Raw genomic sequence first — 112,056 nt, 5'->3', positions numbered from 1 at the left:
TTTCGCATCCTCCCGGTGGACGGCGGCTACCTGCTGGCCATGGCGCGCGAGCTGGTCGCGGCGCAACTGGCCGACCTGCAGAAGTACGCGGTGTTCTCCAAATCCAAACTGGGCGACGAAAGCACCGCCTGGGTGCGCTTCGGCCTGGCCGGCGGCGACGCCCTGCTGGCCGAACTGGGCCTGGAGCTGGGTGCCGAGCGCGATGCCCTGGCCAGCGCCGGCGAGCTGCTGGCCGTGCGCCTCGGCGACGGCCGCGCCGAGCTCTGGGCGCCGGCCGCTGCCGCCGAACGCCTGCACGGCCGACTGACCGCGGCGCTGCCGCAAGCGCCGCTCAGCGACTGGCTGCTGGCCCAGGTGCGCGCCGGCATCGGCCAGGTGTTCGGCGCCAGTCGCGAGCTGTTTATCCCGCAGATGCTCAACCTGCAGGCCCTCGGCGGCGTCAGCTTCAAGAAGGGCTGCTACACCGGCCAGGAAATCGTCGCGCGCATGCAGTACCTGGGCAAGCTAAAGCGGCGCCTGTACCGCCTGCGCCTGAACGGCGCGGACACGCCGGCCGTCGGCGTCGAGCTGTTCTCGCCGGTGCACGGTTCCAGCGTCGGCGAAGTGGTGCTGGCCGCCCAGGCGGGCGACGCCGTCGAGCTGCTCGCCGTGTTGCAGGAAGATGCCGTCAACGATGGCCGTCTCCATCTCGGCAGCGGCGAAGGCCCGACGCTGAGCCTGCTCGATCTGCCCTATCAGCTGGATGCCGGCAAGGAAATCCAGCGCTGACTAAACTGCCCGGGCACCGTAGCGGTTCGCCCCAGAGAGACCTGCCATGAGCAAGCTTGCCGAAAAAGTCCAACAGGAACTGATCCACGCCATCGAGAACGACGAGCTGGTGCTGCCCACCCTGCCCGAGGTGGCGCTGAAGGTGCGCGAGGCCGCGGAAGATCCGGATATCGGCATCCCGCAGATCAGCAAGGTGATCGGCAACGACGCCGCGCTCACCGCACGCATCATCAAGGTGGTCAACAGCCCGCTGCTGCGCAGCAACAAGGAAATCACCGACCTGCAGATGGCGGTCAGCCGCCTGGGCATCAACTACACCTGCAACCTGGCCACCGGCCTGGCCATGGAGCAGATGTTCCAGGCCACCAGCGACGTGGTCGACCGCAAGATGCGCGAGGTGTGGAACAAGAGCACCGAGATCGCCGGCATCTGCCACGTGCTGTGCCGCCACTACACCCGCCTGATGCCGGACCAGGCCACCCTCGCCGGCCTGGTGCACCAGATCGGCGTGCTGCCGATCCTCACCTACGCCGAGGAACACAACGAGCTGCTGGCCGACTCCATCAGCCTCAACCACGTGATCGAGCAGATCCACCCGATCATCGGCGACAAGATCCTGCGCACCTGGGAGTTCCCCGAGCCGATCGCCATGGTGCCCAGCCAGTACCTGAACTTCGCCCGCGACTCGGCCAAGGTCGATTACGTCGACATCGTCCAGGTCGCCACCCTGCAGAGCTACCTGGGCAGCGAGCACCCCTACACCCAGCTGGATTGGAGCACGGTGCCGGCCTTCGCCAAGCTCGGCCTCGACCCCAACGTCGACATGCAGGCCGACGAAGACCTCTGCGCCGCCATGGAAGCGGCGATGAGCATGCTGCAATAAAAGCGTCGCGGCGCTGCCGGCAATCTGCTTCTAGACTCAAGCCCGAACGCTTGCCGGAAGCAGTCCCCCATGCGCCTCGCCCTTCTCCTTTGCACCCTGCTGCTGTCGTGCGAGGTGCCCGGCAACGCCGAGCGCATCGCGCGCTTCAATCGCGGCCTGGCGCAGCTGCGCGACAGCGGCAAGATGGCGCAGTACCTGCTGGAGATCCAGCAGCCGTTAAGCCTCAACCCCTAACGGGAACTCCACCCGCACCCGCAACCCATGCGGCTGCACCTGGTGCAGGCTGATCTGCGCCTGGTGCGCGCGGCAGATCTCGCCGACTATGGCCAGCCCCAGGCCGGCGCCGCTGCCCTGCGCGCCGCGCCGGTAGAAGCGCTCGAAGACCTTCTGATGCTCGTCCTCGGGAATCCCCGGGCCGTCGTCCTCCACCTCCAACAGCGCCGGGGCCAGCACCCGCAGGATCAGGTTGCCGCCCGCCGGGGTGTGCGCCAGGGCATTGTCGATCAGGTTGCTCAGCAGCTCGTTGAGCAGGGTCGGCTCGCCGTCGATCCACACCGGCTGCTCGGCCTCCAGGGCCAGGGCGACGCCGCGGGCATGGGCCAGCGGCGCCATGGCCAGGCCCAGCTCGCGCGCCAGCTGGCTGAGGTCGATGCGTTGCGCGCCGCCCTCGGTAATGGCTCGCGCACCGCTTTCGATACGTGCCAGCGACAGCAGCTGGTTGGCCAGCTGGGTCAGGCGATCGCCCTGCTGCGCCACCTGCTCCAGGGTGTCGCGCCACGCCTGCGGTTGCTCGGCACGCAAGCCCAGGGCGATGCGCGCCTTGAGTGCCGCCAATGGCGTACGCAGCTCGTGGGCGGCGTCGGCGATAAACTGCGACTGGCGCTCGAACAGCGCGCGCAGGCGCTCGTTGAACTGGTTGAGCGCTTCCACCAGCGGCAATACCTCACGCGGCAGACCGCTGTCCGGCAGCGGCTGCAGGTCGTCGCTGGCTCTCTCGGCGACTTCACGACGCAACGCCTCCAGCGGGCGCAGGGCCAGATTCACCGCCAGCCACACCAGCAGCAGCGCACTGACCGAGAGCAGGCCCATGCGCCATAGGGTGCCGACCAGCAGTTCGCGGGCCATGCGTTCGCGCGCGCCCTGGGTCTCGGCCACGCGAATCTCGGCGATGCCGCTCAGCTGCGGCTCGCTGACCGGCTGCAGCAGGCTGACCACGCGCACGCCCTGGCCGCGGTACTCGGCGTCGTAGAAGTGCGCCAGCGCCGGGTAGTCGTCGGTGCGCCGGGTGCCGGGCGGCGCCGGCGGCAGGTCCTCGTAACCCGAGACCTGCTCGCCGCGATGACCAAGCACCTGGTAGTAGATGCGCCCGGCGCTGTCGTAGGCGAAGGTGTCCAGCGCCACATAGGGAATATTGGCCTTGAGCAGGCCGTCCTCGGTGTACAGGCCGTCGGCCACCGCCCGCGCCGAGGCCAGCAGGGTGCGGTCGTAGGCGGTGTCGGCGGCACGCCGCGCGCTCCAGTAGGCGCTCAGGCTGCTCAGCAGCAGGATCAGCGCCAGCAGCAGCGCCAGGCGCCGCAGCAGGCGGCCGCGCAGGCTGGCGCTGCGGCTCATGCCTCGATCGCCTCCAGCAGGTAGCCGAGGCCGCGGAAGGTGACGATGCGCACCGCGCGGCCTTCGAGCTTCTTGCGCAGGCGGTGGACGTAGATCTCGATGGCGTCGGCGCTGGCCTCCTCGTCCAGGCCGAACACCTGGGCGGCCAGCTGCTCCTTGCTCATCACCCGTCCGGGGCGGGCGATCATCGCCTCCAGCACCGCCTGCTCGCGGGCGGTCAGGCTCAGCGCCTCGCCGTCCAGGCTGAAGCGCCGCGCGCCGAGGTCGTAGACCAGCGCGCCGCAGCGCTGCAGCTGCTCGCCGCCGAGCACGCTGCGGCGCAGCAGGGCCTTGACCCGCGCCTCCAGTTCGGACAGCTCGAAAGGCTTGGCCAGGTAGTCGTCGGCCCCCAGGTTGAGGCCGTGCACCCTATCCTTGACCTCGCCGCGCGCGGTGAGCATCAGCACCGGCAGGGTCTGGCCGCGGTCGCGCAGGCGCGCCAGCACGGCGAAGCCGTCGAGCCGGGGCAGGCCGATATCGAGAATCGCCAGGGCGTAGTCCTCGCTGGACAAGGCCAGGTCGGCGGCGACGCCATCGTGCAGCACGTCCACCGTCCAGCCGGCGCCCTTGAGCGCCTGGGCCACGCTTTCCGCCAATTGCGGATGGTCTTCGACCAGCAGAATCCGCACCGCCACCTCCGCACAACTTGCTTCGAGGCGCGCAGTGTAGCGCCGTTGAGGTTGCTGTGAATTGACGAAATGCCGGCTCGGCGCCCTCTGCGGGCCGTCGCAGGCGATGTCAAAAGCGCTCCCAGTGTTTATTTGGTTATTCGCATAAACGTGCAGATTGACACCGGACTGGCAAATAAGTGTGTGCTGTCGAGGACTTGGCACTATCCATTAATGCGCCGTCTGGCCTGATGGGTTTCGCCCCTTACGGGCGACTCACTTTCTTTGCTTGTGCAAAGAAAGTAAGCAAAGAAACACACCCCTACATACGGCCCCGGCTGCGCCGGGGTTCCCTCGCTTCATCACCACTCCAGGGGCCCGCCGCGAAGGGCCATCCCTGGCCCATCGCGGCTCTCGCGGCATCCATGCCGCTCAACCCCTTCCACGGCGATTCCACTCGGCCTCCTGAAGGGGATTTGGGCGTCGTCTGTGAGATCGCGATTCAAGAGCAAAGGCAAAGGCAAAGGCAAAGGCACAGACGCCGCCAAACTTAATTTCGCGGAGATTACGCAAGCTCGCACCCAGGTCCCGTCAGGAGGCCGAGTGGAGGTGTTGCGTAGGGGGACGAGCCGCATGGATGCGGCGAGAGGCTTAAAGGGCCAGGGATGGCCCTTTAAGCCGGCCCCCGGAGCAGCGCCGGAGCGAGGAAACGCAGCGAAGCGGAGTAACAGCCGAAAGGCTGGCCCGAAGGGTGAGCGAAGCGAATCAAGTTTCGCGCAGCGAAACCCGGATGCCGGGTGCCCTTCTTTGCCACACCTTTCTTGGGCAAGCAAAGAAACGGAGCGAAGCGCAGTAACAGCCGCAGGCTGGCCCGAAGGGCGAGCGCAGCGAGTCAAGGTGTGGCGCCCGTAAGGGGCGCAACCCAAACGTTCAGCGGACGCGGTGATGGATAGTGCTAAGGTCAGTCAGCGATATGCACACCAACTTGCCAGTGCGGTGTTAAACACACCCTCCCCGCAGAAATGCAAAGAACCTTTCTGTGGCCAGCCATCCAAGCAGGCCACGTCAAAAAACGCTCCAGGCGTTTTTTTCCGTGCTGAAAGCCTGGCGAAAGCTTGCCTCTCTAGCATCGCCTCATGGTGGCTCGATCCACCTGCTCGAGCGACCCTGCAGTGGTGCGAGGTCGCGACAAAAACAAGAATGGAGACCACAAGATGCACGCAGCCTCACGTCAGGCCCTGCCGCCTGTCCGCCTGCTCTGCCTGGCCATCGCCGCTGCCGGCGTAGCCCCCCTCGCCAACGCCGCCTTTATCGAAGACAGCACGGCCAGCCTGACCGCCACCAACATCTACCTCAACCGCGACTTCCGCCAGTTCGACGGCCAGAACAAGCGCGAGGAATGGGGCCAGGGTTTCTGGCTCGACGTGCAGTCCGGCTACACCGACGGCAGCGTCGGCTTCGGCGTCGACGCCATGGGCCTGCTCGGCGTCAAGCTCGACTCCGGCGGCGGCCGCACCGGCACCGACCTGCTGCCGGTGCAGGACGACGGCGGCACCCCGGACGAATTCAGCCGCCTGAGCCTGACCGCCAAGGTCAAGGTCTCCGCAACCGAGCTGCGCTACGGTTCGCACGTGCCCGAGCTGCCGGTGGTCAAGGCCAGCGACAGCCGCCTGTTGCCACAGGTGTTCGAAGGCGGCCTGCTGACCTCCGCCGAGCTGGACGGCCTGACCTTCACCGGCGGTCGCCTGGACAAGGTGATCGACCGCGCCTCGACCAACTCCGAAGACCTGGTGCTCAACAGCAAGAACCGCCGTTTCGCCGGTGGCGTGACCGCCGACCACCTGGACCTGGCCGGTCTGGACTACCAGTTCAACGACAACTTCAAGGGCCGCTACTTCTTCGCCGACCTGGACGACGTCTACCGCCAGCACTTCTTCAATCTGCTGAGCAGCCACAAGCTCGGCGCCGGCACCCTGGCGAGCGACGTACGCCTGATGCTCAGCGACGACAGCGGCGCGGCCAACGCCGGCAAGATCGACAACCGGGCGTTCAACGCCATGCTCAGCTACGGCATCGGCAGCCACAAGTTCGGCCTGGGTTTCCAGGACATGAGCGGCGACACCGGCTACGCCTATATCGACGGCAGCGACCCCTACCTGGTCAACTTCGTGCAGATCAACGACTTCGCCAACGCCGACGAACGCTCCTGGCAGGCCCGTTACGACTTCAGCTTCGCCAGCCTCGGCGTCCCCGGTCTGAGCTTCATGACCCGCTACATCCGCGGCGACGATGCGCGCATCGCCGGCTCCGACGAGCGAGGCGGCGAATGGGAACGCGACATCGAGTTCAAGTACATGGTGCAGAGCGGCCCGCTCAAAGACCTCTACGTGCGCCTGCGCAATGCCAGCTTCCGCTCCGACTTCGCCCGCGACGCGGACGAGAACCGTGTCATCGTCGGCTACACCCTGCCGATCTGGTAACCCACAATAAGATTCGCGAGGAGAACCCATCATGAAATCTGCCCTGACCCGTGCCGCCCTGACGGTTTCCTGCCTGGCCTTCGCCGGCCAGTTGCTGGCCGGCGAGCCCAAGCGCCCCGAATGCATCGCCCCGGCCAAGCCCGGCGGCGGTTTCGACCTGACCTGCAAGCTGGCCCAGAGCGGCCTGAAAGACAGCGGCCTGCTCAAGGCGCCGATGCGCGTCACCTACATGCCCGGCGGCGTCGGCGCGGTGGCCTACAACGCGGTGATCGCCCAGCGTGCCGATGCACCCGGCACCATCACCGCGTTCTCCAGCGGCTCCCTGCTCAACCTGGCGCAGGGCAAGTTCGGCCGTTATGACGAAACCGGCGTGCGCTGGCTGGCCGCGGTGGGCACCGACTACGGCGCGATCACCGTGCGCGCCGACTCGCCCTGGCAGAACCTGGACGACCTGGTGCAGGCGCTGAAAAAAGACCCGGCCAGCATCGTCTTCGGCGCCGGCGCCACCATCGGCGGCCAGGACTGGATGCAAACCGCGCTGATCACCCGCTTCGCCGGTATCGACCCGAAAAACCTGCGCTACGTGGCCTTCGAAGGCGGCGGCGAAACCCTCACCGCCATGCTCGGCGGCCACGTCCAGGTCACCTCCAGCGGCCTCGGCGAGGTCACCCCGCAACTGGCCGCCGGCAAGGTGCGCATCCTCGCCGTGCTGTCCGAAGAGCGCCTGCCGGGCAAGCTGGCCGAGATCCCCACCGCCAAGGAACAGGGCTACGACATCGTCTGGCCGGTGATCCGCGGCTTCTATATGGGCCCGGAAGTCAGCGACGAGCAGTACAACTGGTGGAAACAGCAGTTCGACAGCCTGCTGGCCAGCGAGGATTTCGCCAAGCTGCGCGAACAGCGCGACCTGCTGCCGCTGGCGATGACCGGCGACGAGCTGAAGGCCTTCGTCTTCAAGCAAGTCGAAGAGTACAAGGCGCTGGCCGGCGAGTTCGGCCTGGTTCAGTAATCCGCCTGCACAACCCGCCCACGGCCCGCCCGCTCCCCGGGCCGGGGCGCATCCGAGGTAATTCACCATGTACGTTCGCCTGTTCGCCGCGAGCTGGCTGCTGCTGTGCGCCGTTCTCGCCGTCCTCGCCTGGGGCTTCCAGGCACCTTTCGCCTACGATCCAGTCGGACCGCGCGCCTATCCCTTGCTGCTGCTCAGCCTGATGGCCGCCGCCAGCCTGTGGCTGATCTACAAGCCCGGCGTGGTGGAGCAGCACCTCAATCTGCAGTCGGTCAAGCGGGCCCTGCTGTGCATCCTCGCCCTGCTCGCTTATGCCCTGCTGTTCGAGACCCTCGGTTTTGTCATCAGCACCGCCCTGGGCACCTTTGCCCTCGGTCTTTTGTTTACCGGCCGCCTGCTGCCCTGCGCCATCAGCGGCGTGCTGATGGGCGTCGTGCTCTACAGCCTGTTTGACCTGTTGCTGGATGTGCCCCTGCCTCTGGGGCTGTTCGAAGCCTTCGTGGAGAACTGAAATGGAAACCCTGAATTTCTTGATGCAAGGCTTCGATGTCGCCACCCGGCCGAGCAACCTGCTGATGGCGCTGTTCGGTGCCTTCGTCGGCACCATAGTCGGCATGCTGCCGGGCCTAGGCCCGATCAATGGCGTGGCGCTGCTGCTGCCGCTGGCCTTCGCCCTCGGCCTGCCGCCGGAAACCGCGCTGATCCTGCTCGCCGCCGTGTACCTGGGCTGTGAATACGGCGGGCGCATCTCCGCCATCCTGCTCAACGTGCCCGGCTGCGCCGCCTCGGTGATGACCTCCCTGGACGGCAACCCCCTGGCCCGTCAGGGCAAGGCCGGGATTGCTTTGTCCTTGTCGGCGATGAGCTCCTTCGTCGGCAGCACGATCGCCACCTGCGGGGTGATTCTGTTTGCCCCGCTGCTGGCCAAATGGGCGGTGGCCTTCGGCCCGGCGGAATACTTTGTGATGATGATCTTCGCCATCGCCTGCCTCGGCGGCATGGTCGGCGACAAGCCGGTGAAAACCCTGATGGCGGCGCTGATCGGCCTGGGCCTGGCCACGGTCGGAGTGGATTCGACCACCGGGGTATATCGCTTCACCTTCGGCAGCGTCAGCCTGTCCGACGGCATCCAGTTCATCATCGTGGTGATCGGCTTCTTCAGCGTCAGCGAAGTGCTGCTGATGCTGGAGAAAACCCACAATGGCCAGAAGGCGGTCAAGGCCGGCGGCCGTCTGCTGTTCAATTTCAAGGAGTTCTGCTTCACCTTCGCCACCATGGTACGCAGCGGCCTGGCCGGCTTCGTCATCGGCGTGCTGCCGGGTGCCGGCGCCACCATCGCCAGCGCCATGACCTATATGAGCGAGAAGCGTTTGGCCGGCGCCAGCGGCAAGTTTGGCGAAGGCGACCTGCGCGGCCTGGCCGCCCCGGAAGCGGCCAACAACGCCTCGGCCTGCGGCTCGCTGATCCCCATGCTGACCCTCGGCGTACCGGGTTCGGGCACCACCGCGGTAATGATCGGCGCCCTGACCCTGTACAACATCACCCCCGGTCCTTTGCTGTTCGAACAACAGCCGGACGTGGTCTGGGGCCTGATCGCCTCGCTGCTGATCGGCAACGTCATCCTGCTGGCGATGAACATCCCCCTGGTCGGGCTGTTCTCCAAGATGCTCAGCGTACCCAACTGGATCCTGGTGCCGGCGATCACCGCGATCAGCATGGTCGGCGTCTACGCGGTGCACAGCACCACCTTCGACCTGGTGCTGATGATCGGCCTCGGCGTGTTCGGCTACATCCTGCGCAAGCTGGACTTCCCGCTGTCGGCGATCATCCTCGGCTTCGTTCTCGGCGAATTAATGGAAGACAACCTGCGCCGCGCCCTGTCGATTTCCGCTGGCGAACTGAGCATCCTCTGGAGCAGCCCGATCAGCCTGACCCTCTGGGCACTCACCGCACTGATGCTGGGCATGCCGGGCCTGCGCTGGTGGCGCGCACGGCGCAGCGCTCAGCTGGCCAATGCTTGACGCTTTCGCCCTGGCCCAGTGGCGTCGCTACTGGGCCACCCCGCTGGTCGGTCTGATCGGCGGCTACCTGGCCAGCCTTTTCGGCTGGCCTTTGCCGTGGATGGTCGGATCCTTGCTGGCGGTGATCACCCTGCGCTGCCTGACCAACCGCGCCTTCAGCGAGTTGCCCGGCGGGCGCAAGGCCGGCCAGTGGCTGGTGGCCAGCGGCATCGGCCTGCACTTCACCAGCGAGGTGCTGGCGCAGGTCGTCAGCCACCTGCCGATCATCGTCGGCGGCGCCTGCGTCACCCTGCTGCTGAGCCTGATCGGCATCGCCATCCTGCGTCGCGGCGGCGTCGACCGCGCCACCGCGTTCTTCGCCAGCATGCCCGGCGGCGCCAGCGAGATGGTCAACCTGGCCCTGCGTCACGACGCCCAGCCGGCGCGCGTGGCCGCCGCCCACAGCCTGCGCCTGCTGCTGGTGGTGCTGCTGATTCCGGCACTGTTCACCTGGAGCCTGCCGGCCGTCGACGCCCCGCCCGCAGCACAGGTGGACTGGGCCTGGCTACTCGTCCTGCTGGCCGCCGGCGCGCTGCTGGCGCTGCTGTGGACGCGACTGAAACAGCCCAACCCCTGGATGCTCGGCCCGCTGACCGCCTGCGCCGTGGCCAGCGCCAGCTTCGATCTGCACCTGGGCCTGCCGCCGGGCTTCGGCCAGCTCGGCCAGTGGCTGATCGGCTGCGCCCTGGGCTGTCACTTCGACCGCGCCTTCTTTCGCAGCGCGCCGGGCTTTCTCGCCCGCGTACTGCTGTTCACCCTGCTGGCCATGCTCGCCGCCGCTCTGCTCGGCGAAGCCCTGGGCTGGCTGGCCGGCGAGGATCGCCTGTCGCTGATGCTGGGCATGATGCCCGGCGGCATCACCGAACTGTGCCTGACCGCCGAGGCGCTGCAGCTGGCGGTGGCGCTGGTCACCGCCCTGCAGGTGCTGCGGCTGTTTCTGGTGATGTTTCTCGCCGAGCCGTTATTCAAGCTCTGGTGCAAGAGCCACGCGTAGGGTGGATCACGCTTCACCGATCCACCGCTCTTGCCGCCCATGGTCTGAAGCGTCCGCCAGTGGCATGCAACACCGCCACACTGTGGGAGGCGCTTTCGGCTCTGGCATCCTGCTTCGCTCTACCTCCTGCATCCATGCAGTCGTAGCGGCGAAAAGCTCGCGGCTAAAGCCCCTCCCACAGTTTGAAGCTACCACTGCAACTGCAATTCGCTGGTGAACTCGCGCGCCTGCCCGCTAAGCGGGTCGACGAAGCGCAACCCGCGCGCCAGCAGCTTGAGCGGCTTGGCGTAGTCGTCCGGCTGGCCGCGGCCGCCCTGCAGCTCGGGGTAGAAATCGTCGCCGACGATGGGCGCGCCGAGCCCGGCCAGGTGCACGCGCAGCTGGTGCTTGCGCCCGGTCAGCGGCGACAGGCCGTAGCGCCAAAGCGCGCCGCGGCGCTCCAGCACCTCGATGCGGGTCTCGCTGTTGGCCTCACCCGCCACCTCCTGCATGCGAAAGAACGGCTCGCCCTCGATCATCCGCGAGCGATGCACATGGGGAAACTGCAGCTGCGGCAAGGCCGGGGCTATGGCCTCGTAGCGCTTTTCCACCGCACGCTGGCGAAACAGCGCCTGGTAGCGGCCGCGGCTGCTCGGCTCGACCGAGAACAGCACCAGCCCGGCGGTGAGCCGGTCGATGCGATGGATCGGCACCAGCTCGGCATTGCCGGTCAGCCTGACCAGCCGCGCCAGCAGGGTCTGCTCGACGTACTCGCCGGCCGGCATCACCGGCAGGAAATGCGGTTTGTCCGCCACCAGCAGGTGCGCGTCCTGCCACAGCACGCGCGCCTCGAAGGGAATCGGCGTCTCCTCCGCCACCTCGCGGAAGTAGCGCACTTTGAGCCCGACCCGATAGGCATGCTCGGGGCCCAGCGGCGCGCCTGCCGCATCCAGCACGCGGCCGCGGGCCATGCGCTGCAGCCAGGTGGCGCGGTCGATGGCGGGAAAGTGATCGCACAGGCAATCGAGCACCGTCGCCCACTCGCCCTGAGGCAGGTGCAGGGTGCTGGGGCGCATGGCGGGGCTGGACATGGCAGAACGAACTCGGCGGCGACGGCTGATCCGGCGCATTAGGCCGCAGCCCGCGCGCGCCGTCAAAAGCAAACGGCTTGAGCCCAGGCCAGCGTCTGGCTAAGGTGGCGTCTTCCGCCTGGAGACCTCAATGTCCATCGCCCGTACCCTGCTCGCCAGCTTCGCCCTGCTGCCCCTGCTCACCGCCTGCCAGGTCTATACCGGCAAAGCCGAAGGCCCGCCGCCGGCCACGCGCCTGCAGGGCCAGTTGCAGGCTCAGGGCGGCCAGCTGTTCTTCACCCCCTGCCAGGAGCAGCGCCGCTTCGCCCTGGTCGACAGCGGCAACACCGGCGTCACCCGCGCAACCGCCGAACTGCTGGCCGACGGCCAGACTGCGCTGTTCGCCGACCTCGCCGGCCAGCTCGCCGGCAGCCAGGGCAACGGCAGCGACGGTCGTTTCGAGGTCAGCCAACTGTACCGCGTCCAGGGCGAAGGCCATGGCTGCGACGACCTCAACTTCAAGCGCCTGACCCTGCGTGCCAGCGGCAACGAGCCGTTCTGGCAGGTGGAGGTCGGCGGCAAGGGCCTGGTGCTCAACCGCCCCGACCAGCCACCGCTGGCCCTGCCCTACCTGGAAGAGCAACTGCCCGAAGGCCGCCTGAATTTCAGCAGCGAGGCCAACGGCCGCCGCCTGGAGCTGTGGGTAGCGCCGCAACGTTGCGTCGACGGCATGAGCGGCGCGGTCAGCCACCTCAGCGCCGAACTGCGCCTGGACGGCCAGGTGCAGCGCGGTTGCGCTCACTTCGGCGGCGCGCGCAACTAGTGTCGCGTCACAGATCGACCTTCGGTGGGGTTAGGCCCACGCTGCCGATCGCGATGATCCAGCAAGATTCGTTGCGCCGTAACCCACCAGCGACGCAACGCGCAAGATCGCTTGGTGGGTTACGCGACGCGCCACGCTGGCGGTGCCTGATCTCTCGTGCTTGGCGTCGCTAACCCACCCTACGGGGTTCCGACATTTCAGGGTTGACGCGACACCAGCGCGAACCAGCTCTCCGCTGCCTTTTGTGGCCTGCCATCCATGGCGGCCACCCTGCGGGCCGTCGCAAGCGACGTCAAAAATCACTCCCGGTGATTTTTTGCCACAGTCCTGCGCGGCAGGCTCGCCAACTGGCTCCTAAGCTGCACAGAGCAACGCCGGAAGGAGACCGCCATGCTACGAGTAGCCCTGAACGGATACGGGCGCATCGGCCGCGCCCTGCTGCGCGCCCTGGTGCAGCGCGATCTGCAGCAACGCATCCGCCTGATCGCGATCAACGACCTCGGCGACCACGCCACCCTCGCCCACCTGACCCGCTTCGATTCGACCTTTGGCCGCTTCCCCGGCGCGGTCGAACTGCAGGGCGACCAGTTGCACCTGGCCGGCCAGTCGATCCACCTGCTCAGCGAGCGCGAGGCCTTCAACCTGCCGTGGAATCGCCTCGGCGTCGATCTGGTGCTGGAGTGCTCGGGCAAGTTCAAGAAACGCGCCCAGGTCGAACAGCACCTGACCGCCGGGGCCCAGCGCGTGCTGCTCTCGCACCCGCTGGAAAGCGCCGACCTGACCGTGGTCTACGGCGTCAACCATCAGCTGCTGGGCACACAGCAGATCGTCTCCAACGCCTCCTGCACCACCAACTGCCTGGCGCCGCTGGCCAAGGTGCTGCACCAGGCGGTGGGCATCCGCCAGGGCCTGATCAACACGGTGCACGCCTACACCAACGACCAGAACCTGCTGGACAAGGCGCACAAGGACCTCTACCGCGCCCGCGCCGCGGCGCTGTCGATGATTCCCACCAGCACCGGCGCGGCCAAGACCATCGGCCTGGTGCTGCCGGAATTGGCCGGGCGCCTCGATGGCCTGTCGGTGCGGGTGCCGACGCCCAACGTGTCGCTGCTCGACCTGACCTTCAGCGCCGAACGCCCGGCCAGCCGCGAGGCGATCAACGCCGCGCTGCAGGCCGGGGCGGCGACGCTGCCGGCCGGGGTGATGGAGTGCAATGACCTGCCGCTGGTGTCCAGCGACTTCAACGGCTACCCGGCGTCCTGCGTGGTCGACCTCAACCACACCCGGGTGCAGGACGAACTGGTCAAGGTGCTGGCCTGGTACGACAACGAATGGGCCTTCGCCAACCGCATGCTCGACGTGCTGCTGGCCTGGCCGCTGGCGCAGGCCGGTTGAGGCCATCGCCCCCGCGCAACCCGTCGATTGCATCCGGCCACGCTTGCAGGGCAACCCAACTGCCCCCTCCCGTCGCGGCTAAAGCCCCTCCCACGATCTGTCTGCCAACCGGGCGCGCCGTGGGAGGCGCTTCAGCGGCGAAGCCTGGGAAGTTCACCCTGCTTCGCTACGCTTGCCTGAGCGACGACCTCAAGGCTTTGATCCTGTACAATCGCCGGCCTTTTTCACTCTGCCGGATCGCCACCGGCCCTGCGGGATACTCGCCATGATTCGCCTGACCGAACTGAAACTGCCCCTCGACCACGCCGAAGACGCCTTGCGCCCGGCCATCGTCCAGCGCCTGGGCATCGACGACGCCGAACTGCTGGCCTTCGACGTGTTCAAGCGCAGCTACGATGCGCGCAAGAAGTTCGGCGAGATGCCGTTTATCTACACCCTCGACTGCGAGGTGAAGGACGAAGCCGCCCTGCTCGCCCGCCTGGCGCACGACAAGCAGGTCGGCCCGGCGCCGGACATCGCCTACAAGCCGGTCGGCCAGGCCAAGGCGCCGCTGGACGAGCGCCCGATCGTGGTCGGTTTCGGTCCCTGCGGCATCTTCGCCGCGCTGATCCTGGCCCAGGCCGGTCTGCGCCCCATCGTGCTGGAGCGCGGCAAGGAAGTGCGCCAGCGCACCAAGGACACCTGGGGCCTGTGGCGCAAGAACGTGCTCGACCCGACCTCCAACGTGCAGTTCGGTGAGGGCGGCGCCGGCACCTTCTCCGACGGCAAGCTGTACAGCCAGATCAAGGACCCCAACCACTACGGACGCAAGGTGCTGCAGGAATTCGTCAAGGCCGGCGCGCCGGACGAGATCCTCTACGTCAGCAAGCCGCATATCGGCACCTTCCGCCTGACCGGCGTGGTCGCCACCATGCGCGAGGAGATCAAGGCCCTCGGTGGCGAAGTGCGCTTCCAGCAGCGCGTCAGCGACCTGCTGATGGAAGACGGCCAGCTCACCGGCGTGGTGCTGGAAAACGGCGAGCAGATCCTCAGCCGCCACGTGATCCTCGCCCTCGGCCACAGCTCGCGCGACACGTTCCGCATGCTGCATGCCCGTGGCGTGTACCTGGAGGCCAAGCCCTTCTCGGTGGGTTTCCGCATCGAGCACCCGCAGTCCTTGATCGACCGCGCGCGCCTGGGCAAGTACGCCGGCCACCCAAAACTGGGCGCCGCCGACTATAAGCTGGTGCACCACGCCAGCAACGGCCGCTCGGTATACAGCTTCTGCATGTGCCCGGGCGGCACCGTGGTCGCCGCCACCTCCGAGCCGGAGCGGGTGGTCACCAACGGCATGAGCCAGTATTCGCGCAACGAGCGCAACGCCAACGCCGGCATAGTCGTCGGCATCACCCCCGAGCAGGACTATCCGGGCGGCCCGCTGGCCGGCGTCGAGCTGCAGGAACGCCTGGAATCCCACGCCTACGTGCTCGGCGGGCGTAACTACGAGGCGCCGGGGCAACTGGTCGGCGACTTCATCAAAGGCAAGCCGTCGACCGCCCTGGGCGAGGTCACACCGTCGTACAAGCCGGGGGTCAAGCTGGGCGACCTGGCGCCGTCGCTGCCGGACTTCGCCATCGAGGCCATCCGCGAGGCGCTGCCGGCCTTCGGCAAACAGATCAAGGGTTTCGACCTGGCCGATGCGGTGCTCACCGGCATCGAGACGCGCACCTCCTCGCCGGTGCGCATCACCCGCGGCGACAACCTGCAGAGCCTGAATCTCAGGGGGCTGTACCCGGCCGGCGAAGGCGCGGGCTACGCCGGCGGCATTCTTTCCGCCGGGGTCGACGGCATCCGCGTGGCCGAAGCCGTGGCCAAGGATATGCTCGGGCTGGCCGGCTGAGCCTCAGCCGCCGACCTCGAACGCCGCGTGGTAACGCACCTCGCCATGCGGCAGCGGCCCGTTCAACGGCAGCGCCTGGAAGTACTCCGGCGGCACGCCGGGCAATACCAGCTCGGCCTGCGGCCTGAAGCCGAAACGCTGGTAGTAGTCGGGATCGCCCAGCAATACGCAGCCGCCGGCTGCCATCTCGCGCAACGCCGCCAGCGCGCCCTGCATCAACTGCGCGCCGATACCGCGGCGCTGCAGCGCCGGCGCTACCGATATCGGCCCCAGCCCGTACCAGCCCTGAGTGCCATCGCCGATGCACACCGGCGACAGGGCGACATGGCCGACCAGCTCGCCCTCGGCCTCGGCCACCAGCGACACACTCAGCGCGCCAGCCCGGCGCAGCGCCGCGACGATCAGGTGCTCGGTGTGACTGCTGTGCGGCGCCTGGAGAAAGGCCGCACGAGTCAAAGCATCGATGGCGGCGCCATCGGCCGGGGTTTCCGCACGCAGGACAATCTTCATCGCACCCCTCTCCGCTCGGTGACAGGCTTCGCCGCTCGATCCTCGCGGCGCAGGCAGCACAGCGTCGAGCGCCCCGAACCGTTGGGCCGCCGCGCGGGATCGGCGTAGGTCAGCAGCTCGGCGAAGCCGGCCTTGCGCATCATCCCCGCCGAGGCCGCATTTTCCTCATGGCGGTCGATATAGATATCGCCGACGCCCAGGCGCCACAGTTCGGCTACCGCCTCTTCCAGCAGGCGGCCACCGAGTCCGCGACCGACGCAGTCACGATGCACCACCGCCTCGCAGACGTAGCCATGGAGCTGCTCGGTGCGCCCCGCGGGCTGATGGCGGGCGAAATCGCGTGTCAGCCGGTAGCTGACGAAACCGCACAGGCGCTCCTGCTCCTCGGCCAGCACGGCACGAGTGGCGCCGTCCGCGATGGCCGCGAGGTGACTGCGCACCTCGGCCTCGGGCAAATGGTTCCAAGGATTGGGCCCGTGCGCGAGGAGCAGCGCGCAGAGCGCCTCGATGTCCTCGGCGCGCGCCGCTCGGCTATGAATCTCGCTCACCTACTGCTCCCAGGGCCGCCCGCGGGTCTGCTCGCTGAGCGGCAACTTCTGCTGCAGCGCCGCCTTGGCCAGCATATGCGCGCTGACCGGGGCGGTGATGAAGAGGAACAGGGTGATCAGCAGCTCGTGCAGGCTGAGGCCGTTGCCTTGGCTGCCGAAGTAAATCAGCGAGGCGATGACCATGCCGCCGACGCCCAGGGTGGTGGCCTTGGTCGGCCCGTGCAGGCGCATGAAGAAATCCGGCAGGCGGTACAGGCCGATGGCGCCGACCAGGGCGAACAGGCTGCCGAGCAGCAGGAACAGGGCGACCAGGCCTTCGATCAGATCGTTCACGGTGCCTCTCCTTATTCGATGATATCGCCGCGCAGCAGATACTTGGCCACTGCCACGGTGCCGATAAAGCCCATCACCGCGATCAGCAGCGCCGCCTCGAAGTAGAGGTCGGAGCCGAGCCAGATGCCGAACAGCACGATCAGGGCGATGGCGTTGATGTACAGGGTGTCCAGGGCGAGGATGCGGTCCGGCATGTCCGGGCCCTTGATCAGGCGCGCCAGGGTCAGCACCAGGGCCAGGCCCATGATGCTCAGGCAGATCGGGATCACGTAGGCGAGCATGCGAACACCTCCAGCAGCGGCGCTTCGTAACGGGTCTGGATGCTGCGCACCAGTTCTTGTTCGTCGTCGACATCGAGGCTGTGCACCAGCAGCATGCGCTTGTCGTCGCTGAGGTCGGCCGACACCGTGCCGGGGGTCAGCGAGACGATGCTGGCGAGCATGGTCAGCGCCAGTTCGTCGCTCAGCTGCAGCGGCACCTCGACGAAGGCCGGGCGCAGACGGCCGATCGGGCCGAGGATCAGCTTGGCCACCTGCAGGTTGGCGACCACGATGTCGAGCAGCACGCGCAGCAGGAACAGGCTCAGCTTGAGCGGCTTGCGCACCCGCGGCGGGTTGATCCAGAACACCTGGCTGACCAGCGGGATCAGCCAGCCGAGGAAGGCGCCGAGCAGCCAGTGGCCGAGACCGAAATCGTTGACCAGCAGCAACCAGACGAACAGCAGGCACAGGCTCAGCAGGGGATGGGGCAACCAGCGGCGCGCCTTCATGACGCACCTCCGCTCTGCAGGATCATGCGGTAGCTCTCCAGGTCGTGCAGTTGCGCCACGGTGGCGGCGAGGTAGGTCAGCACCGGCTGCGCCAGCGCCACCAGCAGCGGCCCGGTCAGCAGCAGGCCGGTGGCGGCCAGCAGACGGCCCTTGTCCAGTTCGGCGCTGTCCAGCTGGCTCAGGCCGACGCGCCAGAACAGCGTGCTGCCGGCGCGGCTGAGGCTGACCAGGGTGACCAGGCCGCCGATCAGCACCAGCGGCCAGAGGAACAACCCCTGCCAGCTCGGGCCGACCGCCTGCAGCAGCAGCAGCTTGCCGAGGAAACCGGACAGCGGCGGCAGGCCGGTCACGGCGATGGCACCGACGAAGAACAGCGCGCCGAGCAGGTGCGGGTTCTGCAGTGCCGCGCCCTGCACCAGCTGGCCGCCCTTGACGCCGCGCTGGCGGGCGATCAGGTCGGCGATCAAAAACAGCGCGCCGGCCATCCAGGTGCTGTGAATCAGGTAGAACAGCGCGGCCTGCAGCGCCTCCGCGGTGCCCAGGGCGATACCGGCCAGCAGGGTGCCCACCGACACCACCACCAGGTAGGCCAGCAGCCCCTGCAGGCTGGTGGCGGCGAAGGCGCCGATCACCCCCAGGCCCAGGGTCAGCAGAGCCAGCGGCCACAGCCACTGCAGCGCCATGTCGGCCAGTTCGCCGGCGTTGTCCCCGAAGATCAGGGTGTATACCCGCAGGATCGAATACAGGCCGACCTTGGTCATGATCGCGAACAGCGCCGCCACCGGCGCCGTGGCCGCGGCGTAGGCCTTGGGCAGCCAGAAGTACAGCGGCAGGAAGGCCGCCTTGAGGCCGAACACCACCAGCAGCAGCATGCCGGCGGCGCCGATCAGCGCCGCCTGGTCGTGGTCGGCCGCCGCCACCCGCTCGGCCATGTCGACCATGTTGAGGGTGCCGGTGATGCCGTAGAGCACGCCGACGGCGATCAGGAAGAAGGCCGAGCCGACCAGGTTGAGCACCACGTAGTGCAGGCCGGCGCGTACCCGATCCTTGCCGCCGCCGTGCAGCAGCAGCGAGTAGGAGGCGATCAGCAGGATCTCGAAGAACACGAACAGGTTGAACAGGTCGCCGGTGAGGAAGGCGCCGTTGATGCCCAGCAGCTGGAACTGGAACAGCGCGTGGAAGTTGCGCCCGCGCTCGTCGTCGCCGCGCATGGCGTAGAGCACGGCGAACAGCGCCAGCACCGCGGTGACCAGCAGCATCAGCGCGCTGAGGCGGTCGAGCACGAGGATGATGCCGAACGGCGGCTGCCAGTTGCCCAGGGCGTAGAACTGGATGGCGCCCTGGTCGGCCTGCAGCAGCAGGTAGAGGCTGACCGGCACCAGCAAGGCGGTGGCGCTCACCGAGGCCAGGCGCTTGAGCGGCATGCTCAGGCGCGCGGAAAACAGCAGCAGGCTGCCGACGAACAGCGGCAGCAGAACGGGCAGGATCAACGCATGGTTCATCGATGGGTCTCCCGGCCATCGACATGGTCGGTGCTCAGCTCGCCGACGCTACGCAGCGCCAGGACCACGACGAAGGCGGTCATGGCGAAGCCGATGACGATGGCGGTGAGCACCAGCGCCTGCGGCAGCGGGTCGGCGTAGTGGCTGCCCTGGCCGATCACCGTGGAGGCGCCGCCCTGCAGGCGGCCCATGGCGAAAAGGAACAGGTTGACCGCGTAGGAAATCAGGGTCAGGCCCATCACCACCGGGAAGGTGCGGGCGCGCAGCAGCAGGTAGACGCCGCTGGCGGTGAGAATGCCGAGCGCTACGGCAAACAGTGCTTCCATCTCAGAGTACCTCCTGTCCGGGCTTTTCCTGGGTCAGCTTGCCCAGGTTGGCGAGGATGAGCAGGGTCGCCCCGACCACGGTCAGGTACACGCCCAGGTCGAACAGCATAGCGGTGGCCAGTTCGATCTCCCCCACCAGGGGAATGTGGAAATGGCCGAAGGCCGAGGTCAGGAACGGCCGGCCGAACAGCCAGCTGCCGAGGCCGGTGGCGGCGGCGATCAGCACCCCGGCGCCGGCCATGCGGTGGTAGTTCAGCGGCAGGCGCGACTGGGTCCACTGCACGCCGCTGGCGACGTACTGCAGGATCAGCGCCACGGCGGTGACCAGACCGGCGATGAAGCCGCCGCCGGGCAGGTTGTGGCCGCGCAGGAAGATGAACACCGAAATCAGCAGCGCCATCGGCAGCAGCACCCGCGACAGGGTGGCGAGGATCAGCGGGTGGCGGTCGCGCGCCCAGCTGCGGCCCTGGGCGTCGGCATTGGGCTGGAACAGGCGCAGGCCGTCGAGCATGGCGTAGATGCCGACGCCGGCGATGGCCAGCACGCTGATCTCGCCGAGGGTGTCGAAGCCGCGGAAGTCCACCAGGATAACGTTGACCACGTTGGTACCGCCGCCGCCGGGCACGCTGTTTTCCAGAAAGTAGCTGGCGATGCTGTCGTAGGGCCGGGTGAGCACGGCGAAGGCGAGCATGGCGATCATCACCCCGCTGCCGATGGCCAGGCTGAAGTCGCGCAACGCGCGCAGGCTGCTCGACTCGACGCGGGTCTGCGCCGGCAGGAAGAACAGCGCCAGCATCAGCAGGATGATGGTCACCACCTCCACCGACAGCTGGGTCAGCGCCAGGTCCGGCGCCGAGTAGCGGGCGAAGGCCAGCGCCACCATCAGGCCGACCACGCTGAGCATCAGCAGCGAGACCAGGCGCTGGCGGTGGAAGATCACCGTGACCAGCGCGGCCAGGGCGAGGATGCCCAGGCCGAGCGCAGTGATGCCGTCCACCGGGCTCAGCGCCACCGAACCGTTCAGCTGCGGCAGCGGGCCGAGGCCGAGCACCACCACCAGCACGCCGGCGCCGAGCAGGCAGGCCAGGTAGCGCTGCAGCGAACCGTTCTCCAGCCACTGGGTCAGCGCCGTGGCGGCGCCGAACAGGCTGACCACCACGCGCTCGAACATCAGCTTGGCGTCGACGCTGGGCATCCCGGCGTACCAGCGGAACAGCGGCTGGCGCAGGGTGTAGATGAGGATGCCGCCGACCGTGGCGACCGCGCTCATGATCAACGGCAGGTTGACCCCGTGCCAGATCGCCAGGCTGTACTCCGGCAACGTGCCGCCGAGGGTGGCCGAGGCCGCCGTGGCCAGCAGCGGCGCCACGGTGTAGGCCGGCAGCATGCCCACCAGCAGGCAGAGGAACACCAGGATCTCCACCGGCACCTTCATGTAGCGCGGCGGCTCGTGCGGCGGGTACTTGGGCAGGTTGATCGGCTCGCCGTTGAAGAACACGTCGTGGATGAAACGCAGCGAGTAGGCCACCGAGAACACCCCGGCCAGGGTCGCCGCCGCCGGGATCACCCAGCTGAAGCTGCCCAGCAGGTGCTGGTGCAACGTCTCGGTGAAGAACATTTCCTTGCTCAAGAAGCCGTTGAGCAGCGGCACCCCGGCCATCGCCGAGGCCGCCACCATGGCCAGCACCGCGGTGTGCGGCATGTACTTCCACAGGCCGTTGATGCGCCGCATGTCGCGACTGCCGGTCTCGTGGTCGATGATCCCCGCGGCCATGAACAGCGAGGCCTTGAAGGTGGCGTGGTTGATGATGTGGAACACCGCGGCGACCGCCGCCAGGTGCGAGTCGAGCCCGAACAGCAGGGTGATCAGGCCCAGATGGCTGATGGTCGAGTAGGCCAACAGGCCCTTGAGGTCGTGCTGGAACAGCGCCATACCGGCACCCACCAGCAGGGTCGCCAGGCCGGTCAGGCTGACCAGGTAGAACCACCACTCGGAGCCGGCCAGCGCCGGATACAGGCGCGCCAGGAGGAACACCCCGGCCTTGACCATGGTCGCCGAGTGCAGGTAGGCCGACACCGGGGTCGGCGCCGCCATGGCGTGCGGCAGCCAGAAATGGAAGGGGAACTGCGCCGACTTGGTGAACACGCCGAGCAACACCAGCACCAGCGCCAGTGGGTAGAGCTCGTGGGCGCGGATCGCGTAGCCGGCGGCGAGCACCTGCGACAGCTCGAAGCTGCCGGCGATATGGCCGATCAGCAGGATGCCGGCGAGCAGTGCCAGACCGCCGCCGCCGGTGATCGCCAGGGCCATGCGCGCCCCCTTGCGCGCCTCGGAACGTGAACCCCAGAAGCCGATCAGGAGGAACGACGACAGGCTGGTCAGCTCCCAGAACACCAGCATCAACAGCAGGTTTTCCGACAGCACCACGCCGAGCATGGCGCCCATGAACAGCAGCAGGAAGGCGAAGAAGCGCCCCATCGGCTCGCTCTTGCTCAGGTAGTAGCGAGCGTAGAGGATCACCAGCAGGCCGATACCGAGGATCAGCAGGGCGAACAGGAAGCCCAGGCCATCCAGGCGCAGGCTGAGGTTCAGACCCAGTTGCGGCAGCCATTCCAGCTTGACCCGCAGCACCTCGCCGGCGAACACCGCCGGCTGCTGGCTGAACAGCAGCACCAGGGCAATCAGCGGCGCCAGGGCGGCGGCGACGGCGCAAGCGGAACGCCCGAGGCGGTCGGCCAGTACCGGCAGAAACAATCCCAGAAATGGCAAGGCGACAATCAGCGCAAGCGCCATCGGTAAAAACCCCTTATGCAAGCCCGCCGGGCGCGAAGGCCCGGCGGCGTGGATTGGAGTCGCAACTCCCCTGACGGTATTCGATTCCTGACCGACCGGACGAGCCAAGTCATTGTCGGCACAGGAATAAGCGCCGATTATCCATACCTATCGACGCATCGTCATGCATTGAATTATTACTAAACGCATGCACCGCGCGCCAATCGCCCGCCTTCGTTGCCGCGGGCCGCAGCGACCACAAAAAAGCCGGAGCAACCTGGGGCTGCCCCGGCTCGGTCGCGCACCTCAGTGCGCGACGCGGCTGGTGCCGTTGACGGTCATGATGCGCACGCGCTCGCCGACACGGAAGATCTGGTTCGGCTCGACCTCCTGCACGTAGGCGCGCAGGGTGCCGTCGTCTTCGCGCACGGTGATCTCCACGCCCTGGGTGCGGGTGATGCCCTCCTCGGCCGCGGCGCCGAGCAGGCCGCCGGCCACCGCACCGATCACCGCCGCCACCGCACTGCCGCGGCCACCGCCGACCGTGCTGCCGCCGATACCGCCGATCACCGCACCGGCACCGGCGCCAATCGGCGTCTTGGTGCCTTCGATCTTCACCGGCCGCAGCGACTCGATGGTGCCCATGCGCACCGTCTGCACGGTCCGGGCCTCGTCGCGGCTGTAGGTGTCGCCGGTCAGGCTGGACTGACAACCGCCGAGGGCCAGCAACGCGGCCAGCGAGGTCATGAGCAGAGTGGGTTTACGCATAGCAGTTCCTCCAGAAGTTTCTCAATCCATTAGACGCCGCGCCCAGGCAGCTGTCACGGCCGTGACTCAACAATAGCCGATTCGGACAGACGCAGTTCAGCTAAAGGCTGAACGAAAAGTCGCCGAGCGAAGGTCAGGCAAGGCGCAACGACCAACGGGAGTAACAGCCAAAGGCTGGCCCGAAGGGCGAGCGCCAGCGAGTCAAATCGGTGAGGAACGGACTGGGCTCGCTCGCGAGTGTACGAGCTGTACATGAGCATGACTCACGCCGTTCGCCCTCCGGGTCGCGCTGAAGCGCGTTAGCCGCAGGCGGCTTGCCGAACCGATCTTTAAGGAAGTTCTGAAAAAACCATTTACCGTCACTCCCGCGAAGGCGGGAGCCCAGGTGCTACGACGGTTCGGGATTATTCCCCTTCGGGCCAGCGCAAGCGCTGTTCAGCGGTGAGGCCGCTGTCCCGCCTGCGCGGGAATGACGGCTATTTCAGAGTTTCCTAAACGAAGCATCACCGAGCGCAGGCACTTTTCATACAGTCCTCAGACGCCACAGCCTGGCTATGTCCACCGCCCGCGCCTCGAGCTCCGCGGCGGCGCCGCGCATGGCCTGCTCCAGCGAGATCGGCCCCGGGGCGAGGCTGAAGGCCGCCTCGATGCCGGCCTGGTACAGCGCCTGGTAACCCTCGCCAAGGCTGCCGGCCAGGGCGATCACCGGCACCCCGGCGGCGCGCGCTACCCGCGCCACGCCCACCGGCGTCTTGCCGTGCAGGGTTTGCGCATCCATCCGCCCTTCGCCGGTGATCACCAGGTCGGCGCCGGCCACCGCCTCGGCCAGCCCGGACAGCTCGGCGACCAGTTCGATGCCGGGACGGAAGCTGGCCTTGAGCAAGGCGCGGGCGGCGAAGCCGAGGCCGCCGGCCGCGCCGACGCCGGGGAACTGCGCATGATCCTCGCCCAGGGTGGCGGCGACGATGCGCGCGTAACGCCCCAGCGCGGCATCCAGCTCGGCGACCTGCTCAGGCGTCGCGCCCTTCTGCGGGCCGAACACCGCCGAGGCGCCACGCGGCCCGCACAGCGGGTGGTCGACGTCGGCGGCGACCTCGATCTGCGCCTTCAGCAGGCGCGCGTCCAGACCGCTCAGGTCGAGCTGATCGAGCGCCGCCAGAGCCGCGCCGCCGGGCGCCAGCTCGCGGCCGGCGGCGTCGACAAAGCGCACGCCGAGGGCCTGCAGCAGGCCGGCGCCGCCGTCGTTGGTGGCGCTGCCGCCGAGGCCGAGGATGATTCGCGTGGCGCCGGCGTCCAGCGCCTGCAGAACCAGCTCGCCGGTGCCGAAGCTGCTGGCCAGGCGCGCGTCGCGCTGCTCGCGCGGCACCCAGTGCAGGCCGCTGGCGGCGGCCATTTCGATCACCGCGGTGGCCTGCCCGAGCCAGCCCCAGTGCGCCGCCACCGGCGCGTCCATGGGCCCGCGTACCCGGCACTCGCGGCGCTCGCCGCCGACCGCGGCGAGCAGCGCGTCCACCGTGCCCTCGCCGCCGTCGGCCATCGGCCGCAGCAGGCATTCGGCGTCGGGGAACACCTGTTGCCAGCCGCGGGCGATGGCGACGGCCACTTCGGGTGCGCTGAGGCTCTCCTTGAAGGAGTCCGGGGCGATGACGATTTTCATGATGGCTTACCTCGACGGAGGCGGACGGCCGCCGGCCGTCCGCCGATAGAGCGGATTACAGCAGAACCAGGCTCAGCAGCCAGACGGTGAGCATGCCGGCCAGGCCCTGGATCAGGGTGGCCAGGGTCTGCGCGCGGTAGGCGGTGGCCACCTTCATGCGGCTGAACTGGGTCACCACCCAGAAGAAGCTGTCGTTGGCGTGGGACACGGTCATGGCGCCGGCGCCGATGGCCATCACGGTCAGCACCCGGCCCATCTCGCTGTCCAGGCCGAGGTTGGCCAGCAGCGGCGCGACCATCGCCGAGGTGGTGACCAGCGCCACGGTGGACGAGCCCTGCGCGGTCTTCAGCGCCGCCGCCACCAGGAACGGCATGAACAGGCCGATGCCCAGCACCGACAGACTGTCGCCCAGGTAGCCGGTCAACGCGGTGGCCTTGAGCATGGCACCGAAGGCACCGCCGGCGCCGGTGATCAGCAGAATAGGCGCGGCGGCCTTGAGGCCGTCGGCCACCTGATCGTGAAACTGCTGGCGCTTGCCCTCGCCCTTGAGCAGGGTGCAGGCCAGCGCCAGGCCCACCAGCAATGCCGCCACCGGCTGGCCGAGGAAGCTCAACACATCGAACAGCATGCCCTCGCCGAGCGGCTTGCTGGGGAAGGCGGCGACCGAGCCGAGGCAAATCAGCGCGATCGGCACGAAGATCGGCGAGAACGCCTGCCAGGCGCTGGGCAGCTTGCCGTAGCGGGCCTTGAGCGCCTCGAAGTCGACGTCGTCGGCGAGCAGTTCGCTCGGCGCCTCTTCCAGCAGCTGATGGTCGTCCTGCTTGAGGTAGCGGTTGGCCCAGAGCATGCCGGCCACCGCAGTGACCGCGGCGACCAGCAGGCCGACCAGGATCACCAGACCGAGCGAGGCCTCCAGACCCAGGTTGCCGGCCGCGGCGATCGGCCCCGGGGTCGGCGGGACGAAGGTGTGGGTGGCGTACAGACCGGTGGCCAGGGCCACGCTCATGGCCACCACGGAGACCTTCATGCGCGCCGCCAGGGCGTTCTTCAGCGAGTTGAGGATGACGTAGCCGGAGTCGCAGAACACCGGGATCGACACCAGGTAGCCGATGATCGACAGGGTCAGGGTGGGAAAGCGCTGACCGAGCAGGCGGATCACCGTCTCGGCCATGGTGATGGCCGCGCCGCTGCGCTCCAGGATCACCCCGATGACGGTGCCGAGCACGATGACGATGCCGATGTAGCCGAGAATGCCGCCGAAGCCGGCGGCGATGGTCTTGAGAATCTCACCGGCGGGCACCTGATAGGCGAAACCGGCGATCAGCGCGGCGGCCAGCAGGGCGAGAAAGGGATGCAGTTTCAAACGGGTGGTGGACAGCACGATAAACGCGATCAGTGCCACCAGGATCAGGACCAGGCCCATGACCAGTCTCCTCATTGTTGTTATGGCGGGCGCGAGGCCCGGACGGGAATGCCGACAGGCGCGCCATTGTGGCTCAGCCCGCCCCGCCCAGACCCTGTGCGCGAGCACCAAAAGCCCGACCATGAAACACCCCGAGCTGTGCAGGCGCACAAGCGCGGTTCCCTGGATACCTCGCCCAGCAGCCTAGCAGCGGCGCCGGCACGGCGCTGTCAGCCCTCGCCCGGCTCCAGCAGCCCGAGGCCGAGCGACAGTTGCAGGCGCTGGTCGAAGCGGTTGAGGTCCAGGCCGCTGAGCTCGCCGATGCGTTCCAGGCGATAGCGCAGGGTGTTGCGGTGAATGCCCAGGGCCTGGGCGCAGGTCTGCACCTGGCCGTCGTGGGCGCACCAGGCCTCCAGGGTGGCGCGCAGCGTGCCCTGGGCGTCCTGCGCCAGCACCCGGCGCAGCGGCGCCAGCCAGCCCTGCAGCAGCCAGCTGTGGCGCTGGGCGTAGAGCAGGGTCGGCAGGCGCAGTTCGTCCAGGCGCAGCAGGCGCCGCTCGGGAAAGCGCGCCTGACCGTAGGCCTGCAGGTCGCGCAGCGCCAGGCTGGCCTGGCGCAGTTCGGCCAGATCCTGCAGCGGGTCGCTGAGCGCCAGCGACTGCACGCCCCACTCGCGCTCGTCGGCCTGGGCCAGCCAGGCGCGGTCGTCGCGGCTGGCGCTATGGGGCCGGCACCAGAGCAGCTCGCGGCGGCCCAGCGGCGCCACCAGGTGCTCGCCCTTGCCGCCCAGGGCGGCGAGCAGGCGCGCCTGACGTGGCAGCGGGTCGCCCTCCTCGCTCAGTTGCAGCAGGCACATCTGCCGCGGCCAGGCGAGCTGCAGCGCCAGGCGCTCGGCCTCGACCTCGAGGCTGGCCAGGCTCTGCTGCGGATCGAGCAACTGGCGCAGCCAGGCCTCCTGTTGGTGGCGCTGCCAGTGGCGCTCGGCCTGCAGCACGCGGTGCTCGACCAGCATCTCGGCGGCCATGCGCACCAGCTCGGCGTAGGGCCGCACGAGCTCGGGGTCGCCGGTGATGCCGAGCACGCCGATCAGCCGCTCGCCATGCAGCAGCGGCAGATTGACCCCAGGTTTGACGCCACGCAGGCAGGCGGCGGCCTGGGCGTCGATCTCCACCACGCGGCGGTTGGCCAGCACCAGCTGCGCGCCTTCGTGACGGGTGTGCAGGCGACTGGGATCGCCGCTGCCGATGATCATGCCCTGGGCATCCATCACGTTGATGTTGTGCGGCAGGATGGCCATGGCGCGGTCGACTATGTGCTGCGCCAGGGTGGAGTCGAGTTCGAGCATGCGGGCGGCCTCGCGGAGAAGGCCGCCATTGTAGGCCGATCGGCGGCCCTCACGGTGCGGCCATCGAGACGCAAGTGAGTCGAAAAGCCATCAGGCTGCCAGCGGGCTTACTCCGCGCTTGGCTGCGCAACGCTCTCGACGGCCTGCTCGTCCGCAGGCGCTTTCGCCTTGGCCTGATTGCGCCGTGCTTCGGCACGTTGCCGCCTGGCCTGCTGCCTGGCATGCAGCGCCTGCGCCGCCGTCACCACGCCAACAGGCTGGCCTTGCAGATCCAGACGCGGCGCATTTTCCGTCATGGCAGCCCAGTAGCGACCGCCCCGACACCAGGCGGCAATGCCCAGCTTGAGCTGCTCAGCGGTGATGCCGAGCAACTGCAGATGCTGCTCGGCATCCTTGAGAATGCCCTCTTTCAGCGGCACCTTGGGTGCTGGATTGACCGGGAAAGCCAAGGGGAAGTGCTTCTGCAACCTCCAGATCGCCTCGACGGTCGGATCCTGCTCGCGCGGCTTGGCTTTCTGCGGCGCCTTGCGCTTTTGCGGCTTCGCGCTGGCGCTCTTTATCTGCTCGTTTTCAGCCCGCAGGCGGTCACGTAGCTCGGCTAATTGTTCAAAACCCATCGTTCGGTTCACAGCGTCCTGGTTGGTTCGTGGCGCAAAGGTATCTTATGTGCTCGTTTCGTACAGCCTTATTCGCGGCCGGCGTGCCCGGCGGTAGGTGATGGACAGGCCGCTGGGACTTATGGAGGGCCGTTTTCGGCCGATTCTGTTGAAAAAGTCGGCCTCTGGGAGTGATGCTTTTCAGCAGCTCAAAAAAACGCGCAATTTTGGCGTTGCTACGTAAAAACTAAGACAGCTCTGCCTTCTGAGCGAATCAGATTTCAACGTTGACCACGCTCTTTCGTGGGCAATATCGCGGCGAGACTTTTTCAACAGAATCGGCCAGGAACGGAAGTTCACAACTGATAGCTTTCGATCCCAGAGTGCAGATCGTACGATGATTCAGCCTGAACTCACCTTGATATCCGAGAGGATTTTCGTGTGCGAGCACGAATGTATTGCTTAGGATAGATATCGCAGCATAACGTTCACCTAGTGTGCATCTCTACAATCTTTGTTACGTCGGATTTTAAAGTGAACTTATTGTAGTTATGGTGCGTGATTTTTCTCATAAATTCGTCATCGCGGTGTTCGCCATTAAGGATTGCACGCTCAATAAGCCTCTCCCCCCAATAGTCATTACGGACCATCTTGGACCAGTTGGTAATGCCGCCAATACGAAATTTTGTTTCTTGTTCGAGGATGAACTTGCAGGCCTGCTCAATGCTGCGCAAATTGAATGACTGGAAGCTAGAGAAGCTTTTTTTTCTGTAGGCATACTTTCCCTCCCGGAGATTAAGTAGAGTGCTGACTACGCTCTCTGGCAACTCACAAGCCTTTAAAGCATCTAAAAAGCCGAATACAAAAATTCCATTTATGGCGTTCTTACAGTATACGCAACCCCTTAAGGAAACATAAAGTAAGTCACAGAGCCATAAGCGACCAATATCGCTATTGGGAAACCAGTCCACTGACGCTATGAACCGTCTCGTTTCGTTAAAGAGATTTTCTGTCTGGTGGTTAAGTGGCCTGAATCCTCGAAACTCAAGTAGGAGGTTAGCATCTCCGCAGACGTACTTTGAGTCCACGTCAAGGTGCGTTAAGAATAATGACCCTTTCTCTCGCATTCTCCTAATTGTTTCCTGTGAGTAGAACATAATATCTCCATACTTGTTGGAGATCGACTTGTAGTCCGGACTGCTTCCAGACCAGATACAAACAAGATCTAAATCGCTGTTCTCGTTTGTGTCTCCGCGCGCTGAAGATCCACATTTAATCACTACATAGGACACTATTTTACTATCCTTTTTACAATGATCGCTGTGACTACAGCGCACCATCCTACAGAAATCAACAGAAATGTCCCCGTGATGAAGAGAGGTAAGAGCTCATGTAGAGGAGCTAGGTCACCATAACCCACGGTCGTAAATGAGACGACAGAGAAATAGAGCGCCTCCAAGAAGCTGGCCCCGTCCTTACCCATCCTGCCGTCAATCAGGTAAGCAAATGTAAAAATTATTGCCAAGGTCGCTAGCAGGGCATTCTTTATTCCGTACCCATAGCCAAGTAGGAAGCCATATATGAGATTGCTAGTAAATTTTCTAAGACTTGGGTTCTTCGCTCTCAGGTACTGATATCTCATGTAGAACTGAAACCTAATATCTGCGTGCATCGCGAACTCTTCTTGATGCATATCCTTTGAGTTTCTATATAGAGCTTGAAATAACCAAGTATTGACGTTAGCTCTATCCCAATGCCAGTCATCACTGAAAGACAGAGTGCGCGGATCAAGATATGTGGAAGAGAATTTGGTTTTGTAAAAATAGCATTCTGAAAATGCGCACTTATGGAATTCAACCTCAATTATAGATGCACCATTGAATGTGCATCCTTCGAAAGAGCAACCATTGAACGTGAAGCTCTCAATCGTTCTGTGTGAAAAAACGCACCCTATGAAACGCTTGTTATATACGCGGCGCTGTCTGGATGAGAGCCCTGTCGCTGGAAAGTCGATTTGGGCAAGCTTGATTATATCGTTCTCGGGAAGGCTTTCGATAGAAAACCTCTGTGACACAGACTCAGAAATTCCGAGCTTAGAGCTTTCAGGCTTCTGCCTCCAATTCCAAAAACGAACAACAGTTCCCCATAGATGATGGGCGCGCTTCTTGATATTTTTAACCATTTGTAATCCGTCCCCACCTCTCCCATTACGACAGCCTCTTCTACTACTATTGACTGACGCCTGCCGTTGGGGTGTCTATTAAGTTAGATCCTAAGATCTTTGTCGAATTGTGTCGTTTAATTGGTGAATTTATTCACCAAGCCGCACTACCTTGAATTTCGCTGTCGTAATTGTATTGGAGCGCTTCAGCGCCAAAGCCCTAGATTGTGATAAATATTATCCCGACTCTTTACCCTGAAACTCACCTCTGCACCAGAAAACCCTAGGGTTGATCAGCCAGACAACAGCGCAGAGCTCACCTTATCAAGGTCGACGATATCCCGCATAGTCACCTAATTTGCCCAGATTTAATTGAAGCTTAGTGGCCGCTTCTGGCCGCTTTGAGCCTGTCGCATCAGGCTGGAGTCGACCAAAAGCGGACGATGATGCTGGAAAACAATTCCGTCCCCTCTTCTTCATTTTTTCGACGACCTGAGACCCTGCTGAGGTCTTAAGATCAGTACTACTGAGCCGATAAACTGAACGAGTGCTACGTGAGAAGGCTTTGGTTGTGGTGCTGGCGAGATGGCGCTACAGATAAATTCTGCTGCGCGCTCACAAGGGCTTGGTCGACGGTTGCTCGGAGAGCAAGAAGTCGAGCAGCAGTTGCGCCAGGCGGGTCGACTGGAGGTTGACTTAAACGCGCTGGCCGCGCGGTGGTTACAGGCCGTGCTTAACCCGCTCGCCGAGGATGAAGGCTTTTTTCATATCGGGCGCAACCACAACGGGCAGTAGGTCCAGACTGCCTTCGGGATAATTTCCGCCACCGCCAGCACCATACTCGACCACCAGGGTGACCTGGTAGCGCTCGCCAACTCCCTTTTCTCGCAAAGGGTTGCCGTCCGGCCCTTGCACGATCCAGGCGGTCATTGGTATCTCGGGGTCTTGGTGGGGCTGAAAGCGGCTTTGCATGCTTCCCGATTCGATAAGGACGATGGGCTCGCCTTCACCTTCATAGAGGTAACGGCCCTCGATTGGCGCCGGGAGCGTTACGCCGACGCTGTAGCTCTGGCCCTTGACTGTCTTGATGAGTCCGCCATGTTTCGAGGGCGCTGCCTCGGTGGCAGGCTTATTGGGCTCGGCGGTCGGAGCCTCGTCTTTCTGCTTCTCGACAACGCTTGGCGCAGGGCTGGGAGACTGCTGGCGCTCGATCTGCGCCAGCATGTCCGCCGCCATGGCATTGGCCTCGCTCTCGATGCCCATCTCGCGCATCAGTGTTTGGTTCTGCGCCATCAGGGCTGCCACCTGGGCGTCCTGCGCGGGGCTATCGCCGCTCGACAAACTGGGGTTTTGGCTGGCTTGCACGGATGGACTTACCGGCGGTTGTGTACGGGCCTGGGCGAGTGTGGCGGCCAGGCTGGCACTGGATTGCGCAGCGTTGGCGCTGGCCGCCTGGTTGGTCGCCGTCAGGCCCTGATTCAAACCCTGCATTACAGCACCTAATAATTGCGAGTTCTCGGCGCTGTCTGCGGCGTCTTGCCGTGCTTTTGCTTGATCGAAAGTGGTCCGCTCGGCCTGAGTCGCCGCCCACAGCTCGTTGCCTGCCGCTCCCTGTTCTACCACCAAGCCATAATCGAGCGTGCCGTTGCTCTCTACCTTCAGCACTTCATAGTCTTCGGTGAGGATGAAGCGGTAGGCCTTGCGCTTTGGAGCATCGACCATCGCCTCATAGGTGTTGCCGTAGCCTTCGCGCAGGTTTACCCATGTGTAGTAGCAGCCGTAGAAACTGTAGATATCGCAGTCGAGGCCCACCACCACGCTTTCACCTTTGCGTGCCGGCAAACGGTAGAGGTCATAGCGCGTGCGCATGATCGAGGTTTTCTGACTGTTGTCATCAAGCTTGCCGATGATCTTCTGCCCCAGCACCAGTGGCTTCACGCCTGCGTCGTCAGGCGACTTGGACGCCGCGACACCCGGCACCTCTGCCACGCCTGGGCCCGGACTACCCGGTAAGGATTCGACCGGATAGGGCGTCGAGTAGATGACATTCGACAGCGAGCCATTCACCCACTGCAGATTCTGCACGAGCATCTCGCCACGTGATGACAGGCGAATTCGGTAGGGGAAATCACCCGATCGCGGCGTAATCGCCTTAAACACAACCGAGCCATCCGATTCGATCATGCCGAGCCACGGCGTGCCATTGAAGTCCATATTCAGTTCACCGGGCTTGCTGCCCGGACGGATGGTTCGGCTCCATTTCACATCCGGCCCGACAATTGCGCCCTCCAGGAACAGGCTGGTCTCAATGATGGTCTTGCCGGGCTCGCTCCAGCGCACCTCAAAACCCGGAAAGCCACCGGTTGGAGGGGCGTAGCGATGCCCAACGAGACGGGCATAGACGCCCCAGACCTCTGGATTGGCCTGAGGGTCTACGGTGAAGCCAGGCGGTGGGGTCTGTGCGCCGAGGTGTTGCGGATCAACCGGTGGGGCGACGCAACCGAAAAGGGCAGACTGAAGAACAGCTAAGGCGGCAAAAGTTGTGATGGCACGCATTATCCAGCCCCTCAATGAAGAAGATGGCGAAACGCTATTAAAACCATATGGGGTCTGTCTAGTGGAGAGGGGCGGCTTTTGGCCGAAAGCCGCCATCCCCAAAACAACCTCAAAGCATCCCGCCCCAAGGCGAGCGGGTTGCTATTAAGAAGGAGCGTCAGAAACCTGCAAGCAATTGACCGGCGCGCGCACCACACCGGCCTGCCTATCAAGGCGCCAGCCGTTCGCGAATCCAGGCCTCGCCCTTGAAGCGGTAGTTGAGGCGGTCGTGCAGGCGGCTCGGGCGGCCCTGCCAGAACTCGATGCGCTCGGGCAGCAGGCGGTAGCCGCCCCAGTGCGGCGGGCAGTGCGGCGCCTGGTCGTGAAAGCGCCGCTCGGTCTCGGCCAGCAACCCTTCGAGTTCGTCGCGCCCGGCGATCACCCGGCTCTGCGGCGAGGCCCAGGCGCCGATGCGGCTGCCCAGCGGACGGATCTGATAGTAGGCGTCGGACTCGCCGGGGGTGACCCGTTCCACCCGCCCTTCGATGCGCACCTGGCGCTCCAAGCTGGGCCAGAAGAAGGTCATCGCGGCGAACGGACGCGCCGCCAGCTGGCGACCCTTGGCGCTGTCGTAGTTGCTGAAGAAGGTGAAGCCGCGCTCGTCGAGGCCCTTGAGCAGCAGCACCCGGCAGTGCGGGCGGCCCTCCTCGTCGACCGTGGCCAGGGTCATGGCGTTGGGTTCGACCGGCAGTTGCTCGGTCTTCACCGCCTCGGCGAACCACTGGCGGAACAGGGCGAAGGGCTCCAGCGGGGCCTGGGCTTCGCTCAGGCCGTCGCGGGTGTAGTCGCGGCGCATATCGGCCAGGGTCTGGGTCATGGCAGTTCCTCGCGATGGGGAAATGCCGCCAAGCTTACTCCGACTTGCTGCGTTTTCCTTGATCTACGGCAGCCACCTTGGGTCCGGCAGCGGGGTCGATCTTGGCCGGCTGGCTGTACTTGGCGATCAACCCGTGCATGGTGTCGCGCGAGGTAAGGAGGATTTCCACGCGGCGGTTGAGGGCGCGGCCGGCGGCGCTGTCGTTGGCCGCACGCGGCGCATCGGAGCCGAGGCCCAGCACCTGCAGGCGGTTCTGCTTTAGCCCGCTGAGGCGGAAGATCGAAGTCACGGCGCGCGCACGCTGGTCGCTCAGTTCGCGGTTGCGACTGGCATCGCCGCTGCTGTCGGCATGCCCGAGCACCACCACGGCGACGTCTTCGTCGGCTTCCAGCAGCTTGGCCACGCGGGTGATCGGGCCGAGGCTGACCGGCAGCAACATGTGCGGGCGATCCGGATTGAACGAGCCCTGTACCGGGGCGGTGACCACCAGCAGGTTCTCGCGCCGTTCGAACTCGAAGTGGCTGCCCTTGACCGCCTCGCGCAGGCGCGGCTCGTACTCGTCGAGCCAGGCGCGGGTCACCTGCGGTGGCGGCATGACCGCCGCTTTGGCGACTTCCTTCTTTTCCGAGCCGGCGCAACCGGCGATCAGCAGGCAGCAGGTGAAAGCGAAGATCTTATTGGCGCGCATGAAGCCCCCAGGTTCTAACGGTCGAAACGGATTTATTCACAACTTATATTGCCGGGCAGTGTAGACCGGCCGTTACAGGCATTGCGCCAACTCGCGCGCAAGTTTCTGCGCACGCGGGTCCATCAAGACGAACGGTCCCAGATTGTTGGTGACGAAGCCGAATGCCAGGTCGCGTTCCGGGTCGGCGAAACCGCTGGAGCCGCCCGCGCCGGGATGACCGAAGGCATAGGGCCCCATGCCGTAGGTAGCGTTGCCCAGCTGGGCCTGGTCGAGCATGCAGCCGAGGCCGAAGCGGGTGCTGGTGAGCAGCGTGCGGTCGTCGCCTACGCAGTGTTCGCGGGTCATTTCGCCGAGCAGCTCGCCATCGAGCAGGCTGCCGTCGAGCAAGCCGGCGTAGAAGCCGGCCAGGCTGCGTGCGTTGCCGTGGCCATTGGCCGCCGGCTGCTGCATGCGCCGCCACTCGGGCTTGTTGGTGCTGGTCATGATCGACGGCGGGTTGGTGAAGGCGCGCGTGCTCAGCGCCGTCGGTTCGCTCATCATCACCTTGAGCAGGCGCTGCGCCGCGGCATCGCCGAGGTTGCCCTTGCCGCGGGCGATATGGGCGACGCGATCGAATTCGCTGTCAGCCAGGCCGACATGAAAATCCAGCCCCAGCGGGCGGGCGATGCGCGCGGCGATGCTGTCGCCGGGCCCGCGCCCTTCGACGCGGCGGATCAGCTCACCGATCAGCCAGCCATAGGTAATGGGTGCGTAGCCATGGCCCTCGCCCAGCGGCCACCAGGGCTGTTCGGCGGCCAGCGCGGCGGTCATGGTCGGCCAGTCGTACAGCGCTTCGGCCGGCAGCATCTGCCGCAATGCGGGCAGGCCGGCCTGGTGGCAGAGCAGGTGGCGCAAGCTGATGCGCTGCTTGCCGGCGGCGGCGAACTCGGGCCAGTAACGCGCCACCGGCGCGTCCAGTTCCAGCTTGCCCTCGCCGACCAGCTGCAGGGCGACCACGGCGGCGAAGGGTTTGGTGCAGGAGAACAGGTTGGCGATGGTGTCGCTGTGCCAGGCCTGCTGGCCGTCCTTGTCCATCACCCCGGCCCACAGGTCCACCACGGTCTCGCCGCCGATCTGCACGCAGAGCGCGGCGCCGCGCTCCTGCGGGTCGTCGAACAGCGCGGCGAAGGCCTCCTTCACCGCTTCGAAGCGCAAGTCGAAATAACCCTGAACCTGCACGCCTGACTCCTCGCTCACTGAATTGCCGCGCATTGTTCCAGCCCGCGGGCGCCTTGGGAACCGCTGGCAATCGGCAATCAGCCCGCAGCCTGCGGGCTTCAGTGAATTTCCCGACGAAAGGGCGGCAGCGCGTTGAGAATCGCCTTGCCGTAGCGCTGGGTGACCACCCGGCGGTCGAGCAGGGTGATGGTGCCGCGGTCGGCCTCGGTACGCAGCAGCCGGCCGCAGGCCTGGACCAGGCGCAGGGAGGCGTCGGGCACGGCGATTTCCATGAAGGGGTTGCCGCCGCGCGCCTCGATCCACTCGGCCAGCGCCGCCTCCACCGGGTCGTCCGGCACGGCGAAGGGGATCTTGGCGATCACCACATGCTCGCAGTAGGCGCCCGGCAGGTCGACGCCCTCGGCGAAGCTGGCCAGGCCGAACAACACGCTCTCCTCGCCGGAATCGACCCGCGCCTTGTGCTTGTTCAGGGTCTCCTGCTTGGACAGGTTGCCCTGGATGAACACGCGCTTGCGCCAGTCGCGATCCAGGCCGTCGAACACCTCCTGCATCTGCTTGCGCGAGGAGAACAGCACCAGCGTGCCGCGACTGCCGGCCACCAGGGCCGGCAACTCGCGAATGATGGCCGCGGTATGCGCCGCCGCCTCGCGCGGGTCGGCCTTGAGATCGGGCACCCGCAGCACGCCGGCGTCGGCGTGGTGGAAGGGGCTCGGCACCACGGCGCTGACCGCCGCCTTGGGCAGGCCGGCGCGCATACGGTAGCGGTCGAAGGTGCCCAGTGCGGTCAGGGTGGCCGAGGTCACCAGGGCGCCGTGGGCGACGTTCCACAGGTTGCGCCGCAGGGTCTCGGCGGCGAGGATCGGGCTGGCGTTGACTTCGATGTCGAACAGCGCGCCGCCATCGGCCAGGGTCAGCCAGCGCGCCATCGGCGGACTTTCTTCCGGGTCTTCGGCGGTAAAGGCCAGCCACAGTTCCCAGTTGCCCTTGGCCCGCGCCATCAGGCTGCCGAACAGCGGGTACCACTCCTCGGCCTGGTGGCTGGCGATGCCGTTGGCGCCCTCGCCGTCCATGGCCTCCTTGAGCAGCTCGGTGACGCCGGTGAACAGATCGTTGAGCTTGGAGAAACCCTTCTTCAGTTCCAGGCCCAGCTCGGTCAGATGCTCCGGCACCACGCCGCCGACGAAGCGGTGACGCGGGCGCTCGCGGCCTTCCATGTCCTCGCCGGCCTTGAAGTCGGCGAGTTGCTCGCAGGCACTGAACATGAACTGCTGCTGGGTCTTCAGCTCGCGGGCCAGCTCCGGCACCTGTTCGATCAATCGGCCGAGATCGCCCGGCAGCGGGTTCTGCGCCAGCAGCTTGGTCAAGTTCTTGTCGATCTGGGTCAGCCAGTCGGAGGTGCTGCGCAGACGGGTGAAGTGGGCGAAGTGGCCGATGGCCTTGTCCGGCAGGTGGTGGCCCTCGTCGAACACGTAGATGGTCTCGCGCGGGTCGGGCAGCACGGCGCCGCCGCCGAGGGCCAGGTCGGCCAGCACCATGTCGTGGTTGGTGACGATCACGTCGACCTTGCCCATGCCCTCGCGCGCCTTGTAGAAGGCGCACTGCTGGAAGTTCGGGCAATGGCGGTTGGTGCACTGGCTGTGGTCGGTGGTCAGCTGCGCCCAACGGCTGTCCTCCAGCTCCTCGGGCCAACTGTCGCGGTCGCCGTCCCACTTGTTGCCGGCCAGTTTCTCGATCATCGCGGTGAACAGCTTCTGCCCCTGTTCGTCGACGTCGATGCGAAAGCCCTCTTCCTCGAACAGCTGGGCGGTGGCGCTCTGCGCGGCGCCGTCCTGCAGCAGGTGGTCGAGCTTGGACAGGCACAGATAGCGGCCGCGGCCCTTGGCCAGGGCGAAGCTGAAATTCAGGCCGCTGTTGCGCAGCAGATCGGGCAAGTCCTTGTGCACGATCTGCTCCTGCAGGGCGACCGTGGCGGTGGCGATCACCAGGCGCTTGCCGGCCGCCTTGGCGGTGGGAATGGTGGCCAGGCTGTAGGCCACGGTCTTGCCGGTGCCGGTGCCCGCCTCCACCGCCACCACGGCGGGCTCGCCCAGGCGCTTGCCCTCGTCGTCGCTCTTGATCGCGCCGAGCACCTTGGCGATCTCGGCGATCATCAGGCGCTGGCCATAGCGCGGCTTGAGCGACTTGGCCTCGAGAAAGCGGGAGTAGGCGCCCTGGATCTGGGACTTGAGTTCGGTGCTGAGCATGGGGTCTGGGGCGAAAAAGGCTGGATAAATTTTCAGTGTTTGCGCATCGGCCGCTATCATAGCGCGCTAATCGCTTCGGCGCAGATTCCATCGCGCCGCCCTTTCTCGGAGATACCGGATGACGCCTTACGCCCCGCTCTACACCCTGCACCTGTTGGCCGCCCTGATCTGGGTCGGCGGCATGTTCTTCGCCTGGATGATCCTGCGCCCAGCCGCGGTCGAGGTGCTGGAGGCGCCGGCGCGGCTGCGCCTGTGGCTGAGCGTGTTCCAGCGCTTCTTCGTCTGGGTGTGGGCGGCGGTGCTGGTGCTGCCGGTCAGCGGCGTGGGCATGCTGCACCTGGGCTACGGCGGTTTCGACGCCGCGCCGCGCTATGTGCACATCATGATGGGGCTGTACCTGGCCATGCTGGCGCTGTTCCTGCGCATCCAGGCCCTGCAGCTGCCGGAGCTGCGCCGCGCGGTGGAGGCCGAGAACTGGCCGGCCGGCGGCGAGGTCCTGGGCAGGATTCGCAAGGTGGTGGGCAGCAACCTGCTGATCGGCCTGCTGCTGGTGAGCATCGCGGCGCTGCGCCCGGGCTTTTGAGGCGAGCCGGCAGCCCCGGCGGAGGAGCGCCGGGCGGAGATCGCGGGGATCGCGGGGATCGTCGGGCGGAGCCCTGCGGGCTCCCTGTTGGGCTTCGCTGCGCTCAGCGCCAACCTACCCATCGGTGTGCATCGCGCACCGGGCGGGCAGAGGCGCGCGGCTAGAAGCGCACCACCTGCAGTTCGCCTTCGCGCCCCGGGCTGCCTGGCCGGCCGGGCTGCCCCGGCTGGCCATCGGCGGCGCCATCGACGCTGTACAGCACGCAGCCTTTGCTCGCACCGCCGCGCCCGGCCTTGCCGCCGACGCCGGGCACGCCGCCGTCGCCGCCATCGAGCAGCACCTGGATGCTCTCCAGCGACGCCGCCTGCGGCACCTCCAGGCGCACCCGGCCGCCCGCGGCGCCGGGTTTGCCGTCGCCGCCGTTCTGTCCGTCGTGGCCATGGCTGGCGCGCCCCCAGGTGCAGCCGCCGGCCTGGCCGTTGGCGCCGTCCAGGCCGCGATAGCCCGGCGCCCCGCGACCGCCGCGCACGTCCAGGGTCAGCGACTGGATACTGGCCTGCTGCAGGCGCAGGCTCAGCTCGCGTCCCGCCGTGGCCGGCTTGAGCACCCCGCCCGGCGCGCCCTGGGCGCTGATCCAGACGTCCGCGGCGACGCTCGCCTGGAGCACCTCGAGACGCAGCGGCTGCTCGCCGGGGGCGATGCCGATGCGCGCCGCGGGCCCCAGATGCAGTTCGCCGATGTGCAGCTCGGTGACACCGGGCGGAATCAGCAGGGTGCCCTGCTCGGCAACTTCCAGGCGCTCCAGCTGCAGCCGCGCCTCGGTCGCGGGCACGCGCAACAGGCTGTGGGAGGCGACGCTGAGGTGGTTTTCGGCCCCAGCCGAAGCGCTGGCGAGGCACAGCAGCAGGGCCAGGTTACGCATGGGCCACCTCCTCGCCGCCGAGCTGCATCGACTCCTGCTCCGGCCTGGCCGATTGCAGGGCAAGCAGGTGGAACACGCCGAACAGCAGGATCTGCACGCGATCGCGCCAAGGGTTGGCGCGCTCCTTGAGCAGGGCGGCGAACAGCCAGAGCTCCAGGCCATGGATCACCAGCAGCAGCGCCGCCAGCAGGTAGAGCAGTTGTTCGAAGGGGCTGCCCAGCCAGCTCGCCAGGGCCGCGCCGAATGCCAGCCAGAACAATCCGGCCAGCGCCTTACCCAGCATCGTCAGTGCTTGCATCCCCGCCCTCGCCTGCTCTTTTTCTAGTTGTGCCGCACCTTAACCGCTTGCCCCCCGCATGACCAGAGCCGGAAAAAACACGGGGGCCTTGCGGCCCCCATTTGGCGACACCGCACCGCTAGCGCGACACGTGCAGCTCGACGCGCCGGTTCTCGGCCCGCCCGGCATCGCTGCCGTTGTCCGCCACCGGCTGACTCTCGCCGCGGCCTTCGGTGCTGACCTTGTCGGCCGGCACGCCCTGGGCGATGAGAAAATCCGCCACACTGCGCGCGCGCCGCTCGGACAGGCCCTGGTTGTAGGCATCGCTCCCCACCGAGTCGGTATGCCCGACCACCCGCACGCTGACCAGATTGGCGCCGGTCAGGCGCGTGGCGACGCCGGCGAGCAGGTTGCGCGCCTCGCCGGTCAGCTCGGCCGAATCGAAGGCGAACAGCACGTTGCCCAGGTCGCTGAGGACGATGACCTCGGCCTGCGGCGTCTCCATCGGCGGCGCCTCGGCGACGCTGGCCGGGTACTGCGGCAGCGGGCAGCCGTTATGGCCGACCGGGGTACCGGCGGGCGTGCCGGGACAGCGGTCGCGGCGGTCGAATACGCCATCGCCGTCCTCGTCGCCGTCCTGCGCATAGCAGACGACGGCGCCGAGCAGCGCACCGGCGACCGCGCCGCCTGCTGCCCAGGTGGAACTCTCGATTGCGCCCAGGCCGCCACCGGCCAAGGCACCAATCGCACTGCACAGGGGCCAGTTCCCTTGGTTGAGCGGCGCGTCTCCCGTACTGGAAGTCGTGGCACAACCGGAAAGAACACTGCTGACCAAGAGAAAGGGGATAAACCTGGGAAGGTTCGCTCTCATGGTGGGGTTCTCCTGTGTTACCGGCCTCGTGCCGGTATCACTGGAGTAAAGACGGCCGCCCCCGGCTGCACAAGAAAGCCCGCGCTGCCCAGGCAAACCTGGACAGTGCGGGCTCGGTTGCCACGCGCGGTCGGGCTCAGGGCTGAGCTTCGACCTCGGCTTCCACCCGACGGTTGATGGCACGGCCGTCGCTGCTGGCGTTGTCGGCCACCGGGCGGCTTTCGCCATAGCCCACGGCCTGCACGCGACCGGACTCAACCCCGTACTGGTTGACCAGCACGTCGCGCACCGCACCGGCGCGGCGCTCGGACAGGCCCTGGTTGTAGGCATCGCTACCCACCGAGTCGGTGTGTCCTTCGACCACGGTGCTGGTCTGCGGGTATTGCTTCATGAAATCGGCCAGGGCTTTGATATCGCCATAGCTCTCTTCCTTGACCTGGGCCTTGTCGAAGTCGAACTTGACGTCCAGCTCGACCCGCACCGCCTCGGCCGGTTCGGCCACCACGACCTCCTCGACCACCACTTCCTCGACCACGGCAACCTGTTCCTCGGCGCCATGCACCCAGCAGTAGGCCGCGGCCATACCGGCACCGACCAGCGCGCCGCCGCCGGCCCAGGTGGAACTTTCGATGGCCCCCAACGCCGCGCCGCCAACGCCGCCCACCGCCGCACAGGTGGGCCAGTCGGACTTCTGCAGGCCGGCACAACCGGTCAACAGGGTACTGGCCAGAATCAGGGGTACAGCTTTCCTTGTGATGCTCATACTTTAGGTCTCCAATGTTCATCGGCCCATAACCGACTCAAGAGTAGTAAAGACAGGAGTTATGCAATCCGCCAGCTATAGAAGGCATTGCGCATAATTTCCTCACGCTCTAGGCCGATTGCCGACGCCACGTTAGTCTTTGCCGCCCTGTTCGAGGATGTTCGATGACTGCCAGCCCCTCTTCCCGTACCCCGCAGCAGGCCCTGGCCGCCCTGCTCGCCCGCTATACCCCGGAGAAACTGCTGTTGGTCGGGGCCAGCGAACTGCCCGCGCTGAGCGCCTTCCACGGCGCTCACCCGCAGTGCCGGGTGGCCACCGCACCGGCCGCCGCGCTGCCGACCGAGCTGGCCGCCCAGCGCTTCGACCTGGCGCTGCTGGTCGACTGCCTGGAGCACCTGAGCAAGCGCGACGGCCTGCAACTACTCGGCGGCATCCGCAACCTCAACGCCAGCCGCGTCGCCGTGCTGGTCGACCTGCAGGCCGCAGACTGGCGGGAAACCGATTTCTTCGCCCTGGCCATGCAGGCCAGCGAGCAGTTCCAGCGCGAAGGCCAGACCCTGCACCTGTTCACCTACGACCTGCTCGACTACAAGCAGGTGCCGGACTGGCTGAACGCCAAGTTCTGGGCCAACCCGGAAAACTTCGGCAAGTACTGGTGGTAACGCCATGAACCCACTCGACCCCGTTTGCCCCTGCGGTAGCGGCAACCCCCTCGGCCACTGCTGCGGCCCCTACCATGCCGGCACCGCCGCGCCCAGCGCCGAACACTTGATGCGTTCGCGCTACAGCGCCTACGTGCTGGGCCTGGTGGACTACCTGGTCGCCACCACCCTGCCGGCCCAGCAGAGCGCGCTGGATCGCGCCGCCATGGCCGCCTGGAGCGCGCAGAGCACCTGGCTCGGCCTGGAGGTGGAAGGCAGCGAGCTGTTCGGCGGCCAGCCCGAGCACGCGCAGGTCTGCTTCGTCGCGCGCTGGCACGACGCGCAGGGCGAGCACAGCCACCGCGAGCGCTCGGCCTTCGTCCAGGTCGACGGGCGCTGGTATTTCCTCGACCCGACTGTGCCGCTGAAAGCCGGACGCAACGATCCCTGCCCCTGCGGCAGCAGGCAGAAGTTCAAGAAATGCTGCGCCGGCTACCTGAGTTGAACGCTCGCACCTGACGCCTGCGGCCTTTTCTGCTTGAGTTGTGGGCGCCCGCGCCGGCACACCGCCGGGCGTGGACGTTCAACAAGGAGAAAGGCATGCACAAGCAAAGTGGTGTGGCGATCATCCTGGCCAGCCTGCTGTTCGGCTGCGCCAACCAACCGTCCGGACAACAGGGGGAGCGCCTCGATCTGGGCGACAGCGCACGCGTCAGCCGGCTGTTCGCCTACCCCAACAACTGCAGCGTGATCTGCTACCGCGACTGGACGCTGGAGCAGACGGTGCAGCACTACCTCGACCAAAGCCTGGCGCGCGACGGTTACGCCGACGCCCAGGTGAGCATCCATCGCCAGGGCGAACGCCTCTACGCCGACTTCGTCGGTACGCCCAAGGGCTACGGGCAACCGCTCAAGCAATTGCTCGACGCCGGCGACCTGGCCTATCAGGGCGCCGAGCGGCTCAACAGCGACGGCAAATGGCAGTACGACTGGTACTTCTTCCTGCCCCTGGGCATGGCCCTGGACAACCGCAAGAGCGTCGAGCTGCTGCATTTTCCCCCGGACTATTCGCTGACCCAGGCGCAGGACTACCTGCGCTCCAGCACCACCGATCGCTGGGCCGCGCTGCTGGTCAGCAACGGCGTGCCGGCGACGCAGACCCCGGCCTACCAGACCATCGTCGATATCGCCCCGATCGCCGCGCCGGCCAACGCCGGCAGCGCCCTGCAAGGGGTCTACGGTTATTTCAACGACTACCAGCAGCGCATGGTGCGCGAGCTGAGCGCCGGCAAAGGCGGCGCCAGCCTGCCCATGGTCGCCTTCGGCAGCCCGGTGCGCGACTGGATCGAGCAGCAGTACGGCGTGCCGCTGGCGGTGCTCGGCCTCGGCCAGATCGAGGCCGCGCCGGGGCAGCAGGTGTCGGTGCTGGGCGCCAACCACCCCAGCTATATCTGGTACGCCGCCGACCCGGCCAACAACCAGGGCAGCCAGGCCAAGGCCGATGCCACCGGCATCCGGGTCATGGGTCAGGATCTCAGCGCCGCCTGCTGGCAAGCCGGCATGGGCCGGCAGCCCGCCGGCGATCCGCAGCAGACGCTCGCCAACTGTACGCAGAAATGGCAGGTCACCGACCAGTTGCAGACCTGCGAGCTGTTCTACGTTTCGGTGCGCAAGCTCGAGCCCGCAGAGGCCGAGGCCAAGTGCCAGGCAAGCTGAAACGATCGGGCCCGCAGTGGCGGGCCCGGTGTCATTCCTGCAGTTTCAGGTGCGAGGTATCCGGCGGCGGCGCCGCCGGGGCCGCCTTGGCCTGGCCCATGTCGCTGCCTACCGGCGCCAGGCTGAACTGCGACAGATCGACCTGCGGCGCGGCGGCCTCGGGCTTGGCGTCCTGCAGATCGGCGCCGACCGGGGCGATGCCGAAATCCGGCGCGTCCACCTCGCTGAAGGCGGCCATGTACTCGTCGCGCGGCGCCACCCGCAAGCGGCCGCCAGCGGCGCTCGCCGACGGCACGGCAGGGGCAGGCTCGGCGGCGGGCGGCGGCGCCAGTTCCACCTCCTCCACCGGCAGATCCATATCCACCACCTCGACCCGCGCGCCGGCGCGCTCCAGGGTGGCGCGATACTTCTCCGCCCCGGCGGCATCGAGGTTGTTCTTGATCACGATGCGTCGCCCGGAAAACAGCTGGGCGATGCGCTGGGCATCGGCCTGGAACAGCTTGGCCAGATTGGCCTTGACCAGCTCCGGCTGGGCGCCCGGCAGCAGTTGCCCGGAGAAGGCGATCTCGTAGCGACTCATGGTCACACTCCTGTCCTATTCGGCCCTCAGTATGGCGCAGCTTTTTTGGCGCTAACACCGCAGGCGTCTCATCCACCACTTTTTACCCGACTTGGGCAGAAAGCTGCGGCAAGAAATAATGATGGAGTGCCCAGGTTGCAGCCGAGCGGTTGCTTGTTACACTGGGGGCGTTATTGGGGGTATGACATGTTTTCTCAGGCGCAAACGATAAGAATTATCAGCCTATTGATGTTTTTCGGCCTGTGCTCTGGCCTCGCAGGATGCTCCACCTGGATGACGGGTGGCTTCAAGGACCCGGACGTCCAGCTCATCAAAGTTGATGTAATCAAGGCCAGGCTGCTCGAACAGGAGTTCCGCCTGCGCTTTCGCATCGACAATCCCAACGGCGTCAGCCTGCCGGTGCGCGGCCTCGACTACGTCGTGCACCTCAACGAGATGAAACTGGCCGAGGGCTATTCCAACGAGTGGTTCACCGTGCCCGCGCACGGCCACCACAGCTTCGAGGTGCCGGTGCGCACCAACCTCTGGCGCCACGTGCGGCAGATCGTGAAGATGCTGGAGAAACCCGACCAGCCGATCCGCTATCGCCTGCAGGGCGAGGTGAAAACCGGCATGCTGTTCGGCCGCAGCGTGCACATGTCGCGCAATGGCGAGATAATTCCCGGCGATTTCATCCCGGAGTAACCGCCATGAGCAACCAACCCCACGTCCACGGCCCCGACTGCAACCACGATCACGACCATCATCACGATCACGGCCACGTCCACGGCCCGCATTGCAACCACGACCATCAGGAGCCGGTGCGCAACGCGCTGAAGGACGTCGGCCGCAACGACCCCTGCCCCTGCGGCAGCCAGAAGAAGTTCAAGAAGTGCCACGGCGCCTGAAGCCCCGATGAGTGCACCGACCCTCGCCCTGCTGCTCGCCGGCCTGCTGCTGATCGCGGCTCTGGCCGCCTATGCCTGGCACCTCTGGCGCCGCGTCTGGGCGCAGCAACGCAGCCAGGCCGCCGCCCAGCAGGAGCGCCAGCAGCGCCTCGGCGGCGACCTGACGATTCTCGCCGGCAGCCTGCTCGACGAGCAGCTGCCGCTGATCGAAGGCGCCATCCGCATCAAGGTGCTGCTGGACAACTACGACAGCGAACTGAGCCGCGACAGCCGCTGCCAGGTGTTCCACCTGCTGTTCGAGGCCACCGCCGAGGTGCCCACCCATGGCGCCTGGAAGGCACTGGACAAGCACGAACGGCGGCGCTTCGAGAAGCGCTTCAACGAACTCGAGCTGCAGCACAAGGCCGCCGCCCGCACGGCCGCCCGCTGGTTGCTCGACGAAGGGCTAAAGGGCGCTCGGCGAAACGCCTGAGCGCCTCTTGCCAGGCTCTGCGCCCCTCATTACCGTGGCGACTTCATGGCCGATCGGCAGCGATCGGCCCGTTGCGCGCAGCCGCCGCACCCCCGACCTATCGCCTGCCAAGGAATTTCGCCATGCGCACGCTGGCCTGCCTGACCCTTGCCGCCTCGCTGACCGGCCTTGCCGGCTGCCAGTCCCTGCTCAACAGTCGTTATGCTGACAGCGTGCCGCCGACGCGTGGCGTGGAACGCATCCAGGGCCTGGCGGAAAGTGCCTCGATCCGCCGAAACGCCCTCGGCATGCCGCTGATCGAGTCGGGCACCTTCCACGATGCGCTGTTTGCCTTGGGCTACGTGCATGCCGGCGACCGCCTCGGGCAGATGGTCGGCATGCGCCTGCTGGCCGAAGGACGCCTGGCGGAAATGGCCGGCCCCGGCGTGCTGGAGATGGACAGGTTCATGCGCGCGGTCGATCTCAAGCGCAGTGCCGAGGCGCTCTATGCCGGCGCCTCGCCGCGGCTGAAACGCTTCTTCGAGGTCTACGCGCGCGGCGTCAACGCCTACATGTTCCGCTACCGCGAGCGCCTGCCGATGGACCTGGCCGAGTCCGGCTACCGGCCGGCCTACTGGAAACCGGAAGACTCGGTGCTGCTGTTCTGCCTGCTCAATTTCGGCCTGGCGGTCAACCTGCAGGAAGAGATCGCCGCGCTGGTCATGGCCCAGCAGGTCGGCGCCGACCTGCTGCCCTGGCTGCTGCCGATCTACCCCGACGAGGCGCTGCCGTTCGACGAAGCGCAGAAGCTCGCCGGCCTCGACCTCAAGGGGCAGCTGCCCGGCCTGCAGGCGGTCGGCCAGGCCGCGGCGCAGATCGCCGCGCAGCACATGCTCGGCGTCGCCGCCTCGAACAACTGGGCCATCGCCCCGCAGCGCGCGCGCGGCGGCAAGAGCCTGCTGGCCAACGACACCCACCTGCCGCTGAGCATGCCCTCGCTGTGGAATTTCGTGCAGATCCGCTCGCCCAAGTACCAGGCCGCCGGCATCTCGCTGGCCGGCGTGCCAGCCGTGGTCGCCGGCTACAACGGCAAGCTGGCCTGGGGCATGACCATGGTCATGGGCGACAACCAGGACCTGTTCCTCGAACGCGTCAAACGCGAGGGCGGCCGCCTGCTGTACCTGGCCGACGGCCAGTGGCTGCCGGCCCGCGAACGCCAGGAGACCTTCTTCATCAAGGGCCAGCGGCCGATCCGCGAGACACTTTACGAAACCCGCAACGGCCCGCTGCTCAACTCGGTACTGGGCGAGCGCAAGCACGCGTTGCAACCGCTGCGCCTGGAGAGCGGCTACGGCCTGGCGCTGAAGACCACCCAGTTCGAGCGCGACGCCAGCCTCGACGCCTTCTTCGACCTGTCCCGCGCGCAGTCGGTGGACGCGGCCTTCGAGGCCACCCGCGAGATCCGCGCCATGCCGCTGAACATCGTCTTCGCCGACGCCCAGCACATCGGCTGGCAGGTCACCGGGCGCTACCCGAACCGCCGCGAGGGCCGCGGCCTGCTGCCCTCGCCCGGCTGGGACGACCGCTACGCCTGGGACGGTTTCGCCGACCCGATGCTCCATCCCTACGACCAGGACCCGCCGCAGGGCTGGCTGGGCAGCGCCAACCAGCGCAGCGTGCAGCCGGGCTACGGCATGCAGCTGTCCAGTTCCTGGTACTACCCCGAGCGCGCCGAACGCATCGCCGAACTGGCCGGCAGCGGCCAGCATGACGGCCGCAGCATGATCGCCATGCAGTACGACCAGACCTCGCCCTTCGTCGCCAAGCTGCAGGCCATGTTCAGCGACCCGGGCATGGAAAGTCCGCTGCGAGAGGCCATCGCCGCCCTGCCGGCGGGTCAGCGCGAACGCGCCGAGGAAGCCCTGCAGCGCCTGCAGGCCTTCGACGGCAGCTTGGCCGCCAGCTCCGCCGATGCGGCGATCTACGCCGCCTTCCTGCATGAAAGCGCGCGGCAGATTTTCCTCGACGAACTCGGCCCGGAAAGCAACCCGGCCTGGCAGGCCCTGGTGCAAGCCGCCAACGCCTCCTACTCGGCGCAAGCCGACCACCTGCTCGGCCGCGCCGACAGCCCGTTCTGGAACGACATCCGCACGCCGCAGGCCGAAGACAAGCCGGCCATCCTCGCGCGCAGCCTGGCTGCCAGCATCGAACTGCTGGAAAGCCGCCTGGGCCAGGCGCGCAGCGCCTGGCAGTGGGGCAAGCTGCACAGCTACGAATGGGTCACCGAGACCAGCCGCCTGGCGCCCTATATGAGCGCCAGCCAGCGCGCCAGCATCAATGCGCTCAAAGGCTACCTGGATCGCGGCCCCTACCCGGCCGGCGGCGACCACAGCACGCTCAACGTCTCGGCCTATGCCTGGGGCCAGGACTTCGACACCTGGCTGATCCCGGCCATGCGCATCGTCGTCGACTTCGCCGCCGCCGAGCCGCTGAGTGGCGTCAACAGCTCCGGCCAGTCGGGCAACCCGGCCAGCCCGCACTATGCCGACGGTATCGAGGCCTGGCTCAAGGGCGGCTATATGAGCTTCCCGTTCCGAGCGGAGAACCTGGACAAGGTCTACGGCAACCAGCGCCTGCTGCTGATGCCGGCCAGGTGACGACCGTTCGTCGGGTGGTGCTGAACCTTTTCGTCGGCGCCTCGCTCTGAGTATTCGACTTACTCCATAGATCATCGTTTAAGGCGCCTCTGGCGCCTTTTCTTTTGCCTGGGCAAAAGCCTGCGCGAAAAAAGATGGCCTTTTTACATCATCGAATTGAACTTAGCGCCGCCACCGGGCTCAGAACCTGTGCATCGATTGAAAGCTCCTGGCGCCTCTGGCGCCTATTTTTTTATGGCCTGCCATTCCTGGCCGCCCCTACGGGCCGTCGCTGCACGACGCTGAAAATTCCTCCCGGGCATTTTTTGTCCGCTTCTCGCCCTCGTACCTCTCTAGCCTGCACTTTTCTCCTGGATGGACGTAAGCTCTAGCGCTTTCCGTTTCCCGCTTTGCAGCGCCGACCCGCATCAAGGAGCCCGAGATGAGCAACCGCCAAGCCGAAATCGCCGCCGCCCTGGAGGTGGTGCCGCCCTTTGCCGACGAAACCGCCCTGATCAAAGAGATCGAACGGCGCAAGGCCTTTATCAAGCAGTGCCTGCGCAACTCGGGGCTGAAGGTGCTGGTGCTCGGTATCAGCGGCGGCGTCGACTCGCTGACCGCCGGGCGCCTGGCGCAATTGTCGGTGGAGGAGCTGCGCAGCGAGACCGGCGATTCGGCGTACCGCTTTATCGCCGTGCGCCTGCCGCACAACGCCCAGCACGACGAGCACGACGCCCAGGACTCGCTGCAATTCATCCGCGCCGATGAAGAGGACACCGTCAATATCGCCAGCAGCGTGCTGGGGCTGGGCGAGCAGGTCACCCACCTGCAGCAACTGAGCGACGCGCGCCGCGACTTCGTGGTCGGCAATATCAAGGCGCGCATCCGCATGGTCGCCCAGTTCGCCATCGCCAACGCCAACAACGGCCTGGTGATCGGCACCGACCACGCCGCCGAGGCGGTGATGGGTTTCTTCACCAAGTTCGGCGACGGCGCCTGCGACCTGGCGCCGCTGTCCGGCCTGGTCAAGGGCCAGGTACGGGCCATCGCCAAGCACCTGGGCGCGCCGCAGCATCTGGTGCTGAAGACCCCGACCGCCGACCTGGAAGAACTGCGCCCGGGCAAGCCGGACGAGGAAGCCCATGGCGTGAGCTACGCCGAGATCGACGCCTTCCTGCACGGCGAAACGGTCAGCGAGGCGGCCTATGCCACCATCGTCCGCACCTTCGATGCCACCCGCCACAAACGCGAGCTGCCGCTGGTGCCCTGAAGGGCGACAATCGCGAGCTAAAGCCTTCGCGGCAGAGTTGGACAGGGCGGGCTACGCTGACTGGCGTGGCCCACTCCATGAGTCGGGCTGACGAGACAGCCCAGCAGACTCAGGAAAGGAACCCCTCATGTCCGACCTCCCCCCGGTGGATCCGCGCATCCCCCGCACCCTGCTCGACACCCTGATTCGCGCCGGGCTGATCGCCACCCTGGTAGTGGCCTGTTACGAGATCTTCCATCCCTTCCTCAGCCTGATGGCCTGGGCCTTGATTCTCGCCGTCACCCTCTATCCGTTGCACGGCATGCTCAGGCCCCGTGTCGGCGGCGGCGAGGGGCGTGCCGCCACCTTGCTGATCGTCATCGCCATTGCCATCCTCCTGGTGCCGACCTACCTGCTCGGCGCCTCGCTGACCGAATCGGTGCAGAGCGTCATCGCCGTGGTCAAGGAAGACGGCGTGCATATCCCGGCCCCGCCGGCCAACGTGGCGGACTGGCCGCTGATCGGCAAACCGCTGTACGCGCTCTGGGCGCAAACCGCGTCCGACGTAACCAGCGCACTGCAACAGGCGGCCCCCCACCTCAAGGGCGCGGCCCTAGGTCTGCTCGGCAAACTGGCCGGCGCCAGCGTCGGCCTGCTGGTGTTCATCGGCGCGCTGATCATCGCCGGCATCATCATGGCCTACGGCAAGAGCGGCCATCGCAGCGCCCTGCGCATCGCCAACCGGGTGGTTGCCCATGGCTATGGCGAAGACATGGTCACGCTGTGCACGGCCACCATCCGCGCAGTCGCCCAGGGCGTGATCGGCATCGCCTTCATCCAGATGCTGCTGATCGGTGCCGGCTTCATTGTCAAGGGCGTTCCGGGGGCCGGCCTGCTGGCTCTGGGCGTGTTGATCATTGGCATCATGCAGTTGCCGGCCACCCTGATCACCCTGCCGGTGATCGCCTACGTGTTTTTCAACGAAGGCGCCAGCCTGGCGGTCATCATCTTCGGCATCTACACCTTCGTCGCCGGCCTCGCCGACAACGTGCTCAAGCCGCTGCTGCTCGGCCGCGGCGTGGACGTACCGATGCCGGTAGTACTGATCGGTGCCCTCGGCGGCATGGTGGCCGGCGGCATCATCGGACTGTTCATCGGCCCGGTGTTGCTGGCCGTCGGCTACAAACTGTTCTGGCAGTGGGTCGATCAACAGCCAGGTGACGCCTCGCCCGGCTCCGCGAATGAAGCGTGAACACCACCGCCTTGGGATGATGATGCTGGCCGCAGCCGCCCTGAGCGGCTGCGTGCGCCTGGGGCCGGACTTCCAATCGCCACGCCAAACCTGGATCGACCACTGGGACAGCCAGGCGCTGAACGCGGCCAGCCAACAACAGCCGCAGCCGGACAACCGGCAATGGTGGACACAATTCGACGACCCGCTGCTCGAGCGCCTGATCGCCGAGGCGGACGTCCACAACCCCAACCTGCGCATCGCCGCCCTGCGCATCCTCGAAGCCCGCGCCCAGCTCGGCATCGCCCGCAGCGGGCGCTACCCGCAGCTGCAGCAGGCCAGCGCCGATGCCTTCTATCTCGAGCGCAACCAGTACGGCGGCGACACCGAGCTGGACAGCAGTGCCTGGCAGTACGGCGCTGGCTTCGACATCGGCTGGGAGCTGGACTTCTGGGGTCGCTACAGCCGCGCCATCGAATCCGCCGACGCCAGTTACTTCGCCGCCCGGGCCAACTACGAGGATGCCTTGGTACTGCTGCGTGCCCAGGTGGCGCAGACCTACTTCGCCCTGCGCACCGCCGAGGCACGCCTGGGCATCGCGCGCGACAACGCCAGGCTGCAGAAGCGCAGCCTGGAGATCACCGAACGCCTGTTCAACAGCGGCAACAGCGACGAGCTTGACCTGCAGCAGGCCAAGACCCAGTACCTGGGCACCCTGAGCAGCGTGCCCGAGTTGGAGGCCCAGGCGGCGCAGACGCGCAACGCCCTCGCCGTACTGATCGGCCAGCCGCCGGGCAGCCTACCCGAGCTGAATGCGCAGACCGGCCTGGTACCGCTGGTCGACCAGGCCCTGCTCGACGACGTGCCGGCCAACCTGCTGTTGCGCCGCCCCGACGTACGCGCCGCCGAACACCAGGTGGCCGCCCAGTCCGCCCTGATCGGGGTGGCCGAGAGCGACCTGTACCCCTCGCTCAGCCTGCTCGGCAGCATCGGCTGGTCGGCCAGCAGCAAGGCCGGCAGTCCCGACACGCTGAGCCTCGGCGCCGGCCCCAACCTGACCTGGAACCTGTTCGATCACGGCCGCCTGCGCAACAACGTGCGCGTGCAGGATGCGCGCCTGCAGCAACTGATCGAGGCCTACCGAGACCGCGTGCGCCAGGCTGCGCGCGAAGCCGACGACGCCGCCACCGGCCTGAGCAAGGCGCTGGAACGCGAGCGCATCCTGCGCGAGGCCGCGTTCTCGGCCCAGCGCTCTCTGACCCTGGCCAGCGCCCAGTACCGCGAGGGCTATTCCGACTTCCAACGGGTGCTGGACGCTCAGCGCGCCCTGTTCGCCCAGCAGGATGGTTACCTGGTGGCACGCAGCGCCGCACTGAGCAACCTGATCGACCTCTATCGCGCCCTCGGCGGCGGCTGGCACAGCAACCAGCCATTGCTCGACGGCGCCACCCTCGAGCAGATGCGCCAGCGTACCGACTGGGGCGAGCTGCTCGACGAACCATCAGCCCCGTCCGCCCAGGCAGCCACGCCATGACCGACAGCCCGGAAACCACCGACCAGAGCGCCGCCAAACCCGCAGCCAGGGAACAAGACCCCAGCCGCCGCGGCGTGCAGCTTACCCTCGCCGCGATCGGCCTGACCCTGGTCTGGTACCTGCTGGCCGACCGCTTCACCCCCTATACCCAACAGGCGCGGGTGCAGGCCTACGTGGTCGCGGTGGCACCGGAGGTGGCCGGGCGCATCCAGCGGGTGCTGGTCGGCAACAACCAGACGGTCGAGGCCGGCCAGGTGCTGTTCGAACTCAACCCGCAGCCCTACGAGATCGCCGTGGCCAAGGCCCGCGCCGAGTTGGAAAACATGCGCGGCCAGGTCGGCGCCAGCACCGCCGCCATCGACTCGGCCCTGGCTTCGCAGCGCGCCGCAGAGGCCGGCGAGCTGGAAGCCAGGCAGGATCGCGAGCGTCTGGAACGCCTGTATCGCGAAGACCCCGGGACCATCTCCCTGCGCCGCCTGGAAATCTCCCGGGCCAATTTGCAGCAGGCCATCAGCCAGGTGGCCGCGGCCCGTGCCGAAGTGCAGCGCGCCCGCGAAAGCGAGGGCGGCAGCGGTGCCGACAACGCCCGCCTGCGCAGCGCCGCCGCGGCAGTCGAGCAGGCCGAACTGGACCTGAGCAAGACCCGGGTACGCGCCGCCTCCGCCGGGCTGATCACCGACCTGCGCAGCGAAGTCGGCCAGTATGCGGCGGCCGGCAGCCCGCAGATGACCCTGATCGGCCTCAGCGACCTGTGGATCAGCGCCGAGATGAGCGAGAACAACCTCGGCCACCTGCAGCCGGGCACGGCGGTTGCCATCGTCCTCGACGCCCGCCCCGGGCATGTCTATCGCGGCCGCGTGCGCAGCATCGGCTATGGCGTCAGCGTCGGCCAGAGCACCCCGCCCGGCAGCCTGCCGACGGTGGAGAACAGCCGCGACTGGCTGCGTGCGGCGCAACGCTTCCCGGTGATCATCGAGTTCGTCGAGGGCGAACTGGGCGACTATCGGGGCCTGCGCGTCGGCGGCCAGGCCGAGGTGATGGCCTTCCCCCTCGAGGGCAACCCACTGAACCTGCTCGGCCGCGCCTTTCTGCGCGTGATGAGCTGGCTGTCGTTCGCCTACTGATGGCCGGCCCGACCGATCCGCGCCCGCAGCGCGCCCTGCGCCTGGCCTGCGGCGTGGCCTGTGGCACCGTCCTGGGCTTCGGCCTGGGCCTGCAGCTGCCTTTTCTCGCGCCGGTACTGGTGCTGCTCCTGCTGGCCATGAGCAACCGGCCGCTGACCCTCAGGGCCGGCCTGAGCCTGGCCCTGGTGGCCGCGCTGACCTGCGGCAGCGGTCTGCTGCTGAGCCCGTTGCTGCGTCACTCGCCGTTCAGCGGCGTGCTACTGGTGGCACTCGGCCTGTTCTTCAGCTTTCGCTTCGCCCTGCGCGGCGGCAACGGCTTGCTGTCGACCCTGCAGGTCATCGGCCTGACCCTGGTTACCGCCGCCGGCACCAGCTCCATGGCGCTCGGCCAGGAAGTGGTGGTCGCGCTGATCAAGGCCGTGCTGCTGACGACCCTGTGCGTGGCTATCGGCCATTGGCTGTTTCCCGAACCCGCGGGACTGCCGCCCGCCGCCAAGCCGGCGGCCATGGGTCAGGCGCGCTCCGAGTGGATCGCCCTGCGCGCCATGCTGGTGGTACTGCCGGCCTGGCTGTTGGCACTGGCCGACCCCGCCAGCTACATACCGCTGGTAATGAAAGCGGCCAGCCTCGGCCAGCAGGTGTGCGGCACCAGCGCCCGCGACGCCGGCCGCGAACTGCTCGGCTCGACCCTCCTGGGCGGCGCGCTGGCGATCGCCTTCTGGGCCCTGCTGAGCATCCTGCCGCACCTGTGGCTGTTCTTCCTGCTGATGCTGCTGTTCATCCTGCTGCTGGCACGGCGTCTCTACCAATTGGTGGCCAACCGCCTGAGCCCCGGCTTCTGGCTGAATAGCGCGATGACCCTGATCATCCTGCTGGGCCAGTCGGTACAGGACAGCGCCCTCGGCAAGGATGTCTACAGCGCCTTCGCCATCCGCATGGGCCTGTTCGTCCTCGTCACCCTGTACGCCTGCGCGGCGGTCTACCTGATCGACCGCCGCGTCACCCTGCCCCCTGAGGAAAAGCCATGTTCCTGAACCTGCTGATCGGCCTGCCCATAACCATGCTGTGCCTGCTGCTGCAGGCCGTGATGGTCGCCCTCAGCCTGCGTCGTTATATCGACTATCGGCATGGCCTGAGCCGGCCATCGCTCGGCAGCACCATCCTCATCCTGAGCCTGGTGATGCTGTTCATGCTGTTCGGCAACTTCCTGCAGATGAGTATCTGGGCCGGGCTGTTCGTCCTGCTCGGCGAATTCGAAACCTTTGCCCAGGCCCTGTACTTCTCCGGCGTGACCTTCGCCACCCTGGGTTACGGCGACCTGGTGCTCTCCCCGCCACGGCAGCTGCTGAGCGCACTGGAGGCGGCCAACGGTATCCTCATGTTCGGCGTATCCACGGCCGTGATGACTGCCGCACTCGGCGACGTACTCAAGCACTACGCCCAACAGCGCAAGGCCGCACAGGAGCCCTGAGGCACTGCGCCGGCTGGCAAACGGCTAACCGCTCGTCGCCAGCCGCTTATCGAGCGGGGCACAGACGAAAAAGCCGAGCAGAGGCTCGGCTTGTTCGGATGCAGCGGCCATTCAGGCCTTGGGCAGGGTCACGCCCAGCTGGCCCTGGTACTTGCCGCCGCGATCCTTGTACGACACCTCGCAGGCCTCGTCCGACTGCAGGAACAGCATCTGCGCCACGCCCTCGTTGGCGTAGATCTTCGCCGGCAGGGTGGTGGTGTTGGAAAACTCCAGGGTCACGTGGCCTTCCCACTCCGGCTCCAGCGGCGTGACGTTGACGATGATGCCGCAGCGCGCATAGGTGCTCTTGCCCAAGCAGATGGTCAGCACGTCGCGCGGGATGCGGAAGAACTCCACGGTGCGGGCCAGGGCGAAGGAATTCGGCGGGATGATGCAGACGTCGCTCTTGACGTCGACGAAGCTCTTCTCGTCGAAGTTCTTCGGGTCGACGGTGGCCGAGTTGATGTTGGTGAACACCTTGAATTCGTCGGCGCAGCGCACGTCGTAGCCGTAACTGGACACGCCGTAGGAGATCAGCCGCTCGTTGCCTTCGGTGCGCACCTGGCGCTCGACGAAGGGCTCGATCATGCCGTGCTCGAGAGCCATGCGGCGAATCCACTTGTCCGATTTGATGCTCATGGCGAGGTGTCCTGAATGGGCGGTGGCGAAAAAAGTGAGCGCATCTTACCGACCCCGGCGCCCCGCTTCAAAGGCTGTCGACCGGCGTCACGACCGGCCGCCGCGAGTTATTTGCAAGAAAGACGCACGCAGCATTCGCACTCGACGATAAAAACACGTATGGTGTGCCCACTGTGCTGCATGTGTCACCGCGAATCGCTACTAGATGCCTAGATCTCGATCCAAACATCGTCCGACTCCTAGTACTCGTTGCACTCAGTCCCGGCCTGGGCTTTTCCAGGGCTGTTATTACTTTTGTTAGGAGACATCACATGTCCAATCGTCAGACTGGCACCGTCAAGTGGTTCAACGATGAGAAAGGCTACGGCTTCATCACCCCGCAATCCGGTGACGACCTGTTCGTACACTTCAAAGCCATCCAGAGCGATGGTTTCAAGAGCCTGAAAGAAGGCCAGCAAGTGACTTTCGTGGCCACCCGTGGTCAGAAAGGCATGCAGGCTGAGGAAGTTCAGGTTGTCTAACCTGAGCTGACCCGCTTGAAAAGAGCCCCGCCCAGTGCGGGGCTTTTTTGTGGGCGTCTGAATTATGCTTGTCTCCCCTCTCCCGCTTGCGGGAGAGGGGGCGGAGGAGAGGGCTCGTCAGGCCAGCACCGAGTCGCCTATGCCACCCTCTCCCGCCCTTTGGGCACCCTCGGCTTTGGCATCCTGCGTCGCCCTACCTCCTGCATCCATGCAGTCGTCTCCCATAAATGGGAGAGGGTCATCAGAAGGCCGCGCCGCGGCCGCTTTCAGTCGTCGCTGATCTCGATGCTCGGCATCGCCGGCTTACCGGCCTGGGCGATGCGCGCGCCGACCTTGCGCGCCAGGTCCTGGTAGATCATGGCGATCTGGCTTTCCGGATCGGCGATGGTGGTCGGCTTGCCGTCGTCGGCCTGCATGCGAATGGCCATCGACAGCGGCAGCGAGGCCAGCAGCTCGATGCCGTACTGCGCGGCCAGCTTCTCGCCGCCGCCCTCGCCGAACAGGTGCTCGGCATGGCCGCAGTTGGAGCAGATATGCACGGCCATGTTTTCCACCACGCCCAGCACCGGGATATGCACCTTGCGGAACATCTCCACGCCTTTCTTGGCATCGAGCAGGGCCAGGTCCTGCGGCGTGGTGACAATCACGCTGCCGGCCACCGGTACCTTCTGCGCCAGGGTCAGCTGGATGTCGCCGGTGCCCGGCGGCATGTCCACCACCAGATAATCCAGGTCGTTCCAGGCGGTCTGGGTGATCAGCTGCAGCAGCGCGCCGCTGACCATCGGCCCGCGCCAGACCATCGGCGTGTTGTCGTCGGTGAGAAAGGCCATCGACATCACCTGCACGCCATGGGCCTCGAGCGGCACGAACCACTTCTGCTCCCTGACCTGGGGCCGCGTGCCTTCGGCGATGCCGAACATGATGCCCTGGCTGGGTCCGTAGATATCGGCGTCGAGGATGCCCACCCGCGCACCTTCACGCGCCAGGGCCAGCGCCAGGTTGGCCGCGGTGGTGGACTTGCCCACCCCGCCCTTGCCCGAGGCCACGGCGATCACGTTCTTCACCCCGGCCAGCGCCGGCACCTGGGCCTGGCCCTGGTGCGACTCGATCAGGCAATCGACCTTTACCTGCGCACTGTCGACGCCATCGAGATTCTCCAGCGCCATCTGCAGCATCTGCGCCCAGCCGTTCTTGAACAGCCCGGCGGCGTAGCCCAGCTGCAGACGCACATTGACCTTGCCACCCTGGATCTCGACCTCGCGCAGACAGCCGGCACTGACCGGGTCCTGGTCCAGATGGGGATCGGTGAACCGACGCAGACAGGCTTCGACCGCTTCGCGGGTGACGGCACTCATGCAAGAACTCCAAGAACAAGGCAGGGCAGAAACAGGCGCCCATCATAGCAGCAGCGCCATCGGACGATGGAGCACGGCGCTTTTCCGTGGCGCAGGTAGCTTGAAGCTTGTCGCTTCCCTTATAGTTGCCGACTTCCCTCGTTTTACCAGTGCAGCCGATCACCATGACCGAAGCCCGCAAGATTCTCGTCACCAGCGCCCTCCCCTACGCCAACGGCTCGATCCACCTCGGCCATATGCTCGAGTACGTGCAGACCGACATGTGGGTGCGCTTCCAGAAACTGCGCGGCAACCAGGCCATCTACGTGTGCGCCGACGACGCCCACGGCTCGGCCATCATGCTGCGCGCCGAGAAGGAAGGCATCACGCCCGAGCAGCTGATCGCCAATGTGCAGGCCGAGCACACCGCCGATTTCGCCGACTTCGGCGTGGACTTCGACAACTACCACTCGACCCACTCGCAGGAGAACCGCGAGCTGTCGGCGGCCATTTACCTCAAGCTGCGCGACGCCGGGCATATCGCCACCCGCTCGGTGACCCAGTACTTCGACCCCGAGAAGGGCATGTTCCTCGCCGACCGCTTTATCAAGGGCACTTGTCCTAAGTGTTCTGCCGAGGACCAGTACGGCGACAACTGCGAGAAATGCGGCGCCACCTACGCCCCCACCGAGCTGAAAGACCCGCGTTCGGCGATCTCCGGCGCGGTGCCGGTGCTCAAGGATTCCAAGCACTTCTTCTTCAAGCTGCCGGACTTCGAGGCCATGCTGAAGGAGTGGACACGAGGCTCGCACCCAGGCGGTACGAATCTGCAAGACGCCGTGGCCAACAAGATCGCCGAATGGCTCGACGGCGGCCTGCAGGAGTGGGACATCAGCCGCGATGCGCCCTACTTCGGCTTCGAGATTCCCGACGAGCCGGGCAAGTACTTCTACGTCTGGCTGGACGCACCGATCGGCTACATGGCCAGCTTTAAAAATCTTTGTTCGCGCCGCCCGGAGCTGGACTTCGATGCGTTCTGGAACAAAGATTCGACCGCCGAGCTGTATCACTTTATCGGCAAGGACATCGTCAACTTCCACGCCCTGTTCTGGCCGGCCATGCTCGAAGGCGCCGGCTACCGCAAGCCCACCGCGGTCAACGTGCACGGCTACCTGACGGTCAATGGGCAGAAGATGTCCAAGTCGCGCGGCACCTTTATCAAGGCGCGCACCTACCTCGATCACCTGAACCCCGAGTACCTGCGTTACTACTACGCCAGCAAGCTGGGCCGCGGCGTCGACGACCTCGACCTCAACCTCGAGGACTTCGTGCAGAAGGTCAACTCCGACCTGGTCGGCAAGGTGGTCAATATCGCCAGCCGCTGCGCCGGGTTTGTTCACAAGCTAGGCAGCGGGAAATTGCCTGATGAAGAATTTATCCGGGCCAATGTCGAAAAGATTCAAGAAGTCCCTGAAAACCTCAGATCTCTCTACTGGGAAGAAGGCTTCCAACGCAGAATTAACAAAGATATTGCCAGCGCATATGAGCTAAGGGACTTCTCCCGCGCCATGCGCGAAATCATGTTTAACGCAGACATGGCAAACGCCTTTGTAGCTGAAGCCGCACCGTGGAAACTTGCTAAGGAAGGAAGAACCGACGAAGCCTTGGCAGCATCTGCCCTGGGTATCAATTTCTTCCGCCAAATCATCATCATGCTCCAACCTGTGCTGCCTAACTTGGCAAGAGCAGCCCAAGAGTTCCTCAATGTCGCCGACCTCAAATGGAGCGACCACGAAGTAATGCTAACTAATCACCAGCTAAACCCGTTCACCCCGCTGCTGACCCGTATCGAACCCGCGAAGATAGACGCCATGATCGAAGCCTCCAAGGAAGACCTCGCCGCCGAAGCCGCCAAACCCGCCGGCAACGGCGAACTGGAAAAAGATCCTCTGGCCGCCGAGATCAATTTCGACGCCTTCGCCGCGGTCGACCTGCGTATCGCCCTGATCGAGAAGTGCGAGTTCGTCGAGGGCGCCGACAAGCTGCTGCGCCTGTCGCTGGATATCGGCGACGCCAAGCGCAACGTGTTCAGCGGCATCAAGTCCGCCTACCCGGACCCGAGCGCGCTGGAAGGTCGCCTGACCCTGTACGTGGCCAACCTGGCGCCGCGCAAGATGAAGTTCGGCATCAGCGAGGGCATGGTGCTGGCCGCCGGCCCCGGTGGCGAGGACATCTACCTGCTCAGCCCGGACAGCGGCGCCAAACCAGGCCAGCGCGTCAAATAACCGCACGCTAGGCTTATAGGCGTCGAACAAGCCGGCCAATGCCGGCTTGTTTGCTTCTGCGCGCTTCCCGATAATAAGCGCCCTTTTTCTATGGCCTTTTCGAGCACAATGGCAACCCGATGACCGAACTCGTCCTGATCATGGTCAGCGCCATCCTGGTCAACAACTTCGTGCTGGTGCAGTTTCTCGGCCTGTGCCCCTTCATGGGCGTGTCGAAGAAGATCGAGACGGCCATCGGCCTGTCCCTGGCCACCACCTTCGTCCTGACCCTGGCCGCCATGTGCAGCTACCTGGTGCAGCAGTACGTGCTCAAACCGCTGGACCTGGAGTTCCTGCGCACCATCAGCTTCATCCTGGTGATCGCGGTGACCGTGCAGTTCACCGAGATGGTGGTGAACAAGACCAGCCCGCTGCTGTATCGCGTGCTGGGCATCTTCCTGCCGCTGATCACCACCAACTGCATCGTCCTCGGCGTCGCCCTGCTCAACGCCAACAAGGCCGAATTCACCTTTATCACCGCCACCGCCAACGGCTTCGCCGCCGGCCTCGGCTTCTCCCTGGTGCTGGTGCTGTTCGCCGCCATGCGCGAGCGCATCGCCATCGCCGACGTGCCCAAGTCGTTCCAGGGCGCGGCCATCGGCATGATCACCGCCGGCCTGATGTCGCTGGCCTTCATGGGCTTCACCGGGCTGATCAAACTATGAGCCTGGTTCTCGTCGCCGTCCTCGCCCTGCTCGGCCTGTGCCTGCTGGCCGGCGCCATCCTCGGTTTCGCCGCGGTGCGCTTCAAGGTCGAGGGCGACCCCATCGCCGAGCAGATCAACGCCCTGCTGCCGCAGACCCAGTGCGGCCAGTGCGGCTACCCCGGCTGCAAGCCCTACGCCGAGGCGATCGCCGGCGGCGACAAGATCAACAAGTGCCCGCCCGGCGGCGAGGCGACTATCGCCGCCCTGGCCGACCTGCTGGATGTCGAGCCCGAGCCGCTGGACGCGGTGGAAGGTGAGAAGCCGCAGATGGTCGCCTATATCCGCGAGGCCGAGTGCATCGGCTGCACCAAGTGCATCCAGGCCTGCCCGGTGGACGCCATCGTCGGCGCGGCGCGGCAGATGCACACGGTCATCGTCAGCGAGTGCACCGGCTGCGACCTGTGCGTCGAGCCGTGCCCGGTGGACTGCATCGACATGATCGAAGTCAGTAGCACCGTGCAGAGCTGGAAATGGGACAAACCGCTGGCGCCCGGCCAGTTGATCGCCAGCGACCGGGAGCAGGCGGCATGAGCGCGCAGGAAAAGATCTGGGATATCCCGGGTGGCATCCACCCTGCCGAGCGCAAGGAGCTGTCCAACCGCACGCCGATCCAGCAGGCGCCGCTGCCCAAGCGCCTGGTCTTGCCGCTTGGCCAGCATATCGGTGCAGTCGCCGAACCCTGCGTGGTCGTCGGCCAGCGCGTGCGCAAGGGCGAGAAGATCGCCGAGGCCAACGGCTTCGTCAGCACGCCGCTGCATGCCCCCACCTCCGGCACCGTCAGCTTTATCGGCCCGCAGCCCTACCCGCACGTCTCCGGCATGCTGGCACCGGCCATCGTCATCGACAGCGACGGCCTGGACGAGTGGGGCGAACTGACGCCCCATGCCGACTACCGGCATATGGAATCGGCCGAGCTGCTGGCGCTGATTCGCGAAGCCGGCATCAGCGGCCTGGGCGGTGCCGGCTTCCCCACCGCGGTCAAACTCACCGCCCGGCCGACGCAGAAGATCCACACGCTGATCATCAACGGCACCGAGTGCGAGCCCTATATCACCGCTGACGACCTGCTGATGCGCGAGCGCGCCGACGAGCTGGTTTCCGGCATCGATATCCTGGTGCAGCTGATCCAGCCCGATCAGGTGCTGATCGGCATCGAGGACAACAAGCCCGAGGCCATCGCTGCCGTACGCGGCGCCTGCAGCGAGCGCAGCTACCAGGTGCGGGTGTTCCCCACCAAGTACCCCTCCGGCGGCGAGAAGCAGCTGATTCAGATTCTCACCGGTGTCGAGGTTCCCTCGGGCGGGCTGCCGGCCGATATCGGCATCCTCTGCCAGAACGTCGGTACCTGCACGGCCATTCACGACGCGGTGGTGCTGGGCAAGCCGCTGATCTCGCGCATTACCACCCTGACCGGCGAAGCACTGGCGCGGCCGGGCAATGTCGAGGCGCTGCTCGGCACGCCAGTGGGCGAGCTGCTGGAGTTCGCCGGGCTGGACACCAGCAAACTCAATCGCCTGATCATGGGCGGACCGATGATGGGCTTTACCCTGCCCAGCCTCGAGGTGCCGCTGATCAAGACCAGCAACTGCCTGCTGGCCAGCACCGCCGCCGAACTGCCGCCGCCACCGCCGGCCATGCCCTGCATCCGCTGCGGCGAATGCGCCGAGGCCTGCCCGGCCAGCCTGCTGCCGCAGCAGCTGCACTTCTTCGCCCTGGGTCAGGAGCACGAGCAGCTCAAGGCGCACAACCTGTTCGACTGCATCGAGTGCGGCGCCTGCGCCTACGTCTGCCCCTCGAGCATCCCGCTGGTGCAGTACTACCGCGCGGCCAAGGCGGAAATCCGCGACCTGGAGCAGAAGCAGCTCAAGGCCGAACACTCCAAGCAGCGCTTCGAGCAGCGCCAGGAGCGCCTGCGCCGCGCCGAGGAGCAGAAGGAAGCCGAACGCAAGGCGCGCGCCGAGAAGGCCGCCCGCGCCAAGGCGGCGCAGGCCGAGGCGCCGCCGGCTACCGCCGCCCCGGCCGACGAAGCGCTGAAGAAACTCAAGATCGAGGCCAGCATGGCCCAGGTCGCCCTGAAGAAGGCCGAGAAGCAACTGGCCGCCCACGATACGCCGGAGCTGCAGGCGCAGGTCGCCGAGCTGCGCACCGCCGCCGACGCCGCGCAACAGGCGCTGGCCGCCGCCCAGGCCACGGCGCCCGCCCCGACGCCCAAGCCGGCCGGTGACGAAGCGCTGAAAAAGGCCAAGATCGACGCCGCCATGCTCAAGGCCCAGCTGCGCAAGCTGGAAAAGATCGAGACCCCGGACGACGACCAGCAGGCCGAACTCGCCCGCCTGCGTCAGCAACTGGAAGTCGCCGAGAAGGCCCTGGCCGATCTGGAGAGCCAGACGCCCGCCCCTGCGGCCAAACCCGCCGGCGACGAGGCGCTGAAGAAGGCCAAGATCGAAGCCGCCATGCTCAAGGCCCAGCTGCGCAAGCTGGAGAAGATCGAGAACCCGGACGACGACCAGCAGGCCGAACTCGCCCGCCTGCGTCAGCAACTGGAAGCAGCCGAGAGGGCCCTGGCCGATCTGGAGAGCCAGGCGCCCGCCCCTGCCGCCAAACCCGCCGGCGACGAAGCGCTGAAAAAGGCCAAGGTCGAGCTGGCGATGAAGCGTGCCGAACTGAAGAAGGCCGAGAAATCCGGCGCCGACGAAGCCGCGCTGCAGCCGCTGCGCGATGCCCTGGTCGCCGCCGAGCAGGCCCTGCACGCCGCCGAGGCGGTCTCGGGCAAGCCGGCGCCGGAGCTGGTACGCACCGAACGCCCCGGCGTGGACGAAAAATTCAAGGCGCTGAAGACCGAGGTGGCCTTCGCCCGCGCCGACCTGCGCAAGCTGGAGCGCGACGACAACGCCGCCGCCGAGGCGCTGGAACAGGCCCGCACGCGCCTGACCGAGGCCGAACGCAAGCTGGCCGAATACCAGCCGTAACGATCGTCCCGGATTGCATCCGGGCTACAAGTCGCGTCGGAGCATCCGGGCGGCACAGACAACCGTAGCCCGGATGCAATCCGGGGAATGAACACCACTGCGATCAGTACGAGCGCAGTAACAGAACCACCGGAGTGCCGATGGCCCTGCCCCGCATCACATCGCCCCACGCCAAGGGCAGCAATCGCACCCAGCAGGTCATGCTGCAGGTGCTGCTGGCCACGGTGCCGGGCATTCTCGCCCTGACCTGGCTGTTCGGCGCAGGCACCCTGTTCAATCTGGCCCTGGCCAGCCTGTTCGCCCTGGCGTTCGAGGCGGCGATCCTGGCCGCGCGCCAGCGTCCGCTGGCGTTCTTCCTCAAGGATTACAGCGCCCTGGTCACCGCCGTGCTGCTAGCCCTGGCGCTGCCGCCCTACGCGCCCTGGTGGCTGACCCTGGTGGCGGTGGGCTTCGCCATCGTCTTCGGCAAGCAGCTCTACGGCGGCCTTGGGCAGAACCCCTTCAACCCGGCCATGCTCGGCTACGTGGTGGTGCTGATCTCCTTCCCGGTGGAAATGACCAGCTGGCCCGTGCCGCATGGCGTCGCCCTGCTCGATGGCCTGCAACACATCCTCGGTATCGCCGCGCTGCCCGACGGCTGGGCCCAGGCCACCGCGCTGGACGCGCTGAAGGTCAACAAGAGCCTGACCATGGACGAGCTGCGCGCCGCCAACCCGGCCTTCGGCCACTTCGGCGGCGCCGGCAGCGAGGCGGTCAACCTGGCCTTTCTCGCCGGCGGCCTGTACCTGCTGCACAAACGCATCTTCAGCTGGCACGCGCCGGTCGGCATGCTCGGTGCCATGGCCGTGATGAGCCTGCTGTTCTGGAACGGCAGTGGCTCGGACTCCAACGGCTCGCCGCTGTTTCACCTGCTCAGCGGCGCCACCATGCTCGGCGCCTTCTTTATCGTCACCGACCCGGTGTCCGGCGCCACCAGCAACCGCGGGCGCCTGGTGTTCGGCATCGGCGTCGGCGTGCTGGTCTACGTGATCCGCGCCTGGGGCGGTTACCCGGACGCAGTGGCCTTCGCCGTGCTGCTGATGAACCTGGCCGCACCGACCATCGACTACTACACCCGGCCGCGCAGCTATGGCCACCGCAAGCCCAATAGCGGCTTCAAGCTGGGAGAGTGAGCATGCTGCCGGAAATCAGCCGCTCGATGCTGAAGAACGCCCTGGTGCTGGGCCTGTTCGCCATCGCCACCGTCGGCAGCGTGGCCCTGCTGCAGCAGGCCACCGCCAGCCGTATCGCCGCCGCCGAGCGCGAGGCGCAGGTGCGCGCCCTGGGCGAGATCCTGCCGGCCGGCAGCTACGACAACCACCTGCTGGACAACCGCATCGAGGTCAACGCCCGCGAACTCGGCCAGCGCAGCCCGCAGTCGGCCTACCTGGCGCTCAAGGACGGGGCGCCCAGCGCGCTGATCCTGCCGGTCACCGCGCCGGACGGCTACAGCGGCGCCATCCACCTGCTGGTCGGCATCTTCGCCGACGGCCGCCTGGCGGGCGTGCGCGTGCTCGGCCACAAGGAAACCCCGGGCCTGGGCGACAAGATCGAACTGGCCAAGAGCCAGTGGATTCGCAGTTTCGACGGCAAATCCCTGAGTAACCCCGGCGCAGAGGGCTGGGCGGTGAAGAAGGATCGCGGCGAGTTCGACCAGTTCGCCGGCGCCACCATCACCCCGCGCGCGGTGGTCAAGGCCGTGCACGGCGCCCTGCAGTATTTCGACGCACACCGCGCCCAGCTACTGGGCCTGGCGGAGGACGCGCAATGAGCAGCTACCGCGACATCACGATCAACGGCCTGTGGAAGAACAACCCGGCGCTGGTGCAGCTGCTCGGCCTCTGCCCGCTGCTGGGGGTGAGCAACTCCACGGTCAACGCCCTCGGCCTGGCGCTGGCCAGCGCGGTGGTGCTGGTCTGTTCCAACACCGCGGTGTCGCTGGTGCGCGGCGTGGTCAACACCGCCGTGCGCCTGCCCGCCTTCGTCATGATCATCGCCGCGCTGACCACCTGCATCGAGCTGTTGATGCAGGCCTTCACCTACGAGCTGTACCAGATCCTCGGCATCTTCATCCCGCTGATCACCACCAACTGCGTGATCCTCGGCCGCGCCGACGGCTTCGCGGCGAAGAACGCCCCGCCGCGCGCCGCCTACGACGGCCTGATGATGGGCCTGGGCTTCGGCGCGGTGCTGGTGCTGATCGGCGCCGCCCGCGAGCTGCTCGGCACCGGCGCCCTGCTGGCCAACATGCACCTGCTGTTCGGCCCGGTTGCCGCCGACTGGCAGATCACCCTGATCGGCGACTACAAGGGCTTTCTCCTGGCCATCCTGCCGCCAGGCGCCTTTATCGTCCTCGGCCTGCTGATCGCCGGCAAGAACCGCATCGACCAGGTGGTGGCCGAGCGGGCCAAGGCCGCCGCCCCCGAGGCGCCCGCGCCAAGCCGTCGCGTGCGCGTGACCGGAGTGATCGAGTGAACGCCGCCAAGCGCCTGGAAATCTTCCGTCGCCTGCACGAGGACAACCCGGAGCCGAAGACCGAGCTGGCCTACAGCACTCCCTTCGAGCTGCTGGTGGCGGTCACCCTGTCGGCCCAGGCCACCGACGTCAGCGTCAACAAGGCCACCGCCAAGCTGTTCCCGGTAGCCAACACCCCGGAGGCCATCTATGCCCTGGGTGTCGAAGGGCTTAGCGAGTACATCAAGACCATCGGCCTGTACAACAGCAAGGCGAAGAACGTCATCGAGGCCTGCCGCATCCTCATCGAGAAGCACGGCAGCCAGGTGCCGGACAACCGCGAGGACCTCGAAGCCCTGCCCGGCGTCGGCCGCAAGACCGCCAACGTAGTGCTCAACACCGCCTTCCGCCAGTTGGCCATGGCGGTGGACACCCATATCTTCCGGGTCAGCAACCGTACCGGCATCGCCCCCGGCAAGAACGTGCTGGAGGTGGAGAAGAAGCTGCTCAAGTTCGTGCCCAAGGACTATCTGCTCGACGCCCACCACTGGCTGATCCTGCATGGCCGTTACGTCTGCACCGCGCGCAAACCGCGCTGCGGCGCCTGCCGCATCGAGGATCTGTGCGAGTACAAGGCGAAGACCTCCGACGATTGATCGACCATTGATCCGAGCGATCGTCCGATTGAAAAAATCTTTTTTACCCGCTCTACTTTTGCCGCTATAAGGTGCGCAAATGGCCCCGGTGGCCTGGAGTGGAATAGATGAGCACTGACAAAGAAGACCTCGAACTGGACGAAGACTTTGTCGCGGAAGAATCGGAGGATGCCGAGCCTGCGGTGGAAGTCGCCAAGACCAACCTGACCAAGCGCCGCATCATCGATAACTTCCTCGAAGAGCGACGCCTGCACAAGCAGCTGGCCGAGTACGACTTCGACATCTAAAGGTCGAGTCGGATAAAAAAAGCCCCGCACAATGCGGGGCTTTTTCATGGCGGCGAGCTCAGTCCTTGCGCGACGGCGACAGCAGCTCGATCTTGTAGCCGTCCGGATCCTCGACGAAAGCCAGGATGCTGCTGCCGTGCTTCATCGGCCCCGGTTCGCGGGTGATCTTGCCGCCGCGCGAGCGAATGTCCTCGCAGGCCTTGTAGACGTCGGCCACTTCCAGGGCGATATGGCCGTAGCCGCTGCCCAGCTCGTAGCTGTCCACGCCCCAGTTGTGGGTCAGTTCGATCACGCTGTTGTGCGCCTCGTCGCCGTAACCGACGAAGGCCAGGGTGAACTCGCCGTCCGGGTAGTCCTTGCGGCGCAGCAGGGTCATGCCCAGCACTTCGGTGTAGAAGGCGATGGATTTGTCCAGGTCGCCGACGCGCAGCATGGTATGCAGCAGTCTCATCAGGTTTCTCCTCAGCGATTGGCCGCGATCTCGGCGCTAAAAAAGAAACCCCGGCTCGTGGCCGGGGTTGCTCTGACACGGTGCAAGCAGTCTATCAGATCAGCTTGCGGCCCTTGCCGGCGGCGATGCGCATGCGCAGGGCGTTGAGCTTGATGAAGCCCGCCGCGTCCTGCTGGTTGTAGGCGCCGCCATCTTCTTCGAAGGTGGCGATATTGGCGTCGAACAGCGAGTCGTCGGACTTGCGCCCGGTGACGATGACGTTGCCCTTGTACAGCTTCAGGCGCACCACGCCGTTCACGTTGGCCTGCGAGGCGTCGATCATCTGCTGCAGCATCAGACGCTCCGGGCTCCACCAGAAACCGTTGTAGATCAGGCTGGCGTATTTCGGCATCAGCTCGTCTTTCAGGTGGGCCACTTCGCGGTCGAGGGTGATCGACTCGATGGCGCGGTGGGCGCGCAGCATGATGGTGCCGCCAGGGGTCTCGTAGCAGCCGCGCGACTTCATGCCGACATAGCGGTTTTCCACGATGTCCAGACGGCCGATGCCGTTCTCGCCGCCGATGCGGTTCAGCTCGGCCAGCACCTGAGCCGGGGTCATGGCCTTGCCGTCGATGGCGACGATGTCGCCGGCCTGGTAGGTCAGCTCGATATAGGTCGGTGCGTCCGGAGCTGCCTCGGGCGAGACAGTCCATTTCCACATGTCTTCTTCGTGCTCGGTCCAGGTGTCTTCCAGCACACCGCCCTCGTAGGAGATGTGCAGCAGGTTGGCGTCCATGGAGTACGGCGACTTCTTCTTGCCGTGGCGCTCGATCGGGATGGCGTGCTTCTCGGCGTAGTCCATCAGCTTCTCGCGTGACAGCAGGTCCCACTCGCGCCAGGGGGCGATGACCTTCACGCCCGGCTTCAGTGCGTAGGCGCCCAGCTCGAAGCGCACCTGGTCGTTGCCCTTGCCGGTGGCGCCGTGGGAGATGGCGTCGGCGCCGGTCTCGTTGGCGATCTCGATCAGGCGCTTGGCGATCAGCGGACGGGCGATGGAGGTACCCAGCAGGTACTCGCCTTCGTAGATGGTGTTGGCGCGGAACATGGGGTAGACGAAATCGCGGACGAACTCTTCGCGCAGGTCGTCGATATAGATTTCCTTGACGCCCATCGCCTGGGCCTTGGCACGGGCCGGCTCGACCTCCTCGCCCTGGCCGAGGTCGGCGGTGAAGGTCACCACTTCACAGTTGTAGGTATCTTGCAGCCACTTGAGGATCACCGAGGTGTCCAGGCCACCGGAATAGGCCAGAACTACCTTTTTGACGTCCGCCATGCCATCACTCCACGGGTTGTACGGTAAAACCCGTGATTCTACTGACCCCGCGGGCCAATTTACAGGGGCGCGACAGCTTGTGACGACGAAGCGACGCCGTTTTTCGCCTCATGACGGCGTGCTGCCGGCCGGATCGACCGGGGCACTCGGCGCAGTGTCGGGCGCCGTGCTCGGCGGCGCGACCTCGGCCGGCGGCAGGCGCTCCAGGCGCAGGGTGGCGCGGCGGTTCTTGGCGCGGTTGGCCTCGTTGTTGTTGGGCACCAACGGGTAACGCTCGCCATGAAAACGCAGGGTGATCTGCTCGACCGGCACGCCGCCGGCCACCAGGTACTCCTGCACAGCCAGGGCGCGGCGGCGCGACAGGTCGCGGTTGGTCAGGCGGTTGCCGCTGTTGTCGGCGTGGCCGTCGATCTGAAAGCTGTTGATGCTGGGGTCGGCCTTGATGAAGTCGAGGACGATGTCCAGCTTGGCGCGGGACATGGCGTCCAGCTCGATGCCGCCGCCGGGAAAGCCGATCTGCGCCTGGCGGATCTGCTCGAAGTTGACCGGCAGCAGCTTGGCGGTGCAGGCCTGGTAGTCCTCGTAGGCCTGGTGGAACTTCACCGGCAGCAGGCGCACCTCGAGGCTGTCGCCGCCGTTGAGGGTGCGGTGGCGCACCAGCGGACTGCGCCCCTCCAGCAAACCGGTGAGCAGCCGCGCGCCCTGCTCCTGGGAGCTGTTGAACGGCACCTCGCCGTTGCCGACGCTGACCACGCCCAGGTTGATGTCGCCGCGCCCCGGCTGCCAGGGCGCCGCCGCCGCCAGCAGGGTCGCCGAGCCGGCGCCGAGCCAGCGTTCGCGCGCCTTGAGGCGGAAGGTCACCTGCTCGCCGGCACGCCGCACGAATTCGCCGCTGCCGAACTGGCTGATCGGCTGGCTCAGGCGGCACTCGAACTGATCGCCCTCGACCTTCCATTCCACCTGTTCCAGGCGGGTCTGAAAGCTGACGGCGTGCGCCGGCAGGCACACAGGCAGGCCGATCAGTAAGGACAGGGCGAGATGGGACAGACGCACGGCGCTCTCCAGGGCGATTCACGGCACTCCCCCGGGCTATCGGTCGCCCTGGCAGAAACTTGAACCGGGCAACCCGCGCGGTTCGTAGCCCGGATGAAATCCGGGCCAGCCGATCCCCCGGATGACATCCGGGCTACGCGCTATCCACCCTGACCGTGGGAGGGGCTTTAGCCGCGATGGGCGCGGCAAGTCGCCGCTGAAGCGCCTCCCACAAAGGAGCACCCTACATTCTGCCCCCTGCTTTCTCTTGCCGCTTGAGGCTTACAGCCGCTTTTCGAGTACCATTGCACTCACGTTTTACCCGCCTGGAAACCCCCATGTCCGACCGCCTGACTCTCCTGCGTCCCGATGACTGGCACATTCACCTGCGCGATGGCGCGGTGCTGCCGCACACCGTCGGCGACGTCGCGCGCACCTTTGCCCGCGCCATCATCATGCCCAACCTGGTACCGCCGGTACGCAACGCCGCCGAGGCCGACGCCTACCGCCAGCGCATCCTGGCCGCGCGCCCGGCCGGCAGCCGCTTCGAGCCGCTGATGGTGCTCTACCTCACCGACAACACCAGCCCCGAGGACGTGCGCCAGGCCAAGGCCGCCGGCTTCGTCCACGCCGCCAAGCTCTACCCGGCCGGCGCCACCACCAACTCCGATTCGGGCGTGACCAGCATCGACAAGATCTTCCCGGTGCTGGAAGCCATGGCCGAGGTGGGCATGCCGCTGCTGGTGCACGGCGAGGTGACCCGCGCCGAGATCGACGTGTTCGACCGCGAGAAGGCCTTTATCGACGAGCACCTGAGCCGTGTGGTCGAGCGCTTCCCGACGCTGAAAGTGGTGTTCGAGCACATCACCACCCGCGACGCGGTGCAGTTCGTCGAGGCCGCGCCGGCCAACGTCGGCGCCACCATCACCGCCCATCACCTGCTGTACAACCGCAACCACATGCTGGTCGGCGGCATCCGCCCGCACTTCTATTGCCTGCCGATCCTCAAGCGCAACGTGCACCAGGAAGCCCTGCTCGACGCCGCCGTCAGCGGCAGCCGCAAGTTCTTCCTCGGCACCGACTCGGCGCCGCACGCCAAGCACGCCAAGGAAGCCGCCTGCGGCTGCGCCGGCTGCTACACCGCCTATGCCGCCATCGAGCTGTATGCCGAGGCCTTCGAACAGCGCAATGCGCTGGACAAGCTGGAAGGCTTCGCCAGCTGCCACGGCCCGGACTTCTACGGCCTGCCACGCAACAGCGACTCGATCACCCTGGTGCGTGAGGACTGGACCGCGCCGGCCAGCCTGCCGCTGGGCGAGCAGACGGTGATCCCCCTGCGCGCCGGCGAGACCCTGCGCTGGAAGCTGCTGGAGGGTCAGGCGTGAGCGAAGAGCATTACGACGACGAACTCGAGCCCAGCCTGCCGGCCGGCCCGCGCACGCCCATGGCGGCGCGCTTTCGCGGCTACCTGCCGGTGGTGGTGGACGTCGAGACCGGCGGTTTCAACTGCGCCACCGACGCCCTGCTGGAGATCGCCGCGACCACCATCGCCATGGACGAGAGCGGCTTCCTCTACCCGGATCACACCCACTTCTTCCGCATCGAGCCGTTCGCAGGCGCCAATATCGAGGCAGCGGCGCTGGAGTTCACCGGGATCAAGCTGGATCACCCGCTGCGCATGGCGGTGAGCGAGGAGCACGCCCTCGGCGAGATCTTCAAGGGCCTGCGCAAGTCGATCAAATCGGCCGGCTGCAAGCGCGCCATCCTGGTCGGCCACAACAGCAGCTTCGACCTGGGTTTCCTCAACGCCGCGGTGGCCCGTTGCGGCATCAAGCGCAACCCCTTCCACCCCTTCTCCAGCTTCGACACCGCCACCCTGGCCGGCCTCGCCTACGGCCAGACCGTGCTGGCCAAGGCCTGCCAGACCGCCGGCATCGAGTTCGACGGCAAGGAGGCGCACTCGGCGCGCTACGACACCGAGAAGACCGCTGAGCTGTTCTGCGGCATCGTCAACCGCTGGAAGGAAATGGGCGGCTGGGACGAATTCGACCAGTAAGCCGTTGCGCGGCAATCAGTCCCCACCAGAAACCGGCCTCGCGCCGGTTTTTTCATCCCTCGTCTGGCTGCCCGGCCTCGCAGGGTGAGCCGCACGCACCGGCCATTACGGCGCCCCACACAGCCCTGGCTCCAGGCACCATTCGATTTTTCTGTGAGCTGCCACTGCCATGCGCAGGCAAAATTCTTGCGGATTTTTTCTGGCCACGGCCTCCTCGATGGCTGCCGTTCGTCAGCCAGCAAGGCCTCTAGCGCGGGCATTTGCAAGAGTTCTTTGACAAGCATTCTCATTAACATTAGTATCCGTCGCATCAAACAGTACAACCAAGACGAGCCTTGCTTATGTACGTCTGCCTCTGTGAAGGTGTCACCGATACGCAAATCCGCGACGCGGTCTATGAAGGCTGCTGCAGCTACCGCGAAGTGCGCAGCACCCTCGGCATCGCCAGCCAGTGCGGCAAGTGCGCCTGCCTGGCCAAGCAGGTGGTACGCGAAACCATCGGCGAAGTGCAGAGCAGCCAGGCCGCCCTGGCCTACCCCGCCGGCTTCGTCGCCGCCTGAGTCAGCCCGCTCACATAAAAAACCGGATCGGCGATCCGGTTTTTTTATGCCCTGCCATCCCTGGTACCCCCGCCAAGGCCGCTACAAACGCCCGCCCGTAGCCCGGATGCAATCCGGGGCAGGCGTCCCGATTGCATGCGGCATACGCCAGGCCAATAAAAAACCGGATCGAGGATCCGGTTTTTTATTGGAGCGAAGAACCTTGGACTCAGCGATAGGCCTCGAACAGCCCCGTCGCCCCCATGCCGCCGCCGACGCACATGGTAACGATGCCGTAGCGCAGCTGGCGGCGCTGCAGCTCGCGCACCAGGTGGCCGACCTGACGCGAGCCGGTCATGCCGAAGGGATGGCCGATGGAGATGGAGCCGCCGTTGACGTTGTACTTGGCGTTGTCGATCTCCAGCTTGTCGCGGCAGTACAGGCACTGCGAGGCGAAGGCTTCGTTGAGCTCCCAAAGATCGATGTCGTCGACCGTCAGGCCCTTGGCCTTGAGCAGCTTGGGCACCGAGAACACCGGGCCGATGCCCATCTCGTCCGGCTCGCAGCCGGCCACGGTGAAGCCGCGGAAATAGGCCTTGGGTTTGAGGCCCAGCTCCAGCGCTTTCTCCAGGCTCATCACCAGGGTCATGGAGGCGCCGTCGGACAGCTGCGAGGCGTTGCCGGCGGTGACGCTGCCGGCCGGATCGAAGGCCGGCTGCAGCGCGGCCAGGGATTCGAGGCTGGTGTCCGGGCGGTTGCAGTCATCCGCCTCGACCACGCCGTCGACAATGGCCTTCTCGCCAGTGGCCTTGTCCTCGACCTGGTACTTCACCGCCATCGGTACGATTTCGTCGGCGAACAACCCCTCGGCCTGGGCGCGCGCGGTACGTTGCTGGCTCTGCAGGGCATAGGCGTCCTGGGCCTCGCGGCTGATGCCGTAGCGGCCCGCGACTATCTCGGCGGTCTTGCCCATGGGGTAGTAGATGCCGGGGTTGTCCTGCTGCAGCAGCGGGTTGAACAGCTTGTCCATGTTCATGCTTTTCAGGGTCATGGTGATGGACTCGACGCCGCCGGCGACGATGATATCGCTGCAGCCGGAGGCCACCTGGTTGGCGGCGATGGCGATGGCCTGCAGGCCCGAGGAACAGAAGCGGTTGAGGGTCATGCCCGCCACCGGGTTGCCCAGGCCGGAGAGCACCGCGACGTTGCGGCCGATGTTCATGCCCTGGGCGCCCTCGTTGGAGCCGGCGCCGACGATGCAGTCGTCGACCTGCTTCGGATCGATGCCGTTGCGCACCAGCAGGGCGTCGACGCAGTGGGCGGCCATGTCGTCCGGCCGGGTCAGGTTGAACTTGCCGCGGAAGGACTTGGCCAGGCCAGTCCGCACGCTGTCGACTATCACCACTTCACGCATGACGCACCTCGTTGTTATTGGATGGCGGATGCGAGCGAGGATAAGTCCGCGCCATCGCCAGGCGCGACCATCATTGATCTGGTGTATGCGATTCGATCTAGGCGGTGCAGAGAAACTGTGGGAGGGGCTTTAGCCGCGAGCCCCTGCTGAAAGCGTCGCCGCTAAAGCGCCTCCCACGAAAACAGAAGTACAACGTGCCGAGACCTGCCTCAGTCCCTGGCGAAGGCCGCCTCGATGGCCTGGTTGATGGTGCGCAGCACCTTGACCCGGGCGAAGCGCTTGTCGTTGGCCTCGATCAAGGTCCAGGGGGCGATCTCGCTGCTGGTGCGGTCGACCATGTCGCCCACCGCGTCGGCGTATTGCGGCCACTTGTCGCGGTTGCGCCAGTCGTCCTCGGTGATCTTGAAACGCTTGAAGGGGATCTGCTCGCGCTCCTGGAAGCGCGCCAGCTGGGTGTCCTGGTCGATGGCCAGCCAGAACTTGACCAGGATCACCCCGGCGTCGCTCAGTTGCTCCTCGAAGTCGTTGATCTCGCCGTAGGCGCGCAGCCAGTCGGCCTCGCTGCAGAAGCCCTCGACCCGCTCCACCAGCACCCGGCCGTACCAGCTGCGGTCGAAGATGGTGAACTTGCCGCGCGCCGGGATATGCCGCCAGAAACGCCACAGGTAGGGCTGGGCGCGCTCCTCCTCGGTGGGCGCGGCCACCGGCACGATGCGGTACTGGCGCGGGTCCAGCGCGCCGGTGACGCGGCGGATGGCGCCGCCCTTGCCGGCCGCGTCGTTGCCCTCGAACACCGCGAGCAGGGCATGCTTGCGCATGCGCTTGTCGCGCATCAGCCCGGACAGGCGCGCCTGCTCGGTGGCCAACTGTTCCTTGTAGTCGTCCTTGTCCAGCGCCTGGGTCATGTCCAGGCTGGCCAGCAGACCGCTGCTGTCCAGGCTCGACACCAGCGGCGCGGCGTGCGGCTGGCGCCGCGACCGCTGCGGGTTGGCCAGCGCCGCCTGCAGCCCCTCGAGGAGGATGCGCCCGACGGTCAGGCTGCGGTAACACTCGTCGACGCCCTCGATCACGTACCAGGGCGCGTAGTCGCGGCTGCTGCGGCGCAGCACGCGCTCGCCATAGCGGACGAACTTGTCGTAGGTCTTCGACTGCTGCCAGTCCAGCGGGCTGATGCGCCAGCTGTGCAACGGGTCGTCCTTGAGCGCTTCCAGGCGCGCCTTCATATGCTGCTTGGACAGGTGGAACCAGAACTTGAAGATCAGCGCGCCCTCGTCGCAGAGCATGCGCTCCAGGCGCTCGGCACCGTCGATGGCCTGATCCAGCACGGCGTCCTTGATCCGCCCGTGCACCCGGCCCTGGAGCATCTGGCTGTACCAGTTGCCGAAGAACACGCCGATGTGCCCCTTCGGCGGCAGCTGGCGCCAGTAGCGCCAGGCCGGTGGGCGGGCCAGCTCCTCGTCGGTCTGCACGTCGAAGGTGTTGACCTGGATCAGCCGCGGGTCCATCCACTCGTTGAGCAGCTTGACCGTCTCGCCCTTGCCGGCGCCCTCGATGCCGTTGATCAGCACGATCACCGGAAAGCGCGCCTGCTGCTTCAACTCATACTGCGCCTCCAGCAGCGCCTCGCGCAGCGCCGGCTCCTCGGCTTCGAACCTGGCTTTATCGATGCTGCGGCCGATTTCGGCGGATTCGAACATGCGGCAACCTCCCTGGAATGATCACCACAGCGTAACGGATGATGCCCGCCTTTGCCCGCCGGCGCGGCGCGGTAGAATCGCCGCACGATCCAGCGGAACCCCTCCATGTCAGAACCTCATCACGCCCAGCTCGACTGGGACGAACGCGGCCAGCCCCTGTCGCGCCACTTCGGCGACGTCTACTTCTCCCAGCACGACGGCCTGGAGGAGACCCGCTACGTCTTCCTCGCCAACAACGACCTGGCGGCGCGCTTCGCCGCCCTCGGCGACGGCGAGTGCCTGTGCATCGGCGAGACCGGCTTCGGCACCGGGCTGAACTTCCTCTGCGCCTGGCAACTGTTCGAACGGCAGGCGCCGGCCGGTGCGCGCCTGCACTTCGTCAGCGTGGAGAAATACCCGCTGCAACTGGCCGACCTGCAGCGCGCCCTGGCCCTGTGGCCGGAGCTGGCTCCCCAGGCCGAGCAGTTGCTGGCGCAGTACCGCGCCATTCACCCGGGCTTCCAGCGCCTGCTGCTGGCTGACGGGCGAGTCGTCTTGACCCTGCTGATCGGCGACGCGTTGGAGCAGTTATCGCAGCTGGACGCGCGCATCGACGCCTGGTTTCTCGACGGTTTCAACCCGGCGAAGAACCCGCAGATGTGGACGCCCGAACTGTTCGCCGAGCTGGCGCGGCTGTCCGCGCCGGGCGCGACCCTGGGCACCTTCAGCAGCGCCGGCGTGGTGCGCCGGGCGCTGAACGAGGCCGGCTTCCGGATGAAACGTGTACCCGGCCTGGGCAAGAAATGGGAGGTGCTCAAGGGACAGTTCGCAGGCCACCCGGAAGGCGAGGGCAAACCCTGGTTCGCCCGCCCCGCGCACCAGGCGCCGGACAAACACGCGGTGGTGATCGGCGCCGGCCTGGCCGGCTGCGCCACCGCCGCCAGCCTGGCCGCACGCGGCTGGCGGGTGAGCCTGCTGGAACGCCACGGCGAGGTGGCCGGCGAGGCCTCGGGCAACCCGCAAGGGGTGCTCTACCTCAAGCTGTCGGCCCACGGCACGGCGCTGTCGCAACTGATAGTCGCCGGCTTCGGCCACACCCGGCGCCTGCTCGAACGCCTGCAACGTGGCGCCGACTGGGACGCCTGCGGCGTGCTGCAGCTGGCCTTCGACGCCAAGGAAGCCGCGCGCCAGGCCAAGCTGGCCGCGGCCTTCCCCAACGACCTGCTGCAGCCCCTGACGCAGGCCGAAGCCGAGGAGCACGCCGGAATCGGCCTGCCGGCCGGCGGCCTGTTCTACCCGGACGCCGGCTGGGTGCACCCGCCGGCGCTATGCCGGCTGCTGGCCGCGCATCCTTCGATCGACCTGCTGACGCACAGCGAGGCGCTGGAGCTGCGGCGCCATGACGACCAGTGGCAGGTGCTGGCAGGCCAGCAGGAGCTGGCCCGCGCGCCGGTGCTGGTGCTGGCCGCCGCCGCGGAGATCCGCCGCTTCGCGCAGAGCGCCGGCCTGCCGCTCAAGCGCATCCGCGGGCAGATCAGCCGCCTGCCGGCCAACTCCGCCAGCAGCGCCCTGCGCACCGTGGTCTGCGCCGAGGGCTACGTCGCCCCGCCACGCGCAAACGAGCACACCCTGGGCGCCAGCTTCGACTTCCACAGCGACGACCTGACGCCGAGCGTCGCCGAACATGCCGGCAACCTCGAGTTGCTCAAGGATATTTCCAGCGATCTGGCCGAGCGCCTGCAGGCCGACCGGCTCGACCCGGCGCAGCTCGAAGGCCGCGCCGCCTTCCGCTGCACCAGCCCGGACTACCTGCCCATAGTCGGGCCGCTGGCCGATGCCGAGGCCTTCGCCGAACGCTACGCGGTGCTGGCCAAGGACGCCCGCCAGGTGCCGCAGGCGCCCTGCCCCTGGCTGCCCGGCCTGTACGTCAACAGCGGCCACGGCTCGCGCGGGCTGATCAGCGCGCCGCTGTCCGGCGAGCTGATCGCCGCCTGGCTGGAAGGCGAGCCCCTGCCGCTGCCGCGCGCGGTGGCCGAGGCCTGCCACCCCAACCGCTTCGCCCTGCGCCGCCTGATCCGCGGCGAGTAAGTCCTTTCCTGGCGCCTTCCCGCGACACTGCGTCGCGGGGCTGGTGGCTGCTCGCCAAAAACACTTAATGAAACAAATTCGTATTTACATTATCTTTACAGGCTCTTCCTAACCCCTCCTGCCGTATCGGAGCCTTCGCATGCACCGCAAGACCCGCCTCTGCCTCGCCATCAGCCTCGCCTGCCTAGGCAGCAACGCCCTGGCCGAAGACAACCGCGAGCAACAGCTCGAACTGGACGCCATGACCATCAGCGCCACCCGCGGCCACAGCCAGGTGGGCAAGACGCCGCAGAAGATCACCGTCATCAGCCGCGAGCAGATCGAACAGCAACTGGCGATCACCAGCGACCACGGCCAGGTGCTGAGCAACCTGATTCCCTCCTACTCGCCGAGCCGGCAGAAGCTGAGCAACGCCGGCGAGACCTTCCGCGGCCGCGCCGCGCTGGTGATGATCGACGGCGTGCCGCAGTCCACGCCGCTGCGGGCCGGCGGCCGCGACGGCTACACCATCGACCTGGCGATGGTCGAACGCATCGAGGTGATCCACGGCGCCAGCGCCGAGCATGGCCTGGGCGCCACCGGCGGGATCATCAACTACGTCACCCGTCGGCCGCAGGGCGGCAGCCTCAGGCAGCACGCCGGCGTCAGCCTGGAAGCGGGCGACGACTTCGACGGCGACGGCCTGGGCTACAAGCTGGACTACCGCGTCGAAGGCAACCAGGGCAGCTGGGACTACCTCGCCGCCATCAGCGGCCAGACCCGCGGCATGTTCTACGACGCCGACGGCGAGCTGATCGGCGTCGACGACACCCAGGGCGACATCATGGATTCCACCAGCAGCGACCTGCTGGTCAAGCTCGGCTACTGGTTCGACGCCGAGCAGAACCTCGAACTGATGGTCAACCGCTTCCAGCTCGAGGGCGAACACGACTACGTCAACGTGCCCGGCAACCGCGCCGCCGACGTGCCGACCACCTCGCGCAAGGGCAATCCACCCGGCAAGGCGCCACAGAACGAGGTGCTGGCCACCAGCCTGACCTACAACAACAGCGATCTGGCCGGCAATCAGTTCACCGCCCAGCTGTACAGCCAGCGCTTCCGCGCCCGCTACGGCGGCAACAGCCTGCCCAGCTTCCAGGACCCGGCCATCGCCCCGGTCGGCACCCTGTTCGACCAGTCGCAGAACGAGTCGGACAAATACGGCGGCAAGCTCTCGCTGAGCCGCGACGACATGTTCGATGGCCTGCTCAAGCTCACCGGCGGCCTGGACTTCCTGCAGGACACCACCAGCCAGATGCTGATCGCCACCGACCGCGAGTGGGTGCCGGAGACCGTGTTCAAGAACCTCGCGCCCTTCCTCCAGGCCGAGGTGCGTGCCCACGAGCGCCTGACCCTGCACGGCGGCGTGCGCCACGAGTTCGCCAAGCTGGAGGTCGATCCGTTCCGCACCATCGCCTCCACCACCACGCCGCCGGGCGGCGTCTCCGTCGAGGGCGGCGAGCCGGACTTCGAGGAATCCCTGTACAACGCCGGCCTGGTATTCCAGGCCAGCGACTGGGCGCAGGTCTTCGCCAACTACTCGGAAGGCTTCGGCATGCCCGACGTCGGCCGCGTACTGCGCGGCATCAACCAGCCGGGCCTGAGCGTGGACAGCTTCCTCGACCTGCAGCCGATCGTCACCGACAACCGCGAGATCGGCCTGCGTCTGAACCATGGCCCCTTCGATGCCGAAATCAGCTACTTCGAATCCGACTCCGACCTCGGCTCGCGCCTGCAGAGCGTCGGCGGCGTGTATCAGGTGCGTCGCGAACGCACCGAGATCGACGGCATCGAGGCCAGCGCCGGCTGGCAGGTCGACGCCGTGCATCGTCTGCAGGCCAGCTACGCCAAGCTCAACGGCCAGTCGGACACCGACGGCGACGGCAAGGTGGACACCGATCTGGACGGCGCCAACATCGCCCCCGACCGTTACGGCATGAGCTGGCAGGCCAAGTGGAGCGACAAGCTCAACACCCGGGTGCAGGCCAACCACTACGCCAGCCGCAGCTTCGACACCCCCGGCCTGGACTTCGACGGCTACAGCCTGGTGGATGCCTCGGTCGGCTACCGCCTGCCGGTCGGCGAAGCCAGCCTGGGCGTGGAGAACCTGCTCAACCGCGACTACATGACCTACTACGCGCAGGCCGCCAGCACCCGCGACGACCAGTACTTCGCCGGCCGCGGGCGCACCTTCGTCCTCGGCTATCAGCTGGACTTCTGAAGCCAATGTGGCGGCGCTGTCCGTGTTGACCGCTGCACACCTTGTAGGAGCGGATTTATCCGCGAAATTCGCGGCTGAAGCCGCTCCTACGGAAAGCGGATCGCAGCAGCAATAGGTAGCGTGGACGTAGTCTATTCAGCGGCCGCGCAAGGCGGTCGCCCGCTGGCTCAGGCCGTACGCGCCTGCGCCGGCACGGCGCGCGGCTTGCGAAACACCAGCACGTTGCCCAGCATCACCAGCGCCAGGCCCAGCAGCGCCGGCGCCGTCCACTGGTAGCCCTCGACGAATACCGAGATATTCAGCGCCACCACCGGGAACAGCACGGTGCAGTAGGCCGCGCGCTCCGGCCCCATGCGCCCGACCAGGGTCAGGTAGGCGGTGAAGCCGATCACCGAGCCGGGAATCGCCAGGTACAGCAGCGAGCCGATATAGCGCGCGTTCCATTCGAAGGCGAACGGCGTGCCGCTGACCAGGCAGATCCCCACCAGCATGAGCGCGCCATAGAGCATGCCCCAGGCGTTGGTGGTCAGCGGCTTGAGCCCGGCCTTCTGCTGCAGGCTGGAGAGCATATTGCCGGCGGAGAAGAACAGCGTGCCGAGCAGCGCCAGGCCGATGCCCAGCAGGCTCTCGCGGCTGGTGTCGTGGCCGGCCAGCTCCGGCCAGAACAGCAGGCCCAGGCCGGCCAGCCCCAGTGCGCCGCCGAGCAGCACGTTGGCGGCGATCCGCTGCTTGAAGAACAGCCGCGCATTGAGCGCGTTCCACAGCGTCGCGGTGGAGAAGATCACCGCGATCAGGCCGCTGGGTATCCACTGGCTGGCGGTGTAGAAGCAGAGGAAATTGAGGCAGAACAGACACAGCCCCTGCACCAGGCAGATCGCCTGGCCGCGCCGGTCCAGCGCCTGCAGCCGCCCGCTGAGCCAGAGCAGGGCGAACAGCACCGCGGCGGCCAGGGCGAAGCGGTAGGCGATGGAGGCGGCGACGGCCACCTCGCCCATCTGGAACTTGATGGCGATCCAGGTGGTGCCCCAGATCAGCACGGTAAGCAGGTAAAGCGACAGATTCATCGAGCATCTCCCATGACTGCCGCCAGTCTGCGGCCAGCCCGCGGAGGCGCGCTTGCATAAAGTTGCGCTTTTAAACCTGCGCCATCACTGCCTGCCATCGCCGCCCAGGCTTTATCATGCGGGCTTTGCCAATCAGGTACTCCCCTCCGCATGCTGTCCGCCGTCGCGCGCTACCAGAAACTGCTGTCCAGCGCCCTCGCCCGCTACTTCCCGCGTACCACCGCCTACCTGCGCGCCGAGCGCGAGGCCGCCCAGCCGCGCCAGCCGGCGCGTAAACAGAGCAAGAAGAAAACCGCCAGTAGCAAGCCTGGCAGTCGCAAGGCAGCCGCCGACAAACCCGGCCCGGCGGGTATCTACCCCGCTGCCAGGCTCAAGGTGGACGACGCGCAGGTCCAGGCCATGCACCAGCGCGTCGCCGAGGCGGTGCACGCCGGGCTGATCGGCTCCCCCTCGGACGAGCAGTGGGCGATGATCCTCTGCCGCGCGCCGCTGACGCGCATCTTCGCCGGCGCCGGCTCGGGCAAGTCCAGCACCCTGGTGCTGCGCGTGGTGTTCATGCTCTGCCACCTGCAGATCGACCCGGCGCGGCTGACGGTGATCTCCTTCACCAATGCCTCCTGCGCCGAGCTGCGCGAACGCCTGCAGCGCCTGCTGGACTTCTGGCACTACCCGCAGGATACGCGCCAATGCGTGCGCACCTTCCACGCGGCGATGGCGACGTTGGCCAAGGAACAGCTGGGCAACCCGCGCTGGTTCGAGCAACTCGACGAGCCCGGCGAGGAACCGGACAACCCGCTGGCCGGCGGCCGTCTGCGCCCGGCGCAGCAGCGCCTGCTCAAGCAGGCCTACCAGAGTGCCTATGCCGCGGACGCGCGCTTTCGCAGCCTGGTGCACCGCCTGCTCAGGCTGCCCGCGCCGCAGGAGCCGCCGCAGGGCAAGCCCAGGGCGCCGCTGGACGCCTGCAAGCTGGCCGGCGAGTTCGCCGCGCAGCCGCTGTTCGAGCTGCTGCACGGCCAGGCCGGTTTCGCCGAAAGCCTGGGTCTGCATCTCGACCGTCTGGACGTCAAGGCGCTCGGCTGCGGCGCGCGCGAGCGCGACTTCATCGAGGCCATGCAGCTGTTCCACGGGCACTTCGACGCCCTGCTGCAACGCCAGGGGCTGATGAGTTTCAACGGCGCCTTCCAGCGACTGAGCGAACGCCTGCAAGGGGACGGCGGCAAACCGGGCCAGGCCCTGCTCGCCCTCGGCCACCTGCTGATCGACGAGTTCCAGGACATCTCGCCGCAGATCCTGCAGTGGCTGCAGGCCGTGCACCGGCGTCTGCAGGGCGCGGGCGAAGCAGTCAGCCTGATGGCCATCGGCGACGACTGGCAGTCGATCTACGGCTGGCGCGGCAGCTCGCCGGAGCTGTTTATCGACTTCGACCGGCATTTCCCCAGCCGCGGACGCGGCAAGAGCACCACCCTGCTATTGGGCACCAACTACCGCAGCGTCGAGGCGGTGATCCGCGACGGCGAGAAGGTATTGGCCGGCGTGGCGCGCAAGCAGGACAAGACCAGCATCGCGCACAAGGCCATGCAGCCGGGCGATCACGGCGTCAAGCTGATCCAGCGTTTCGAGCTGGCCAGCGGCATGCCGCGCCTGCTCGACGAAATCCGCGCGCAATGCGCCCACGTCGCCACGCGCGCCAACGCCGACCGCACCGCCGTGCTGCTGCTGAGCCGGCGCAACGAGCCGCTGCAGCAGATCCGCGCGCAGCTGGACAAGCAACTGCCGGTCAAGACCCTGACCATCCACCGCGCCAAGGGCCTGCAGGCCGAGGTGGCGATCATCCTCGACGACTGCCTGCCACAGGAAAAGCACCCGCTGCGCAACGCCCTCTACGCCCACTGCGGCTTCTTCGCCGGCAGCTACGATCAGGCCATGCAGGACGAGGCCCTGCGCCTGGCCTACGTGGCCATCACCCGCGGGGTGAGCCGGGTGCTCTGGTATACGCGCAAGGCGCAGGGGGCGACGCGGCTGCTGGCCGACTCGGCGCTCTAGTGTGCCGTCGTTGCACTGACGAGGTTTCGAGGGTGCGCCGTGTGCACCACGCATCCGCTTGCCAGCGGTGCGCACGGCGCACCCGACAGGGGTCGACCGCAGAATATGCGAGACGCCACGCCAACTCGCCTTCAGCCGAGCGTCAGGTCTTGCTCCCGGCACCAGTCGCGCAAGGCCGCCTCGGTGGCCGCTTCTTCGTAGCGATACCAGGCCTCGAGCCGGCCTGCCCGCTCGAGCAAGGACTTGAAACGCGAGTAGGCGCCGCGCTTATGAAAATACTCGCGCACCAGGTTGTAGGATTCCGGCATCTGCTCGGCGACGAAACGCATGACCAGCGGACGCCCCAGATCGAAGTCGCGCTTGCCCGGCACCGCGGCATAACGGCTGTCGTCGTCGATATCCTCGGGGAGCGCTTCGTCGATGCCCTCGCCAGACCAGTAGACCTGGCCGGTGGTACGACAGACGTAGGCGGCGGCATCCGCCGTCGACACCTCGCCGGCGCTGACCCATTCGTAGGCGGCGAGCAGATCGTCCAGTTTGAGCGGTGTGTTCATCGGACATCTCCCATGGGGGTGGATCCGAGATTATGCCTCCGGTAAGGCACCGGAGAAGCCCCCAGCACTTTCCTGCAGACAACAAAAAACCCGCCGAAGCGGGTTTCTTCCCAACCATCCGACATCCTGTCGGTGGCCATCCGGGCCTGGTCATCGTCCTTGATCCTCAGCGATCCGTCGCTGCAGGGGATGGGTGTAGATTAAGGCGCCGGCCGGGATGGCGACAGCGGCCAATGCCGCCGGCGCGTGTAAGACATTGGCTATAGCGCCTCAGCGCGCCCGTCCGATCATCCGCCCCAGCACGTCTGCCTCGCCCTGGCGGCGATGGACCAGGGCCATCGCCGCGTGGCCGAGGATCAGTGCCAGCAGCAGCCAGCCGAGGTTGCCGTGCAGCAGGTTGGCCGGCGCCATCAGCCATTCGATCTTCGGCCCGCTGAAACCGGCCATCAGTTCGAGGCCGAAGGCGCCGAACTGGCGTCCGGAGCCGTACTGGCGCAGCAGCGCGAGCAGCGGCACCAGCAGCATCAGCGCATACAGCGCCAGGTGACCGAGCCGCGCCATGGCGTTGAGCGAGGCCGGCCGCCGGCTGCGGTTGGCCAGCGCCCAGAGCAGACGCACCAGCACCAGCGCCATCAGCAGCACGCCGGTAGGCTTGTGCGTGGCCCAGGCGAACTCGTCGAGGCTGGATTCCGCCAGCAGCCGGTGCACGAGGGCGGTGAAGAATTGCCAGCCCAACAGGGCGGCCATGCCCCAGTGCAGGATGCGGCTGACCAGGCCGTAGTGCTGGGCGGAGTCGTGGAGTGACGACATCGTGGTTCCTCTCGAATCTCAGAAGCGGGTGAACACAGGCTCAGGCAACACCCTGGCGCAGCGCCTTGACCTCAAGCAAGGCCGGCGGCCGGGGCCATTGCCGACCCGGTTCGGCGCACAGGGTGCCGCATGTCGCAGGCCACCGGCCGCGCCCAGATGTAAACAACTGTGTCGACGCCCTGGCGCGCCAGGGCGCCGGCTCAGCGCTCGCGCAGCGCGGCGTGGGCGTCTCGCCAGGCCTGCTGGCGGGCATCCTGCCAGATGCGCGCATGCAGACGCGCCATGCCGTCCGGGTCGTTGAGCAGGCGCCAGCGGGTCGCCTCAGCGCTGCCATGCGGGCCGGCGGCGAGGATTTCCGCGAGGCGCGCCTCGCGCAGCGCCTCGGCCGCCGGCACCACCTTGGCGTGGCGGGCGCGGGCCATGGCGCAGACCAGGGCGTTGTACAGCGGGTCGACCGCCGCGCGCAGGAAACCCTGCTGCAGCGCCCGCGAGCTGTTCAATTGCTCGTACTCGGCGGTGCTGCGCAGCTCGCGCGGCACCTAGTGTTCCTCGGGGATGAGGAACAGCCCGGCGCGGCGGGTGGCCAGCCCCGGCGTGGTACGACTGGTCAGCACCGAGACCAGCGGCGCAAGGATCAACGACACCACGATGGGCGCCAGCCACCAGAGAAAATCCGGGTTGAGCCAGGCCACCAGGGCGGTCCAGGCGAGGCCGATCAGCACCTGCGAGCCGTGCCGGCGCAGCGCCTCGCTCCAGGGCGTGGCGTCGTCGACGCGCTGCGGCGAGTTCCACTGCACCGACCAGCCGAGGAAGGCGGCGCTGACGAACAGGCTGTGGAACAGCATGCGCACCGGCGCCAGCAGCACCGAGCAGGACGCCTCCAGCAGCATCGACAGCAGCACCCGCAGACGCCCGCCATAGGCCTCGGCGCCCTGGATCCAGATCAGCAGCACGCTGAGCAGCTTGGGCAAGAACAGCAGGATCATGGTCGCGGAGAACAGCGCGATGGCCTCCTCCGGCTGCCAGCGCGGCCACAGCGGGTAAAGCTGGTTGGGCTGCAGGAAATACTCCGGCACCATCAGCGTGTGGATCGCCAGCAGACCGGTGGACAGCAGCAAAAACAGCAGCCACAGCGGCGCCGACAGGTAGGACATGACCCCGGTGAGGAACACCACCCGGTGCACCGCGTGCATGCCGCGCACCAGGAACAGGCGGAAGTTCATCAGGTTGCCCTGGCACCAGCGGCGGTCGCGCTTGAGTTCGTCGAGCAGGTTCGGCGGCAGTTCCTCGTAGCTGCCCGGCAGGTCGTAGGCGATCCACACGCCCCAACCGGCGCGGCGCATCAGCGCGGCCTCGACGAAGTCGTGGGCCCGGCGAAGGCGCCGGTGCCCGGCAGCGGCGCCAGGGCGCAGTGCTCGATGAAGGGTTTGATGCGGATGATCGCGTTGTGCCCCCAGTAGTGCGACTCGCCGAGCTGCCAGAAGTTGAGCCCGGCGGTGAACAGCGGGCCGTAGACGCTGGTGGCGAACTGCTGCAGGCGCGCGTAGAGGGTGTCCATGCCCGAGGCCTTGGGCGCGGTCTGGATGATGCCGGCACCGGGGTTGGCCTCCATCAGGCGCACCAGGCGGGTCAGGCATTCGCCGCTCATCACGCTGTCGGCGTCGAGCACCACCATGTAACGGTAGTTGCTGCCCCAGCGCCGGCAGAAGTCGTCGATATTGCCGCTCTTGCGCTTCACCCGCCGCCGGCGACGGCGGTAGAAGATCTGGCCGAAGCCCTCCACCTCGCGACACAGCTCCAGCCAGGCCTGCTGCTCGGCGACGCAGATGTCCGGGTCGTTGCTGTCGCTGAGGATGAAGAAGTCGAAATGCTCGAGCTGGCCGGTGGCCTTGAGCGACTCGAAGGTCGCGCGCAGGCCGGCGAAGACGCGCGGCACGTGCTCGTTGGCGATCGGCATCACCAGTGCGGTGCGCGCCCGCGGCGAGATCGGCTCGTCGCCGCAGCTGCTGGCCGAGATGCTGTAGCGGTCGCGGCCCTTGAGCAACGGGAAGAAGCCCATCAGCGCGGTCCAGAAGCCCAGCGACACCCAGCAGAACAGCAGGGCGAACAACGCCAGGATGCTGGTCTGCACCAGGTACGGCAGGATCTGCCGCGCCGACTCCTGCCAGGGCTGCGCGAACACCAGGCCCAGGTCGACCAGCGACCAGCCCTGGTAGGGCAGCACCGACTTCATGTACCAGGTGGCGACCACCGTCTGCACCAGCATCAGCACCAGCAGCGCGCTGCGCCGCACGGCGGCGACGTGGCGCCAGTGCGCCTCGCTGAAATCCTCGGCCTCGCGGGTGCGCGGCCGCGGCGCCGGCTGCTCGCCCTTCAGGCGGCGCCAGCCGCGCCGCAGGATGTTGGTCTGCCAGGGCTCGGGCACCATGCGCGTGCGCTTGATCGGTGGGGTGGAGTCGATGGTGGGCCGGCCCTGGTGATCCTGCACGATGCGGCAGCCGCGTTCGAGCGCGCCCGGCCAGCCGAGCGCCAGGCGCGCCGGCACCGAGTCGAGCAGTTCGCGGGTTTCCCCGAGCGCCTCGGGCGGCGCCGGCTCCGGCGTCTGCAGCGCATGGTGCAACGCGGCCAGGTCGCCGCCCTGCTCGAACTGGCGCGCCAGTGCCTGCTGGCGCTCGGGGTCGAGCGGCAGTTGGTCGAGGTAATGCTGAATCAGCGTGGCGTCAGGGGAGTTATTCATGGGCAGGCAGCTGATAGCTCCAGGTTTCCGACAGGGGTTTGCCGTCCTCGACCAGGGCGGCGCGCATTTCCACCGGCAGCGCCGGGTCCTTGACCTTGACCCGCAGGGTCAGGCGCCAGCCCCGGCTCACCGGGTTGTAGCGCAGGCTGTTTTCCAGCAGCTCGGCGTTGCCGTCGACGCTGGCCTGCACCGTCGGCGGCGCCTCGGCCTGGCGCTTGGCCAGCCGCGGGCCGACGAAATCCACCAGCAGGGCGGTGCTGCCGTCGGGTTGGCGGATCAGGTTGGCCTGCTTGATGTCGCCCTCCGACAGCCGGGTCTGGCTGACCCAGGCCAGCTGCGGGTCGTGCAGCGCCGCCTCGTCGCGACTGAAGTGCAGGCGGTAGACGATATCCAGCGGCTGGCCGAGCGCGGGCAGCTTGTCGGGGCGCCACAGGGCGACGATGTTGTCGTTGGTCTCGTCGGGGGTGGGAATCTCCACCAGCTCGACGTGACCCGGCCCCCAGTCGCCGAGGGGCTCGACCCAGGCGCTGGGACGCAGCTCGTAGCGGTCGTCGAGGTCCTGGTACTGGGCGAAGTCGCGGCCGCGCTGGAGCAGGCCGAAGCCGCGCGGACTGTCGATGCGGTAGCTGCTGACGTTGAGCCGCTGCGGGTTGTTCAGCGGGCGCCACAACCACTCGCCGTTGCCGGCGTGGATGGCCAGGCCGTCGGAATCGTGCAGTTCGGGGCGGTAGTTGGGCCGCGGCCAGGGCTGGTTGGCGCCGAACAGGTACATGCTGGTCAGCGGCGCGATGCCGAGCTTCTCCACCGCCTCGCGCAGATACAGCCTGGCCTCGACATCGAGCACGCTGTCCGCGCCCGGCTTGATTTCCATGCGGTAGGCGCCGGTGGCGCGCGGCGAGTCGAGCAGCGCGTAGATCACCAGGCTGCGTCGGTCGGCCTGCGGCTGCTCGATCCAGAACTCGCTGAAGCGCGGGAATTCCTCGCCGGACGGCAGCGCGGTGTCGATCGCCAGGCCGCGTGCCGACAGGCCGTAGACCTGGCCCTTGCCGACGACGCGGAAGTAGCTGGCGCCGAGCACGCTCATCAGCTCGTCGTGCTTGTCCGCCGCGTTCAGCGGGTGAATCACCTTGAAACCGGCGAAACCGAGGTTCTCCAGTTCGCCGGGCTGCACCGGCAGATCGGCGAAGTCGAACAGGGCCGGATCGTAGCGAATCTCGCGCACGCCCTGGGCGGTGACTTCGTTGATCTTCACCGGCAGGTCGAAGTGCATGCCCTGGTGGAAGAAGTACAGCTGGAACGGCGTCTTGCCGTCGCGTCAGTGGGCCTGGTCCTCGCGAAAGCGCAGCTTCTGATAGTCGGCGAAGGCCAGCTCGCGCAGCGCCCCCGGCAGATTGCTCTGCGGCGCGTTGTAGCCCTCGGCGGCCAGGGCCTTGGCCTTGACCGCCACATCGTCCAGATCGAACGCCCAGGCATGGGCGGCGAACAGCAAGGGAAGCGTCCAGAGGGCCAGCTTGCCGGCCTTGCCCAGACGGGTTGCAGAACAACGACTCATTGACACAGGGCCTGCAGGGCGACACGGATTGACGGGCAGCGGCCGACCCACGGGACGCCGCTGCACGGAAATTGGAATCAGGCGAATGATGCAAAGACAACGCGAGCGCCGTGCAGACGGTCGACCGGACGGCGACGCCCCTGCATGCGCGATTTTTCTGCGCATTATTAGCAGATCGCGGTGCCCGGTACAGGGGCCCGCACAGCTATATTTTCGCCCTCTCGCCGTGCCCGCTCAGTCGCGCGCCAGCAGCTCGAAGCGCGCCTCCTGCACGGCGGCCGAATCCAGCCCGAGTTGCACGCGAAACGCCCCCGGTTCGCTGAGGTGACGCAGCTCGGCATCGAAGAAGCGCAGCATGCTCTCGTCGATCTCGAAGCTCAGCTCGCGCGCCTCGCCTGCTTCCAGCTTGACCCTGCGAAAATCCTTGAGTTCCTTGACCGGGCGGATCACCGAGGCGGCCTCGTCGTGCAGATACAGCTGCACCACCGTGGCGCCGGCGCGCGGGCCGCGGTTGTGCAGGGTGACGCTGACCTGGATCTTTTCGCCCGGGCGCAGGCGCTCGGCGGACAGCCGCGGCGGCGACAGCGAGAAGTCGCTGTAGCTCAGGCCGTAGCCGAACGGATAGAGCGGGCCGTTGCGCTCCTCGAAGTACTGCGAGGTGTAGTTGCCGGGATCCCCGCCGTACGGCCGGCCCAGGCGCAGGTGGTTGTAGTAGGTGGGGATCTGCCCCACCGAGCGCGGGAAGGAGATCGGCAGCTTGCCCGCCGGGTTGTGCGCGCCGAACAGCACGTCGGCGATGGCATGGCCGCCCTCTATGCCGCTGTACCAGGTCTCGAGTATGGCGTCGGCGTTGGCTTGCTCCCAGCCCAGGGCCAGCGGCCGGCCATTCATCAGCACCAGCACCAGCGGCTTGCCGGTGGCCTTGAGGGCGCGCAGCAGGGCCTGCTGGCTGTCCGGCAGGTCAAGGCGGGTGCGGCTGGAGGACTCGTGCGACATGCCACGAGCCTCGCCCACCGCGGCGACTATGACGTCGGCCTGCTGCGCCACGCGCACCGCCTCCTCGAGCATTGTCGCCGGGCTGCGCGCGTCCTGCACCACCTCCGGGCGGTCCCAGTTGAGGTGGTTGAGGTACTCGACCACCCGCGCATCGTCGGTGACGTTGGCGCCGCGCGCGTACAGCAGCTGGCCCTGGCCACCGAGAGCGGCCACCAAGCCCTGGCGCAGGGTCACCGCCTGTTCGGCGCGGCCGGCCGCCGACCAGCTGCCGAGCATGTCCACCTGGGAGTCGGCCAGCGGGCCGATCAGGGCGATGCGCCCGCCCTTGCGCAGCGGCAGGGTGGCGTCGCGGTTCTCCAGCAGCACCAGGGCGTCGCGCGCCATCGCCCGCGCCGCGGCGCGGTGCAGGCGGCTTTCGGCGTTGACCTCGGCGGGATCCTCGGCGGCATCGCCGATGCGCCGGAACGGATCGTGGAACAGGCCGAGGTCGTACTTGGCGCCCAGCACCGCGGCCACCGCCTCGTCGAGCAGCGCCTCGTCCAGCTCGCCGCTGCGCACCAGGCCGGGCAGCTCCTCGAGGTAGAGGCTGTCGGCCATGCTCATGCCGATACCGGCCTTGAGCGCCAGGCGCGCGGCCTCGCGGCCGTCGGCGGCGACGCCGTGGCGGATCAACTCGGCGATGGCGCCGTGGTCGCTCAGCACCACCCCACGAAAGCCCCAGTCGCGGCGCAGCAGGTCGCGCAGCAGCCAGCTGTTGGCCGAGGCCGGCACGCCGTTGATCGCGTTGAGCGCCACCATCACCCCGCCGGCGCCGGCCTCCAACGCCGCGCGGTAGGGCGGCAGGTAGTCCTGGTGCATGCGCAGCGGGCTCATGTCGACCACGTTGTAGTCGCGCCCGCCCTCCACCGCGCCGTACAGGGCGAAGTGCTTGACGCTGGCCATGATGCGCTGCGGATCGCTCGGCGCGACGCCCTGGAAGCCGCGCACCATGCGCGCGGCGATCCGCGAGACCAGCTGCGGGTCCTCGCCGAAGCCTTCGGAGGTGCGCCCCCAGCGCGGGTCGCGGGAAATGTCCACGGTGGGCGCGAAAGTCATGTCCAGGCCGTCGGCGCTGGCTTCCAGCGCCGCGATGCGGGCGCTGTTCTCGATCGCCTCGAGGTCCCAGCTGGAGGCCAGGCCGAGGCCGATGGGAAAGGTGGTGCGATGGCCGTGGATCACGTCGTAGGCGAAGAACAGCGGGATACCCAGGCGGCTGCGCAGCGCGGCCTGCTGCATCGGCCGGTTGTCCTGGCGGGTCACCGAGTTGAAGGTGCCGCCGATGCGCCCGGCGGCGATCTCCTCGCGGATGCGCGCGGCGCTCATGTCGCCGCCGATGCTGATCAGGCGCAGCTGGCCGATCTTCTCCTGCAGGCTCATGCGCGCGATCAGCTCGCTGATCAGCGCCTCGCGCTCGGCCACCGGCGGCGCCGCGAGGAGCAGGCCGGGAGCGGCGATCAGGGTGGCGAACAACAGGTGGCGCAGGCGTTTCATCGAGGGCGGCATCCGGGCGCGAGGGCTGGGCAAAATTGTCGCCACGATACTCCGACTCCACGCGGCGCGCGCCGGGGCCGGAGAAAAATTCGCGCTTGCACAAAATTGCGCTTTTTCGCCCCTGGGGGCTGGCGAGGCGGCAGCGGCGGCGTAGCATGGCGGCATCAGGGGGACGGCGATGGCGCAACTCGATCACTTGCAGGTCTTTCAGAGCATGAGCCGCTCGGCCAATGCGCGTCTGCACGCCCTCGCCGAGCTGGGCCAGGGCCTGGCGGTGGCGCGCTGGAGCAATGCCCACGACGCCCGCGACTACCTGGCGCCCAGCCATCACACGCTGTCCTGCTACCTGGCCGGCGGCACCGGCACCTTCCGCCGCGAGCGACCGGGTGCCAAGGGCGCGCCGGACAAGCTGTGCATCCTGCCGGCCGAGCACCAGTCGGCCTGGATCATCAACGGCGAGATCCAGTTGGCCCACCTCTATGTCGAGCAGGAGCGCTTCGCCCTCGGCGCGGTCGCCCTGCTCGACCGCGAACCGCGCAGCCTGCAACTGGAGGAGGCGACCTTTCTCGAGGACGCCGCGCAAGCCAGGCGTTTTCGCCGGCTGTGCGCACTCGACTGGCAGGAGCCGGGCGAGCGCCTGCTGGCCAGCAGCCTGGCCCACGAGCTGCTCGATCATGCCCTGCTCACCCAGGTCGGCCTGCGCCACGGCCTGCGCCTGAAGGGCGGCCTGGCGCCTGCCCTGCGCAAACGCCTGCGCGACTTTATCGAGCAGCACCTGGCCGAGCCGCTGCCGCTGGGCCAGTTGGCCGCGCTCTGCGCGCTGTCGGAATACCACTTCGCGCGCATGTTCCAGGCCAGCTTCGGCCTGCCGCCGCACCGCTACGTGCTGGCCCGGCGCCTGGCCCGCGCCTGCCACTTGCTGCGCCAGGCGGCACTGCCGCTGGGCGAGGTCGCCCTGGCCTGCGGCTTCGCCAGCGCCAGCCACTTCAGCAATCGCTTCCGCCAGGCCCTGGGCGCGACGCCAGGACAGTACCGCGCCGCCTTCGAGCCCTGAGCCGACTGCACGTCGGCAATCGCCGCGCGGCGTCTGCTAATCGCGCCGCGGCTATGCGAAAATCTGCGGCTTTGCATTGCCGCGGCCGAGTCATGCGCCTATCACCTGCATCCCTGGGGTTTCGCTGATGCCCCTGGATATTCACCAGCTGCGCCAGGAGGACTGGCGCTCCGAGTTCGGCGCCGGCGACCTGCGCCGCGGCATCGCCTACGCCGAGGAAAAGCGCAGCAAGCTGCTCAGCCTCAAGGACAACAGCCTGCTGGCCAGCTGTCGCGGCTCGGCCGGGCACAGCTACCAGCAGCGCATCACCCTGCACCCCTACGGCCGCCGCTGGAGCGTCACCGGCCACTGCAACTGCCCGGTGGGCTTCAACTGCAAGCACGTGGTCGCCGCCCTGCTCACCCTGGAGGCGCAGCAGCGCGGCGGCAGCGATCTGTCCGAGATCATCGTGGCGACCAAGGAAGTGGCCGAGCAGCGCCTCGAAGGCATCGCGCCGACCCCGCAGCTGAGCCTCGGCAGCCAGGTGCGCGTGCATTTCGATGCGCGCAAGGGGCGCATGCAGGAGCAGACCCAGCACCGCGCCGCGCTGGCCTTCGATTACGCCGGGCACCGGGTGTTCGGCAAGCCGGCCAAGGACCTGGTCAAGCGCCTGGATGCCGACACCAACCTACGCCTGATCCGCGACGCGCAGGCGGAAGCGGCGCTGCGCAAACGCCTGGAAGGCCTCGGCCTGCAGGTGGCGCTACGGCAGAGCGAGGCGCTGCCGGCCGAGGCCGGCGAACCGTTCGAGCTGGACAGCGAGCGCGACTGGCTGGATTTCGTCCAGCAGCAGCTGCCGCAGCTGCGCGCCGAGGGCTGGCAGATCCACATGCGCCCGGACTTCCAGTACAACCTGGCGGAAGTCGACGACTGGTACGCCGAGGTCGAGGAAGACCCGCAGCAGAACTGGTTCGACCTGGAACTGGGCATCGAGGTGGAAGGCCAGCGCCTGAGCCTGCTGCCGATCCTGCTCCAGGCCATCCGCCGCACGCCCTGGCTGCTGGCCCCCGAGACCCTGGCCCAGCGCGCCGACGAGGACCGCCTGCTGGTCAGCCTGCCGCAGGGCGGCAAGCGCATCGCCCTGCCCTTCGCCCGCTTGAAGCCGCTGCTGGCCACCCTCGGCGAGCTGTATTTCCGCGACCCCGGCGAGGATCTAAGCCGCCTGCGCCTGGGCCGCGCCGACGCCGCGCGCCTGGCCGAGCTGGCCGCCGGCCCGGCGCTCAGTTGGCAGGGCGGCGACGCACTGCGCGGCTTCGCCCAGCGCCTGCAGCAGCTGCACAGCCGCGAGGTGGTCGCACCCGAGGGTTTGCGCGCCGAGCTGCGCCCCTACCAGCTGCAGGGCCTGACCTGGATGCAGACCCTGGCCGAGCTGCGCGTCGGCGGCGTGCTGGCCGACGACATGGGCCTGGGCAAGACCCTGCAGACCCTGGCGCATATCCTCTGCGAGAAGCAGGCCGGGCGCCTGCAGCAGCCGGCGCTGATCGTCATGCCCACCAGCCTGATTCCCAACTGGCAGGACGAGGCGGCGCGCTTCGCCCCCGCGCTGCGCGTGCTGGCCCTGCACGGCGCCAGGCGCCGCGCGCTGTTCGAGGAGATCGACGCGCACGACCTGATCCTCACCACCTACGCCCTGCTGCCGCGCGACCTCAAGGCGCTGAACCGCCACAGCTACCGCCTGCTGATCCTCGACGAGGCGCAGAACATCAAGAACCCGCGCAGCAAGGCGGCCACCGCCGCCGGCCAGGTGCGCGCCGAGCTGCGCCTGTGCCTGACCGGCACGCCGCTGGAGAACCACCTGGGCGAGCTGTGGTCGCTGTTCCACTTCCTCATGCCCGGCTGGCTGGGCGACGCCAAGGCCTTTACCCGCGACTACCGCACGCCGATCGAAAAACGCGGCGACGCCCAACGCCTGGCCCACCTGGGCGGGCGCATCCGCCCCTTCCTGCTGCGCCGCAACAAGGAACAGGTGGCCCGCGAGCTGCCGCCGAAGACCGAGATCACCCACTGGGTCGAGCTGAGCCAGCTGCAGCGCGACCGCTACGAGACCCTGCGCCTGGCGATGGATCAGAAGGTGCGCGCGGAGATCGCCCGCCAGGGCCTGGCGCGCAGCCATATCGTCATCCTCGAGGCGCTGCTGCGCCTGCGCCAGAGCTGCTGCGACCTGCGCCTGCTGGGCGACGAGGCGGCGGAACTGAGCGCCGCCGACTCGGGCAAGCTCAGCGCCCTGCTGGAGATGCTCGAGGAACTGGTGGACGAAGGCCGCCGGGTGCTGCTGTTCTCCCAGTTCACCTCGATGCTGGCGCTGATCGAGACGGAACTGCAGGCGCGCAAGATCGCCTACGCCAAGCTCACCGGCAGCACCCAGGATCGGCGCACGCCGGTGCAGCGCTTCCAGGCCGGGGACTTCCCGGTGTTCCTGATCAGCCTCAAGGCCGGCGGATCGGGCCTCAACCTGACCGCCGCCGATACCGTGATCCACTTCGACCCCTGGTGGAACCCGGCCGCCGAGGCCCAGGCCAGCGACCGCGCCTACCGCATCGGCCAGGACAAGCCGGTGTTCGTCTACAAGCTGATCGCCCGCGGCAGCGTCGAGGAGAAGATCCAGCAACTGCAGCAGGCCAAGGCCAGCCTGGCCCAGGGCGTGCTGGAGGGCGGCAGCCAGGGCCAGTGGCAGCTGAACGAGGCCGACCTGGCGGCGCTGTTCGCCCCGCTCGACTAGCAGGCCGTTGAAAAACGTAGGCGAGGCAGCCAGTGCAAAGCAAAAACAGGCGAAAAAGCGGAGTTTACGAGCTGTAAATGAGCATTTTGAGCCTGTTTTTAACGCAGCAATGGCAACGCAGGTAGTTTTTCAACAGCCTGCTAAAGGCCCTGGCCCTTGTCGTTATGGGCTGGGCGCAGGCCCCTCAGTCGGCGGTATCGTCGCGCTCCGCCTCGGCATCGGCGCGGTTGTGCGCCCTGCCGCGCGGATGGGGCCCGGCCACCGCCGGGAAGCGCGACGAGGCATAGCGCACCACCAGGATCGCCAGGGCCAGCAGCAGGATGGCGCCGGACACCATCACCACGCCCCAGCTCGGCTTGTGGGTATGGGAAATGTCGGAAATCAGCAGGCGAGTCAGCGCGGTGATCGCCACATAGATCATGAAGCGGATCGGCATGTGGTTGGTCTTGAAGTAGATCCCCACCATCGCCGCCAATTCCAGGTAGATGAACAGCAGCAGGATGTCGTCCACCGTGATGTGGCCCTTGTCGAGCATGCCGATAAAGGTCATCACCCCGGCCCAGGCGGTGATCGCGCCGATGGCGAACAGCGCCAGGTAGTGGAAGGCCTCCATCAGCAGGTTGCCCAAGGATTCGGCCAGGCCATGCATGCCCGCGCGCAGACGTTCCGCCCAATTCATCCGTACTTCTCCCCCAAGACCCGACATGACGACCCGAGCCACCGAAATGGCGGCTCGCCGGCTTAGTGCATGCAGGAACAACACCAGCCTCAGGATGATGCCGGCGCTCGCGTAAAAGGCACAGGCGCAGATTGCCGCAGGGCGGCTACAGCAGCCAGCCGAACACCCCGGCGGCCAGCAGCGGCGCCGCGGCCGGCAACGCCCAGCGCAGGCGCCAGGCCAGCAGGGCGACCAGCAGCAAGGCGGCGAGCATCAGCTGGCACAGCCACAGCAGCGCACCGATCTCGCCGCCCTGGCGCAGGCCGCACAGGCACAGCGCGAGGCCGAAACACAGCACCGCAGCCAGGCGCAGGCCGCGTTGACGCGCGCGCCCCGGCTCGCCGCCGAGCAGCGGCTTGTGGTGACGCGGCATGGCCAGGCACAGGGCGAGCATGCCGAGATAGCCCAGGGCGAAGGCGAGCAGCATCACAGCACCTCCCCGGCCGAATGGCGCGGCGCACGCGCCGCCCTGGCCTGCGGCTGCACGCCCAGGCGCCAGGCGCAGAGGGCGCAGAGCAGGCCGGCGAACAGCAGGAACGCGTCGACCCCGGCCAGTGCCCAGTCGCCGCGCGCCAGGCTGGCGAGCAGATGGCCCTGCGGCGCGGCGAACAGCGACAGCAGCGGCAGACCGAGCGCCAGCAGCGCGCCGAGGCTCAGTTGCCGGCGCAGCAGCTGCGGGCTGTGGCGCTGCCACACCGCCCACAAGGCCAGCAACGCCCAGCTGGCGACGAACACCCAGGCCTCGGCGCTGGCCCGCGCCGCGAGCTCGTCCGGCAGCAGGCGGTTGCCCCACAGCAGCGCCAGGCTGGCCAGCGGCAGGCCGGCGAACACCGCGCCGTTGAGCGCCCGCACCAGGCCGATGCCAGGCCCGCCGCGGGCCGCGCGCTTGCTCAGCCAGACCCGGCTGCCGGCCACCAGCATGGCGCAGCCGGCCAGGCCCAGCAGCAGGTAGAGGCCACGCACCAGGGCGCCGCCGAATTGCGCCATATGCAGGCCGACCAGCCACAGGTAAGTGCCGTAACCGGCCGGCGCGCGCTGGGCGTGGAGCAACTCGCCGCTGCTCGCGTCGAAGCTGAGGGTGTCGGCCGGGATGACGATGCGCGAGCGGTCGCCACGACGAATCTCCACCACCGCCGAGGCATCGTGCGGGTGATGCACGCCGATCCGCCCCGGCTCGCCGCCCTGCCAGTGCGCGCGCGCCCGGTCGATCAGCAGGTCCAGGGAAACCGGCGCCGGTGCCGGATGCTGCAGCTCCTCGCGGTGATAGCCGCCCATCACCTCGCTGAAGAAGTGCCCGATGTCGCTCTTGTAGGCGACCTGGGCGCCGGCCGGCATATAGGAGGCGACGAAGATCGCCACGCCGGTGTAGGCCAGCACCAGGTGGAAGGGCAAACCGGCGACGCCGAACAGGTTGTGCGCATCCAGCCAGGCGCGCTGGCCGTTGGCGGCCGGGCGCAGAGTGAAGAAGTCCTTGAAGATGCGCCGGTGGATGATCACCCCGGAGACCAGCGCCACCAGCATGAACATGCCGGCCAGGCCGACCAGGTAGCGCCCGGCCATGCCGCCGTGCAGCTCGTAGTGCAGCTTGAAGAAGAACTCGCCGCCCAGGGTCTCGGGCAAGGCTTGCAGGCTGTGCGGGGCGAAGGCGCGGCGCTCGATGCGTTCGCTGCCGTCCACCTCCCAGGCCAGCTGCCAGAAGGGTTCGCGTGCGCTCGGCGGCACTATCCAGAAGGCATGCAGCGGGTCCGCGACCTTGGCCTGCAGCCAGCCGCGCAGCTGCTCGGCGCTCAGCGTGGCCGCCTGCGGCTGGTGCAGCGCCGGACGCATCCAGCGCTCCAGTTCCTTGTCGAAGCAGGCCAGGGTGCCGCTGAACAGGATGACGAACAACAGCCAGCCGGGCAGCAGGCCGCCCCAGGTGTGCAAACCGGCCATGGACTGGCGCAGGCTCATGGGCGCGCTCCGAACTCGGCGGGGAGGAAGGCGGCCAGGCCCAGCAGCAGGGCCAGCCCGAGCAGCAGCGACCAGGCGCGCAGGGCGCTGCGCGCGGCGAACGCGTAGAGCGCCGCGGCGGTCCACACGGCGAAGCACAGCAAGCTGGCGAACACCACGCGGTCGGCGCGCGCCAGCGGCAGGTAGACGGAGCCGAACGCGGTGAAGCCATAGGCCAGGGCATAGCCGCCGAACAGCGCGGCCAGCACCCGCGCGGCGATGCTCCAAGGGGTCGGGGAAGGTTGCTTGCTCACGCTCGGCTCGTTGTTCGCTGATCGGCTCGGGCCGGCGCCCGCATGACGGGCGCCGGCCTGGCGCGCTAGGCCTAGAAGCTGTAGCCCACGGTGCCCACCACGGTGCGGCGGCTACCGATGAAGCAGTCGCCACGGGCCAGGCAGGTGGTGTAGTAGGTTTCGTCCTCGAGGTTGCTGGCGTTGAGGGTGAAGTTCCAGCTCTGGTACTGGTAGCCGAGCATGGCATCGAACAGGGTGGTGGACGGTGTCTTCAGGCGGTCGAGGCCATCCCAGCTGGCACCCACGTAACGCACCCCGGCGCCGGCGCTGAAGCCGGGAATGCCGGCGATGCTGAAGCGGTGCTGGCTCCATAGCGAGGCCATGTCCTCCGGCACGCTGGCCAGGCGCTTGCCCTCCTCGGCCGGCGCGCCCTCGAGCACTTCGGTGTCGGTCTTGCTGTAGGTGGCGATGAGGTTCCAGTTCGGGTTGATCTCCACCAGCGCTTCCAGCTCCAGGCCACGGGCACGGGTTTCGCCATTTTGCAGGGTGTTCAGCGGGTCGTTCGGGTCGGGCATGCGCCGGTTCTGCTCACGCAGGTCGTAGACCGCCGCGGTGAACAGGCTGTTGCTGCCCAGCGGCTGGTACTTGACGCCCAGCTCCCACTGCTTGCCCTCGATCGGCTTGTACGGGTCGAGGGTGCGGCTGTTGAGGCCGATGATCGGCTGGAACGATTCGCTGTAGCTGATGTAGGGCGCCACGCCGTTGTCGAACAAGTAGGTCAGGCCGACCCGCCCGGTGACGTCGTCGTCCTTCTGCCCCGCGCGCCCCTGGGTCTTGCTCTCGGCCCAGTCCTTGCGCATGCCGAGCGTCAGCAGCCAGTTCTCATAGCGGATCTGGTCCTGGGCGTAGAGGCCCTTCTGCACCGCCCGCTGCTCCGGGTCTTCGCTCAGGGCGATGCCGGAGGGGTCGAAGCTGCCGTACACCGGGTCGTACAGATCCAACGGCGTGGAAGCGCCGCTGGCGCGCTCGCGGTTGGTCACGGCGTGCTGGTAATCGCTGCCGAGCAGCAGGCTGTGCTGCAGCGGCCCGGTGTCGAAACGCGCCTCGCCCTGATGGTCGGCCACCCAGACCTTCACCTCGGGCTTGGAGATGGAAAACACCCGATTGACCGTGCGGTTGTCGGCCTGCAGCACCGGCGGCCAGCCGTACATGGTCTGGTAGCTGACCTTGCTCTTCTGCCAGCGCAGGTTCTGCCGCAGCGTCCAGGTGTCGTCCAGGCGCCAGGCGAACTGCGAGGTCAGCGCCACCTGCTCGCTGTCGTACTCGTCGAAGCCCGGCTCGCTGACGAAGGTGTTGCTGTCGATCTCGCCATACGGCGCGCCCAGCACGGTGCCACGGTGCGGCAGGAACTGGCTGGTGGAGCCGGTATCGTCCTTCTGCACGTTGGCCAGCAGGGTCCACTCGATGTCTTCGCTGGGCTTCCAGGTCAACGACGGCATCAGCACCAGGCGGTTGTCCTTGACATGGTCGACCTGGGTCTGGCTGTCGCGTTGCACCGCCACCACGCGGTACAGCAGGTGCCCTCCTCGTTCAGCGGCCCGGTGCTGTCCACTGCCAGCTGCTTGCGGTCGAAGCTGCCGTACTGCGCCTGCAGCTCGGTATGCTGCTCGGCCTGCGGACGCTTGCTCACCAGGTTGATCAGGCCGCCGACCGGCGTCTGCCCGTAGAGCATCGAGGACGGCCCCTTGAGCACCTCGATGCGCTCCAGGGTGAACGGATCGGTGCGGGTATTGGTGTAGCTGCCGAAGGTCTGCTGCAGGCCGTCGAGGAAGATGCTCGGTGCGCTACCGCGAATCATCGACCAGTCGCCGCGGCTGTCCAGGCCGTAGGTTTCGCCGCGCATGCCGGCGGTGTAGCGCAGGGCGTCCTGCACGGTCAGCGAACCCAGGTCGCGGATGCGGTCGGCGGTGATCACGCTGACCGACTGCGGCGTCTCCAGCAGCGGCGTATCGGTCTTGGTGCCGGTGGCGCTGCGGCTCGCCATGTAACCGGCCACCGGACCGTTGGCGCGCTCGGCTTGCAGGGTCGCGACAACGCTCTGCGCCTCGAGCTCGATGGCCTCCTCGGCGGCCAGTACCAGCAGCGGGCTCAGCGCCAGCCCCAGGGTCGCCAGGCGAACCGAGCGGGTCAGGGAACGATGGACAGCAGGGGCAGGCATTGCGACTCCTTGGCAATCTGAAGGCGGTGTAAGGCGGCCACATATTAGTGAGAAGTGTTTTTATTTGGAATATCAATTGTAAAAATGACCGACTCCGCCAACCGGTGTCTGCTCTCGACAGGACCGGCCATGGCGGTCGGGATGCGTTCGTTATCGCGGGAAGGGGTCGCGGCGCTGCCGACACGCCCCGGCTTCGGCCAGATACCGCAGGGACAGGCCCGGGTCGCGACGGAGTTCGGTCCGATCCGCTGCGATTGCCGCACGGCAGGCTGGTCAAATGGCAGCGAGTTCTTTATGCTCGCCATCACTGTACAAATAACCAGTTAAAAACTGATCGACACGCATGAAGGCAGACGAGGTGATGAATGGCCGTCGAAGTGGTGTACCGCAGCAGCCGCGACCCGGAGCGCTTGTTTATGGATAAGGCCGAAGCCGACCGTCACGACAAGATGCTGGAACTGGCCGAGCGCCTCAGCCAGGTGCTGCACAAGGCGGTGCCCTCGCTGAGCGAGGAACAGGGCGAGGAGCTGGGCATCTTCATGGCGAAGAACCGCGAGATCTTCGCCAAGGCGTTCAAGAGCCAGCCCGACGCCCTCGACGAGCTGGAAAACGCCGCCGCCGACGAGTGACCCTATCCCCCTGGCCCCGCCGTCCACCCCGGACGCGGGGCTTTTTTCATGGCGAAGCATCGAGGGGTTGGAGTCGAGCAGGCAGGCATCTCGGCCGTTAGCAGCATGCATTGCCGGTGCGCGCGGCGCACCCTACAAGCGGGCAGCGGCCCTGGGATGTAGGGTGCGCCGTGCGCACCGGGAAATCCGGCAAGCTCGTTATGGTTTGTCGCGTTCCGTGGTCCCGGATAGCCTCAGCGGCGCTCAGCTGTCGGTACGCGCCGCCGCCGACGATGAATCGCCATCCCTGGCAGCACCGCTCGCCCGGTACTGCACCGCGGCGCGTTCCAGCCAGGCCGGCAGTTCGCGCCGGCGCACGCCTTCGCGCTGCGCCCGGGCCAGTTGTTCGAGCATGTACTGGCGCATCGGCCCATCGCCCGCGGCCAGCGACAGCGCCAGGTCGCGGTCGCTCCACCGGCGGATGCGCCGATACAGCCACCAGTGGAAGTACAGCCCGGCGGCCGTGGTGACGACGATGATGAAGTAGTCCATGGCATGTCTCCTCGCCCGCCACGCTAATCCAGCGGCGCCGCGGCGCCAAGTGCAGGATTGCCGCAGGGCCATGGGCTAGGCTGTGCGCGAGGAGGTGCAGCCATGCTCCAATGCAAAAGGGTTTACCTCGACGCCGTTGCCAGCGACGGCCGCCGCGTGCTGGTCGACCGCCTGTGGCCGCGCGGCCTGGCCAAGGACGCCCTGCGGCTCGATGCCTGGCTGCCCGAGGTGGCGCCGGCCACCGCGCTGCGCCAGGCCTTCGCTCATCGCCCCGAGGTCTTCGCGGATTTTCGCCGCGCCTATCGCCAGCAGCTGGCCGGCCATCCCGAGCACTGGCAACAGTTGCTGCACTGGGCCGCAGACGGCCCCCTGACCCTGCTCTATGCCGCGCGCGACGAGACGCACAACAACGCCCGGGTGCTGGCGGAGTTTCTCGAGGACGAGCTGGAGCGCCACGGCTCGCCCAGTTCGCCGGTGTGCTATCGGGGCGAGTTCGACGGTGCTTGAGTTCACTCCGGCTGCTGCAGCGCCTCCACCAGCGCCTTGAGAAAGCGCGCCGCCTCGCCGCCGGTAACGGCGCGGTGGTCGAAGGTCAGCGACAACGGCAGGATCGGGTGCACCACCACCTGGCCATCGACCGCCACCGGTTCGTCGCGGATGCCGCCGGCGCCGATGATCGCCACCTGCGGCGGCACCACCACGGGGTTGGCGTAGCGGCCGAACAGGGTGCCGAAGTTGGACAGAGTCAGGGTCGCGCCCATCATCTCCTGCGGCGGGATGGAACGTGCGCGCACGTCGGCGCGCAGGCGTGCCACGCCCTCTTTCAGATCCTCGGCGCTGCGCGCGCCGACGTTGCGCAGCACCGGCACGAACAGGCCGTCGGGGGTGTCCACGGCGATGCCCAGATCGAGCTGAGCATGGCGCTTGATCGACAGGCCCTGGCCGTCGAACCAGCTGTTGAGCACCGGTTCCGCCGCGCAAGCCACGGCGATGGCCTGGGCGATGCGCACCAGCGGGTCGCGCGCCTCGCGCCAGCGATGCAGGTCGGCGTCGCCGACTATCACCACCGGCACCACCTCGGCATGCGCGCGGGCCATGTTCAGCGCCATGCTGCGGCGCACGCCGCGCAATTTCTCGCCGCCGAAGCGCTCGCGCGCGCCCTGGCTGGCGCCCTCGACGTCGGCGCGGGTGATCAGGCCGTCGGCGCCGCTGCCCTGCACGGTGGCCAGGTCGACGCCGAGCTGGCGCGCCAGCTGGCGCACCGCCGGCGTGGCGCGCGGCGCCAGGTGTTCGCGGGTGCTCGGCGCGGCGCCGACGAAGAAGCTGTCGGCCCCCGCCTCGCCGCCGCCCTCCAGGCGCCCGACCACGGTGCCGGCGTCGGCCTCGCCCTCGTAGGCGGCCAGCGGCTCGCCGACATGCAGGATGTCGCCCTCCTTGCCGAAGGTCTTGGCCAGCACGCCGTCGTAGGGCGCAGGAATGTCGACTATGGCCTTGGCGGTTTCCACCGACACCAGCAACTGGTCGGCCTTGACCTGGTCGCCGGCCTTGACGTGCCACTCGACGATCTCGGCTTCCTGCAGGCCCTCGCCCAGGTCGGGCAGTTTGAAATATTTCATCGTGCGTTCTCCCGTCGATTCTGCCGAAGCGTGCACCGCGCATATCACTGATTCAGGCGTACTCCAGCACCGTCTCGCAGGCGGCGAGGATGTCCTCGACACCGGGCATGTAAAGCTGCTCCAGGCGATACAGCGGCGGCGGAATGTCCGGCGCGGCGACCCGCTGGATCGGCGCCTGCAGGTCGAGCAGCGCGCGCTCGTACAGGCTGGCGGCGATCTCCGCTCCCACCGCGCAGCTCTTCGGCGCCTCGTGGACGATCACGCAGCGCCCGGTCTTGCGCACCGAGGCCTCCAGGGTGTCGAGGTCCAATGGTTTGACGCAGACGACGTCGATCACCTCGGCGGCGACGCCGCGCTCGGCCAGCCGATCGGCCGCCTGCAGCGTCTCGTGCACGCTCGCGCCCCAGCTGACCAGGGTCAGGTCGCCGCCCTCACGCAGGGTGAAGCAGCTGTCCAGCGGCAGGCGCCTGCCGTCGTCGGCCAAAGGTTGCGGGTTCATCCGGTACAGCCGGGTGGGTTCGAGGAACACCACCGGGTCGGGGTCGTCGATGGCCGCCAGCAGCAGGCCGTAAGCGCGCGCCGGCGACGAGGGGATGACCACGCGCAGCCCGGGGATATGCGCCAGCAGCGCCTCGGTGCTCTCGCTGTGGTGCTCCGGCGCGCGAATCCCGGCGCCCATCGGCGTGCGCAGCACCATCGGGCAGCTGAGGCGGCCGCGGGTGCGGTTGCGCATCCGGCTGGCGTGGCAGATCAGGTGATCCAGGGCCGGATAGATGAAGCCCATGAACTGGATCTCCAGCACCGGCTTGAGCCCCTGCGCCGCCATGCCGACGCCGAGCCCGGCGATCATGGTCTCGGCCAGCGGGGTGTCGATCACCCGCTTGAAGCCGAACGCCTCGCGCAGCCCGGCGGTGGCGCGGAACACCCCGCCGTTGACGCCGATGTCCTCGCCCAGCAGCACCACGTCATCGTCCTCGGCCATGGCCCGGTGCAGGGCCAGGTTGACCGCCTCCAGCAGGCTGACCTTCTTCTCGCTCATGGCTGGCCTCTCACTCATGGTCCACCTCCCGCCGCGCGGCACGCTCGCGCAGCCATTCGCGCTGCTCGGCCAGGGCCTGCGGCCACCGGGCGTAGACATGCTCGAGCGCGTCCTCGGCCGGCGGCATGGGCGTCGCCTCGAAGGCCTCCACCGCACGCTGCACCTCGGCCTGGCAGTCGCCGACCAGGGCCTGCTCGCGCTGCGCATTCCACACGCCCTGGCTGACCAGAAAGGCCTGCAGGCGCGCCACCGGCTCCTCGCGCCAGGCCTGCTTGACCTCCTCGGCCGGGCGATAACGGGTGGCGTCGTCGGCGGTGGTGTGGTCGCCCAGGCGGTAGCTGAGGCACTCGATCAGGGTCGGCCCCTTGCCCTGGCGCGCCCGCTCCAGCGCCGCCTGCACCCGGTCGTAGACCGCCAGCACGTCGTTGCCGTCGACCTGCTCGCCGGGGAAGCCGGCGCCGATCGCCTTCTGCGCCAGGGTCGGCGCGCCGCACTGGATGCGCCGCGGCACCGAGATGGCCCACTGGTTGTTGTTGACCACGAACACCAGCGGCAGCTGCCAGGCGCCGGCGACGTTGAGCGCCTCGAGGAAATCGCCCTTGCTGGTGGCGCCGTCACCGCAGGTGGTGACGGCGACACGGTGCTGGCCGCGGATCTTGAACGCGCTGGCCACGCCGCAGGCATGCAGGGCCTGGGTGGCGATCGGCACGCAGAGCGGGAAGTCCTCGGCCACCGCCGGATCGACATAGGCGCTGCCGCGCTCGTCGCCGCCCCAGTAGAGCAGGATCTCCTCCATGCGCACGCCGCGCATCACCTGCACCGCGGTGTCGCGGTAGTAAGGCACCAGCACGTCGTCGGCGCGCATGGTCGCGCCGATGGCCACGCCGATGGCCTCCTGGCCGATGGTCGGTGCGTAGGTGCCGATGCGCCCGGTGCGCTGCAGGGCCACCGCCTTCTGGTCGAACAGGCGGGTCAGCAGCATCTGCCGGTACAGGCGGATCAGCAGGTCGAAGTCGTCGCTCCAGGCCGGCAGCGCGGCGCAGGGCGTGCCGTCGGCGGCGAGGTAGCGGGTATGCGGCAGTTTCGGCTGTTCGGACATGGCAGTCTCCTCGGCATCTTGTGGACACCTTGCTGGCCCCAGGCTGGTGGCCTGGGGCCGGATGCGCCGCCGCGCGGGTGGGCGCGGCGCGCGCGGCGGGCCCTCAGGGCCCGTAGAGCAAACGTTCGGCCAGGCTGTCGGCGACCCGCGCCGGGGAGCGCTTGTCGGCCTGGGCATGGGCGTAGATTTCGGTCAGGCGCAGGCTGATCTGCGCCAGATGGGCGGTGATCGCCGCCAGCTCCTCGCCGCGATGACGCAGCGCGACGTAGATCAGCCCGCCGGCGTTGAGCACGTAGTCCGGCGCGTAGAGGATGCCGCGCGCCTCCAGCTCGTCGGCGATTTCCGGGTTGGCCAGCTGGTTGTTGGCCGCCCCGGCCACCGCCGCGCAGCGCAGCTGGCCGACGGTCTGGCCGTTGAGCACGCCGCCCAGGCCGCAGGGCGCGAGGATGTCGCAGGGGGTGGTGAGCAGCGCCTCGCTGGCCACCGGATGGGCGCCGAGCTGCTCCACCGCCAGTTGCACCCGGCCGGGGTCGAGGTCGCTGACCAGCAGCTCGGCGCCGGCCGCATGCAGCTCCTCGGCGAGGGCGTAACCGACGTTGCCCAGGCCCTGGATGGCGATGCGCAACCCCTCCAGATCGTCGCTGCCGAGGCGCGCCTGGGCGGTGGCGCGAATCCCGGCGAACACCCCCAGGGCCGTATGCGGTGAAGGATCGCCCTCGCTGGTGGTGCTGGTGGCGTGGCGGGTGTGCTGAGCGATGCAGTCCATGTCGACGCTGGAGGTGCCGCTGTCCATGGCGGTGATGTAGCGCCCGTTCAGCGTCTCGATAAAGCGGCCGAAGGCCTCGAACAGCGCCGCGCGGTTGGCCACATGGGGCGGACGGACGATCACCGCCTTGCCGCCGCCATGTTCGATGCCGGCTAGGGCGGCCTTGTAGCTCATGCCCTGGGCCAGGCGAATGGCGTCGCGGACGGCGCTCTGCTCGTCGGGGTAGGCCAGGTAGCGGCAACCGCCGAGGGCCGGGCCGAGACGGGTGTTGTGGATGGCGATGACGGCCTTGAGGCCAGTGGCCGGATCCTGCGCCAGGTGCAGGGCCTCGAGGCGGGCGGCTTCCATCATGCTGAACATGGGCGAGCTCCCGGTCTGACGTTTGAGCCTCAGTATAGGTGCCTGGGCGGAGACTGGACGCGGATCGGCCGAGGGGCTACAAGAGCAGGAGTCACCGGAGAAAGCGATGAGCCCACGCCAAGCCTGCCTGCTGTGCCTCGAGCGCGATCCGCCCGAGCCGTTCGAAGCGGCGCTGTGGGTCGCCGCCGAACACGATGGGCAGGTGCAGCCGGCGCAGGTGCTCGGCGAACTGCACGGCCTGCAGCTGCAGGTCGGCGCCGGACTGCCCGCCCTGCCGGCGCGCGAACTGGCCCAGCCGCTGCTGCGCCGGCTCGCCGAGCTGGACTACCAGGAGGCCGACGAAGGCGTCACTCGCCCCCGCCACGCGCTGCTCCATGAGGTGCTGCGGCGGCGCCGCGGACAGCCACTGCTGCTGGCGCTGATCGCCCTGGAGCTGGCGCGGCGCCTGGATATCCCCCTGCAGGGGGTGAACTTCCCCGGGCATTTCCTGTTGCGCGTGCCCGGCGCCGATCACCTGCTCGACCCCTGCGGTGGTCGCCGCCTGTATACCCGCGACTGCCGCGAGCTGCTCTACCGCCAGCTCGGCCCGGACATCGAGCTGAGCGCCGAGCATCTGCACAGCGCCGACGCCCGCGCCATGCTGCAACGCCTGTCGCGCAACCTGCGCCTGTTGCACCTGCAGCAGGACGACGACCTGGCCGCACTCAAGGACGCCGAACGGGTGCTGCAGATCGGCCCGCCGAGCATGGTCGACCATCTGGCGCGCGCCGACATCTATCGCAATCTGGCCTGTCCACAGGGCGAACGCTACGACCTCGAACGCGCCCTGCTGCTGTGCGACGACACCGCCCTGCGCCTGCAGCTGAGCCAGCGCCTGCGCAAGCTGGACGGCGCGCCGGCGCTGCACTGAACGACCGTCCCAGAACGCATGCCGAGCTAGATTTTTGCCGCCACCGGCAGGCTCTCGCGCGCACGTTTGACGGCGTTTTTTCTCGTCTACACTGCTGACAGACCGGCATTGCGCAAGTACCGAGAAAGCAACCGGCACGGGGAAACTTCTTGATGGGGACTAGCATGAAAAAACTCTTCGGCTTGCCGCTGTTGGCGGCTTTCCTGAGCACTACCGCCTGTACCAGCACCCTGGTGGCTCCCGAGCAGTATTCGGGCTTCCTGCAGGACTACAGCCGCCTGAGCGAGCAGCAATCGCCGTCCGGCGCCAAAGTGGCGCGCTGGATCGACCCGGACCTGCAGATCGCCCGCTACAACCAGCTTTTTCTGGAGCCCAGTCAGTTCTACCCGCAGCCGCAGCCCAACGCCCGTCTGTCCCAGGAAACCCTGCAAGGCATCACCAACTACTTCGACACCGCGCTGCGCCGCGAGCTGAGCAAGGTCATGCCGCTCACCGACTCGCCCACCGCCGGCACCCTGGTGCTGCGCCCGGCCATCACCGCGGTGTCGGCCTCGACCGAAGGCCTCAAGCCCTACGAAGTCATTCCCATCGCCCTGGTGGTGGCCGCCGCCAGCACCGCGGCCGGCACCCGCGACCAGCAGGTGGAGATCGCCGCCGAGGCCGCGGTCATCGACGCGCAGAACAGCCGCGTGGTCGCCCAGGTGGTGCGCAAGGGCAGCGGCCTGGACCTGGACAACGACGAGCAGGCGATCAGCCTCGACAACGTCAAGCCGGTGATCGATGTCTGGGCCAACGACATGCGCCAGTCCGTCGAGCAGCTCAAGGCCAAGCGTTGAGAACCGCTCTGCCGGCGCCGCTGCGGATCGCCCCAGCGGTGCCGTACGCAGAGCAGCTGCATTAGGGAGGCACTATGCTGGACTACTTCGCCTTGGGCGTACTGATCTTCGCCGCCGTGGTGCTGTTCTACGGCATCATCGCGATCCACGATATTCCCTACGAGATCGCGGTGCATCGCAACCATCCGCAGCAGGATGCCATCCATGTGGCGGGCTGGGTCAGCCTGTTCACCCTGCATGCGATCTGGCCCTTCCTGTGGATCTGGGCGACGCTCTATCGCGAGGATCGCGGCTGGGGCTTCGGCACCACGACCAAGCTGGACGAAGGGCGCCTGCTACAACTGGAACAACAGGTGGCAGCGCTCCAGGCCCGTCTGGATGCGCTGGAACAGCCAGCCGCCGAAGCACCATTGGAGGCGAGGGACTGAGCCATGGATCTGCTGCTGATACTCACCTACACCGCCATCTGCGTCGCCATCTTCAAGATCTTCAAGATTCCGCTGAACAAGTGGACGGTGCCCACCGCCGTGCTGGGCGGCATCGTGCTGATCGGCACGCTGATCTTCCTGATGAACTACAACCACCCCTATTCCGAGGTCTCGCGCAGCTACTTCGTCAGCACCCCCATAGTGCCGGCGGTCAGCGGCCAGGTGATCGAGGTGCCGGTGCGCGGCAACCAGTTGCTGGAAAAGGGCGACGTGATCTTCCGCATCGACCCCACCCCGTTCGAGAATCGCGTGCGCTCGCTCAAGGCTCAGCTGGTGTCGGCCAAGGGCGACCAGTTCCGCGCCAGCGAACTGGCCAGGCGCAACCTGGGCAACCGCCGCGATGTGGATATCACCACCGCGCGCGTGGACGACCTGCAGGCGCAGCTCAATATCGCCCAGTTCGAACTGGACAACACGGTGGTGCGGGCGCCGTCGCGCGGCTACGTGACCCAGGTGGTGCTGCGCCCCGGCATCTATGCGGTGAAGATGCCGCTGCGCCCGTCGGCGATCTTCATTCCCCACGAGGAATATTTCTACGTAGCCTGGATGCGCCAGAACAGCCAGCTGCGCCTGACCCTGGGCGACTCTGCCGAGATCGCCCTCGACGGCCTGCCCGGCCAGGTGTTCCAGGCCCGGGTCAAGCAGGTGCAGCCGGTGATCGCCGAGGGCCAGGTGCAGCCCGGCGGCAGCCTGGTGGGCGTCACCGGCGCCATGCCGGCCGGACGCGTGCCGGTGCTGCTGGAAATCGTCGACCCGGCCTTCGAACCTTACAAGGACCTCATACCGGGCGGCGCCTACGGCCAGGCGGCGCTCTACTCCGAGCACTTCCCCCATGTGGCGATCCTGCGCAAGGTGCTCCTGCGCATGGCGGCCTGGATGAACTACATCTTTCCGTTCCACTGACGCCCGCCACCCACCCGGCGGCGCCTGGCACAGGCGCCGCGCCATGACCCAGAGGAGTCCATCATGTTCGAACCCGGCCACCTCAACCGCAAGAAACAACCCGGCATGCCGGGCGTCCCCGATTACGATATCGACGTCTACTACGAGGTGCGCCACGACCCCAAGGAAGGCGTGCTGCTGCACTTCAGGCTGTCCGGCCAGGTCGCCGGCCGCAGCGTCGCCGAGGAGTTCGACATGCACCGCGACACCGCCTTCAACTTCGCCAGCCGCCTGGCCAAGGCCGCGGTGAAGCTGGGGCTGCCGCCCAATGCCAGCCCGATAATGCGCAGCCACGGCGAGTACGACGCGATGTTCGCGGACATCCGCAAGAAGCTCAACGTCAACCCCGGCGACCCGGTGGACTTCGACCACCTGGACAAGGACGGATTCTGACCCTTTAACCAGCGCTCGTTTCCCCCCACCCACGCGCAGCGCGAGGACCGGAACATGGCCGACGCCAGCAAGAAGATGGGCCTGATCGGCCTGACCACCCTGGTGGCGGTCAACATGATGGGCTCCGGCATCATCATGCTGCCCTCGAGCATGGCCCAGCTCGGCGCGGTATCGCTGCTGTCCTGGGTGGTCACGGCGGTCGGCTCCATGGCCATCGCCTACGGTTTCGCCCAGTGCGGCATCTACTGCCCGCGTCCCGGCGGCATGTCGGCCTATAGCGAGGAAGCCCACGGCAAGTCCGCGTTCTTCCTCTGCTCCTACCTGTACTTCCTGTCGCTGGTGATCGGCAACGTGGCCATCGGCATTTCCGCGGTCGGTTACCTCACACCCTTCTTCCCCTGGCTGGGCAGCAGCGCCGGCGCCCTGGTGCTCGGCACCATCGGCCTGATCTGGCTGACCATCCTGGCCAACCTCGGCGGCCCCAGCCTCACCGGACGCCTCGGCGCGGTGACCGTCTGGGGGGTGATCATCCCGGTGGCCGGCCTCGGCCTGATCGGCTGGTTCTGGTTCCAGCCCAGCCTGTTCATCGAGGCCTGGAATCCCAACGACCTGAAAGTGGGCGACGCCATCGCACAGAGCATCCCGCTGACCCTCTGGGCCTTTCTCGGCATGGAGTCGGCGGCGCAGAACTCCGACGCGGTGGACAATCCCAAGCGCAACGTACCGCTGGCCTGCCTGCTCGGCACCCTCGGCGCCGCCGTGGTCTACGTGCTGTCGACCAGCGTGATCCAGGGCATAGTCCCCAACCCGGAACTGGCCAACTCCAGCGCGCCCTTCGCCCTGGTCTACGCGCGCATGTTCAACGACGGCGTCGGCAACCTGATCATGGCCCTGGCGGTGATGGCCTGCCTCGGCTCCCTGCTCGGCTGGCAGTTCACCCTGGCGCAGACGGCCAAGGTCACCGCCGAACAGGGCATGTTCCCCAAACTCTTCACCCGGGTCAGCTCGCGCGATGCGCCGCTGCTGGGCCTGCTGTTCTGCGGCGTGCTGCAAAGCCTGATCGCCCTGTCGACCATCTCGCCCAACGCCAGCGCCCAGTTCAACAAGCTGGTGGGCCTGGCCGCGGTGACCAACATCATCCCCTACGTCACCTCGCTGACCGGACTGCTGGTGATCATGCACAAGGCCCGGGTGACGCCCCAGGTATTCCGCCGCAACAGCCTGATCCTGCTGGTGGCCATGCTCTACTGCTTCTATGCCCTGTACGCCTCGGGCCTGGATGCGGTGTTCGGCGCGGCGCTGGTGATGGTGGTCGGCTACCTGCTGTTCGGCGCCATCGCCAAGCGCTTCGTCGGTGCCCTCGACAGCCTTGGACGCCCCTAGGAGAACCGGCATGCCCATTCCCTACCTGGCCCGGCTGCTGCTCCTCTGCGCCTGGCTGCCTGCCAGTGCCAGCGCCGCCACCCTGGAGCGCATCGGCGACAGCGGCCAGCTGGTGCTAGGCTTCGTGCCCGGCAACCCGCCCTTCTCCGACGGCGACGCCCGGCAGGCCGACGGCTATGCCATCGAGCTGTGCCGCCGCGCCGCCAGTCAGGTGCAGGAGCAACTGGCCCTGCCGGCGCTACGCCTGCGCTATCAACCGCTGACCACCACGGACATGCTCGACGCGGTGGCCGCCGGGCGCGTCGATATCCTCTGCGCGCCCGTGGTGGAGAGCCTGGAGCGGCGCCGCCAGGTCAGCTTCTCGCTGCCGATCTTCACCGCCGGCCTCGGCGTGGTGGTGCGTCAGGACGCTCCGGCGACGCTGCTGCTGCCGCTCAAGGGCGAGGCGGCGCACAGCGGCCCGACCTGGCGCGCCACCATCAATCGCGGGCTGAGCCGCCATCGCTTCGCCGTGCTCAAGGGCACGGTCAGCGTCGCCTGGGCGCGCACGCGCATTCGCCAGCTCGGCCTGCAATCGGAGCTGGTCGAGGTCGACAGCAATCGGGAGGGGGTCGAGCAGGTCGTCAGCCGCCGGGTCGACGCCTTCTTCGCCGACCGCCTGGTGCTGCTCAACTACCAGGCCCAGCATCCGCAAGGCGCACAGCTGTGGGTGCCGGAGCGCCTGTTCGAAGTGGAAGCGGTGGCCATGCCGCTGGCCCGCGACGACGAGGACTTCCGCCTGCTGGTGGACACCGCGCTGAGCAAGCTGAACCGCTCCAGCGACGGCGAGGCGCTCTACCGCCGCTTCTTCGGCGAACTCAGCGAGCAGAGTCGGCTGATGTTGCGGCTCAACTCGCGGCCCTGAGCCCGCGCTCAGAGCCTGTTCAAAGTCTCGCGAGCTAGAGCAATGCAAGGCAAAAACAGGCGAGGGCGCGGAGTTTACGAGCTGTAAATGAGCAGCCCGAGCCTGTTTTTAACGCAGCAGTGCCGACGCGCAGCAGACTTTGAACAGGTTCTCAGGCCGAGGCGGCCAGGCTGTGGAAACTGAAGTAGTAACGCAGCGCGTCGACCATCTCGACGTAGTCGGCCGGCGGCGCCACCAGGGCGAAGCCGGAGTCGTAGCTGCCGGGGGTGACGTCCTCGCGGCACCACTGGCAGGTGGCGGAGAAGTCGACGAAGTGCTGGCC

102 protein-coding genes and 3 pseudogenes (2 of these 105 cut by a window edge) are annotated in these 112,056 nt (G+C 67.2%); 52 read left to right on the top strand and 53 right to left on the bottom strand.

Annotation, left to right across the window (positions count from 1 at the left end; translation table 11 throughout):
- From ACIGKL_RS20070 to ACIGKL_RS20060, 3 genes are all read left to right on the top strand, one after another.
- Positions 1-768: the 3' portion of a YgfZ/GcvT domain-containing protein gene (locus ACIGKL_RS20070; RefSeq protein ID WP_397488210.1), read on the top strand. 174 nt of this gene lie to the left of the window's left edge; the window shows 768 of its 942 coding nt (coding positions 175-942); its start codon lies off the left edge, out of view; it ends in the stop codon at positions 766-768.
- A gap of 46 nt (positions 769-814) precedes the next feature.
- Positions 815-1,651, top strand: a complete 837-nt coding sequence (locus ACIGKL_RS20065) for an HDOD domain-containing protein (protein ID WP_397488209.1) — start codon at positions 815-817, stop codon at positions 1,649-1,651.
- Positions 1,652-1,720: 69 nt separating this feature from the next.
- Positions 1,721-1,885: a hypothetical protein gene (locus ACIGKL_RS20060; protein WP_397488208.1), complete on the top strand. Its 165-nt coding sequence runs from the start codon at positions 1,721-1,723 to the stop codon at positions 1,883-1,885.
- Here ACIGKL_RS20060 and ACIGKL_RS20055 read toward each other — a convergent pair.
- Both ACIGKL_RS20055 and ACIGKL_RS20050 read right to left on the bottom strand, forming a co-directional pair.
- Positions 1,868-3,262, bottom strand: a complete 1,395-nt coding sequence (locus tag ACIGKL_RS20055; protein ID WP_397488207.1) for a sensor histidine kinase — start codon at positions 3,260-3,262, stop codon at positions 1,868-1,870. The genes ACIGKL_RS20060 and ACIGKL_RS20055 overlap by 18 nt on opposite strands.
- Positions 3,259-3,930: a response regulator gene (locus ACIGKL_RS20050; RefSeq protein WP_397488206.1), complete on the bottom strand. Its 672-nt coding sequence runs from the start codon at positions 3,928-3,930 to the stop codon at positions 3,259-3,261. The genes ACIGKL_RS20055 and ACIGKL_RS20050 overlap by 4 nt, the downstream gene beginning before the upstream one ends.
- Before the next feature lie 1,193 nt (positions 3,931-5,123).
- Between ACIGKL_RS20050 and ACIGKL_RS20045 the strand changes: the two genes are divergently transcribed.
- The 5 genes from ACIGKL_RS20045 (at position 5,124) to ACIGKL_RS20025 (ending at position 10,452) form a co-directional block, all read left to right on the top strand.
- Positions 5,124-6,389, top strand: coding sequence for an OprD family porin (locus ACIGKL_RS20045; RefSeq protein WP_397488205.1), 1,266 nt, complete (start codon positions 5,124-5,126; stop codon positions 6,387-6,389).
- 31 nt (positions 6,390-6,420) lie between these two features.
- Entirely contained in the window at positions 6,421-7,398 is a 978-nt protein-coding gene (locus tag ACIGKL_RS20040; RefSeq protein WP_397488204.1) for a Bug family tripartite tricarboxylate transporter substrate binding protein, read from the top strand.
- Between the two features lie 67 nt (positions 7,399-7,465).
- Positions 7,466-7,909: a tripartite tricarboxylate transporter TctB family protein gene (locus ACIGKL_RS20035; protein ID WP_397488203.1), complete on the top strand. Its 444-nt coding sequence runs from the start codon at positions 7,466-7,468 to the stop codon at positions 7,907-7,909.
- Between the two features lies 1 nt (position 7,910).
- Entirely contained in the window at positions 7,911-9,419 is a 1,509-nt protein-coding gene (locus ACIGKL_RS20030; RefSeq protein ID WP_397488202.1) for a tripartite tricarboxylate transporter permease, read from the top strand.
- Entirely contained in the window at positions 9,412-10,452 is a 1,041-nt protein-coding gene (locus tag ACIGKL_RS20025; RefSeq protein ID WP_397488201.1) for an AbrB family transcriptional regulator, read from the top strand. The genes ACIGKL_RS20030 and ACIGKL_RS20025 overlap by 8 nt, the downstream gene beginning before the upstream one ends.
- A gap of 188 nt (positions 10,453-10,640) precedes the next feature.
- Here the strand turns inward: ACIGKL_RS20025 and ACIGKL_RS20020 are convergent, their stop codons facing one another.
- Positions 10,641-11,522: a pseudouridine synthase gene (locus ACIGKL_RS20020; protein ID WP_397488200.1), complete on the bottom strand. Its 882-nt coding sequence runs from the start codon at positions 11,520-11,522 to the stop codon at positions 10,641-10,643.
- Between the two features lie 130 nt (positions 11,523-11,652).
- Between ACIGKL_RS20020 and ACIGKL_RS20015 the strand changes: the two genes are divergently transcribed.
- The 3 genes from ACIGKL_RS20015 to ACIGKL_RS20005 all read left to right on the top strand — a co-directional run bounded on the left by ACIGKL_RS20015 (position 11,653) and on the right by ACIGKL_RS20005 (position 15,601).
- Positions 11,653-12,324: a COG3650 family protein gene (locus ACIGKL_RS20015; RefSeq protein WP_397488199.1), complete on the top strand. Its 672-nt coding sequence runs from the start codon at positions 11,653-11,655 to the stop codon at positions 12,322-12,324.
- A gap of 390 nt (positions 12,325-12,714) precedes the next feature.
- Complete coding sequence (gene gap, locus ACIGKL_RS20010) at positions 12,715-13,722, top strand: type I glyceraldehyde-3-phosphate dehydrogenase (RefSeq protein WP_397488198.1); 1,008 nt, start codon at positions 12,715-12,717, stop codon at positions 13,720-13,722.
- Between the two features lie 265 nt (positions 13,723-13,987).
- Complete coding sequence (locus tag ACIGKL_RS20005; RefSeq protein ID WP_397488197.1) at positions 13,988-15,601, top strand: NAD(P)/FAD-dependent oxidoreductase; 1,614 nt, start codon at positions 13,988-13,990, stop codon at positions 15,599-15,601.
- Positions 15,602-15,604: 3 nt separating this feature from the next.
- Here ACIGKL_RS20005 and ACIGKL_RS20000 read toward each other — a convergent pair whose 3' ends face one another.
- The 20 genes from ACIGKL_RS20000 to dinG form a co-directional block, all read right to left on the bottom strand.
- Positions 15,605-16,111, bottom strand: a complete 507-nt coding sequence (locus ACIGKL_RS20000) for a GNAT family N-acetyltransferase (RefSeq protein WP_397488196.1) — start codon at positions 16,109-16,111, stop codon at positions 15,605-15,607.
- Positions 16,108-16,659, bottom strand: a complete 552-nt coding sequence (locus ACIGKL_RS19995; RefSeq protein WP_397488195.1) for a GNAT family N-acetyltransferase — start codon at positions 16,657-16,659, stop codon at positions 16,108-16,110. The genes ACIGKL_RS20000 and ACIGKL_RS19995 overlap by 4 nt, the downstream gene beginning before the upstream one ends.
- Complete coding sequence (locus ACIGKL_RS19990; protein WP_397488314.1) at positions 16,660-17,007, bottom strand: Na+/H+ antiporter subunit G; 348 nt, start codon at positions 17,005-17,007, stop codon at positions 16,660-16,662. It lies immediately after the preceding gene.
- Positions 17,004-17,273, bottom strand: a complete 270-nt coding sequence (locus ACIGKL_RS19985; protein WP_397488194.1) for a K+/H+ antiporter subunit F — start codon at positions 17,271-17,273, stop codon at positions 17,004-17,006. The genes ACIGKL_RS19990 and ACIGKL_RS19985 overlap by 4 nt, the downstream gene beginning before the upstream one ends.
- Entirely contained in the window at positions 17,258-17,761 is a 504-nt protein-coding gene (locus tag ACIGKL_RS19980) for a Na+/H+ antiporter subunit E (protein WP_397488193.1), read from the bottom strand. Before ACIGKL_RS19980 ends, ACIGKL_RS19985 begins: the two co-directional genes overlap by 16 nt.
- Positions 17,758-19,263 carry a monovalent cation/H+ antiporter subunit D gene (locus ACIGKL_RS19975; RefSeq protein ID WP_397488192.1) on the bottom strand — a complete coding sequence of 502 codons (1,506 nt, stop codon included), beginning with the start codon at positions 19,261-19,263 and terminating at the stop codon, positions 17,758-17,760. Before ACIGKL_RS19975 ends, ACIGKL_RS19980 begins: the two co-directional genes overlap by 4 nt.
- Entirely contained in the window at positions 19,260-19,589 is a 330-nt protein-coding gene (locus tag ACIGKL_RS19970) for a Na+/H+ antiporter subunit C (RefSeq protein ID WP_397488191.1), read from the bottom strand. The genes ACIGKL_RS19975 and ACIGKL_RS19970 overlap by 4 nt, the downstream gene beginning before the upstream one ends.
- A 1-nt stretch (position 19,590) precedes the next feature.
- On the bottom strand, positions 19,591-22,383 hold the full coding sequence (locus ACIGKL_RS19965; protein ID WP_397488190.1) for a monovalent cation/H+ antiporter subunit A: 2,793 nt from the start codon (positions 22,381-22,383) through the stop codon (positions 19,591-19,593).
- Between the two features lie 285 nt (positions 22,384-22,668).
- Positions 22,669-23,130, bottom strand: coding sequence for a hypothetical protein (locus tag ACIGKL_RS19960; RefSeq protein ID WP_397488189.1), 462 nt, complete (start codon positions 23,128-23,130; stop codon positions 22,669-22,671).
- A gap of 523 nt (positions 23,131-23,653) precedes the next feature.
- Positions 23,654-24,787 (bottom strand): glycerate kinase, encoded by a 1,134-nt coding sequence (locus ACIGKL_RS19955; protein WP_397488188.1) that lies wholly within the window; start codon positions 24,785-24,787, stop codon positions 23,654-23,656.
- A 55-nt stretch (positions 24,788-24,842) separates the two neighbouring features.
- Complete coding sequence (locus ACIGKL_RS19950) at positions 24,843-26,210, bottom strand: GntP family permease (RefSeq protein ID WP_397488187.1); 1,368 nt, start codon at positions 26,208-26,210, stop codon at positions 24,843-24,845.
- A 209-nt stretch (positions 26,211-26,419) separates the two neighbouring features.
- Positions 26,420-27,532, bottom strand: coding sequence for a CdaR family transcriptional regulator (locus tag ACIGKL_RS19945; protein WP_397488186.1), 1,113 nt, complete (start codon positions 27,530-27,532; stop codon positions 26,420-26,422).
- 107 nt (positions 27,533-27,639) lie between these two features.
- Positions 27,640-28,149, bottom strand: a complete 510-nt coding sequence (locus tag ACIGKL_RS19940; protein ID WP_397488185.1) for a ProQ/FinO family protein — start codon at positions 28,147-28,149, stop codon at positions 27,640-27,642.
- Positions 28,150-28,616: 467 nt separating this feature from the next.
- Positions 28,617-29,420 (bottom strand): nucleotidyltransferase domain-containing protein, encoded by an 804-nt coding sequence (locus ACIGKL_RS19935; RefSeq protein ID WP_397488184.1) that lies wholly within the window; start codon positions 29,418-29,420, stop codon positions 28,617-28,619.
- Positions 29,420-30,310 (bottom strand): ion channel, encoded by an 891-nt coding sequence (locus ACIGKL_RS19930; protein WP_397488183.1) that lies wholly within the window; start codon positions 30,308-30,310, stop codon positions 29,420-29,422. Before ACIGKL_RS19930 ends, ACIGKL_RS19935 begins: the two co-directional genes overlap by 1 nt.
- 699 nt (positions 30,311-31,009) lie before the next feature.
- On the bottom strand, positions 31,010-32,845 hold the full coding sequence (locus ACIGKL_RS19925) for a hypothetical protein (protein ID WP_397488182.1): 1,836 nt from the start codon (positions 32,843-32,845) through the stop codon (positions 31,010-31,012).
- 208 nt (positions 32,846-33,053) lie between these two features.
- Positions 33,054-33,701, bottom strand: coding sequence for a pyridoxamine 5'-phosphate oxidase (pdxH, locus tag ACIGKL_RS19920; RefSeq protein ID WP_397488181.1), 648 nt, complete (start codon positions 33,699-33,701; stop codon positions 33,054-33,056).
- 34 nt (positions 33,702-33,735) lie between these two features.
- Positions 33,736-34,389, bottom strand: a complete 654-nt coding sequence (locus ACIGKL_RS19915) for an OmpA family protein (protein ID WP_397488180.1) — start codon at positions 34,387-34,389, stop codon at positions 33,736-33,738.
- A 72-nt stretch (positions 34,390-34,461) separates the two neighbouring features.
- Complete coding sequence (locus ACIGKL_RS19910; RefSeq protein ID WP_397488179.1) at positions 34,462-35,607, bottom strand: serine hydrolase domain-containing protein; 1,146 nt, start codon at positions 35,605-35,607, stop codon at positions 34,462-34,464.
- Positions 35,608-35,705: 98 nt separating this feature from the next.
- Positions 35,706-37,850 carry an ATP-dependent DNA helicase DinG gene (dinG, locus tag ACIGKL_RS19905; RefSeq protein WP_397488178.1) on the bottom strand — a complete coding sequence of 715 codons (2,145 nt, stop codon included), beginning with the start codon at positions 37,848-37,850 and terminating at the stop codon, positions 35,706-35,708.
- A gap of 118 nt (positions 37,851-37,968) precedes the next feature.
- On the opposite strand from dinG, the gene ACIGKL_RS19900 reads away from it, so the two are divergent.
- A complete protein-coding gene (locus ACIGKL_RS19900) occupies positions 37,969-38,433 on the top strand; it encodes a CopD family protein (protein ID WP_397488177.1) in 465 nt (154 codons plus the stop codon).
- A 160-nt stretch (positions 38,434-38,593) separates the two neighbouring features.
- Here the strand turns inward: ACIGKL_RS19900 and ACIGKL_RS19895 are convergent, their stop codons facing one another.
- From ACIGKL_RS19895 to ACIGKL_RS19880, 4 genes and pseudogenes are all read right to left on the bottom strand, one after another.
- On the bottom strand, positions 38,594-39,355 hold the full coding sequence (locus tag ACIGKL_RS19895; protein ID WP_397488176.1) for a collagen-like protein: 762 nt from the start codon (positions 39,353-39,355) through the stop codon (positions 38,594-38,596).
- Positions 39,348-39,653: a DUF1145 domain-containing protein gene (locus ACIGKL_RS19890; RefSeq protein ID WP_397488175.1), complete on the bottom strand. Its 306-nt coding sequence runs from the start codon at positions 39,651-39,653 to the stop codon at positions 39,348-39,350. The genes ACIGKL_RS19895 and ACIGKL_RS19890 overlap by 8 nt, the downstream gene beginning before the upstream one ends.
- A gap of 118 nt (positions 39,654-39,771) precedes the next feature.
- Positions 39,772-40,503 (bottom strand): OmpA family protein, encoded by a 732-nt coding sequence (locus ACIGKL_RS19885; RefSeq protein WP_397488174.1) that lies wholly within the window; start codon positions 40,501-40,503, stop codon positions 39,772-39,774.
- Between the two features lie 136 nt (positions 40,504-40,639).
- Positions 40,640-40,993: pseudogene (locus ACIGKL_RS19880) on the bottom strand (OmpA family protein); the annotation flags it as partial.
- 437 nt (positions 40,994-41,430) lie between these two features.
- Here ACIGKL_RS19880 and ACIGKL_RS19875 point away from each other — a divergent pair.
- The 3 genes from ACIGKL_RS19875 (at position 41,431) to ACIGKL_RS19865 (ending at position 43,623) form a co-directional block, all read left to right on the top strand.
- Positions 41,431-41,928 carry a DUF6231 family protein gene (locus ACIGKL_RS19875; RefSeq protein ID WP_397488173.1) on the top strand — a complete coding sequence of 166 codons (498 nt, stop codon included), beginning with the start codon at positions 41,431-41,433 and terminating at the stop codon, positions 41,926-41,928.
- Between the two features lie 4 nt (positions 41,929-41,932).
- Positions 41,933-42,412 carry a YchJ family protein gene (locus ACIGKL_RS19870; protein WP_397488171.1) on the top strand — a complete coding sequence of 160 codons (480 nt, stop codon included), beginning with the start codon at positions 41,933-41,935 and terminating at the stop codon, positions 42,410-42,412.
- 95 nt (positions 42,413-42,507) lie between these two features.
- A complete protein-coding gene (locus tag ACIGKL_RS19865) occupies positions 42,508-43,623 on the top strand; it encodes a hypothetical protein (RefSeq protein WP_397488170.1) in 1,116 nt (371 codons plus the stop codon).
- A gap of 31 nt (positions 43,624-43,654) precedes the next feature.
- Here the strand turns inward: ACIGKL_RS19865 and ACIGKL_RS19860 are convergent, their stop codons facing one another.
- The gene (locus ACIGKL_RS19860) at positions 43,655-44,203 is read right to left on the bottom strand and encodes a hypothetical protein (RefSeq protein WP_397488168.1); all 549 of its coding nucleotides are present in this window, start codon (positions 44,201-44,203) and stop codon (positions 43,655-43,657) included.
- A gap of 186 nt (positions 44,204-44,389) precedes the next feature.
- Between ACIGKL_RS19860 and ACIGKL_RS19855 the strand changes: the two genes are divergently transcribed.
- The 10 genes from ACIGKL_RS19855 (at position 44,390) to ACIGKL_RS19810 (ending at position 54,786) form a co-directional block, all read left to right on the top strand.
- Entirely contained in the window at positions 44,390-44,887 is a 498-nt protein-coding gene (locus ACIGKL_RS19855) for an LEA type 2 family protein (protein WP_397488313.1), read from the top strand.
- Between the two features lie 5 nt (positions 44,888-44,892).
- Positions 44,893-45,090, top strand: a complete 198-nt coding sequence (locus tag ACIGKL_RS19850; protein WP_397488167.1) for an SEC-C metal-binding domain-containing protein — start codon at positions 44,893-44,895, stop codon at positions 45,088-45,090.
- Positions 45,091-45,097: 7 nt separating this feature from the next.
- Complete coding sequence (locus ACIGKL_RS19845) at positions 45,098-45,562, top strand: DUF2489 domain-containing protein (RefSeq protein WP_397488166.1); 465 nt, start codon at positions 45,098-45,100, stop codon at positions 45,560-45,562.
- Between the two features lie 122 nt (positions 45,563-45,684).
- A complete protein-coding gene (locus ACIGKL_RS19840) occupies positions 45,685-48,198 on the top strand; it encodes a penicillin acylase family protein (protein ID WP_397488165.1) in 2,514 nt (837 codons plus the stop codon).
- Between the two features lie 421 nt (positions 48,199-48,619).
- Positions 48,620-49,447: an ammonia-dependent NAD(+) synthetase gene (nadE, locus tag ACIGKL_RS19835; protein ID WP_397488164.1), complete on the top strand. Its 828-nt coding sequence runs from the start codon at positions 48,620-48,622 to the stop codon at positions 49,445-49,447.
- 127 nt (positions 49,448-49,574) lie between these two features.
- Positions 49,575-50,678, top strand: coding sequence for an AI-2E family transporter (locus ACIGKL_RS19830; RefSeq protein WP_397488163.1), 1,104 nt, complete (start codon positions 49,575-49,577; stop codon positions 50,676-50,678).
- Complete coding sequence (locus tag ACIGKL_RS19825) at positions 50,668-52,191, top strand: efflux transporter outer membrane subunit (protein ID WP_397488162.1); 1,524 nt, start codon at positions 50,668-50,670, stop codon at positions 52,189-52,191. The genes ACIGKL_RS19830 and ACIGKL_RS19825 overlap by 11 nt, the downstream gene beginning before the upstream one ends.
- Positions 52,188-53,315 (top strand): HlyD family secretion protein, encoded by a 1,128-nt coding sequence (locus ACIGKL_RS19820; protein ID WP_397488161.1) that lies wholly within the window; start codon positions 52,188-52,190, stop codon positions 53,313-53,315. Before ACIGKL_RS19825 ends, ACIGKL_RS19820 begins: the two co-directional genes overlap by 4 nt.
- The gene (locus ACIGKL_RS19815) at positions 53,315-54,349 is read left to right on the top strand and encodes a DUF2955 domain-containing protein (RefSeq protein WP_397488159.1); all 1,035 of its coding nucleotides are present in this window, start codon (positions 53,315-53,317) and stop codon (positions 54,347-54,349) included. The genes ACIGKL_RS19820 and ACIGKL_RS19815 overlap by 1 nt, the downstream gene beginning before the upstream one ends.
- Positions 54,340-54,786: a potassium channel family protein gene (locus tag ACIGKL_RS19810; RefSeq protein ID WP_397488158.1), complete on the top strand. Its 447-nt coding sequence runs from the start codon at positions 54,340-54,342 to the stop codon at positions 54,784-54,786. Before ACIGKL_RS19815 ends, ACIGKL_RS19810 begins: the two co-directional genes overlap by 10 nt.
- A 111-nt stretch (positions 54,787-54,897) precedes the next feature.
- Here the strand turns inward: ACIGKL_RS19810 and dcd are convergent, their stop codons facing one another.
- Positions 54,898-55,464, bottom strand: a complete 567-nt coding sequence (dcd, locus tag ACIGKL_RS19805; protein WP_021446086.1) for a dCTP deaminase — start codon at positions 55,462-55,464, stop codon at positions 54,898-54,900.
- Between the two features lie 311 nt (positions 55,465-55,775).
- On the opposite strand from dcd, the gene ACIGKL_RS19800 reads away from it, so the two are divergent.
- Positions 55,776-55,985, top strand: a complete 210-nt coding sequence (locus ACIGKL_RS19800; protein WP_004423761.1) for a cold-shock protein — start codon at positions 55,776-55,778, stop codon at positions 55,983-55,985.
- 266 nt (positions 55,986-56,251) lie between these two features.
- Here ACIGKL_RS19800 and apbC read toward each other — a convergent pair whose 3' ends face one another.
- On the bottom strand, positions 56,252-57,340 hold the full coding sequence (gene apbC, locus ACIGKL_RS19795; RefSeq protein ID WP_397488157.1) for an iron-sulfur cluster carrier protein ApbC: 1,089 nt from the start codon (positions 57,338-57,340) through the stop codon (positions 56,252-56,254).
- Between the two features lie 164 nt (positions 57,341-57,504).
- Between apbC and metG the strand changes: the two genes are divergently transcribed.
- The 9 genes from metG to ACIGKL_RS19750 all read left to right on the top strand — a co-directional run bounded on the left by metG (position 57,505) and on the right by ACIGKL_RS19750 (position 66,754).
- Entirely contained in the window at positions 57,505-59,604 is a 2,100-nt protein-coding gene (metG, locus tag ACIGKL_RS19790) for a methionine--tRNA ligase (protein WP_397488156.1), read from the top strand.
- Positions 59,605-59,723: 119 nt separating this feature from the next.
- Entirely contained in the window at positions 59,724-60,308 is a 585-nt protein-coding gene (rsxA, locus tag ACIGKL_RS19785; RefSeq protein ID WP_017677831.1) for an electron transport complex subunit RsxA, read from the top strand.
- Positions 60,305-60,880: an electron transport complex subunit RsxB gene (gene rsxB / locus ACIGKL_RS19780; protein WP_397488155.1), complete on the top strand. Its 576-nt coding sequence runs from the start codon at positions 60,305-60,307 to the stop codon at positions 60,878-60,880. Before rsxA ends, rsxB begins: the two co-directional genes overlap by 4 nt.
- A complete protein-coding gene (gene rsxC / locus ACIGKL_RS19775) occupies positions 60,877-63,318 on the top strand; it encodes an electron transport complex subunit RsxC (RefSeq protein WP_397488154.1) in 2,442 nt (813 codons plus the stop codon). The genes rsxB and rsxC overlap by 4 nt, the downstream gene beginning before the upstream one ends.
- Positions 63,319-63,458: 140 nt before the next feature.
- A complete protein-coding gene (locus ACIGKL_RS19770; RefSeq protein ID WP_397488153.1) occupies positions 63,459-64,490 on the top strand; it encodes an RnfABCDGE type electron transport complex subunit D in 1,032 nt (343 codons plus the stop codon).
- 2 nt (positions 64,491-64,492) lie between these two features.
- Positions 64,493-65,128, top strand: a complete 636-nt coding sequence (gene rsxG / locus ACIGKL_RS19765; RefSeq protein ID WP_031302995.1) for an electron transport complex subunit RsxG — start codon at positions 64,493-64,495, stop codon at positions 65,126-65,128.
- Positions 65,125-65,832 (top strand): electron transport complex subunit E, encoded by a 708-nt coding sequence (locus tag ACIGKL_RS19760; protein WP_397488152.1) that lies wholly within the window; start codon positions 65,125-65,127, stop codon positions 65,830-65,832. The genes rsxG and ACIGKL_RS19760 overlap by 4 nt, the downstream gene beginning before the upstream one ends.
- Positions 65,829-66,467: an endonuclease III gene (gene nth, locus ACIGKL_RS19755; RefSeq protein WP_264145720.1), complete on the top strand. Its 639-nt coding sequence runs from the start codon at positions 65,829-65,831 to the stop codon at positions 66,465-66,467. Before ACIGKL_RS19760 ends, nth begins: the two co-directional genes overlap by 4 nt.
- 107 nt (positions 66,468-66,574) lie before the next feature.
- The gene (locus tag ACIGKL_RS19750; protein ID WP_397488151.1) at positions 66,575-66,754 is read left to right on the top strand and encodes a PA3496 family putative envelope integrity protein; all 180 of its coding nucleotides are present in this window, start codon (positions 66,575-66,577) and stop codon (positions 66,752-66,754) included.
- A gap of 58 nt (positions 66,755-66,812) precedes the next feature.
- Here ACIGKL_RS19750 and gloA read toward each other — a convergent pair whose 3' ends face one another.
- The 3 genes from gloA to ACIGKL_RS19735 all read right to left on the bottom strand — a co-directional run bounded on the left by gloA (position 66,813) and on the right by ACIGKL_RS19735 (position 69,570).
- Positions 66,813-67,205, bottom strand: a complete 393-nt coding sequence (gene gloA, locus ACIGKL_RS19745) for a lactoylglutathione lyase (protein WP_397488150.1) — start codon at positions 67,203-67,205, stop codon at positions 66,813-66,815.
- 94 nt (positions 67,206-67,299) lie between these two features.
- Positions 67,300-68,517: an argininosuccinate synthase gene (locus tag ACIGKL_RS19740; protein ID WP_397488149.1), complete on the bottom strand. Its 1,218-nt coding sequence runs from the start codon at positions 68,515-68,517 to the stop codon at positions 67,300-67,302.
- Positions 68,518-68,625: 108 nt separating this feature from the next.
- Positions 68,626-69,570 carry an OmpA family protein gene (locus tag ACIGKL_RS19735; RefSeq protein ID WP_397488148.1) on the bottom strand — a complete coding sequence of 315 codons (945 nt, stop codon included), beginning with the start codon at positions 69,568-69,570 and terminating at the stop codon, positions 68,626-68,628.
- A 317-nt stretch (positions 69,571-69,887) separates the two neighbouring features.
- On the opposite strand from ACIGKL_RS19735, the gene pyrC reads away from it, so the two are divergent.
- The 3 genes from pyrC to ACIGKL_RS19720 all read left to right on the top strand — a co-directional run bounded on the left by pyrC (position 69,888) and on the right by ACIGKL_RS19720 (position 72,165).
- A complete protein-coding gene (pyrC, locus tag ACIGKL_RS19730) occupies positions 69,888-70,934 on the top strand; it encodes a dihydroorotase (RefSeq protein WP_397488147.1) in 1,047 nt (348 codons plus the stop codon).
- Complete coding sequence (rnt, locus tag ACIGKL_RS19725) at positions 70,931-71,605, top strand: ribonuclease T (protein ID WP_397488146.1); 675 nt, start codon at positions 70,931-70,933, stop codon at positions 71,603-71,605. The genes pyrC and rnt overlap by 4 nt, the downstream gene beginning before the upstream one ends.
- A gap of 341 nt (positions 71,606-71,946) precedes the next feature.
- Positions 71,947-72,165 carry a bacterioferritin-associated ferredoxin gene (locus ACIGKL_RS19720; RefSeq protein WP_021443380.1) on the top strand — a complete coding sequence of 73 codons (219 nt, stop codon included), beginning with the start codon at positions 71,947-71,949 and terminating at the stop codon, positions 72,163-72,165.
- Positions 72,166-72,373: 208 nt separating this feature from the next.
- Here the strand turns inward: ACIGKL_RS19720 and ACIGKL_RS19715 are convergent, their stop codons facing one another.
- Both ACIGKL_RS19715 and pap read right to left on the bottom strand, forming a co-directional pair.
- Entirely contained in the window at positions 72,374-73,558 is a 1,185-nt protein-coding gene (locus ACIGKL_RS19715) for a thiolase family protein (protein ID WP_397488145.1), read from the bottom strand.
- Between the two features lie 209 nt (positions 73,559-73,767).
- Positions 73,768-75,255, bottom strand: coding sequence for a polyphosphate:AMP phosphotransferase (gene pap, locus ACIGKL_RS19710; protein WP_397488144.1), 1,488 nt, complete (start codon positions 75,253-75,255; stop codon positions 73,768-73,770).
- 105 nt (positions 75,256-75,360) lie between these two features.
- Between pap and mnmC the strand changes: the two genes are divergently transcribed.
- Both mnmC and ACIGKL_RS19700 read left to right on the top strand, forming a co-directional pair.
- Positions 75,361-77,322 (top strand): bifunctional tRNA (5-methylaminomethyl-2-thiouridine)(34)-methyltransferase MnmD/FAD-dependent 5-carboxymethylaminomethyl-2-thiouridine(34) oxidoreductase MnmC, encoded by a 1,962-nt coding sequence (mnmC, locus tag ACIGKL_RS19705; RefSeq protein WP_397488143.1) that lies wholly within the window; start codon positions 75,361-75,363, stop codon positions 77,320-77,322.
- Positions 77,323-77,461: 139 nt separating this feature from the next.
- Positions 77,462-79,582 carry a TonB-dependent receptor gene (locus ACIGKL_RS19700; protein WP_397488142.1) on the top strand — a complete coding sequence of 707 codons (2,121 nt, stop codon included), beginning with the start codon at positions 77,462-77,464 and terminating at the stop codon, positions 79,580-79,582.
- 167 nt (positions 79,583-79,749) lie between these two features.
- Here the strand turns inward: ACIGKL_RS19700 and ACIGKL_RS19695 are convergent, their stop codons facing one another.
- Positions 79,750-80,646: a DMT family transporter gene (locus ACIGKL_RS19695; RefSeq protein ID WP_397488141.1), complete on the bottom strand. Its 897-nt coding sequence runs from the start codon at positions 80,644-80,646 to the stop codon at positions 79,750-79,752.
- Between the two features lie 150 nt (positions 80,647-80,796).
- On the opposite strand from ACIGKL_RS19695, the gene ACIGKL_RS19690 reads away from it, so the two are divergent.
- Positions 80,797-82,689, top strand: coding sequence for a UvrD-helicase domain-containing protein (locus ACIGKL_RS19690; RefSeq protein WP_397488140.1), 1,893 nt, complete (start codon positions 80,797-80,799; stop codon positions 82,687-82,689).
- 131 nt (positions 82,690-82,820) lie between these two features.
- Here the strand turns inward: ACIGKL_RS19690 and ACIGKL_RS19685 are convergent, their stop codons facing one another.
- The 5 genes and pseudogenes from ACIGKL_RS19685 to bglX all read right to left on the bottom strand — a co-directional run bounded on the left by ACIGKL_RS19685 (position 82,821) and on the right by bglX (position 90,868).
- Complete coding sequence (locus ACIGKL_RS19685; protein ID WP_397488139.1) at positions 82,821-83,243, bottom strand: hypothetical protein; 423 nt, start codon at positions 83,241-83,243, stop codon at positions 82,821-82,823.
- Positions 83,244-83,513: 270 nt separating this feature from the next.
- Positions 83,514-84,053 carry a cytochrome b gene (locus ACIGKL_RS19680; RefSeq protein WP_397488138.1) on the bottom strand — a complete coding sequence of 180 codons (540 nt, stop codon included), beginning with the start codon at positions 84,051-84,053 and terminating at the stop codon, positions 83,514-83,516.
- A gap of 200 nt (positions 84,054-84,253) precedes the next feature.
- Positions 84,254-86,790 (bottom strand): annotated as a pseudogene (mdoH, locus tag ACIGKL_RS19675) (glucans biosynthesis glucosyltransferase MdoH).
- Positions 86,783-88,342 (bottom strand): annotated as a pseudogene (locus tag ACIGKL_RS19670) (glucan biosynthesis protein G). Before ACIGKL_RS19670 ends, mdoH begins: the two co-directional pseudogenes overlap by 8 nt.
- A 234-nt stretch (positions 88,343-88,576) precedes the next feature.
- Positions 88,577-90,868, bottom strand: a complete 2,292-nt coding sequence (gene bglX, locus ACIGKL_RS19665) for a beta-glucosidase BglX (protein ID WP_397488137.1) — start codon at positions 90,866-90,868, stop codon at positions 88,577-88,579.
- Positions 90,869-91,046: 178 nt separating this feature from the next.
- Between bglX and ACIGKL_RS19660 the strand changes: the two genes are divergently transcribed.
- Together ACIGKL_RS19660 and ACIGKL_RS19655 are read left to right on the top strand one after the other, a co-directional pair.
- A complete protein-coding gene (locus ACIGKL_RS19660) occupies positions 91,047-91,922 on the top strand; it encodes a helix-turn-helix domain-containing protein (RefSeq protein WP_397488136.1) in 876 nt (291 codons plus the stop codon).
- A 127-nt stretch (positions 91,923-92,049) separates the two neighbouring features.
- Positions 92,050-94,680 carry a DEAD/DEAH box helicase gene (locus tag ACIGKL_RS19655; RefSeq protein WP_397488135.1) on the top strand — a complete coding sequence of 877 codons (2,631 nt, stop codon included), beginning with the start codon at positions 92,050-92,052 and terminating at the stop codon, positions 94,678-94,680.
- A 184-nt stretch (positions 94,681-94,864) separates the two neighbouring features.
- On the opposite strand, the gene ACIGKL_RS19650 is transcribed toward ACIGKL_RS19655, so the two are convergent.
- From ACIGKL_RS19650 to ACIGKL_RS19625, 6 genes are all read right to left on the bottom strand, one after another.
- A complete protein-coding gene (locus tag ACIGKL_RS19650; protein ID WP_397488134.1) occupies positions 94,865-95,359 on the bottom strand; it encodes a phosphate-starvation-inducible protein PsiE in 495 nt (164 codons plus the stop codon).
- A gap of 145 nt (positions 95,360-95,504) precedes the next feature.
- Positions 95,505-95,825 carry a DUF3325 domain-containing protein gene (locus ACIGKL_RS19645; protein WP_397488133.1) on the bottom strand — a complete coding sequence of 107 codons (321 nt, stop codon included), beginning with the start codon at positions 95,823-95,825 and terminating at the stop codon, positions 95,505-95,507.
- Positions 95,825-97,348 carry a PepSY-associated TM helix domain-containing protein gene (locus ACIGKL_RS19640; RefSeq protein ID WP_397488132.1) on the bottom strand — a complete coding sequence of 508 codons (1,524 nt, stop codon included), beginning with the start codon at positions 97,346-97,348 and terminating at the stop codon, positions 95,825-95,827. The genes ACIGKL_RS19645 and ACIGKL_RS19640 overlap by 1 nt, the downstream gene beginning before the upstream one ends.
- Positions 97,345-97,641: a DUF3649 domain-containing protein gene (locus ACIGKL_RS19635; RefSeq protein WP_397488131.1), complete on the bottom strand. Its 297-nt coding sequence runs from the start codon at positions 97,639-97,641 to the stop codon at positions 97,345-97,347. The genes ACIGKL_RS19640 and ACIGKL_RS19635 overlap by 4 nt, the downstream gene beginning before the upstream one ends.
- A 71-nt stretch (positions 97,642-97,712) precedes the next feature.
- Positions 97,713-99,176, bottom strand: coding sequence for a TonB-dependent siderophore receptor (locus ACIGKL_RS19630; protein WP_397488130.1), 1,464 nt, complete (start codon positions 99,174-99,176; stop codon positions 97,713-97,715).
- Positions 99,119-99,838 carry a TonB-dependent siderophore receptor gene (locus ACIGKL_RS19625; RefSeq protein ID WP_397488129.1) on the bottom strand — a complete coding sequence of 240 codons (720 nt, stop codon included), beginning with the start codon at positions 99,836-99,838 and terminating at the stop codon, positions 99,119-99,121. The genes ACIGKL_RS19630 and ACIGKL_RS19625 overlap by 58 nt, the downstream gene beginning before the upstream one ends.
- Before the next feature lie 365 nt (positions 99,839-100,203).
- Here ACIGKL_RS19625 and ACIGKL_RS19620 point away from each other — a divergent pair, with 365 nt between their 5' ends.
- On the top strand, positions 100,204-100,467 hold the full coding sequence (locus ACIGKL_RS19620) for a YebG family protein (RefSeq protein WP_397488128.1): 264 nt from the start codon (positions 100,204-100,206) through the stop codon (positions 100,465-100,467).
- A 243-nt stretch (positions 100,468-100,710) separates the two neighbouring features.
- Here ACIGKL_RS19620 and ACIGKL_RS19615 read toward each other — a convergent pair whose 3' ends face one another.
- A complete protein-coding gene (locus tag ACIGKL_RS19615; RefSeq protein ID WP_397488127.1) occupies positions 100,711-100,998 on the bottom strand; it encodes a hypothetical protein in 288 nt (95 codons plus the stop codon).
- Between the two features lie 102 nt (positions 100,999-101,100).
- On the opposite strand from ACIGKL_RS19615, the gene ACIGKL_RS19610 reads away from it, so the two are divergent.
- On the top strand, positions 101,101-101,505 hold the full coding sequence (locus ACIGKL_RS19610; RefSeq protein ID WP_397488126.1) for a DUF488 domain-containing protein: 405 nt from the start codon (positions 101,101-101,103) through the stop codon (positions 101,503-101,505).
- Positions 101,506-101,507: 2 nt separating this feature from the next.
- On the opposite strand, the gene ACIGKL_RS19605 is transcribed toward ACIGKL_RS19610, so the two are convergent.
- From ACIGKL_RS19605 to ACIGKL_RS19590, 4 genes are all read right to left on the bottom strand, one after another.
- Positions 101,508-102,614 (bottom strand): dihydrolipoamide acetyltransferase family protein, encoded by a 1,107-nt coding sequence (locus tag ACIGKL_RS19605; RefSeq protein ID WP_397488125.1) that lies wholly within the window; start codon positions 102,612-102,614, stop codon positions 101,508-101,510.
- Positions 102,615-102,666: 52 nt separating this feature from the next.
- Complete coding sequence (locus tag ACIGKL_RS19600) at positions 102,667-103,653, bottom strand: alpha-ketoacid dehydrogenase subunit beta (protein ID WP_397488312.1); 987 nt, start codon at positions 103,651-103,653, stop codon at positions 102,667-102,669.
- A 10-nt stretch (positions 103,654-103,663) separates the two neighbouring features.
- Complete coding sequence (gene pdhA / locus ACIGKL_RS19595; RefSeq protein ID WP_397488124.1) at positions 103,664-104,752, bottom strand: pyruvate dehydrogenase (acetyl-transferring) E1 component subunit alpha; 1,089 nt, start codon at positions 104,750-104,752, stop codon at positions 103,664-103,666.
- A gap of 103 nt (positions 104,753-104,855) precedes the next feature.
- On the bottom strand, positions 104,856-105,878 hold the full coding sequence (locus ACIGKL_RS19590; RefSeq protein WP_397488123.1) for a Leu/Phe/Val dehydrogenase: 1,023 nt from the start codon (positions 105,876-105,878) through the stop codon (positions 104,856-104,858).
- A gap of 106 nt (positions 105,879-105,984) precedes the next feature.
- Here ACIGKL_RS19590 and ACIGKL_RS19585 point away from each other — a divergent pair, with 106 nt between their 5' ends.
- The 7 genes from ACIGKL_RS19585 (at position 105,985) to ACIGKL_RS19555 (ending at position 111,734) form a co-directional block, all read left to right on the top strand.
- The gene (locus ACIGKL_RS19585) at positions 105,985-106,788 is read left to right on the top strand and encodes a SirB1 family protein (protein ID WP_397488122.1); all 804 of its coding nucleotides are present in this window, start codon (positions 105,985-105,987) and stop codon (positions 106,786-106,788) included.
- A 164-nt stretch (positions 106,789-106,952) separates the two neighbouring features.
- Positions 106,953-107,624 (top strand): DUF3313 domain-containing protein, encoded by a 672-nt coding sequence (locus ACIGKL_RS19580; protein WP_397488121.1) that lies wholly within the window; start codon positions 106,953-106,955, stop codon positions 107,622-107,624.
- A gap of 74 nt (positions 107,625-107,698) precedes the next feature.
- Positions 107,699-108,052 carry a DUF3302 domain-containing protein gene (locus ACIGKL_RS19575; RefSeq protein WP_397488120.1) on the top strand — a complete coding sequence of 118 codons (354 nt, stop codon included), beginning with the start codon at positions 107,699-107,701 and terminating at the stop codon, positions 108,050-108,052.
- A 3-nt stretch (positions 108,053-108,055) separates the two neighbouring features.
- Entirely contained in the window at positions 108,056-109,015 is a 960-nt protein-coding gene (locus ACIGKL_RS19570) for an HlyD family secretion protein (RefSeq protein WP_397488119.1), read from the top strand.
- A 63-nt stretch (positions 109,016-109,078) separates the two neighbouring features.
- Positions 109,079-109,447, top strand: coding sequence for a DUF5064 family protein (locus ACIGKL_RS19565; RefSeq protein ID WP_397488118.1), 369 nt, complete (start codon positions 109,079-109,081; stop codon positions 109,445-109,447).
- A gap of 54 nt (positions 109,448-109,501) precedes the next feature.
- The gene (potE, locus tag ACIGKL_RS19560; RefSeq protein WP_397488116.1) at positions 109,502-110,830 is read left to right on the top strand and encodes a putrescine-ornithine antiporter; all 1,329 of its coding nucleotides are present in this window, start codon (positions 109,502-109,504) and stop codon (positions 110,828-110,830) included.
- 10 nt (positions 110,831-110,840) lie between these two features.
- Positions 110,841-111,734 carry an amino acid ABC transporter substrate-binding protein gene (locus ACIGKL_RS19555; protein WP_397488115.1) on the top strand — a complete coding sequence of 298 codons (894 nt, stop codon included), beginning with the start codon at positions 110,841-110,843 and terminating at the stop codon, positions 111,732-111,734.
- Between the two features lie 151 nt (positions 111,735-111,885).
- Here the strand turns inward: ACIGKL_RS19555 and ACIGKL_RS19550 are convergent, their stop codons facing one another.
- Positions 111,886-112,056 carry the 3' portion of a PilZ domain-containing protein gene (locus ACIGKL_RS19550; protein ID WP_021442481.1) on the bottom strand. It continues 186 nt past the right edge of the window, so 171 of the gene's 357 nt are visible here — the last part of the coding sequence; the start codon falls outside the window, past its right edge; it ends in the stop codon at positions 111,886-111,888.

The organism is Pseudomonas sp. NPDC077186 (assembly GCF_044543505.1).
Lineage (GTDB): Bacteria > Pseudomonadota > Gammaproteobacteria > Pseudomonadales > Pseudomonadaceae > Aquipseudomonas.
Note: the sequence above shows the minus strand (reverse complement) of the source record. Positions and strands in the feature narration are given on the sequence as shown.

Bases quoted from the DNA above. Each gene is read 5' to 3' on its own strand.
- pdhA (WP_397488124.1), bottom strand. From the start codon at position 104,752: ATGTCCGAACAGCCGAAACTGCCGCATACCCGCTACCTCGCCGCCGAC.
- ACIGKL_RS19695 (WP_397488141.1), bottom strand. From the start codon at position 80,646: ATGAATCTGTCGCTTTACCTGCTTACCGTGCTGATCTGGGGCACCACC.
- ACIGKL_RS19930 (WP_397488183.1), bottom strand. From the start codon at position 30,310: ATGGTTAAAAATATCAAGAAGCGCGCCCATCATCTATGGGGAACTGTT.
- ACIGKL_RS19800 (WP_004423761.1), top strand. From the start codon at position 55,776: ATGTCCAATCGTCAGACTGGCACCGTCAAGTGGTTCAACGATGAGAAA.
- ACIGKL_RS19980 (WP_397488193.1), bottom strand. From the start codon at position 17,761: ATGAAGGCGCGCCGCTGGTTGCCCCATCCCCTGCTGAGCCTGTGCCTG.
- ACIGKL_RS19685 (WP_397488139.1), bottom strand. From the start codon at position 83,243: ATGAACACACCGCTCAAACTGGACGATCTGCTCGCCGCCTACGAATGG.
- metG (WP_397488156.1), top strand. From the start codon at position 57,505: ATGACCGAAGCCCGCAAGATTCTCGTCACCAGCGCCCTCCCCTACGCC.
- ACIGKL_RS19815 (WP_397488159.1), top strand. From the start codon at position 53,315: ATGGCCGGCCCGACCGATCCGCGCCCGCAGCGCGCCCTGCGCCTGGCC.
- apbC (WP_397488157.1), bottom strand. From the start codon at position 57,340: ATGAGTGCCGTCACCCGCGAAGCGGTCGAAGCCTGTCTGCGTCGGTTC.
- ACIGKL_RS19895 (WP_397488176.1), bottom strand. From the start codon at position 39,355: ATGCGTAACCTGGCCCTGCTGCTGTGCCTCGCCAGCGCTTCGGCTGGG.
- ACIGKL_RS19715 (WP_397488145.1), bottom strand. From the start codon at position 73,558: ATGCGTGAAGTGGTGATAGTCGACAGCGTGCGGACTGGCCTGGCCAAG.
- pdxH (WP_397488181.1), bottom strand. From the start codon at position 33,701: ATGACCCAGACCCTGGCCGATATGCGCCGCGACTACACCCGCGACGGC.
- ACIGKL_RS19885 (WP_397488174.1), bottom strand. From the start codon at position 40,503: ATGAGAGCGAACCTTCCCAGGTTTATCCCCTTTCTCTTGGTCAGCAGT.
- ACIGKL_RS19900 (WP_397488177.1), top strand. From the start codon at position 37,969: ATGACGCCTTACGCCCCGCTCTACACCCTGCACCTGTTGGCCGCCCTG.
- ACIGKL_RS20015 (WP_397488199.1), top strand. From the start codon at position 11,653: ATGTCCATCGCCCGTACCCTGCTCGCCAGCTTCGCCCTGCTGCCCCTG.
- gloA (WP_397488150.1), bottom strand. From the start codon at position 67,205: ATGAGACTGCTGCATACCATGCTGCGCGTCGGCGACCTGGACAAATCC.
- dcd (WP_021446086.1), bottom strand. From the start codon at position 55,464: ATGAGCATCAAATCGGACAAGTGGATTCGCCGCATGGCTCTCGAGCAC.
- ACIGKL_RS19690 (WP_397488140.1), top strand. From the start codon at position 80,797: ATGCTGTCCGCCGTCGCGCGCTACCAGAAACTGCTGTCCAGCGCCCTC.
- ACIGKL_RS20005 (WP_397488197.1), top strand. From the start codon at position 13,988: ATGATTCGCCTGACCGAACTGAAACTGCCCCTCGACCACGCCGAAGAC.
- ACIGKL_RS20035 (WP_397488203.1), top strand. From the start codon at position 7,466: ATGTACGTTCGCCTGTTCGCCGCGAGCTGGCTGCTGCTGTGCGCCGTT.
- ACIGKL_RS19965 (WP_397488190.1), bottom strand. From the start codon at position 22,383: ATGGCGCTTGCGCTGATTGTCGCCTTGCCATTTCTGGGATTGTTTCTG.
- ACIGKL_RS19760 (WP_397488152.1), top strand. From the start codon at position 65,125: ATGAGCAGCTACCGCGACATCACGATCAACGGCCTGTGGAAGAACAAC.
- ACIGKL_RS19810 (WP_397488158.1), top strand. From the start codon at position 54,340: ATGTTCCTGAACCTGCTGATCGGCCTGCCCATAACCATGCTGTGCCTG.
- ACIGKL_RS19575 (WP_397488120.1), top strand. From the start codon at position 107,699: ATGCTGGACTACTTCGCCTTGGGCGTACTGATCTTCGCCGCCGTGGTG.
- ACIGKL_RS19975 (WP_397488192.1), bottom strand. From the start codon at position 19,263: ATGAACCATGCGTTGATCCTGCCCGTTCTGCTGCCGCTGTTCGTCGGC.
- ACIGKL_RS19645 (WP_397488133.1), bottom strand. From the start codon at position 95,825: ATGCTGCTCGCCTTCGCCCTGGGCTATCTCGGCATGCTCGCCCTGTGC.
- ACIGKL_RS19720 (WP_021443380.1), top strand. From the start codon at position 71,947: ATGTACGTCTGCCTCTGTGAAGGTGTCACCGATACGCAAATCCGCGAC.
- ACIGKL_RS19945 (WP_397488186.1), bottom strand. From the start codon at position 27,532: ATGCTCGAACTCGACTCCACCCTGGCGCAGCACATAGTCGACCGCGCC.
- ACIGKL_RS19850 (WP_397488167.1), top strand. From the start codon at position 44,893: ATGAGCAACCAACCCCACGTCCACGGCCCCGACTGCAACCACGATCAC.
- pap (WP_397488144.1), bottom strand. From the start codon at position 75,255: ATGTTCGAATCCGCCGAAATCGGCCGCAGCATCGATAAAGCCAGGTTC.
- ACIGKL_RS19960 (WP_397488189.1), bottom strand. From the start codon at position 23,130: ATGCGTAAACCCACTCTGCTCATGACCTCGCTGGCCGCGTTGCTGGCC.
- ACIGKL_RS20065 (WP_397488209.1), top strand. From the start codon at position 815: ATGAGCAAGCTTGCCGAAAAAGTCCAACAGGAACTGATCCACGCCATC.
- ACIGKL_RS19680 (WP_397488138.1), bottom strand. From the start codon at position 84,053: ATGTCGTCACTCCACGACTCCGCCCAGCACTACGGCCTGGTCAGCCGC.
- ACIGKL_RS19820 (WP_397488161.1), top strand. From the start codon at position 52,188: ATGACCGACAGCCCGGAAACCACCGACCAGAGCGCCGCCAAACCCGCA.
- ACIGKL_RS19590 (WP_397488123.1), bottom strand. From the start codon at position 105,878: ATGTTCAGCATGATGGAAGCCGCCCGCCTCGAGGCCCTGCACCTGGCG.
- ACIGKL_RS20030 (WP_397488202.1), top strand. From the start codon at position 7,911: ATGGAAACCCTGAATTTCTTGATGCAAGGCTTCGATGTCGCCACCCGG.
- ACIGKL_RS19565 (WP_397488118.1), top strand. From the start codon at position 109,079: ATGTTCGAACCCGGCCACCTCAACCGCAAGAAACAACCCGGCATGCCG.
- ACIGKL_RS20000 (WP_397488196.1), bottom strand. From the start codon at position 16,111: ATGAAGATTGTCCTGCGTGCGGAAACCCCGGCCGATGGCGCCGCCATC.
- ACIGKL_RS19950 (WP_397488187.1), bottom strand. From the start codon at position 26,210: ATGGGCCTGGTCCTGATCCTGGTGGCACTGATCGCGTTTATCGTGCTG.
- ACIGKL_RS20060 (WP_397488208.1), top strand. From the start codon at position 1,721: ATGCGCCTCGCCCTTCTCCTTTGCACCCTGCTGCTGTCGTGCGAGGTG.
- potE (WP_397488116.1), top strand. From the start codon at position 109,502: ATGGCCGACGCCAGCAAGAAGATGGGCCTGATCGGCCTGACCACCCTG.
- ACIGKL_RS19555 (WP_397488115.1), top strand. From the start codon at position 110,841: ATGCCCATTCCCTACCTGGCCCGGCTGCTGCTCCTCTGCGCCTGGCTG.
- ACIGKL_RS19925 (WP_397488182.1), bottom strand. From the start codon at position 32,845: ATGCGTGCCATCACAACTTTTGCCGCCTTAGCTGTTCTTCAGTCTGCC.
- ACIGKL_RS19825 (WP_397488162.1), top strand. From the start codon at position 50,668: ATGAAGCGTGAACACCACCGCCTTGGGATGATGATGCTGGCCGCAGCC.
- ACIGKL_RS19650 (WP_397488134.1), bottom strand. From the start codon at position 95,359: ATGAATTGGGCGGAACGTCTGCGCGCGGGCATGCATGGCCTGGCCGAA.
- ACIGKL_RS19840 (WP_397488165.1), top strand. From the start codon at position 45,685: ATGCGCACGCTGGCCTGCCTGACCCTTGCCGCCTCGCTGACCGGCCTT.
- ACIGKL_RS20020 (WP_397488200.1), bottom strand. From the start codon at position 11,522: ATGTCCAGCCCCGCCATGCGCCCCAGCACCCTGCACCTGCCTCAGGGC.
- ACIGKL_RS19615 (WP_397488127.1), bottom strand. From the start codon at position 100,998: ATGGACTACTTCATCATCGTCGTCACCACGGCCGCCGGGCTGTACTTC.
- mnmC (WP_397488143.1), top strand. From the start codon at position 75,361: ATGTCAGAACCTCATCACGCCCAGCTCGACTGGGACGAACGCGGCCAG.
- ACIGKL_RS19660 (WP_397488136.1), top strand. From the start codon at position 91,047: ATGGCGCAACTCGATCACTTGCAGGTCTTTCAGAGCATGAGCCGCTCG.
- rsxB (WP_397488155.1), top strand. From the start codon at position 60,305: ATGAGCCTGGTTCTCGTCGCCGTCCTCGCCCTGCTCGGCCTGTGCCTG.
- gap (WP_397488198.1), top strand. From the start codon at position 12,715: ATGCTACGAGTAGCCCTGAACGGATACGGGCGCATCGGCCGCGCCCTG.
- ACIGKL_RS19890 (WP_397488175.1), bottom strand. From the start codon at position 39,653: ATGCAAGCACTGACGATGCTGGGTAAGGCGCTGGCCGGATTGTTCTGG.
- ACIGKL_RS19830 (WP_397488163.1), top strand. From the start codon at position 49,575: ATGTCCGACCTCCCCCCGGTGGATCCGCGCATCCCCCGCACCCTGCTC.
- ACIGKL_RS20040 (WP_397488204.1), top strand. From the start codon at position 6,421: ATGAAATCTGCCCTGACCCGTGCCGCCCTGACGGTTTCCTGCCTGGCC.
- ACIGKL_RS19860 (WP_397488168.1), bottom strand. From the start codon at position 44,203: ATGAGTCGCTACGAGATCGCCTTCTCCGGGCAACTGCTGCCGGGCGCC.
- ACIGKL_RS19955 (WP_397488188.1), bottom strand. From the start codon at position 24,787: ATGAAAATCGTCATCGCCCCGGACTCCTTCAAGGAGAGCCTCAGCGCA.
- ACIGKL_RS19875 (WP_397488173.1), top strand. From the start codon at position 41,431: ATGACTGCCAGCCCCTCTTCCCGTACCCCGCAGCAGGCCCTGGCCGCC.
- ACIGKL_RS19740 (WP_397488149.1), bottom strand. From the start codon at position 68,517: ATGGCGGACGTCAAAAAGGTAGTTCTGGCCTATTCCGGTGGCCTGGAC.
- ACIGKL_RS19620 (WP_397488128.1), top strand. From the start codon at position 100,204: ATGGCCGTCGAAGTGGTGTACCGCAGCAGCCGCGACCCGGAGCGCTTG.
- ACIGKL_RS19570 (WP_397488119.1), top strand. From the start codon at position 108,056: ATGGATCTGCTGCTGATACTCACCTACACCGCCATCTGCGTCGCCATC.
- ACIGKL_RS19700 (WP_397488142.1), top strand. From the start codon at position 77,462: ATGCACCGCAAGACCCGCCTCTGCCTCGCCATCAGCCTCGCCTGCCTA.
- ACIGKL_RS19770 (WP_397488153.1), top strand. From the start codon at position 63,459: ATGGCCCTGCCCCGCATCACATCGCCCCACGCCAAGGGCAGCAATCGC.
- ACIGKL_RS19970 (WP_397488191.1), bottom strand. From the start codon at position 19,589: ATGGAAGCACTGTTTGCCGTAGCGCTCGGCATTCTCACCGCCAGCGGC.
- ACIGKL_RS19580 (WP_397488121.1), top strand. From the start codon at position 106,953: ATGAAAAAACTCTTCGGCTTGCCGCTGTTGGCGGCTTTCCTGAGCACT.
- rsxA (WP_017677831.1), top strand. From the start codon at position 59,724: ATGACCGAACTCGTCCTGATCATGGTCAGCGCCATCCTGGTCAACAAC.
- bglX (WP_397488137.1), bottom strand. From the start codon at position 90,868: ATGAAACGCCTGCGCCACCTGTTGTTCGCCACCCTGATCGCCGCTCCC.
- ACIGKL_RS19750 (WP_397488151.1), top strand. From the start codon at position 66,575: ATGAGCACTGACAAAGAAGACCTCGAACTGGACGAAGACTTTGTCGCG.
- ACIGKL_RS20025 (WP_397488201.1), top strand. From the start codon at position 9,412: ATGCTTGACGCTTTCGCCCTGGCCCAGTGGCGTCGCTACTGGGCCACC.
- rsxC (WP_397488154.1), top strand. From the start codon at position 60,877: ATGAGCGCGCAGGAAAAGATCTGGGATATCCCGGGTGGCATCCACCCT.
- ACIGKL_RS19845 (WP_397488166.1), top strand. From the start codon at position 45,098: ATGAGTGCACCGACCCTCGCCCTGCTGCTCGCCGGCCTGCTGCTGATC.
- ACIGKL_RS19855 (WP_397488313.1), top strand. From the start codon at position 44,390: ATGTTTTCTCAGGCGCAAACGATAAGAATTATCAGCCTATTGATGTTT.
- ACIGKL_RS20055 (WP_397488207.1), bottom strand. From the start codon at position 3,262: ATGAGCCGCAGCGCCAGCCTGCGCGGCCGCCTGCTGCGGCGCCTGGCG.
- dinG (WP_397488178.1), bottom strand. From the start codon at position 37,850: ATGCTCAGCACCGAACTCAAGTCCCAGATCCAGGGCGCCTACTCCCGC.
- ACIGKL_RS19870 (WP_397488171.1), top strand. From the start codon at position 41,933: ATGAACCCACTCGACCCCGTTTGCCCCTGCGGTAGCGGCAACCCCCTC.
- ACIGKL_RS20045 (WP_397488205.1), top strand. From the start codon at position 5,124: ATGCACGCAGCCTCACGTCAGGCCCTGCCGCCTGTCCGCCTGCTCTGC.
- ACIGKL_RS19985 (WP_397488194.1), bottom strand. From the start codon at position 17,273: ATGCTCGCCTACGTGATCCCGATCTGCCTGAGCATCATGGGCCTGGCC.
- rsxG (WP_031302995.1), top strand. From the start codon at position 64,493: ATGCTGCCGGAAATCAGCCGCTCGATGCTGAAGAACGCCCTGGTGCTG.
- ACIGKL_RS19625 (WP_397488129.1), bottom strand. From the start codon at position 99,838: ATGCCTGCCCCTGCTGTCCATCGTTCCCTGACCCGCTCGGTTCGCCTG.
- ACIGKL_RS19940 (WP_397488185.1), bottom strand. From the start codon at position 28,149: ATGGGTTTTGAACAATTAGCCGAGCTACGTGACCGCCTGCGGGCTGAA.
- nadE (WP_397488164.1), top strand. From the start codon at position 48,620: ATGAGCAACCGCCAAGCCGAAATCGCCGCCGCCCTGGAGGTGGTGCCG.
- ACIGKL_RS19655 (WP_397488135.1), top strand. From the start codon at position 92,050: ATGCCCCTGGATATTCACCAGCTGCGCCAGGAGGACTGGCGCTCCGAG.
- ACIGKL_RS19600 (WP_397488312.1), bottom strand. From the start codon at position 103,653: ATGAGCGAGAAGAAGGTCAGCCTGCTGGAGGCGGTCAACCTGGCCCTG.
- ACIGKL_RS19585 (WP_397488122.1), top strand. From the start codon at position 105,985: ATGAGCCCACGCCAAGCCTGCCTGCTGTGCCTCGAGCGCGATCCGCCC.
- pyrC (WP_397488147.1), top strand. From the start codon at position 69,888: ATGTCCGACCGCCTGACTCTCCTGCGTCCCGATGACTGGCACATTCAC.
- ACIGKL_RS19610 (WP_397488126.1), top strand. From the start codon at position 101,101: ATGCTCCAATGCAAAAGGGTTTACCTCGACGCCGTTGCCAGCGACGGC.
- ACIGKL_RS19915 (WP_397488180.1), bottom strand. From the start codon at position 34,389: ATGCGCGCCAATAAGATCTTCGCTTTCACCTGCTGCCTGCTGATCGCC.
- ACIGKL_RS19865 (WP_397488170.1), top strand. From the start codon at position 42,508: ATGCACAAGCAAAGTGGTGTGGCGATCATCCTGGCCAGCCTGCTGTTC.
- ACIGKL_RS19605 (WP_397488125.1), bottom strand. From the start codon at position 102,614: ATGAAATATTTCAAACTGCCCGACCTGGGCGAGGGCCTGCAGGAAGCC.
- ACIGKL_RS19640 (WP_397488132.1), bottom strand. From the start codon at position 97,348: ATGAGCCTGCGCCAGTCCATGGCCGGTTTGCACACCTGGGGCGGCCTG.